The sequence below is a fragment of the Winogradskyella flava genome, assembly GCF_014243395.1.
Taxonomy (GTDB): domain Bacteria; phylum Bacteroidota; class Bacteroidia; order Flavobacteriales; family Flavobacteriaceae; genus Winogradskyella; species Winogradskyella flava.
Map to the genome: position 1 here is coordinate 57,672 of NZ_JACLCP010000002.1, position 115,343 is coordinate 173,014.

The following is a 115,343-nucleotide window of genomic DNA, read 5'->3' on the forward strand; positions in this document are numbered from 1 at the left end:
GGAATTAAATAAGTTAAAATTACCGTTGAGGTTCCACTTTTTAGTCGGTCTATAGGTGAGGGTAAACTCCAAGCCAAAACGATCGTTGGTCGCCAAATTAATCGGTGTACGTCTAATGACGGGCACCAAATCCAAGTCCTCGTTCAATTGATCGAAATTTGGATCGTTAATGTTAATGGTTTGCAGGGTTTCAAAACTATAGAAATTGTCCGTGGCCAGTGCCACAAAATTAAAGGCATCCTTAGCACGTTGAAAATAGATAGAACTGGTTAAGGATAATTTTCCAAACTTCTTATAATAGCCAATATCAAAGGCATTGGAGGTGCTTGGATCTATATCTGGGTTACCTTGAAACAGATTAATGGGACTACTTCGCGAGGGGAAGGGATTAATAAAACGTGAGCGCGGGCGTCTAATACGTCGGTTATAACCTAAGGTAATGTTCTCGTCTTCCGATAATTCAAAAGCCAGATTCACGGTAGGGAATAACTGATGGTAGTCTTTTTTATCAAAGTCACCACTAGTCACTTGGTCTATGGTAATACGCGTCCCTTCGTAGCGTAAGCCCAAAAGAAAAGAGAACTTCTCACCAATCTTGTTGCCGTATTGGGAATAAAAGGCATTGACATATTGTCTAAAATTTAATGAGTTACTGAGGTCGGTATTCACCTCAAAGGTCTCGCCTTGGTCAAAACTGGTCTCCACAAGATAGTCCGTTAGCAAATCGAGAAACTCACCGCGATACCCAAATTCTAATTGTCCTGTCTCTTTTATAGGTTGCACATAGTCGGCTTGCAATAAGATGCGATCTTGGTTTTCATCGGTCTCCACGTTTTCGGCATCAAAACCATTCTGGATAATCAAAGAGCGTTCTAACTCACGGCTATCCTCGTATTGAAAATCTGCGGTTAGCCTGTGCTGGCTATTGCCATTAAACTGCTTATCGAAACTTAAGGCGTACTGTATGGTTTTGTCGTCTTCCAACTCCAAATCATTTCGAAGCGTTGTATTTAAAAGATCGTTATTAAGATCAAAGCGTTCGGTATTGTTAAAGGTATCACTCTCATTATCACTATCGCGATAGACTAAGGTGGCCGTTAAGGAACTGGTATCATTAATATACCATTCGATACCCGTATTGGTACTGTAGCCCTTTCGGGTACGATCGAAATCACGATCCTCAAAACTAAATGCCGTATTACCTGGTTCTACATCAAAGAATTCGGTTTCATTAAATGCGTTTCCTGGAGATTCCCTGTAGTTATAACTGGTGGTATTAAAAATATTAACATCGCCTGTTCTATAATTAATATTTCCAGAAATACCAGCTTGATTGGGATAGCCAGCATTTACCGTAACAGCACCATTTAAACCTTGTAACTTACTACGTCTTAAAATGATATTTAATATTCCAGCAGAACCCTCTGAATCGTATCGTGCCGATGGCGAGGTAATCACTTCCACACGTTCTATAGCTTCTGCGGGTAATTGTCTTAAGGCTTCCGTTGAATTTAAACCAACAAGACCTGAGGGTTTTCCGTTAATCAAAATCCTAACATCGTCATTGCCTCTTAAAGACACAGCACCTTCTACATCTACCGAAACCGATGGCACGTTGTCTAACACATCACTTACGGTACCACCTCTAACGGTGAGGTCTTTCCCGACATTATAGATTTTCTTGTCGAGTTTAATTTCTACGGTGGTCCGTTCTGCTATAATTTCGACTTCCTCGAGGGACTCCACATCTGGAGAGAGCGCTACCGTTCCTAAATCCATGGATTTATCTAAGGTTTTATTGAGGTAATCCTTAGTTTTATAGGAGATGTATTCTACGGAAATGTTATAGGTGCCTGCAGCAATATCTATGCTAAATTTACCTTTGGCGTCGGTGATACCACCTGTGACAATACTATTATCTGCTGGCTTTTTAAAGGTAATCGTAGCATATTCTAGTGGAATATTGGATTCGTTTTCTACAACGGTTCCTTTAATCGTCACTTCCTTTTGCGCAAAAGAGAGCGTGCATATACAGATAAATACAAGTGTAAGCGTAAAGTTTAATTTCATCACAAGACGTATGGTTAGTATTTTTTAGATGCGCAAAAATACTTTGACTTGTGCCGTTTATGGTTAATCTTTTGTTAAAGACTGATAGGTTTTATGCATAGAAAAATAAGACGTGTCTATCGACCGTCATCGTCCTCATCTTTATCTTTCTTCCGTTTTTTTCTTTTTTTCTTTTTCTTTTTAACGACCTCTTTTTCATCAAAGTTACCTTTGATCATCTCCTTGATTTTGGCCATATCATTTTCGGAAATAAGCTCTTCCAATTCTTTAAAATGCGAATTATCTAGTTTTTCTACAGCATCTTTACGGTCCAGGCTATGCTCGTATCTTTCTTTGAGCAATGCTATTTTTTTATCATAGTAACTTTCGATATACTGTTTGATGATGACCTTTTGAAATTCATCAGCCTCCAAAGTCGTAAGGAAATTATCGATATATTCTTGTTTGCGATCTTCCATCATTTGCTTGCGCTTCGCAATTTCAAGTTCTGTAGGTTCTCTATTGGTTTGCGGAACACCATTCATATTTCTGCGTCTCTGACCGAATACATTTAGGCCTAAAACCAATGCGAAAGTGATTAATACGATCTTTTTCATCTCTGTCTTTAAATAATGTTTAATATAGATTCTGGAGGTCTGCCAATCACGGCCTTATCTCCATTAATAACAATTGGTCGTTCTATGAGCTTTGGATGTTTTACCATAGCTTCAATAATTTGAGCGTCCGTAAGCGTTTTACCTTTGTAATCTGATTTCCAAATGGCTTCGTTCTTGCGAACTAGCTCCAAAGGTGTAATGCCCAATTTTGAAATGATGGCTTTTAATTCGTTTGTGTTAAGTTGATCTTCTAAATACTTAATCACATCAAATGCTTTATTGGCATCTTCTAAAATCGCCAAGCCCTCTCTGGATTTTCTACATCTTGGGTTATGGTATATCTTAATCATAGTACACTATTTTTCGTCGTATGTCATAAACCATTTTGTCCTCAGCATTTACATACTGTTGAATCAATACATTTCCAAACTTATCTATGTCTAGGTTTTGCACTTGAGTAGTTTCGGAAATTGTTCCATTGTCGATAGTCATTTCAACGAGAAGCCCGTTCTCATAACTGTTTTTAACGTGCGTACTCACCATTTCGGTATTTGTTTCTGAATCAACAATCTTATTAAACCTTTCCGTGAGTAGGTTATCAGTGACTATGAATTCTGAATACGACACCCAAGTAACGCCGAAATTTGTATCTAGGGCAATCTTACCATTTCCCAGAACTTTAAAGGTACCCATGTCGGTTGTATCCTTGCTCTTTTCATCGAGGGCATAAAATATTCTTGTCCTGTCTGTATTTTTATAATGGTAGGTTTTGCTTACGGCTAATGAGTCCTTATCTGTATAATACTCAGAATATTCAATCACGGTAGTAAGCAAGCCCCTTTGATCAAAATTATAAATCTTTTTTATTACAGGTACATCTGGCATGGTTACCATTTCTTCGACTTGTTTCACCTTTCCCTTGAGATCATTTAATACCAAATCGTTTGGTAACGCATTCTGTCCCAAGGAAAATGATAACCAACATAGCGTTACTAAACTAAGAAAATGTCTCATATAATATTTACATTACTATCTTTACAATTATTGTGCCGTATCTTTTTGTCCCATCATCATTAAATAGGCTTTTAAGAATGGCTCAATATCGCCATCCATGACGGCATCAACATTACCGGTTTCGTGGGCCGATCTCACATCTTTCACCAATTTATAAGGATGCATCACATAATTACGGATCTGGCTTCCCCATTCAATTTTCATCTTGCTCGCTTCAATATCATCGCGCTGCGCCATTTGTTTCTGGAGTTCAATCTCGTACAACTGCGACTTCAACATTTGCAAAGCTCTTGCTCTGTTATCATGTTGCGAACGTGTTTCCGAGCATTGTATCTGAATGCCTGTCGGTTTATGTAAGAGCTGTACTTTAGTTTCGACCTTATTGACGTTTTGTCCACCAGCACCGCTAGATCGCGCTGTTGTGATTTCTAAGTCCGACGGATTGATATCGATTTCTATGGAATCATCAACCAGTGGATAGACATAGACCGAAGCAAAACTAGTATGTCGTTTGGCATTACTATCAAAAGGGGAGATGCGCACCAAACGATGCACGCCATTTTCACCTTTAAGCCAGCCAAAGGCGTAGTCGCCATCAATTTCCAAAGTCACGGTTTTAATACCAGCAACATCACCTTCCTGTAAATTGAGTTCCCTAACCTTGTAACCACTTTTTTCGGCATACATAAGGTACATACGCATAAGCATACTGGCCCAATCACAACTCTCCGTGCCACCGGCACCTGCTGTAATTTGTAAAACAGCACTAAGACTGTCGCCTTCGTCCGAAAGCATATTCTTAAACTCTAGCTTTTCAATAGCAGTTATTGCTTTATCGTAACGAATTTCCACATTTTCGAGTTCGGCTTCGCCTTCTTTAAAGAATTCGTAAATGACCTCTAGGTCTTCATGCAATTCTTTCGCCGTATTAAAATCTTGTACCCAGCTTTTTTTCTCTCGGATGGAGCGCATGATCTTTTCGGCCTTTTGCGAGTCGTTCCAAAAATTAGGGTCAAAGGTTTGTTCTTCTTCGTTGGTAATTTCTATAAGCTTGGCATCTAAGTCAAAGATACTGCCTTAGCTTAACTAGGCGTGTATTGAGATCTTTAATCTGATCTGAGGTTATCATACTGTAAGTCTTTCTGCAAATATAAGATGTGGTATTAAAGTGCCATAATTTTAAATTGGTTTTTTAGAAATTCCGTAGTTTTATACATCAAAATTCCAACCATGAAAAAATTCGCTTTTCTCCTTTGCCTTGTATGCATTGGTTTTCAGATTAATGCCCAGATTCTAAATAAAAAAGATTTAAAAACTTACGAAGGCTTTTTCGATTTCTACTATGAAGAAAGCACGGATAAAATTTACCTAAAGGTTGAAAAACTAAACAAAGAATTTCTTTATGTCAATGCCTTAGCCTCTGGTATTGGAAGTAACGATATTGGTTTGGATAGAGGGCAATTAGGAAATGAGCGCGTGGTGTATTTTAAAAAGGCAGGGAACAAGCTACTGCTGATTCAGCCTAACTTGAAATACCGTGCCAATACCGATAACGACCTTGAAAAGAAAAGTATTGAGCAAGCATTTGCCAAATCCGTAGTGTTTGGATTTAAAATACTTTCTGAAAAAGACAAGCATTACATTATTGATTTCACACCGTTTTTAATGCAGGACACGCATGGTGTGGCTAGTCGCTTAAAACGAAATAAGGAAGGTACTTATAAATTAGATGCATCTAAAAGTGCCTTATCTCTAGAACGTACCAAAGCATTTCCCAAAAATGTGGAGTTTGAGGCGATGCTGACGTTTAAGGGGGAACCTACAGGTAGAAATTTAAGGACGGTAACACCAACCGCCTCTCTAGTGACTGTGGTTCAGCATCATTCGTTTGTAAAGCTTCCCGATAATAAATACAAACCAAGAGCATTTGATCCGCGTAGTGGTGCGATTTCCATGTCGTATTTGGATTATGCCACGCCTGTGCAGGAAGATATTAAGAAGCGCTTTATTATTAGACACCGCTTGGAAAAGAAAAACCCAAGGGCGAAGCGTAGTGAGGCTGTTGAGCCGATTATCTATTATTTAGATCCTGGTACACCAGAACCAGTGCGTTCTGCCTTGTTGGATGGTGCACGTTGGTGGAATGAAGCTTATGAAGCCATAGGCTTTAAGGATGCATTTCAGGTAAAGATGTTACCCAAAAATGCAGATCCTATGGATTGTAGATACAATGTGATACAGTGGGTGCATCGAAGTACAAGAGGTTGGAGTTATGGTGCAAGTGTGGTGGACCCAAGAACAGGCGAAATCATAAAAGGTCATGTCAGTTTGGGTAGCTTACGGATACGACAAGATTTTATGATTGCCCAAGCCTTGATGAATCAACCTTTTGCAGCGCGTGATGATAATTATAAACCGATGTTGGACATGGCCTTGGCGCGTATAAGACAGTTGAGTGCGCATGAAGTAGGGCACACCATTGGCTTTACACATAACTTTGCTGCGAGTACCAATAATAGGGCTTCTGTTATGGATTATCCACATCCAAAGATTGCGCTGCAAGGCGATAATATTGATTTTAGTAATGCTTATGACACGGGCATTGGTGATTGGGATAAGGTCACCGTGGCCTATAGTTATTCTGAATTTGACAAGAAGACCAACGAGCAAAACGCTTTAAACAACATCTTAAAAGATGCTCATGACAAGGGTTTGCGATTCATTTCAGACTCTGATGCCAGAGCGGCTGGAGGGGCTCATGCTTTAGCGCATTTATGGGATAACGGCAGTAGTGCAGCTGAGGAATTGAATAATGTTTTGGCATTGCGTAAAAAAGCGATTCAGAATTTTTCAAAGGATAATATAAAGAGCTATGAGCCGTATTCTGTATTAGAAGATGTGTTTGTGCCCTTGTACTTCTATCATCGTTACCAAACCGAAGCCGCTACCAAGGTTATTGGTGGGTTGGATTATAATTATGCCGTAAAAGGTGATGGCCAATTGACGGTAAAACCTGTCGCATCGCAACTTCAAAAAGAAACTTTAAGTGCCGTATTAAACACTTTAAATGCTGAACAGTTAGCTATACCAAAAGAGAAGCTAGTCTTATTTCCACCAAGAGCTTACGGATACAATCGAAGTAGAGAGTCGTTTAAAGGTAAAACAGGTGTAGCTTTTGATCCGTTAAGCGCAGCGAATACGGCCAGCGACATGACCTTGAAGTATTTGTTGCATCCACAACGTGCAAATCGTTTGGTGTTGCAAAAGAGTTTAGATGAGAATCAATTAAGTTTAGAGGATGTAATTAAAGCAATTATTAATTCGTCTTTTGATAAAAGTCATGACAATGCTTATTTGTCGGAAATACAACATCAAATCAATACCAATGTTTTAAAGTATCTGATGAATTTGGCTGTACATAATGAAAGCTATTTTCAAGTAAAGGCCATGGCAAATAAGGCCATTATGGAAATGGCTAAAAAGAAGGTGTCAACAGATGCCGTTAACATACAATATGGATTAATGGTTAAAGCGTTTTACGAGCATCCAGAGAAATTCAAATTAGAGTCATCGCCAAAGATTCCTGATGGTTCGCCAATAGGCAGTGGTGTTTGTGATTATATGTCAAATTAAGATATGAAAATAGATTTAAGAAGTGATACGGTTACGAAACCAACAAAAGGGATGCTTGAGGCTATGCTAACTGCTGATGTTGGTGATGATGTTTATAAGGAGGATCCATCAATAAACGCCTTGGAAAAGCGATTAGCTGACCTATTTGGCATGGATGAGGCTTTATTTTTCCCTACTGGAAGTATGGCAAATCAAGCAGCACTCAAACTGCATACCAATCCAGGGGAGCAGGTAATTTGTGATAAATACGCACATATCTATAATTATGAGGGTGGAGGCGCCTCATTTAATAGTGGTATTTCCTGTAAATTAATTGATGGTCATAGAGGGATGTTTACAGCAAAACAGGCAGAAGCTTCTATAAATCCACCCGATTTTTACCATAGTCCGCTGACGTCTTTAATCGCTATTGAAAATACAACGAATAAAGGAGGTGGTGCACATTGGGATTTTCAGGAGTTAAAACGGATTCGAGACGTTGCAGATAAACATCAATTAGGGTATCATTTGGATGGCGCAAGATTGTGGAATGCTTTGGCAGAGACCAAAGAACATCCTAAAGATTATGGACAATTATTTGATACCATTTCGGTGTGTTTAAGTAAAGGATTAGGATGCCCTATGGGATCAGTACTTATTGGACATAAAGAGCTGATGAAAGGTGCCATTAGAGTTAGAAAAATATTGGGAGGTGGTATGCGACAAGTTGGCTTTGCAGCAGCAGCGGGTTTGTATGCTCTGGACCATCACTTAGAACGTTTGTCAGAAGACCATAAAAAGGCCAAGGAGATAGGAGGCGTGCTTTCTGGTTTAACGTCTATCAAAAAGGTAGCGCCTATAGAAACCAATATCATTATTTTTGAATTGCATGATGGTATTGACGAAACACAGTTTCTTAAACGTTTAGAAGAAAAGGATATCCAAATAATTGGCATGGGAAGTAATAAGTTACGAATGGTAACCCATTTGGACTATTCGGATGATATGCACAGCAGACTTTTGACAACTTTAAGAGCTTTGTGATTTTAACAGTTAATCTTTAACATATTAACGATAATATTTAATGGTAATAGCTAATACTTATATTTTCGTGCTGCCTTATTCAAATAAATGAGACTTAGTATCCTTATTTCCATGTACAATGCCAAATCTCATATTGGTAATTGCATAGAAAGTCTTCTGAACCAAAATTTATCGAAAGAAGATTATGAAATCATCATCATGGATGACGGTTCTACTGATGACAGCTATTCTATTGTTCAAAATTATCAGGGGAAGTACGGTAACATTAAGCTTTTTACACAAGAAAATTCAGGCTTATATACTACAAGAAACAAATTATTAAAACTGGCACAAGGTGATTATATATATAATCTCGATTCAGATGATTACATTGTTCATAATTGCTTAAATGAGTTATTATCTATTGCGGAAGAAAATGATTTAGAAATCATTGGATTTGATACTCTAGAAACTTTCTCTCTGGATTTAACTGGTTTAGCAAAACCAATTAGCTCATACAAAACTGATCTATGTTCAGGAGTAGAATTTATTGAGAACTATCCAAAATTAAGGCATGAGGTATGGTGGTATTTTACTAAAAGGGAATTTATACAAAAGCATAAGTTGTTTTTCAATAAGAATGAATACAATGCAGATGTGGTATTTACACTAAAGACACTTTTGCCAGCTAAAAGCATTGGTTATATACCTGTTTCAATTCACCGTTATGTGCAGACTCAAGATTCTTTAATGAGGAGTGAAAACATGGAAATCGTCATCAATAGATTTGAATATATGCAAATGATGATTTTAAATAAAAGTAAGCTAATAATTAATCTTGAAAACAATGATCAGCATTCGGATATTTTGATTGATAATTTAAAGCATAGACGCGATGTTTTTACTTTTTTCAGTATAATTAATTATATAAGAAATCATTTTAGTTTAGCTTTTATAAGAACAAAAATTGGTCAACTCAAAGCAGTCAATGCGTACCCTGTTAGCAATTTTAATAAGTATTCTTTTAATACTCTCTTACATAATGTTGTTTTAAGAGTGATTAATTCTGAGAGAATACTATATGGGTTGATCTATTTGAAGAATCTTTTTGTGAAAAAATCAGATAAATTATGAATGTACAAATGAAGCACTTGCTTTTATGATATCTTTGATTTCGTACAACATTGTTCATTAAAAAAGGGGAAACAATACATTGTTTCCCCTTTTTTTCTTTTATAATGGTATTATATTACCACCACCAGCAATAATGTGCAGGTGGTTCATATTCACATAATTCACCTCCATGGGTACTAGTTCCGCTTACAACTTCTAGAACACCACGTTTATAACCTGGGCCTATATTTAAATGGCAATCAGTTCTAAATTTAGTATAGTAGCAGTTACCTACAAATACGTAAATCCATCTACCAAACGTTCCGTTAGAATTACTTCCAGACACATCAATTTCATCATCCAGACCTACAACACCATCAAATATTTTAGTCGCATAGCATGTATTCTCATAGCGCTGGTATAATCTTACTCTGTAATCGTTATGCCAATTCCATTTTAACGTAAGATTATCTACTTTACCTACACAATCGCTACATTCGTCTGGAGCGACTTCAATTCTAAAGTTAAAGTCAATTAACCAAAGGTGGTCTCCAGTTGTTGGATCAGTTAACCATCCCCAAGTACTAAGGCCGTTAGCACCAATATTAGAATCGTAATTAGCACCACCTGGACCAACATGTGAACCATAGTTAGGGGTGTTAGGATCATTAGGATCAGGTCTTTGCGTAAGCCCAAAAGTTCCCTCTTGTACGCAATCTCCACCTGCAGCGATAACTGTACTATTCGCTTCGTCGATCACATAAAAACTCATATCAGCAGAGTTTGAGGCATTCCCAGCAGTTCCTTCTTTTTTATGTCCACCACCGATAGCTTGCCATTCTGCCCAAGTCTTCTTGTCTTTAAACCAAACGTCCAAGGTTACTGTACAGGTACCAGACATTGTTGTTCCAGTTAAACTAGCAGTACCGTCAGCATACTCTGTAAATACTAGATTTTCACCATCTGCTGCACCAAAATAAGTGTGTGCATTAAAGTAATCATCTCCATCAGGAGTTTCTGACCACCAAAAGTTCGAAGCAGGTTGTTGAGAACCAAAAGGATCTCTGTCTGCATCAATTACAGTATAAACTTCGTCAATTGCAACTGAATTACTTTTTGATGCAAAAGTAAACCCAGTGTTTCTTATAGTTTCACTTTCGTCGTTGAACATGAGTTCCTCATCTTCTTCACCGTCAGATACAACATTACCTTTTTTGTCGAAATTCAGAACAGCTTTTTGTTCCTCATTGGCCTGTTCCTCAGCAGACTCATTTTGGCATGATGCAAAAATAACGAGCATAGCCAAAACCATTAGTTTTGAAATTTGTTTCATAATTATTGAATAAGTTAATAGCATTAATAATGAAACAAATATAGATTTTAACAGTTTCGAAGGTTTTTTTTTTAGACCAACTACCAATCTATTGGTTTTAAGGGAATTTGTTTGAACCTTATCCTACATTTTTGCAGTTCATAAGGCAAAAAGCTAATAGAAAGTAATTAGAAACAATTACTAAAGGATATTTTAAGTTTTAAAATGTCGATTATTTAAACATATCCATGCCAGGAATATTGGGCATACCTTCCTTGGCAACAGCTGCTATTTCAGTTTCATTAACATTGGTTGCCTTTTCTATGGCTTTATTAAGTGTGAGAATGAGGTAATCCTCTAACATGTCCTTATCTTGTAATAATTCATCATCTATGGTGATGGATTTAATGGTTCTATTAGCTGTAATGGTAACCTTAAGTTTTTCATCATTACTAGCTTCATCAATTAAGACCGAATGTAAGCGTTCTTTAGTTTCTTCAACTTTTCTTTGGGCTTCCTTGAGTTTACCCATCATTCCCATCATATCTCCAAACATATTGTGTGTTTTAAATTAATACCGCACAAAATTACTAAATTGCGCTTCTTTTTTGATTAAATTTTTCATAAAGCTGATGACAAAAAAAACTGGTCTCAAACCACCTATTGCGAAAAAGATGCCACATGAACTCGAAATGCATGGTGATGTTCGTATTGACAATTATTTTTGGATGAAAGATAGGGAGCATCCAGAAGTTAAGGATTATCTCAATGCCGAAAATGCCTATTGCGATTCTCAGATGGCGCATACCAAAAGCTTTCAGGACAATTTATTCGAAGAAATGAAAGCCAGAATCAAGGAAGATGACACCTCAGTACCTTACAAGTATAATGGCTACTGGTACATTACTAAATTCGAAAAGGGAAAAAACTATCCGATTTACACCAGAAAAAAAGAATCGTTGGATAATCCTGAAGAGTTGTTGTTCAATTGTAACGACATGGCCAAAGGTCATAGTTATTTTAAACTCGCAGGTATTAGTATAAGCCCAGATAACAGTAAAGTTTCTTATGGTATAGATACTAACGGGCGACGAAATTACACCATCCATTTTAAGGATATTAAAACGGGCGAAGTTGCCGAAGATCAGGTTCCAAACACAACGGGTTCTTCAAGTTGGGGAAATGATAACGAAACTTTATTTTATACTAAAAAAGATGAGGTAACACTTAGGGCCTATCAAGTGTATAAGCATAAATTAGGACAGAAAGAAGATGAGTTGATCTTTCAGGAGAATGATGAAGCATTTGGCACTACGGTATATAAGTCAAAATCGAGAAAATACATCATTATTGCTTGTTACAGCACGCTTACCAACGAGTATCATATTCTTAATGCAGATCAACCTGATGGTAAATTCGAAGTTTTTCAGCCTAGAATTAGAGGTCTGGAGTATAGCATTTCACATTACAAGGACTATTTCTACATTTTAACTAACAAGGATAAGGCTACTAACTTTAAATTGATGAAATGTCTCAAAAATCAAAGAGCAATTGATCAATGGGAAGAGGTTATTGGACATAGAGCTGATACACTCATAGAGAATATAGATATTTTTAAGGATTATCTGGTGGTTAGTGAGCGAAGACATGGCCTCAATGAAATTAGAATAAAACGTTGGGATGATACCCAAGATTATTATCTCCCTTTTGATAATGAGACCTATACGGCTTACACGGGCACAAATGTAGAGTTTGATACGGAATTGTTGCGATATGGCTATAATTCCTTGACAACACCGGCTTCTGTGATAGCGTTCAATATGCGTACACAGACCAAAAAAATATTGAAAGAGCAAGATGTGCTAGGCGGTAAGTTCAATAAGGATAATTATGCATCAGAGCGTATTTGGGCTACTGCAGATGATGGCACTAAGATACCAATGTCACTAGTTTACAGAAAAGGTATTAAAAAAGATGGGACAAATCCATTATTGCAATATGCTTATGGGAGTTATGGTTCTACAGTAGATCCCTATTTCTCGACCATAAGATTAAGTTTGCTGGATAGAGGGTTTATTTATGTAATTTGTCATGCAAGAGGTGGCGAATACCTTGGTCGTAAGTGGTATGAAGATGGAAAATTATTAAAGAAAAAAAATACTTTTTCCGACTTTATAGCATGCTCAATTCATTTGATCAAAGAACGTTACACATCCTCTAAACATCTCTATGCCATGGGAGGAAGTGCAGGTGGTTTATTAATGGGAGCGATCATCAACCAAGCGCCAGAATTATATAATGGCATTGTTGCTGCCGTGCCATTTGTAGATGTGGTTACCACGATGCTAGACGATTCCATTCCGTTAACTACAGGAGAATATGACGAATGGGGTAATCCCAATGATGTCTTATATTATAACTATATGAAATCCTATTCGCCATATGATAATGTAGAAGCTAAAGACTATCCCAATATGCTGGTCACAGCTGGGTTTAATGATTCTCAGGTACAATATTGGGAGCCTGCAAAATGGGTGGCAAAACTGCGTGATATGAAAAGCGATTCTAATCAGTTATATTTAAAAACTAATATGGATGCTGGTCATGGCGGTGCATCCGGGCGTTTTGATAGTTTAAAAGAAGATGCTGAAGAGTTTGCTTTTCTTTTAAACTTAGAGGGTATTTTAAGGTAAATCCAAAAAAAATGTTACTTTTGTCAGGTTTTATGTGTCTAATCGGTAGATTAGATACAGAAAAATAGCATTTATGGACAACAACAAAAATGTATTTGATAACGTACTTCAACTTATAGGTAGTACGCCACTTATCAAATTAAATAAGGTTACCGCTGATTTTGACGGTGATTTTTTTGCTAAGGTAGAAGCTTTTAACCCTGGTCATTCATCTAAAGATAGAATTGCATTACATATTATAGAAGAGGCTGAGCGTCGAGGTATATTGACTCCAGGTGATACAATTATTGAAACCACTTCTGGTAATACGGGTTTTAGTATTGCTATGGTAAGCATCATTAAAGGTTACGAATGTATTTTGGCAGTAAGTTCTAAATCTTCTGGAGATAAGATCGACATGCTAAAGTCTATGGGAGCGAAAGTATATGTTTGCCCAGCTCATGTAAAGGCGGACGATCCTAGATCTTATTATCAAGTAGCGAAGCGATTACACGAAGAAATTAAAGGTTCTATTTATATCAATCAATATTTCAACGAATTAAATATTGATGCGCATTACAGTACCACTGGACCAGAAATCTGGGACCAGACTAATGGTGAGTTAACGCATTTAGTGGCTTGTAGCGGAACAGGTGGTACAATTTCTGGAATTGCTAAATATCTTAAGGAGCAGAATCCGAATGTAAAGATTATTGGTGTTGACGCTTATGGATCGGTATTAAAGAAATATCACGAAACTCGTGAGTTTGATGATAAAGAGATTTATCCTTACCGTATAGAAGGTTTAGGTAAGAATCTTATTCCTACGGCAACAGACTTTGATCTAATCGACAAGTTTATAAAAGTTACGGACGAAGAAAGTGCTCATACTGCAAGGGAAATATCCAATAAAGAAGGCCTTTTTGTAGGATACACTAGTGGTGCAGCAATACAGGCCATTAAACAATTAAATGAAGAAGGCGAATTCAAGCCTACAGATAAAGTTGTTGTTGTTTTTCCAGATCACGGTTCGCGTTACATGAGCAAAGTGTATAGTGATAAATGGATGGAAGACCAAGGTTTCTTTGATAGTAAAAACGAGGTATCCTCGACAATTGAATATATTAAATAAGATAACTAACTAATTATAAAAGTCTATCATAGTATGTGATAGGCTTTTTTTATGTTTAAAACTTGGTGGATAGTTAGATTAAATAATATTATGCAGTCATAATATTATTAATTAATTTTGCAAATACTAACAACACTAAATTAACTAAAATTAAAAGTTTGTTCTATGTTTTTGACATAGGGATAGCGATTAATGGCAAATTTGATTTATGAAGGATTTATTTGAAAAGATTTATAGAGACAAGGGACCACTTGGAAAATGGGCTTCCCAAGCTGAAGGCTATTTTGTTTTCCCTAAGTTGGAGGGCGAGATTTCTAACAGAATGAAATTCCAAGGTAAAGAGGTAATAACGTGGAGTATCAATGACTATTTAGGACTTGCTAATCATCCAGAAGTTAGAAAAGTAGATGCTGAAGCAGCAGCAGAGTACGGTTCAGCTTATCCGATGGGTGCGCGTATGATGTCTGGACACACTGATTTGCACGAGCAATTACAGAATGAGTTGGCGGCATTTGTTAGTAAAGAAGCTGCGTATTTATTAAACTTTGGTTATCAAGGTATAATGTCTACTATAGATGCTTTGGTTGGTAAAGATGATATTATAGTTTACGATGTAGATGCACACGCCTGTATTATAGACGGTGTTCGTTTGCATATGGGTAAGCGTTTTACTTATAAGCATAATGATGTTGCTAGTCTCGAAAAGAACTTAGAGCGTGCTACGAAAATGGCAGAGCAAACCGGTGGCGGTATTCTTGTTATTTCTGAAGGTGTATTTGGTATGCGTGGTGAGCAGGGTCGTTTAAAGGAAATCGTAGAATTAAAGAAAAAGTTCAATTTCAGATTTTTAGTAGATGATGCCCATGGCTTTGGAACTTTAGGCAAGACTGGAGCTGGAGCAGGTGAGGAGCAAGGTGTACAAGACGATATTGACGTGTACTTTGCAACGTTTGCCAAGTCCATGGCAAGTACAGGTGCGTTTATAGCTGGAGATCAAGAAATTATTGATTATTTAAAATATAATCTACGCTCACAGATGTTTGCCAAATCCTTACAAATGACATTGACAAAAGGTGCTTTAAAGCGATTGGATATGTTACGCACCATGCCAGAGTTAAAGGAAAATCTTTGGAAAATTGTTGATGCCTTACAATCTGGTTTAAAAGCGCGTGGTTTTGATATTGGTACGACACAAAGTTGTGTAACACCTGTGTATTTAAAAGGTAGTATTCCTGAAGCCATGGCTTTAGTAAAAGATTTACGTGAAAATCACGGAATATTCTGTTCCATAGTGGTTTACCCTGTTATACCTAAAGGGTTAATTTTACTTAGAATGATACCTACAGCTACACATACATTAGAGGACGTAAGAGAGACTTTAGATGCATTTGATGCGATAAGAGATAGGTTAGAAAACGGAACTTACAGAAGAATGTCTGCAGCTTTAATTGAAGCTATGGGAGAATAGATGCATTAGAATTATAAAAAAAAGGCCTTGCAAATTGCTAGGCCTTTTTTTTATAAGTTCTTTCTTAATGTTTTTCTCCGCTTGTACACAACAGGATCAAAATGCTTCCAGATTTTGTGTATCGCTTCATTATCTTCTAATTCCGGTGTTCTATAGCAGGTACGAATACCTTTCTCAGTAAAAGTCTCGTACATTTCATTAAAAATAACGGCATGCACACCCTTATTCTGATAATCAGGATGAATGCCTATAAGGTAAAAAATCACATCCTTGCTGTTCTTTTTAGCTTTCAATATATGGCCAAACCCAAAAGGGAATAACTTACCGTTTGCCTTTTGTAAAGCTTCTGCGAATCTTGGCATCACAATAGCAAAGCCAACGAGTCTATCGTTATCGTCAATAACAAATTTTATATACTCTGGATTGACAAAACTGATGAACTTATTTTTAAAGTATTCTTTCTGTACATCGGTAATTTCAACAAAAGATGAGAGCGATGCATAGCTTTCATTAAATAAATCGAACATTCGGTCGGCATAGGGCATGACCTCTTCGGTTTTTGTAAACTTTAAGGCTCTAAGCTTGTATCGTCGTTTTATAAGCTCTTGTGCTTTCTTAAATGCCTCTGGCTTTACGTTTTCAAAAGGGAATTTACTTTCGGAATATTCTTTTTCAATGGTATAGCCATGTTCTATATAATGATCGATGTAATACGGATGGTTGTACCAAGTTATCATTGGAGCAATACTGTCAAAGCCTTCAGTCATAACGCCAACCTTATCCAAATTAGAGAACCCTACAGGTCCTTCGGCATAGTCTAATTGATGTTCTTTCCCTATGGCTTCTACAGTGTCCAATAAGGCCTTGCTCACTTCTAAATCATCAATGAAATCAAACCATCCAAATCGCATCTTCTTTATCTGTTGCTTATTGACCTCAAGCCAATTCACAATAGCCGCTACGCGACCAACAAGCTTGTCATTGTTGTACGCAAGAAAAAACCGTGCTTCCGCATCCTTGAAAATTGGATTTTTGTCCTTGTTAAAGGTTTCTAATTCTTGTTTAACTATTGGTGGCACCCAATATTTAGAGTCTTTGTAAAGAGAAAATGGAAACTTTACAAACGCTTTTAAGTCTTTATTGGTGGTGGCTTCTTTAATTGTGATCATGCAGCAAGCTATAGTCCATCTTCGGTATTAGAATCAAAATCATCATCGACTTTTTTCTTCTTTTTCTTCTTTCTTTTTCGTTTTTTCTTAAAATCGCCAGTATTGCCATTGCCGTTATCTACTTTCTTGTCCTTATGAAAATCCAGACGGTATGACGCACCAAAAGCAATATTAAAAACAGAAGGCGTGTCTTTAGTATTAAACGCAATATTAGCATCTAGCTGAAAATCTTTAGTCCATAAATATGCACCACCAAACCTAAAGATATTATCGGCATAAAAATCACTATTAATACCTTGAGCTTCGCCAAAAACAACCCATTGTGGTGTGAACGAATGTGTTAATGTAAAAATGTATTGAAAGTCTGAGAATTCAGAGCCAATCCTGTCTTTTATAAGATTCATTACAAAGACCCAACCACCATTAAAATTGTTCTGAGTGGCAATCATAATTTTTGGACTAAAGCCATCAACGTCTGGCGCCGTAAAAGGATTGGGCTTAGTGTCATAATTTGCACCGACGTAAATAGAAACAGCAGGAATCAAGGACTTCCATTGAAACGTTCTATTGGCATGGTAACTATATAGATTAGGTTTTGGCTCTTCTTCGCCCTCTTTGGTCTTGTAGGGGTCATATATGAGGTACTTCGCGCCTAAGGTGAAATTTCTGAAATTGGCTCGAGAATCTTCAACCGGAATCGTAGCGCTATTTTGAGTGATCTTATCATTTTGGTAAACACCATCCAATGCAATCTCCAATTGTTCAAACAAAAGTCCGTAACGAACCGAAAAATCGAGACCAAAACCTGAAACTTCGTAATTTAAAGGAACGTGTTCTTCTTTCACTGTAAAAGCTCCAGCCTCAAACTGTAAGACGCTAGTTCCTACTGAGAAAGCGCTTTCGGAAAGCCCTGGGCGATTGGAGTTAATGACTTCTGTGTATTGTGCGTAAGATGTAGAGTAGGTTAGAAGTACTATTAAAACAAATAATGATTTGAGTGTTCGCATTTTATTTGGTTTGAATTCAAATATATATATTTTATACTTTTTTTAAGGAATAATAACGGATTATAAATAAGTATAATTGTATTTTTGATTTATACATTAATTTTAAATGATACAGGAAGCTTCGGCCATGGGATTACTGAGAACTATATTAATTATTTTACTGGTTTGGTTTGGCCTAAAGATTTTGGCGAGACTGTTTGCTCCGGTTTTGGTAAAATTTGTTGCAAAAAAAGCAGAGCAAAAGTTTGGTGAGCAGTTCGGAAATTTTCAGAATCAAAGCCAGCAACACGCAGAGCAGAAAAGAAAAGAAGGCGAAACAGTTATCGATAAAATGCCGAACCGCAATGCAAAATCCAATGATAAAGTTGGTGAATACATCGACTACGAGGAAATTGACTGATATGGTTTCTTGGCATTTCTAAATCTTACCAAAAAATAATTTTATTTGTTTAAATTTCTCTAATAATCTTTTATTTTAGTGAATTAAACATCTCAATTGATATTAACCATTGACTACCAAGTGCCTATTATGGGCTTTAAGAATCAATTTTTAGCAGATTTTCATGTCATTTTCCTTTAAACGTTTTTTGCCGCATATCCTAGTATTAGTTGGATTTGTAGTATTATCATTGGCTTATTTTAGTCCTGTTTTACAGGGCAAAAAGATTTTTCAAAGCGATATCATGCACTACATTGGAATGGCTCAGCAACAAAAAGAGTTCGCCCAAGCTATGAGTGAAGAAACCTATTGGACCAATAGTGCTTTTGGCGGTATGCCAACCTATCAACTAGGTGTAAAATACCCTCATAATTATATTAAGACACTAGATCTAAGTTTACGCTTTTTGCCAAGACCTGCAGATTATCTATTTCTCTATTTTTTAGGGTTTTATATCCTTTTACTTTCATTAAAAGTTGATTTTAAACTAGCTGCACTCGGTGCGTTGGCTTTTGGCTTTTCAACCTATCTCATAATTATTTTAGGCGTTGGGCATAATGCCAAAGCGCACGCTATTGCCTATATGCCCATGGTATTGGCAGGAATCATCCTCACATTCAGGAAGAAATACACATTAGGATTTCTATTGACTGCGGTGGCTTTAGGCTTAGAGATTGTAGCCAATCATTTTCAAATGACCTACTACCTGTTGTTTTTGGTTCTTGTTTTAGGTTTAGCGTATTTGATTGATGCCTACAGAAAAAAGGTCTTACCGCACTATTTTAAATCAGTTGGTATATTATCTGTTGCTGCGGTACTTGCAGTTGGTTTGAACGCCACTAACATCATGGCGACGCAAGAGTATGCCAAGGAAAGTACAAGAGGTGAAAGTGAACTTACCATAAATCCTGATGGCTCGCCTAAAGAAGCAACATCTGGATTGGACAAAGAATACATTACAGAATATAGTTATGGACTTGCAGAGACGTTTAACCTCTATATTCCAAAGTTTATGGGAGGTGGTAACACCGAAGATATCGGCAAGGATTCTGAAACCTACAGGACTTACGTCAATATGGGAGCGTCGCCTATTGAAGCTTTGGAAGTTTCAAAGAATGCACCTATGTATTGGGGAGATCAGCCTATTGTTGAGGCTCCTGCTTATGTTGGGGCCGTTATTATTTTTCTTTTTGTATTAGGCTTGTTTTTGGTGAAAGGGCGCTTGAAATGGTGGTTGGTTGCAGGAACTGTTCTATCTCTGCTTTTATCCTATGGTAAAAACTTAGGATTTTTGACAGATTTCTTTATTGATTACGTACCCTTATACGACAAGTTTAGAGCGGTAAGTTCTATTCAGGTAATATTGGAGTTGTGCATTCCTGTTCTAGGAATATTTGCATTGGTTCGATTATTTAATGATTTTCAAAAAGACGACGAGAAATTAAAGGCCCTAACATATACGGTGGCCATTACAGCTGGATTGTGTATGGTGTTTTTACTGTTCAAATCGTCATTGTTTGATTTCAAAAGCATTAGGGATCAAGGTATCCCAGAGCCATTAGTAGAGGCCATTATTAAAGACCGAAAGTCCTTATTTACAACAGATACTATTAGAACCTTAATTTTGGTTTTACTTTCTGCAGGAACGGTTTATTTCTTTTTGAAGAAAAGACTATCGGAAACCTTGGTCGTAGTTGCTTTTACTGCTCTGATTTTATTTGATTTAATAAGTGTGAATAGGCAATATGTCAATGCTGATAATTTTGTTTCTGCACTTCAGGTAGATAAGCCTTATAGGCCAAATGTTGCGGACAATGAGATTTTAAAGGACAAAGGTCATTTTAGGGTTTTAGATATGTCATCCGAAGGGCAGCGTAAACCAGGACGTGCGGCATACTTTCACAATTCATTATTTGGGTATCACGCTGCTAAATTGGGGCGATATAATGAGTTAATGGAGTTTCATATCTATAACAATAATATGAATGTTCTCAATATGCTGAATACCAAATATATTATTGCAGAAGATCAAGGACAAATATTCCCTTATACCAATACTGATGCCAATGGTAATGCCTGGTTTGTGAGTGAACTAAAACAGTTGGCTGATGCCAATGCAGAGATAAAGGCTTTGGACAGTCTAGACACAAAGACTAAAGCTGTGACTACGATGTCCGACCTCAGTAGTAAGCCAGAAGTTGTTAGATTTCAAGTAGACTCTACAGCTTCAATTCAACTTAAAGAATTTCAACCTAATTATTTAAAATACGAATCCAATAATCCAAATGATGGTTTTGCGGTCTTTTCCGAAATCTATTATGCCAATGGCTGGAATGCTTATTTAGATGGAAATGTAGTACCGCATCAACGTGTTAATTATGTATTAAGAGGCATGGAAGTCCCTATAGGTAATCATACTATAGAATTTAAGTTCGAACCCGAAGTTGTCAAAACAGGAAGTAGTATTGCCCTAGGAAGTTCTGCTATTCTTGGGATTTTATTATTGCTTGGCATTTTCTACCATTTTAAACAGCGTAGGGAGGAGTCTTAAGTCGTCTGTATGAGTTCCAAGAAAGTACTTATCATCTGCTACTATTGGCCACCGGCTGGTGGTCCTGGTGTGCAGCGATGGTTAAAATTTGTGAAGTACTTACCTGAGTTTAACATTGAACCAATTGTCTATTGTCCTGAAAACCCAAATTATCCGATTATAGATGAAAGCTTGCTCAATGACATTCCTAAGGATATCACAGTTTTAAAGCAACCTATAAAAGAACCTTATGGTTTGGCTGGTTTATTTTCAAAGAAGAGTGCAAAGACCATAAGTTCTGGCGTCATTCCAAAAACTAAAAAGCAATCTCTTATGGAGAAACTAATGCTTTATGTTAGAGGTAATTTCTTTATTCCAGATGCACGGAAATATTGGATAAAGCCATCTGTTAAGTTTCTTTCAGAATATATAAAAGAACATCAAATCGATACTGTAATAACCACCGGTCCACCACATAGTTTGCATTTAATTGGTCTTCAGCTTAAAGAGACATGTAATATGAAGTGGATTTCGGATTTCAGGGATCCATGGACTACAATAGGTTATCATAAAGCCTTGAAACTATCAAAGGCCTCTGAAGCTAAGCATATCGCTTTGGAGACTCAAGTGTTAAACGAAGCCGATCATATTATAACCACAAGTTATTATACAAAGCAAGAGTTTCAAACAAAAACCAATCAGCCAATTAGTGTAATCACTAATGGTTACGATTCGCATTCGGTGAGAGTGGAGGGTAAGGACGATAACTTTACATTATCTCATATTGGTTCCTTATTATCCAAACGTAATCCTAAGATTTTATGGGAAGTCCTTTCGGAATTAATTAGAGAAAACGAAATGTTTTCAAAGGCGTTTCAACTTAATTTAATTGGCGTGGTAAGTGATGATGTTTTGGCGTCTATTTATGATGCGGGTTTAAAGCAACATGTCAATGTTGTTGGGTACGTCACACATGAAGAAGCCATTAAATTCCAAATGAAATCCCAATTGCTATTGCTCATTGAAATTGATTCTGAAGACACTAAAGGCATTATTCCTGGAAAAATCTTTGAGTACTTAATTTCCGAAACGCCGATATTAGGATTAGGCCCAAAGGAAGCTGATGTAGAACAAATTATAAAATCAACCAATACGGGAACGTATTTTGGTTATCATCAGAAGGCCGAACTAAAAGCTCAAATTTTGGAGTATTTCAATTTTTACCAGAAAAACGATCTAAAAGTCAATGGTATTGGCTTGGAGCCTTATAGTAGAAAAGCCCTTACAGGTACATTGAGTGAACTTGTCAAAAGTGTATAATTCTTTTATGCATTTTGGAATTTGATTTATAGTTGTAATTTGTGACCACTATGGGTATCGTATTAAGACAGTCCTTCAAAAATACTATAAGTACTTACTTGGGTTTTGGTATTGGTGCTATTAATACACTTTTTCTTTACACCAATTTTTTAACGGATAACTATTATGGTTTGGTTGCATTCTTGCTATCAGCGGCCAATATTATGATGCCCTTTATGGCATTTGGAGTACATAACGCTATTATTAAGTTCTATTCATCTTTCAAATCAAAAACGAGTATCAACAGCTTTTTAACCTTGATGCTGTTTTTGCCATTTGTTTTTATAATTCCCATTGCACTCATTGGTTATTCGTCATATGACGCTATAGGAGCATTACTCTCCAATGAAAATAAAATTGCAGAACACTATGTCTGGCATATTTTCGTATTAGCTATTGCAATGGCCTATTTCGAGATCTTTTTTGCTTGGTCTAAAGTGCAATTACAAACGGTTTTTGGGAATCTAATGAAAGAAGTTTTTCATCGAGTTTGTATTATGATTCTACTTTTTGCTGTGTATTTTGAATGGCTTACGGTTAACCAATTTATTTTAGCATTAGTCGGTGTTTATGTGGTTAGAATGCTAATTATGATGCTCTATGCGTTTTCCATTCGATTCCCAAAATTGAAGTTTCAGAAAGTAAGTCAGTTGTCGTCTATATTAAACTATGCAGGACTTATGATTATTGCTGGTTCTGTCGCTATGCTGATTCTTGATATTGATAAATTTATGATTGGCCTTATGCTCGAAAATATTGAGCAAGTCGCTTACTATAGCGTCGCTATTTTTATCGCTACCGTAATAGCTGTACCACAGCGTGCTATGCATCAAATTATGATGCCTTTAACGGCTCAATACTTAAATGACAACGATAATGAGGCTTTGGAGGATTTGTATAAACGGAGCTCACTAAGTTTATTAGTTATTAGCGGCTTTATTTTTTTACTTATTATTTTAAATATCAATCAGCTTTATGAGATACTTCCGAAAGAATTTACTGGAGGTCTTTTTGTGGTTCTTATTGTAAGTTTAGCAAAACTCTATGATAATAGTTTGGGGAATAATAATGCGATATTGTTTAATAGTAATTATTATAAAATAGTACTATTGTTTGGGGTGCTATTAGCCATTATGGCTATTATCCTAAACGTCGTTTTTATACCAGTCTATGGTATAGAAGGGTCCGCTTTTGCCACGTTTTTAGCTGTATTTATTTATAACACTACCAAAGTGTTGTTCATTAAACAGAAATTCAAAATGCAGCCTTTCTCACAAGCATCTTTGAAAGTTATTTTAGTTATTATCTGTATAGCTATTACTTTTTATTTTTGGGAGCTTCCATTTCATTCTATAATTAATATAATACTGAAGTCAATACTTATTGGAGTCTTTTACATTATATCTATTTACAAATTGAATATTTCTGAAGATATTTCTGGTCAGATTAAAAAGTATTTACGGTTGAAGTGATCTTAATTTCGTAAATAAATTAAATAATGTGAGTACTTGGGAATTAAAATGAGAAATCCCGCAAGGTGCTCTGAGGCATACATCATGCGGGATTTCTACTAACCAACCAAAAAAATCATGTTTTATCTTTTATCCTCTAGATCGTCTTGAGTTAGATCTTGTAGAACTTTGGTTACTCTTTCTACTTGTATTAGATCTTTTCGATACTGAAGATGTCTTTCTTTTGTTCTGAACTGTACTTCGTTGTCCACTTTTTTGCGAACTTGTTCTACTATATGTACGAGATTTAGTCGCTTTCGGTTGTCTTGCCGAAGTTGTTTTTCTCTTCTCTACTTTATTAGACACAGATCTATTAGTTCTGGTCACATTATTATTAGATGTTCTCGTAGATGTTACAGTATTTCTGCGTGTTGCTCTAGTAGGTGTTGATACTTTCGTATTAGACCTTGTGCTTCTAACAGTTCTACTTTCATTATTACTTCTTGTATTAGGCGCTGTTACACCAGTATTAGATCTTGTACTTCTAACACTTCTACTTTCTTTATTAGTTCTTGTAATAGGTGTTGTTGCACGAGTGTTAGATCGTGTTCTTGTACCTTCGTTAGAACCTCTTGTTATTGATCTTGAAGTAGTCGCTTTTGTACCTCTTGTTCTTGTCGTGGTATTATCTGCAAGACGTGTTGAACGTGTCCTAGTAATTTCAGTATTTCTGCGTGTTACTGTTCTTTGTATTGTACGCTCCCTTTTATTTCTAGGAGACTGTACATATCTGCTGCTTCTATTACGTCTTGTAATTTGAGCATTACCGCGTCTACTATTATTTACATTAAAGTATCTAACATTGTTTCTGTATGGTCTATAGTAAATATGTCTTACAGGTGTGTAAAATTGTCTGTAAGGATTCACATTGATAACACAGAAGTTTACAGGAGGAATCGCATAGAATCTGTGCCAAGGTCTCCAAACATAAGCTCTGTTATAAACATTGATAAAGCCATCATATCTCCAAAACACATTGTTTCTGTAAAAGACATTTAGTCCACCAATTCTACTGATTCTATTAAATCTATTATATGTGATGAAAATATCCCCTATTTGATTAACCCTACCATAGTAATCGTAAAATATTGGCGTGTTTTCAACCTGAATAATAGCACCAAAACTGTCATATTGTACATAAGGGTTATAGTTGTAACCAGAATTAAAGCTCAATGTAAAGCCTGGTGTATCAATACCTACACTTACATCTGGTCCATAATCTGGAATGTAGAAATCAAACTGACCATCTCTGTAAACTGAGAATTCAATGCCACCCTCATTAAATATGAAAGAATTACCATAACCTCTCACATAGTTATTTAATGAAGCATCGGCTTCTGTCGTTGTGTTGGTTGCGAATGCAGTAGTGCTCAAAGCAACTAAACCTGCTAATAAAAATAGTATCCGTCTCATATTTAAAGGGTTTTAAAATTAAATTCACTAACTGTAAAACAAACAGCGTGCCAAAAAAATCAATAAAGCATTAAACACTTGTTAATCAGATGTTTAATTGTTAAAATTTTATTATGTAACTTTAAAGTTGTTAACTATCTAGCGCATATAATTAATCAATAATTTTTCGTTATGAAACACTTCTTGTTAATCTTACTCATAGTCACTTTAGTGCCATCTGCCTATACACAATCACCTAGTTCTAATATAAATGAAGCTATTGACAATGTTTTTCAGCATAGCTATGATTATGGAATGTTTAACGGAACAGTTTTAGTAACTAAAAATGGTAAGGAAGTTTATTCAAATGCTTTAGGATATGCAGATAAAAACAACAACAGAAAATTAAATGAAACAACATCCATATATCTAGCATCGGTATCTAAACAATTTACAACGATGGCTGTGATGATACTTAAAGAAAAAGGAAAGCTATCTTATGACGATAAGCTTTCTAAATACTATCCTGAGTTTCCTGATTATGCCAACAGAGTAACGATAAGGCATTTAATGAATCATACCTCTGGAATTCCAGATCATTATAGATTAGGCATATATAAACCTGGATTAAATAATGATGATGTGTTCAAAACATTGTTAAAGCAAGAGCTGGATTTTGAACCTGGCGAGCACTTTAGTTATAGTAATGGAGGTTATGTGCTATTGGCAATGATTGTGTCTAAAGTTGCTGAGCAGCCTTTTCATGAGTTTATGAAAGCTAATATATTTGAACCTTTAGGTATGAATAATACGTTGGTCTATGATGAATCTAAACCAAAAATTAAGGATAGAGCAGTTGGATACAATATTAGCGGAGATTTAGATGATTATACTATTTTCACGACTGGAGCAGGAGGTATGTTCTCTACAATAGATGATTTACACTTATGGGACCAGGCACTATATACCGAGAAGTTAGTATCACGAACTACGTTAGAAGAAGCTTTTACGCCAGCAAAATTAAATAATGGTGATTATACTCAATATGGATTTGGCTGGGCAATCTTGGAACAAGATGGTAAAAAGACAGTTCAGCATTCAGGTGGATTGGCAGGCTATAGAACGTTTTTAAGACGTAATCTTTATGATAATAGTGGCTATATTATTCTAACCAATCATGGTAATCAAACTAATATGCTTAGAATTCTGAATGCCTTAGATGCTATTTTAAACGGTGAAGCTTATGAATTGCCTAAAGTTCCTATTTCTCACAAATTAATTAGACTTTTGAAAGATAACGACGCTTCAACGGCTATAGCAAAAGTGAGTCAACTGATTAAATCTAATCCAAAGATATATGAAATTGATGAAGTTGGAATTAATGCATTAGGGTATCAATATTTAGGAAGACAAGATTTAAAAACTGCGTTAGCTATCTTTAAATTCAATGTTGCACAAAACCCCAAAGCTTCCAACCCATATGACAGTTTAGGTGAAGCTCAATTGGCTATAGGCGATACGATCCAAGCTATAAAGAACTATAAAAAATCGTATGCGCTTGATAAAAGTAATAACAATGCTATTGATGTATTAAATAGAATTGGTGTTGAGACAACTAGTATGACTGAAACTATAAAAGTGCCAATTACAGTTTTGGATGGTTATGTCGGTAATTACGAATTACAGCCTAACTTTATCTTGTCTATTACAAGAGAAGAGAATCGGTTATTTGCTCAAGCTACAGGTCAAGGAAAAATAGAAGTATTTGCTATGTCAGAAAGTAAATTTTATAGTAAAGTTATGGATGCTCAGATTACTTTTCACAAAGATGAAAACGACAAAATTAGTAGCCTAACGTTACATCAGAACGGGGATCATAAGGCTCCAAAAATTTAATAGTCGCAACTTCATTTTAAGTTGTTATATAGAAATCTATAAATGAAAACCCTGAACTATTTGGGGAAATATCCAGGGTTTCATTAGATCATTAGACGGTGTCTAATGGTTGAACAAATCAATCAAAATCTCAAAATTTGATTTTCTTCTGCTTTTTTACTTTACCATTTTTTCGATAATAGTAGTAATTGTCGTCGTCGTCATCCCAATCATCATTCCAGTCATCATCATAAGAATGATCATCAAAGTGATCTATGGTACAACCTGTAGTTCCGCAAAAGCCACAACCTTGATTACTTAAATTTACGTGACCTCTAGTGCCGATGACTACTCCATATCGGTTATATAATACACGTAACCCACCAACCTGTTTTAGTTGACCTCTTCTGTAATTCATATACACCGAGCCTGCACGTTTTATTCGGCCTTGTCTATCGTAGTTAATGAATACATTGCCAATACGTCTCACACGGCCCAATCTGTCGTGAGTTACCAAAACACCTCTATCCCCACGATGATATCGTGTTCCCGGTGCACCATAAGTACGGTTTGAACCGCGTCTGTTGCGTCTATAGTAATAATTGTCATTATCTGGTACTGTAGAAAATACATCCGTATTAAAATCGAAGCTACCATCAGCAAAGATTAAGAATTCTACACCACGCTCTACAAACAAAATAGGTTGTATATAACGATAGCGTGATGTAAGATCTAAATCTGTACTTTGATTTGCAGAGATTTTTTCTGCTGCGGTTACAGTTGTTAATCCCATTAACAAACCTGTAAAAAGTAAAACTATTTTTTTCATAGTTAAAGAATTTAGATTGTGCCTACTCATATTTAGCTTTTCGGCTTACGCTATTTGTTTAGTGAAAACCAATTAGCGTGCCAATAATTATAATGTGATGAAATTCAGAATGTTATGCTATTCTTGAATTGAATCGTTGTAACAAATTGCTCATTGTATCTTCTTATAATTAATGAACTATATCATAAATTTGATTACTTTTAAGTTCTACTAACCATCATTTATGAAAACCAACCAAGACACCTGTCAGAATTGTGAAAAACCTTATGAGGAAGGGTTTCAGTTTTGTCCGCATTGTGGACAGAAAACTAATGATGAACTTACCCTTGGTGTACTTTTCTACAATACTATTAGTAATTATTTCTCGTTTGATGCTCGCTTTTTAAAAAGCTTCATTCCGTTAATGTTTAGACCAGGTTATTTGGCCAAGGAGTTTATTAAGGGTAAGCGTTTGTTATACTTGCATCCAGCGCAGATGTATTTGTTTGTAGCTGTTATTTTCTTTTTCATATTCAATTTCTATGTGCGAGAGGGTAGAGAAAAACTTGATGAAAATATGCAGCGTGTTCTGGAGAGTAGGTCAGAAAAACTTGCAAATAGAGACAGTTTGGTTCCTCAAGATTCTTTAGACATAAAAGAATTTGTAAAGCCTTTACAGAATAATGCCGCGACCATTGGCTTGGATGAAGACGATTTAAAAGTATTGGATTCTGTAGCCAATATTAAGGTGCCTAAGAAAAATATGGGCATGTCCTACAGTTTTAATGAGAAGGATATTGATTCTTTAATTGCTGCAGGTGCTTCGGATAAAGAGCTTTATAAAGCCTTGGGTATGGACGATGATGCGGGCTTTTTTCAAAGAAAGTTCTATGGTCAAATTTTAAAGTTTTATAAAACCATGGGACTTGGTCAAATATTCCAGGCCTTTATTGATAGTATTCCGCTGGCAATGTTCTTCTTATTACCGATATTTGCATTTCTCTTGAAACTATTCTTCTTTAACAAGGGAAGGTATTCACACCATTTGGTATTTAGTTTCTATTATTTTTCATTTCTTTTTGTGGTCTTTAGTTTAATTTTTGGAGTCAATAGATTTTGGCAAATACCGGATTGGATCGACTGGCTTATAGCTTTTTCAACTTTCTTTTATTTACTGGTAGCTATTATAAAATTTTATGGGCAAAACTGGTTCCTTAGCTTTATAAAAAGTGGTATGGTGAGTTTTATGTTTCTATGGTTGGTATTACCCTTGTCCTTTGTTTTATTAGGGTTTATTGCGTTTCTGTTTTATTAATGAGGCAGATCATAATTTCCCCTCAAGATATTTACCAGTGACTGAATCTTTATCTGAAGCAATTTCTTCAGGTGTTCCATGAGCTACTAAATGTCCGCCGTGTTTTCCGCCTTCTGGACCTAGATCAATGATATAATCTGCACATTTAATCAAATCGATATTATGTTCAATTACAATGATGGAATGTCCTTTAGCGATTAGTGCTTGAAACGATTTTAGCAACTTTTGGATATCATGAAAATGCAGTCCTGTAGTAGGTTCATCGAATATAAAAAGCGCATTATCACTTTTACTACCTTTGCCCAGAAATGTGGCTAACTTAATACGTTGTGCCTCACCACCAGAAAGCGTAGAGGAGGACTGACCTAATGTAACATAACCTAAACCTACATCTTGAAGGGGTTGCAATTTATTCTGAATTTTAGTTTGCTTATAGGTCTTAAAGAAGTCAATGGCATCATCGATGGTCATATTTAAAATACCATCGATGGATTTCCCCTCAAACACTACTTCAAGAACTTCCTTTTTAAAGCGTTTGCCACTACAAGTATCACATGTTAAGTGAACATCTGCCATAAACTGCATTTCTATGGTTACTTCACCTTCGCCTTTGCAAGTTTCGCAGCGCCCACCATCTACATTAAAACTAAAGTGTTTGGCTTGGTAGTTTCGTATTTTGCTTAATTTTTGAGAAGCAAATAAAGCTCGTATATCATCATAAGCCTTGATATAAGTTACTGGATTGGAGCGTGATGAACGTCCAATAGGATTTTGATCTACAAATTCTACATGTTGAATGTTACTGTGGTTGCCTTTCATTTCTGTAAACTGTCCGGCTTTATCACTAAATCCAGTTAATTTTTTCTGAATGGCTGGAAACAAAATCTTTTTTACCAAGGTACTTTTGCCACTTCCAGAAACTCCTGTAATAACAGTTAACATTTCAAGAGGGAATGTCACATCAATATTCTTCAGATTGTTTTCCCGAGCACCAAGAATCTCTATATTATATTTCGACGTTCTTCGCTTTTCAGGTATCTTAATCTCAAGCTGACCATTTAAATATTTAGCAGTTAACGTATCTGAAACCAAAATATCTTTAAAATCTCCAGTAGCCACAATCTCTCCGCCAAATGTTCCTGCTTCTGGACCAATGTCTATAATCTCATCCGCGGCTTTCATAATGTCTTCATCATGTTCGACTACGATGACGGTATTGCCCAAATCTCTAAGTGATTTTAAAACAGTTATTAAGCGTTCCGTGTCTTTTGGGTGCAAGCCAATACTCGGTTCGTCCAATATGTACATAGAGCCCACAAGACTACTTCCAAGAGATGTTGCCAAATTAATACGCTGACTTTCTCCGCCAGATAATGTGTTTGATTTTCTGTTTAATGTTAAGTAATTCAACCCAACGTTAGAAAGAAATTCTAATCTTGTATTGATTTCTGTAAGTAAGCGTTTAGCGATTTTCGTATCGTAGGCGTTCAATTCAAGGTTTTTGAAGAAGTCTGCTAATTCATTTAATGGTAAATCCACTAAATCAGTAATAGTAGCATTGTTTACTCTTACATAGTTTGCTTCGTCACGTAAACGTTTGCCTTTGCAAACATTACATTTGGTCTTACCACGATAACGCGATAACATCACACGATTCTGAATCTTATAGGCTTTGGATTCTAGTTCGGCAAAGAAACTATCTAGACCTTCAAAATATTCATTTCCTGTCCAGATTAAAGCTTTATGCTGTTCACTTAATTCAAAATAGGGTTTGTGGATGGGGAATTCGAATTTATGTGAATTGTTCACTAACTGATCGCGATACCAACTCATGCTTTCACCCCTCCACGGAAAAACGGCATTTTCGAAAACAGATAGCGCTGTATTGGGTACTACCAAATCCTCATCAATCCCAATAACATCACCATAGCCTTCACACTTTGGGCATGCACCATAAGGATTATTGAAGCTAAATAGATGCGCGTTTGGCTCTAGAAAGGCCATGCCATCCAATTCAAACTTATTATTGAAAGCCGCGTGCTTATTATCCGAGAGAGACTGAATAATACATGTACCAACACCTTCAAAAAAAGCAGTTTCAATGGCATCTGCAAGTCGATTTAAGAAATCTTCATCATCTTTATAAACAATTCTATCGACTACTAAAAAGAGATCCTTGTCGGATGAAATGGCTTGTTTCAGGGCATCATCGATTCTTAGAACATCGTCTTTATACTTTATTCTTGCATAACCTTGTTGCTGTAAGGTTTGTAGTTTGTTTTCAACGGTTCTTCCTTCTTCAAGAATTATGGGAGATAGGAGCAAAAGTTTAGCACCTTCCTCAAATTTCGAAATATAGGTAATGACATCGGTAACCGTATGCTTTTTAACCAACTCACCAGAAATAGGTGAGTAGGTCTTGCCAATTCGCGCAAACAACAGTTTTAGATAATCGTAAATTTCTGTGGTAGTTCCAACAGTTGAACGTGGATTGGTAGAATTTACCTTTTGTTCAATGGCTATGGCAGGCGCAATACCCTTAATGTAATCGACTTTAGGTTTATTCAATCGACCTAAAAACTGACGCGCATAGCTCGAAAGGCTCTCTACATAGCGTCTTTGACCCTCTGCATATAAGGTGTCAAAGGCCAAACTCGACTTTCCTGAACCAGATAATCCAGTAATTACCACTAACTTATTTCTGGGAATAACAACATCAATATTTTTAAGATTGTGCAGTTTTGCACCTTTTATGATGATATTTTCTTTAGGGTTTACGTCTAAAACAGTAGTGTTCATAGGATTTTTTGAGAGTGTAATTTTGCAAAGATACTATAACTATTTTATCTATTAAAGGAACATTTTATCCGATAAAATGTTAAAATTTGGTAACTTTTTTTGTTTTTTCGGAATGATTGTTGTTATATTTACCACATAATCATTTAAAACACATCTGCGTATAGCATAATATTACTTTAGAACATTTAACCCCTTGACAAGAATCCATTTTCTTGCTACTAAGAGTAATATTATGAAAAAAGAACTTATCCAAGACGCAGAGTTGGTTAGCAACTACATTAAAGGAGACGAGAGTGCACTATCTATTTTGATAGGTCGTCACAAACAGAAAATCTATAGCTTTATTTATTCGAAAGTTTATGATAGAGATATTACTGAAGATGTTTTTCAGGATACCTTTATTAAGGTCATCAGAACCTTAAAGCTTGGGAAATATAATGAGGAAGGTAAATTTTTACCATGGGTGATGCGTATAGCGCATAATTTGGTTATTGACCATTTTAGAAAGAACAGCCGTATGCCAAAATTTGATAATGCAGGTGAATTCAGTATTTTCTCAGTATTAAGTGACTCTAGTCTTAACGCGGAGAAAAGTATGATCAAGGATCAGGTAGAATGCGATGTAAGACGCGTTATTGAGGAATTACCTGAAGACCAAAAGAAAGTGCTCATGATGCGTATTTACCAGGATATGAGTTTTAAGGAAATCTCTGAGCGCACAGGTGTGAGTATTAATACAGCCTTAGGTAGAATGCGCTACGCACTGATTAATATGCGTAAGGTCATAGAGCAAAATAATATAGTTTTAACCAACTAATACAATAAAGAGTTTTAGGGTGCGTTATTGTCATATAATAAATCATAAATTATTGATATGGCAAAAATTTACTCTAGCGCTTCCCCAAAAAATGGCAACCTAAAACCAAAAGATGAAACCGTGAGTTTCCTTTTGAATTATTCAAAGGCTTTAAGTGTTATAAATTATAATAAATTGAAGTTTGAAGCACTTCTAAATTAAGTTGGAAAGAAATCCTGATACTAAAACATCAGGATTTTTTTTCGAATAACAACTCTTCGTAATTATGCGTTGTGAGGTATTCTTGTTTTAAATCTTTTAAATATTGAAGAATAGAGGATTTCATTGGGTGATCATCAACTAAACAGTTTTCAATATTTTCATCATAGACTGTGAGTATTAGATACCAATGCCCCTGCCTAGATACATAGTTGTCTTCAAACAAAGGATCATTTCCATTTTGTTCGCGTTTAGCATCTATGACTACCAATGGTAAATTTAAACTTTTGTCCTGTATTTCAGTTTCCCTAAATGATAAATAATAAGAGTTGTTATTAATTTGAAATTCTACGTTGTTGTCAACGTTTATATCTTTTAGTTGGAATTTTGTATTGATATAATTATAAAACTCATCAGCATCTTTTGGGTCTTTAAAAATAAAAGAAGTTTCACGTGGTAATTTCTTCTTAAACTTTCTTGCCGAGATGACCTTATAATCTTGATTTTTGAATTTCGGCGCAATCTTGGTCGGAATGCAAGAAGATAGCAGGATTGCTAATACAAGTATAGCTGATTTTTTCATTTTGGATAGTTTCTCATCTATATAACAACAATTATACCAAAAGTCCTTACTTTTTCTTTTTGAAATAATCATCCAACACCGATTTTCTGCCAATGGTCTTAGTAATTATGTCTTTGTCTAAATTCCAACCACGAGCTGGGGAGTATTCTCTACCATACCAAATGATTTGCAAGTGTAGATCGTTCCAAAGTTCTTCAGGGAATAGACGTTTAGCATCTTTTTCTGTTTGCACTACATTTTTTCCATTGGTTAAATTCCAGCGATACATTAAACGATGAATGTGTGTGTCTACAGGAAACGCCGGAATTCCAAAAGCTTGGGACAATACGACTGCGGCCGTTTTATGCCCAACAGCAGGTAAGGCCTCTAGTTCTTCATACGTTTGAGGCACTTTACCATCATGTTTGTCAATTAATATATGCGATAATCCATGAATACCTTTACTTTTCATAGGAGACAAACCAACAGGTTTTATAATTTCCCTGATTTCCTCTACGCTTAATTTAATCATATCGTAAGGATTATCTGCGTGCTCAAATAAAAGAGGTGTAATCTGATTGACACGAACATCAGTGCTTTGTGCTGACATTAAAACAGCAATGAGCAATGTGTAAGGATCCTTATGATCTAGCGGAATCGGAATTTCAGGGTAGAGTTGATTTAACGTATTTATAACAAATTGTACCTTTTCTTGCTTAGTCATTCATCGTATTTTTACAGAAACACAAATTTAAACAATATGACGCATTTAAAAGTAGGAGATAAGGCACCAGATTTTTCAGCAAAAGATGAGCAAGGTAATACCATTTCATTATCGGATTATAAGGGTAAAAAGCTAGTGGTTTTCTTTTATCCAAAGGCAAGTACACCTGGCTGTACTGCTGAAGCTTGTAATTTAAATGATAATTACGATAAATTTAAAACACAAGGCTATGAGATTTTGGGTGTCAGTGCAGATAGTGCCAAGCGTCAATCTAATTTTAAAAACAAGTATGGTTTTCAATATCCATTGCTAGCAGACGAGGATAAAGCTGTTATTGAAGCTTTTGGTGTTTGGGGACCTAAAAAGTTTATGGGAAAAGAATACGATGGCATTCACAGAACAACTTTTGTTATTGACGAAGATGGTATTTTAGAAGATGTGATTACAAAAGTGAAGACTAAGGCGCATGCAGAGCAGATCTTAACTGATTAGTTTCAGTATTTATTTGTCATTTATCACAAATAAAGTGGCTTCAAGGCTTAACAACCAATTTTTTGTGATAGTATCTAGAACCCACCTCATAAGTCATTAAGTACAGGGTGTTACTCTCTAATTCTGAAATATTTAATTGGTCAGTGTTTGAAGTTGATAATACTACCTTGCCTTCTAAATTATATACGGTAACATAGTCAATTGGTGCGTTAAATTTTATTATTGTTGAAGCCGGGTTTGGATAAAAACTTACTGAAACTGAATCCAATTCTAATTCATTTACTGACAAGGACTCAGTTGTTAGTTTAAAAAGACCATTTCCTAAAGTAGGAGATTCTCCGTAATAATATATGTTATTGGCATTATCTGCAATTAGTGGCACTGTAACATATGTAAATAAGTCAGCGCTGTACAATGGAAGTGTTCCAATGTTCGTTCCATCGGATTCGAAAATAACATCTTGCTCGTTGGCGAAATATAATTTGTTATTATGAATGATTCCGCTAGAAAATGTAGACATTCCACCTTCAGATCCTGGAATTATATCTTTCAACAATTCTACTGTTTGACCGTTCGTTTTCCAGATTTCAGCACCAACGTTATCTCTGTCAATAACTCTATATAGCTCTTCATTGAACAATGAATTGGATGTCATCAATGGCGAACCAGTAAGTCGTCCTAAAGTTGTCAACGCAGGTGGAGTGGAACCATTAGAAACAAAAGTCTCATCATCTAGAGCAATGAAAACTTCATTATTGATTAAAAATGGTGCAGGTATTTGAAACTGAGAAGTAACATTAAAAGTAAAATCTGAATTTATACTATTATTGGTAATATCTATCGAGACATAACTAGCAGTATTGCTTGACGTATTAATGGTGTAAATAAGATGGTCTCCTAGTCTTACAACATTACTTCTTCTAACAATTGAAAAATTAGAGCTAAAACTATTTGAAAATAGAGTATTAAAACTATTAGTTAAGGTGTTATACCTTACTAATTGATAAACTTTTGTTCCAGAAAAACCAAAGTCTGCTTCATAAAAGTATATATCATTACCGTTAATATAAAAGGCATCAAGATAGGCTGCATTATATGTAGTAACCACCTGTTCGCTACTTAAATTCATAATTGTTACATTGCCAGGAGTGTAGTAAAACAAGTAGTCACCAACAATATCAAACCCACTCAAATTCGTTACTTCTAAAAAAGTATCAAAAACCTGAGTAATAAAATTGTATCTGAATAGTTTTTTACCAAAATCAAAAAACAAAAAGTCGTTATACCTTGTAAATGATTTAAAATTAATCCAATCAACATTAGAAGTGGCGAAAAAACTATCAATTAATTGATTTGTGCCATCTGTTGTGTTATGTAAGACGATATGATTTTCGAATCTGCTTTGAGTGTCATTGTATATCTTCGTGCTGCAAAATAAAGTACTGCTCTCACTATCAAAATAATGAGGTCTCATTTCTTGTTCACTTAATCCATAACCATCAGGAGGAAATATTTTACTAACATTTTGGGAATTACTAAATATGTTGTAAAGTAAGAACAGTAATACAAGCGTAATCTTCTTCATAAGATATATTAAAAGACTAGCTCTTATGCATTACTTCTTCAGATTCACACCCAAATAAACTTTTTTCCTTAATTAAATTGGCGACACCTTCAGGAAGCATTTCTTCCCAGCCATCTTTGCCTTCAGCAATCATTTTCAATACAGTTCTTGAGAATACGGAAAGGTTAGAAGCGTCAAAATCGGTAATATCCACAACTTTACCGTTGTACTTGAAAAATTTGTAAAGCTCCTTCATACGCGGATGTACTTTAAGATTTTCACTAGTGGTCAAGCTACCATCTTCGTTTTGCATAGGGTAGAGATACACACGTAAATCTTTATAGAATAGTTTTCCAAATGCTTCCAAAATACCACCGCTTAAATGACGGTAGTATTTTTCGTCAAAAATATCCACGAGATTATTGACACCCATGGCAAGTCCCATGCGGTTTTTAGAATATTGCGAGAAATATTCAACAAGTTTATAGTATTCTTGAAAATTGGATATCAAAACGGTTTGGCCTAGTGAGCACAAAAGTTTTGCTCTGTCCATGAAATCTTGCTCATCGATTTTCCCTTCAGCTCTAAGATTGGATAAGGTAATTTCAAAAATAACCTGTGTCCGCTCTTTATCTACCTTATTTTCTTTAATGAACATGTCGTACGATTTCTGGAACATATCCATATTCACCTTGGTAACAGGTCTGAAACTACCTCTAAGCGCTAATATATTCTTTTTGTAAAGTACGCGAGCTGGTAAAACGTTATTGCCATCAGGCGCAAACATCACGGCATCTGTCATTCCATTTTTAACCAGTTGCAAACTCATTAATCTATTATCAACATCTTTAAAAGCTGGACCAGAGAAATTAATAGTATCGATTTCTAACTGATCTTTATCCAGATGGTCGTATAAATAGCGTAATAATTTTCTAGGTTGATTGTATTTATAAAAAGCCCCGTATATCAAGTTTGTTCCTAGCTTACCTAGAGTTTCTTGTTGCAAGCGTGCATCCGTTTCTTTAAAACGAATATGAATTACAATCTCATTATATTCTTGGTCTGGTGCCACTTGGTATTTTATACCAACCCATCCATGACCTTTGTATTTTTTTGCAAAATCTATAGTTGCAACAGTATTTGCATAAGAAAAGAATATTTTATTCGGATTATTTTCTCGAGTAATGCGCTGTTCCATTAAACCAACTTCGTGATTTAACATTTTACGAAGTCTAGCTTCAGTTACATAGCGTCTATCATCTTCTATACCATATATGGCATCGCTAAAATCTTTGTCGTAGGCTGACATGGCTTTAGCAATAGTACCAGAAGCACCACCTGCTCTAAAAAAATGACGTACGGTTTCTTGACCTGCACCAATTTCGGCAAAGGTGCCATAAATATCTGCATTAAGATTAATGCGCAAGGCTTTATCTTTTAGTGATGGAATATTCTCAAATTCCGTGTCGCCTTTATATGTGATTTCTTTCATAGCACTTGGGATTTACAAGCCCAACAAAGGTATTAAATTAGGATTGCATACAAAAAAATAAACTTATTTTTGTTCTAAACTTAATACTGTTGAAAATAACATTTTTGGGTACAGGAACGTCACAAGGAATTCCAATTATAGGGAGTGATCATCCCGTATGTTTAAGTGATAATCCTAAGGACAAAAGATTGCGTGTTTCTGTTCTAGTCGAATGGGATAATTATAGCATTGTAGTAGATTGCGGTCCTGATTTTAGACAACAGATGCTTAACGCGAAAGTTTCAAGAATTGATGGTATCATCTTCACACACGAACATGCAGACCATACTATGGGCTTGGATGATATTAGACCGTTTTTTTTCAAACAAGGTGATATTCCAATCTATGCGCATAAGCGTGTTCTCAAGGCTTTACGAAAACGCTTCGATTACATATTTAAAACAGAAAACAAATATCCTGGAGCACCAAATGTGATTCAGAAAAGAATAAAGAATAAACCTTTTACCATCGGTGATTTAGAAGTTGTTCCTGTTAAGGGCCATCACAATGCGCTACAAGTATTTGGATTTCGATTTAGGGATTTTGCATATCTAACGGACATGAAAACCTTAAAGAATAAGGAAGTAGATAAACTTCGTAATCTTGATGTTTTGGTAGTTAACGCCTTGAGAGAAAAACCGCATCCATCACACTTTAATTTGGAGGAAGCTTTGGATTTTATCAGTGAAGTTAAGCCTAAACGCGCCTATCTGACTCATATTAGCCATCATTTGGGATTCCATGACAACGTACAACAAAATTTACCAGAAAACGTTTTTTTAGCTTACGATAACTTAGAAATAAACATTTAAAAGAGATGAAGAGTAGAATTTTTATGTATTTATTTATTTTTTCGGCCTTGCTGATTATTTTTCAATATGTCAATTCAAAAAATATCATTGATAAATACGAAAAAGATATAAAAACGTATAAGACTAAAATGGCTGATCAAGAAAAGACAATTGCCGAATTGGATGACCGCAATTTTGAGCTCAGCTACTTCAGTATGGATAGAAATGAAGATGCTTTGGAGTATTTTGAAGCTCAAGGTTATAGCACGGACAAACTGATACCTGCTATTATCGAGGGGCTTTATAATATGAATAACTATGAAGGCGATGATCATCCTATTGTGCCTTACGTGTCTATGACAGGTTCTAAATTGGTTATTAATAAAGTGAGACTTTTAAATCATAAATGGATTATAGCTAATTTCACTGATGGCCAGCATTGGGGCGAAATTTTTGTGACCTATGAAGTAGATGAAAATAATGACCTAAAGTATAAATTGGCGGAATATTTTATGTATCCAAAAATTGGTTGAAACTAGTCGGTAAATAACAGTTGTGTGTCATTTGGAGGAATTGAAACTAAAATATTCGGAATCTCATCTATTGAAATCTTATTTGGTAAATTAGCAATTATTGGTCAAGGATGAATTTATTGACAAATTCAAGAATTTTCTATGGGCTGACTTATTTAGGCTTCAACTTGACGTGAATGAAAATCAGATACATTGCTCACCTTCATTGAACATTGAAGACGATAAAGGTGATGGAGTATTTGTATCAGTAGCTGGAGATTTAGATGAGTATGAGTTTTATGTTTGTTATGAAAGACCCATAACTTGAATAAAAACAGAATGGTTTGGACTCTTGACATATGATTATGATGATAGAGATTTTTGTAGTATAATTCCTAAGAGAACTAAAGAAGATGGGCTTAAAGCGTTTACGCTATTTTATGAATGAAATTTTAAGGAATTAGACGAGAAATGGAGATAAATGTTGGCTTGTAACGTGTGTAATTCATTGCTAATAAGAGGCTAATAACGATAGTCCTTTCGGACTTTCTATCTTTGATTTATTTATACTTTAGTGCTTAAACACGTAATGAAATTATACACAAGATCAATGATATGTAATTGACTACGGTATGTAGAATGGCGTTTTCAAAACACTGACTTCCTACTAATTACATATCATCGTATGCTGTTTATGGTACCTCGCCAATTAATCGTATATTAATCGAGTCTACGGTAATATCAAACAAAACTATAACATAAGCGTGTATAGCCAATGAGGGGCAACAATGGCTAAACGTTAGGCTCGCCTCACTACACCACGCACAGTGGACGTTGGTAACAAGCAAAAAGAACACTATGCATAAACTAAAAAAAGGAGAGTTTTACGGTACACATTACCAAAAATCAACTTTTGAAAATATTATAATTACTGATACTGAATATACGCATAGTAAAGTAGATTGGCATTATCATGAGAATGCATATTTTACCTATCTGCTTCAAGGCAAATTATTTGAATCTAATAAAAAAGAGTCTTATTATTTAAAACCAGGAAGCCTTTTGTTCCATAATTGGCAAGATGCTCATTATAATATTAAACCAGACGAATTTACAAGGGGCTTTCATATTGAATTATATGAGAATTGGTTTTCAAATTATGACATAAAAACTGTTGACTTTGAAGGTAGCATTAATTTGAAAAGCCCAGTAATTAAAAATTCAATTAACAAAATATTCATTGAATCTAAAATTAACGACCATTATTCCAACTTAAGCATTGATACATCTTTGGTTAATATTTTTAACTCTGTAAATAAAACAAACCATAGAAGTTCGAAAAAGCCTATTTGGGTAAAAAAACTTCAAGAGCTTATTTTAGAAGAAGAAATGGATTATTCGTTAAAAAATTTAAGTTCAATTTTAGAAATACACCCAATTCACTTATCCAGAGAATTTAGTAGATATTTTGGCACTAATCTAGGAAACTATATTAGACTTCTAAAACTCAATAAAGCATTTTGTTTATTAACTTCAAAAAAGTTTTCTATGACAGAAATTTGTTATGAATGTGGGTTTTACGACCAAAGTCATTTCGTTTCAAGCTTCAAATCCGTTTACAACTCAACACCTTCAAAGTTATTGAAACAAATCTCTTAAATGTTAATTATATACAATTATGGTGTTATTAATAGCAGTAATTTTGCTTCATATTCATCAAATCAAAAATTATGAAATTAAATTATTGTTTAGTACTTCTTGCTTGTTTAATAATATCTTGTGCGAGTATAGAAGACACAACACACAAAAACTCTAAAGCAAAAGAAATCGAGAACTTATACTTTTCAAAAATTGACATTGAAAAAACTAAACTTACACCAAATAATTACATAAACAACTTTACTCTAAACAAAGATGAATTTCTAAATATCCATTTTATTTTAGACAGGCCTCTCATTGAAAGTCTTCAATTATTAGAACCAAACTTATCGCAAGAGCAATTATTAGAGACAGGGAACTTTCAATTCTCATTCCTAGTTGATGGAGAAATAGTCTATGTAGAAAACCTAGATAAAGGTGCAGGTTTAAGAGTGTCTAAGACTGAACAACTTAATCACGTAATACGCTTAGCAGCACCAAAACAATTAGATTTTTGGGGTTGGTTTATGTGGATGAAGTTTATGAAATTGGGCGGTGGAGAAGATTTACTGAGCACAGGTAATCATTCTTTAAGTATAGAGTTGAGACCTTACATCAAACAAAATGAATTAAAAGTAGGAACACTTTTAGCTAAAGGGAATATTGATATAGATGCTGCTCAAATACCAGTTGATGAAAGTCTAATTTCAATCCAGAAAATACAACCAAATAGTGGATGGGAATTATCCAAAGATAATTTCAATAGCGACAAAATTGAAGCTTTAAATAGAAAAGTTGCAGAAGGTCGTTTTGAGAATATCAACGGAATTGTGGTTATAAAAGAAAATAAGCTTTTAATAGAAGAATATTTTAATGGTGAAAATAGAAGTAGTTTACACGATCCAAGATCTGTAGGAAAATCAATTGCTTCTACAATGTTGGGAGTTGCTATTGAAGAAAATTATATTACTAGTGAAAATGCATTATTAAAAGATTTTTATGATTTAAAATCATTCAAAAACTACAGTTCCAAAAAAGATTTAGTCACCCTGAAATCTCTTTTAACAATGAGTTCAGGGTTTAATGGAGATGATAATGATAAGAACAATCCAGGGAATGAAGAGAATATGTATCCTACAAATAATTGGGTCAAATTTGCACTAGACTTACCAATGAAAAAAGACACAAAAGTTGGGAAAGATTTTGCATATTTTACTGCAGGTGCAGTAGTTCTTGGAGATATAATTGATAAATCGGTTCCTAAAGGACTGGTTAATTATGCCGATAAAAAATTATTTGCACCTCTTGGTATTACAAATTATCAGTGGGAATATACACCACAAAAAGTTGGTAATACTGCTGGCGGAATTAGACTAAGGGCAATTGATTTTGCAAAATATGGTCAATTATATAAAAACAAAGGAATTTGGAATGGTAAACAAATTTTGACCGAGCGATGGGTAGAAAAAAGTTTAGACAAACAAATAGAGCAATCTTTAGATAAAGGTTATTATGGCTATTTATTTTGGAACAAAGTTTTTTCGATAAGTAATAAAGATTATGAAGTTTCTTATTGTAATGGTATGGGAGGAAATAAGATTTTTATATTTAAAGATATCCCATTTGTTGTAGTCATCACATCCTCTGCTTATAATAGCCCAAGAGCCCATGATAATGTTGATAAAATGATGATTGAATACATATTACCAGCACTTTTAGACTAACAATAAAGGGACTTACAAATAATATATAGCTTTTAAACCAAGTTGTACAACATTTCAGGAAAACCGAAACAATTTTTAATGATAGATATTAAGAAATAATTTTTTAACCAATTTAAAAACAATAAATTATGAAAACACAATTAATTACTTTAGGACTAATCGGTCTATTTTTTTACTCTTGTTCGGAAAATAATAATTCTGACAAAAAAAACATTACGGAAGACAATTTACAAACAATTACGGAACATAAAAGCAATGTTGCTGAAATAGAAATCGCAGAAGAAGAACTACAAACTATTGTGGAACAAAAAAGCAATGTCGCTGAAATAGAAATCGTGGAAGAAGAACTACAAACTATTACGGAACAAAAGAACAAGTAAAAACGTTGTGCAACACCGAATAAAAATAATTGCGGTTTAGTGCTAAAACAAAGATAGTTGCCAATGAGCGCTTCTTAACAACTTAGGTGAGTATTATTTTAGTAGATTGTCTTTCTTTTAATTATATGATAAGCGCTTTTTTATGTGATAATGTGCTAAATAAAAAATGATTTGATGATGTGCAAAGATTAGTATATTCAGGACAGAAAGAAGAACTATTTTTTGATAGCCTAAAAACATTTTGAATGCAGTTGAGAATACTTTTCACAATACAATCGTAAAATTGATAAAATGAAAAAACACCTTTATATATTACTGTTCTTAACATCTATAATAAGTTATGGACAGGTAAAGGTTGATACAATAAAGTTTCAAACTATAAAATTTAAAACGGTTGATTCAATTGAATCTTTAGGCTTAAAAATTATTGACACGCTTACCAAGCCAAAAGCCTTTATTTTAACAAATCATGGTAATGCAGAAGTTATAGCCATAAAAAAAGGGTGTAAGTTTTTAGTTTTTGACCTATTGCCAGAAGGTTTTAGTGGTTCTGTTACTACTACAAAGCAAATTCAAATAAATGGAAAAAACTATAAAGAATTAGTAGTTTATTGGAGTGATATTAATGGTCATTCAGGTCTTGGAGGTGGCTTCAGTGAAACATTTAAAGGAATTCTTATTTACGATCTAAAAAAAATATTCCTCATCTTTAATGAAGAATATTATTTCTCTCATTACCAATGGATGAATGACATATCAGAGAATTTGGAAGTAATATCAACTTCTGAAGAACGTGAATGTGATAATTTAGATATAAAATTTGGTCATAGAGAAATTACTATGGAAATGAAAATATCAAAAGATTGTGATAGCATTAATTTTCTAGAATATGATGCAACGACATGGAGTTATAAACTAAAGAGCAATTTTTTAATTAGAACAAGAATAAAAACTATTGACGTAGATACATCAAATAATTAATATGTTCAAATTATTACTTGCAACGACCTTTGCATTAACCGTTTTCTCATCTGCAAAAGGGCAATCGAACAAATTGCAAAATTTTTATAATTATGATCCAGTTATTGAGCACAAGGTTGATGAAATTTTTCATTCATTGAATGATACTACACGAGTAGCACAAATGATTGTGACTTCTGCAGGAGAGTTAGGTAAACCAGAAAGTGTAGTTCTTAATTTAGCCAAACAGAATAAAATTGGAGGAGTTGTGTTTCTTAAAGGCACAAAAGAAAGTCATAAAAGATTAATTGATAGCCTTAATTCAATCAATGATTCACAAAAGCATTTGCCATTGTTATATTCAATTGATGCAGAACCGAGCTTATTCGACGGTAGGTTAAAAGGAACCGACCTACTAATTAATACAATTGATATTAAAACTACTAACCAATCCGATTCTATTGCAAGAATTATAAGTCATCATTTGCTTAATATTGGGTTTCGTCAAAATTTCGCACCAGTTGTAGACGTTAGTCCACAAAACGAAGCTATTAAAAATAGAAGTTTCGGAAATGACAAAGATATAGTAATTCAATTGAGCAAACAGTTTATTAATACAACACAAGAACAAGGGATTGTATCAACAGCAAAACACTTTCCGGGTCACGGTTTGGTAAAAGGTGATACACATAAAAAATCTGTCTATATAGATGGTCAATTACAAGAGTTAGACGTATATCCACCACTCATTGATGCAGGTGTTATATCTATAATGATGGCTCATATTACAATAACCAATAATCCAAAATACAATACAGATGGACTTCCAGCAAGTTGTTCGAGAAACATAGTAACAGGTCTCTTAAAGAAAGAGTTAGGCTTTAAAGGAATTGTTATCACAGATGCTCTAAATATTATGAAAGCTGTTACTATAATTGAGAATGCACCTTTACTTGCATCTAAAGCGGGCAATGATATGTTATTGATGCCAATTGACGAAACTAAAACCATCCATTTAATTCTCGATGAAATGGAAAATGATGCAAAATATAAACAACAGGTTTATCAATCTGTAAAGAAAATTGTACGTTTAAAATTATTTTTAGGATTGATTAAATAAATAATGAAGCTATATATATCGAATTGAAAAATATTACAAATGAATATTAAGAACAAAAGAAGTAATTTTAAATGTGATCTATAAGTAAAATATACCACAATCTAAAAATCGAAACAAATAAAAAGAATTAATAGAGGCGGGATTACTTCAAACTGTCTAAATATATTTTACCAGCCAATCCTTAAAATCATAGAAATTTTGAGGAGCTACACCATGGCCAACAGGATATTCTTTATAAATGTGATTAATGTTTAATGCACTCAGGAATCCTGTTGCTTTTCTTGCCCAATCTGCAGGTATTACCTGATCTACAGAACCATGTGAACAGAAAAAGTTTAAGTGAGAAACATCTTGATCATCAATGCGATCCGGAAGAATATCTTCATTAATATATCCACTTAAGGCGACGATATTTTTGACTTTCTTGGGATGATTTAGTGCAACAGCGTAACTTAAAATTGTACCTTGGCTAAAGCCTAATAATGTAACATTGTCAGGGTTTATTGGATAGGTCTGGCAAGCATAATCTATAAAGTCAGCTATCTTAGCTACGGAACCTTTAGCTTGCTCATCATCACTCCATTTGCCCTGTACGGCATCGAAATTAATGGCATACCATGCATTTCCATAGGGTTGCATTTGGTAAGGTGCTCTCAGCGAAATGATAAATAACTCCTCCGGTAATTCTGAAGCAAATGAAAACAGGTCATTCTCATCACTACCATAACCATGGGACATAATGAGTAAAGGCGCGTTTTCTTTTAACGTCGAAGGTCTTGTAATGTAATGTAAATCGGTCATTGGTTATTGTCCAACGGATTTAAATAAATTTTGAAAAAAGTCACCTAGAATAGGAATTTTATTAAGCTTACCGGTTATGGCTCCGAATAAGCCATAAAGAAATAGAACCGAAAAAAATACCCAAAAAGACATACTGACCATCATACTATCCAAGCTGCTCACTATGTAACCAATGGCTATGTATAATAAGCCAAGACCTAGCGCTTGTCTTATGTGAAATGAAGTAAAATCATTGCGCTTTTCCTGATTCATAAAGAAAGCTATTAAAGTTCCGATAAGTGTAAGATATGCTACTAATGCATAAGTTTTACCTTCATCAATAGTATTCTGATCCATTATTTTAAAACAATTTTATTATTGGCAATGATGCCGTAAACTTTGCCTTTTAGCGTCATGCCTAAGAAAGCACTATTTTTTGATCTTGAGGTAATGTCCGATTTACTAAATTGGTAATCTGCGTCTGGATTAAATAAACTTAGATCAGCAATCGCTCCTTCACTTATCGTTGATTCATTAACGCTAAATCGTTGTTTGCCTTGTGTTAACAGGCTTATACTTTTCTTTGTGCTAAAGATGGTTTGTAATGCACCAAACGCGGATTCTAGTCCAATAGTACCGAACTTGGCATAATCAAACTCAATTTTTTTATCTTCAATATCAATTGGATTATGGTCTGTGGTTACCATATCTATGGTGCCATCTTTTAAACCATCGATAAGCGCTTCACAATCTTTTTGCGTTCGCAATGGCGGTAAAACTTTATATCTAGTATCAAATCCATCTAGATAGTCATCAGTAAGTACCAAATTATGTATGGCAACACTGCAGCTCACATCTAGTTTTTTTCCTTTCGCGGCTCTAATGAGTTCCACTGATGCAGCAGTTGATATCGTAGGAATATGAAGTTTGCCCTCTGTATATTCTAATAAGAATAAATCACGAGCTATTTGAAGTTCTTCGGCCAGAGCAGGATTTCCTTTTAAACCTAATCGCGTACTATTAATGTGTTCATTAACCACGCCCGTTCCAGAAATTCTTGACTCCTGAGGAAATGAGCATACCAAGCCATCAAAGTTACTCGCATACTGCAGGGCAATTTTTAGAAGATTTGGATTGTCTAAGGGTTTCTGATAATCATAAAATGCAATCGCACCAGCATTCTTCATATCAAAGAGTTCTGCCAAATCCTCACTATTACTTGCTTTAGTCAATGCACCAATAGGATAGAGGCTAGTTGCTTTATTTTGAGCCTTGGATTTTACAAATGTAATGTCTGCATAGCTATCTATAACAGGATTGGAGTTGGCATTTAGTGCAACAGCAGTAAATCCAGATTGTGCTGCGGTTTTTAAGCCATTATCAATAGTTTCTCGTTCTTCAAAACCAGGTTCTCCAAAAGATACGCTACTATCAAACCAGCCTTGAGATACATGGAGGTTATCAAGTTTAATTTCTCTGTAATTATTCGGATTAGAAATTCGTTTGGAAATCTTAGCAATACGACCTTTTTCAATTAAAATATCAACCGTCTCGTTGTGAAAATCACTTTTAGAATCAACTATGGTTGCAGATTTTATGAGTGCGTTCATTTAAGATATTTTAGTAGAAGTATCTCTGTAAGTAGAAATATCATGGCAAAAATAACAAACCATTTCCATAGCGCATTAACATTTGTATTACTTTTTATATTATCTATGGTCGTCGCTAAGCTATTGTTGATATTAGTATTATCAAATACCTGTAGGTCATAATAATTATGATTGCTTTCACTTCTGTCAAGGTTAAAACTCAGATTCTGTATGATTTGTTCTTTGTTTTTTACATTCAAAATACCAGCTGTATTAGGATAATCCTCGGTTTCCATGATTACCGAATTACTATAGGTTTTTTGCAATGGAATAACTGAAGTGTCATCTGATGTTAAGGTTAAAATATCATCTTGTCCCAATACAGCATCAATGGCTATCGTATTTGGTTGGCCGATGGTGTAGTACAATCGGGATAGTTTTAAACTCTGCTTCCCAATATTATAAAGTACAGGTACTATTAAAGGTGAGTTTTTAAAGTTTGAATTATCCACATTCAAAGCCGAAGAAAATGTATATACTCCAGAATTTCCAGACAAGAAACTGCTCCCATCTTCATAAGCTAATACGCTATTGGAATTTGAAGAAAACTTATAAAAACGCTCCACTTTTGGATATTGAAAATTGCTTACTTTAGAATAAAATGCATTAGCCAAAAGCGGGTGATTATAATTAATAGTTGTAATTCTTTTTTCAGAATTATTTAGCGCATTAAATGATGAACTGTTTAAAATTCTAAATAATTGATTATAAGACTCTAAATTAATATTATTGAAAGGAATGATTAAAATATTTCCACCATCTTTTTTATACGAATTTAAGGTTGTTTGCAATGCTGTCGAAATACGTTCAAGCTCATTTAAGATAATGAGATTTTGATCTGGAATTAAGTTGAAATTCAAAGCATCAAGATTATAGGATTGATACTCAAATTCATCATTGGTATAAATGCGTTTTAAGAACTTGTCTTCTGAATTTTCATTAATAGTTAAAACCTTAATTTTTGGCTTGGTATTGATATTAAAATAGAAGATATTATCGTAATCTAATCCGGAATCTTCTACTAGTAATTTTCCGTTTATCACGATGTTGTTAGGGATTGTGAATGTACTTTCGGCCTTATCATCAATATCTACAGCACTTTTTGCTAATAGTGCATCATCATTAAACAATGAAATAGTAACATTTTCAATGGGTTCTCCTTGATTGGATAATTCAACCATGATATCCAATGTTTCGGCAGTTGCATTGGAAACATAAACGCTATCAATACTAACGTTAGCAATTAACGATGATTTTGGTTGTACGAGATTGAGTTTTACTAAGCTATCCGCTTGAAAACGCAACGGACTCCCTTTTTGCTGAAAATCAGACACTAGTACCAAATTTTTAGTAGCATCAGCATTATTAGAAAACAATTGCCTACCCTTTAAATAGGTGGCATCATAATTTAGTTGAGTTGAAGAATGCTTTAGCTGGATTAAATCATTTCTAAGCGCTTTAACAGAGGTGTTTCTAAAGGTTTGGTCGTTAGTAAAAAGGCTGATTTGCTCGTCTTCAGGCAAGGTATTTATAATATCTTGAATGGCCTCATTTAAAAGTGTGCCATTTTTACCTTTAGCCTGCATACTATAGGAATTATCTAAATAAATTACTGTTTCTTGAGTGTCGTTAAATTCTTCGGTATTCGGAATAAACGGTTGAGCAAAGGCGATGATTGTAGAGGCTAAAAGTAGCATACGAGACAATAATGTCAACCATTTTTTTAATTGGGAGCTTTTACGCGTTTGTAATTTAACAGCCTTAAGAAACTTTACGTTAGTAAACTGAACTTTCTGGAAACGGCGTAATTGAAATAAATGAATGAGAATAGGAATGACCAGTAAAAATAGAGCGTAGAATAATTCGGGATGTTTAAACTGCATTCCTGTGTCGTAGGATTATTATTTAGCCAAATATAGAAAATGCAAAAGGATAACGCTATTGCGCTTTTGAGAATTTTAACAGAAAAAGAAATAATCAATCATAGACTCCATATTATGTTTAGCAAAGTAATTCCTTATATCTTGCTGTTCCCTTTCATTGGCAACGGTCACGATACTTTGTGGGGCACTAAGTTGTTTTAGAAAGTCAAAATTTAAAAGCTCTTGTCCATAAATATCTTTTCCGATTTTCTTTTGATTATCGCATATCCAATAAAATGGAATATCCTTTTCAATCAATAGCTTTGCAACGGTTTTGCCCTTAGTTCCAGCGCCCCAAATGGTTAACGGTCTTTTTATGTCATAATCAAGCTCTAAAAAGTAATGAACCTTGATATCTAGGAAATAATTAATCGCATAATGCTCGTGGGTTCTTGAAGTACGAGAGCTATAGTCGCGCCAGTAGAGTAGGACTTGATCACAAGGAATACATGTATAGTTTGCCCTATAGAATCGAAACGTTAGATCATAATCCTCTGGATAACGATTAGGTTCGAAACCTTTGCAGCTTATAAAATCATCACGATGTAACATCCAACAAGGTGATGGAATCACACATTCTTTATAGATTTCAGCATAGTTATTACCAGTTTTGGTTAAATCGTTGATCCAATGTTCATAGCGTGCATAACCGTCACTCACACCATCTGCTCTAAAGTATTTCACCTGTCCGACAGCGAGATGCTTTCTGCCATTTGTTTCTAAGCTATTTACCATCACTTCAAGTCTTTTTGGTACCATAATATCATCACTGTCCATGCGAGTTATATAGGTGCCCTTGCATTTAGAAAAAGCGGTCTGTAATGCAGGAATGATACCATTACCATTGTTTTTAAAGTATTTTAAGCGATCGTCTTGTTTAGAAAAAGCTTCTATGATACTAGAAGATAAATCAGCGGAACTATCATCAACAAAAATAGCTTCCCAATGGCTATACGTCTGATTAACAATCGATTCTACACATTCGGGAATAAAGGCTTCCGTGTTCTTAAAAGGGATCAATATGCTAATTAGGGCTTGTGACATGTCACGAATTTAACAAAACCTTTAGATTTAAAGCGGTAACAGATTGTAGTTTTGTGCGTCAAAGAAAAAATTAAACAAGAAAACATGAAGAATTATATAGCCGTTCTTGGCTTAAGTGTGTTATTGGTAGGCTGTGGTTCAGCAAAACCAAAAGTAGATGATCTAGCAGTTAACAATCCAATTGAAACGGCATTGGATTTAACAGCAGTTGTTGATGACAAGGTTCCAGTAACTATTAACCCTGGACGTTTCACCACAGAAACTGTGACTTACAGATTACCAAGAGTCGTACAAGGTACATATTCCGTAAGTGATTTTGGAAAGTATGTAGATGACTTAAAAGCATTGGATTACGATGGCAATGAACTTGAAGTAACTAATGTAGATACAAATACTTGGACGATTTCTGAGGCTACAAAATTAGATAAGTTGGTGTATTATGTTAATGATACATTCGATATCGAGTCTTCAGGGGGCATAGGAGGAGAAAATCCATTTTCGCCAGCTGGTACTAATATTGAAGAAGACAACTATGTGTTAAATCTTCATGGCTTTATAGGTTATTTCGACTCTTTAAAGAACAATCAATATGCCTTGGATGTTACTGCGCCAGCAACATTTGTTAGAACTTCGGCATTACAAGATAGAGGCATGAAATCCAGTGCGGACGGTAAGGCTATAACAAGTAGTTATTTTGCTGAACGTTATTTTGATATTACCGATAATCCAATGATGTATGGGAAGCTGGATGTTGAAGAATTTATGGTTGGTGATATTAAGATTGTATTGAGTGTTTACTCCCCAAACAAAGTACATACGGCCGCAAGTCAAAAAGAGACGGTTTATAAAATGATGCAAGCTCAAAAAGAGTATTTAGGAGATGTTAATAGTACAGCACGTTACGATATTTACCTGTATTTATCTGACGGTTCAGAAACAGCACCAAAGGGGTTTGGAGCATTAGAGCATCATACTTCGACAGTTGTGGTCTTACCAGAATCTTCAAGTAAGGAAGGCTTGGCATCATCTATTGTAGATGTGGTTGCGCATGAATTCTTTCATATTGTAACACCTTTATCAGTACATTCTGAGGATGTGCATTATTTCGATTATAACAAACCAACATTCTCTAAGCATTTATGGATGTATGAAGGTGTAACGGAATACTTTGCTCAACATTTTCAAGTGTACGAAGGTCTAGTAGAGCCCAATGAGTTTTACAATACCATTATGTCTAAAATTGCGACATCAAAGAACTTGGATGATGCTATGAGTTTCACCATTATGAGTGAGAATGTATTGGATGATCCTTATGCAGATAACTATTACAACGTATACATGAAAGGTGCCTTAATAGGTATGTGCATTGATATCTTAATGCGTAAGGAAAGTGATGGTAACAGAAGCATGTTGTCGTTAATGAAAGAGTTATCTGCAAAATACGGAAAAGAAAAACCATTTGTAGACGATAATTTGATTGCCGAAATCACTGAAATGACATATCCAAGCGTGGGTGAATTCTTAAGGACTCATGTTGAAGGCGATGTGCCTATCAACTACAATGAGTTTTTCGAAATGGTGGGATTAACGTTAGGAGAATCTGAAGTGAAAACGAACTATATTTTTGCAGGTGGACAAAACATTATTTTTGATGGCGATCCAAATAAAGGTATTTTCTTCTCACCTATGGCATTAAAGAATTCGTTCTGGAAATCTCAAGGTGTTCAGGCAGGTGATGTGATCAAGAAAGTCAATGGCAAAGATTTAACATTGCAAAATGCTCAGCAAGTTATTGGTGGTATGTTTGGATGGCAAGCTGGTCAAGACTTTAGTTTGGATATAGAGCGTGATGGAGAGGCCATAAAACTAGAAGGTAAGCTAGAGGAGGCGAAAGCTGTCAGTAAGACTTTGGTTGAAGCCGAAAACGCTACGGAAGCTCCAAAAGCAGCAAGATCTGCTTGGTTAAAAGGATAATATAATTCCTGCGAAGGCAGGAATCTCATAAAAGAATAAAAGGCTTCCAATTTGGAAGCCTTTTACGTTTTGTCATTCTGAACTGTTACACTGAGCGTGTCGAAGTGTTGTTTCAGAATCTATATCATTATTTGCTTACTCTAGATGCTGAACTAAATTAACTTAGTTGAATCTTCGATTTCAGCATGATACAATTAATACTTAGCCGCCTTACCATTGGCTGCCGAACTTTCAATAAACTCACGTAAATCATCATTGGCTTTTATTAAGTCTTCATTGCGCAAATACATCATATGTCCACTTCTGTAGCCTTTAAATGAAAAGCGATCTTTCATCTTGCCGCTAGGATCTATCTGCCACTGTGAATATTTAGCTGAAAAATAGGTGGTTGCGCCATCGTAATAACCAGATTGGGTCATGACTTTTAAATACGGATTTTGAGCCATAGCTTGTCTAAGATTTTCTCTAGTATTGTCATTGGTTCTGTCCCAATTACCGACATTCCCAAAGACATTGTATTTTACATCGGTTTTAAAACCTAAATCATTCTGTATGTAGTAATTAATAGCAGGTGTAAAGCTATGTAGCCAAGAGGTGAGTTCTGCACTATAGTCTGGACTTGTTCCGGTTTCAACCTTGTCAACGCCTATGTATCTCGAGTCTAACCTGCCAATGGTTTGACCAGTTTTATCCCTTAAGAGTTCTTTCCAAAAGAAACGATTGGGTACATCCAAATTCATTTGAAGAATCACTTTTTCAGTTAAACCAGAATAATGACTCATTTGCTTTGCAATGTTTTGTTTTTCAGCACTTGAAATAAAACCACCTTTAGCAAGGGCTGGCATGAGTTTGTTAACGGCAAAGTCTTCGGCCTCTGGTAAAATATCCAATAAGTCCTTGTTCTGAAGCTCTGGTGCCAACATCTTATGATACCAAGCTGCTGCTGTGTAATAAGGCAAATTCAAGCTTGACGACAAAGGGCCTCCAACACGCAACACCTTATAATCTGCAGGAGAGACCAAAATCACACCATTTAAGTATAGCCATTGGCTGTTCTGCAATTCTAAGGATAAACCCATAACGCGCGTACCGCCATAGCTTTCACCAATGATATATTTGGGAGATTCCCAACGGTTATGACGTGTGGTGAAGGTATTCATCCAACCGGCTAGGTATTTAATATCGGCATTCACCCCAAAAAACAATTTATCATCAGGCATTTTGCCATCCTTGTCAGCAACTTTACGAGAATACCCTGTATTTACAGGATTGATAAATACAATATCTGCAACATCCAAAATGGAATTTGGATTGTCCTTAATGCCATAAGGCTGAATCGGATAACCCTCATCATCGATCTTTAAAATTTTTGGACCCGTATAGGCAATATGCATCCAAACCGAAGCCGAACCAGGACCACCATTGAAAGAATAGATGATTGGTCGCTTATTGCCTTTGGAATCGTTAGTACGCTTGTAATAGGTGTAGTATAAGGAGGCGATCATCTTGCCATCGGCATCCCAAACCGGTTGAAAGCCAGTTTCTGCCTTATAATTAACCTGCTTGCCTTTTATGGTTACAGAATTAGTAGTGACATAAGCGGTATCCACAGGGATTTTTAAATCTTGGGCATAGTTTAACAGCCAACAAAGGGATAAGAATAGTGTAACTCGAATTTTCATAGTTATTGGTTGGTTTTTAGTTTTAGTCTAAGGCTTTCCATTCCTCATAAGAAAGAACAGTATTTACGGGTTTGGAGTCACCATCTAAAATGCCAATAAATTCCAGTTCATGACCATCAGGATCATTAAAATAAATGGCGATAGCTGGCATCCAAGAAAAGACCATGGGTTGTTCCTTGCCATCCTGTAAAAAGTTCCAGAAATTAAGATTATGTTGCTTTAAGAAAGCAATGGATTCATTCAATACCCAGTCAGGATCACATTCAAAGGCAAAGTGTCTAATGTCTATTTGATCTTTAGGTTTTTCCCATAGTCCTAGCATTTGTTGTTTGGGTTCACCTATCCAAAAAAATGCAGTAGGTCTATAGTCGTTGACGCGACAGAGTTCCAATCCCATAACGTTTGTATAAAAATCTATAGAACGCTCAAGATTTTCTACAAAGAGATGTGTTTCATAAAGTCCTTTTATCATGGGTTGTCGCATTTAAGTTTATATAGTTACAATGTCAGTTCGAGTGATTTTGAGCATCAAAATTGTATCGAGAACCGATTGTACTAATATGCTTTTCAATAGTTAGGTTCTCGATACAAATTTTAGAATTTCCAAATTCTATAATCCACCCAAACTGACATTCGATTATCATGTTTTAAAGATAGCAAATCAAAGAACAACTTAAAACCCCTCAAAAACACCCAAACCAAATAGGGCAAAATCATATTTTACTGGATCATTGGGATCCAGTTGTCGCAGATTTTTGTCCAATTCCGCTAAAGCTTTAGCATCGTTTTGTTTGCGCTTCAAAAGCCCAAGTTTTCTGGCCACGTTTCCAGAATGTACATCCAAAGGACAAGAAAGTTGCGATGGTGATAGCGATTTCCAAATACCAAAATCCACACCAGCATTATCGTTGCGGACCATCCAACGTAAATACATGTTAATGCGCTTGGCAGCTGAGTTCTTTAATGGATCACTCACATGTTTCTTAGTACGCTCTAAATGCGGTTGCTCAAAAAAGAGGGTCTTAAAGGCATGAATGCTTTGTTGTAGAGAGGTTTTTTGGGCGTATTTGGCAAAAACCGCTTCGAGTCCATCATGCTCAGCGTAAATATGCTTTAAGCTTTTAATGAACTGCATAAAATCATCACCATTAAAGGTGCGGTGCACAAAAGGCTGTAAGGCCTCTAAATCTGAGTCTTGATGCTGCATTACAAACTCAAAAGGGGAGTGGTCCAAGAGTTTCATCATCCTTTTGGCATTGTTTATAATGCTCTTACGATTACCCCAAGCAATAGTAGCGGTTAAAAAACCAGCAATCTCAATATCCTCTTTTTTGGAGAATTGATGTGGTATTTGGATTGGGTCGCTTTCAATAAACTTTGGATGATTATAGAGCTGGACTTTCTCGTCTAAAAAGGTTTTGAGTTCTGCTTTTTTGAGTTTCAATTGGATGCGTTTGGATTGAGCAGCAAAAATAACCCATCTTTTATTAAAATATACGTAAGGTTACGTATTGACTTCTTGACTTTTAAAAACTAACTTCGCTTATCGTCTGATATAAGTCATTATAACGGACTCATAGCCCTGCGATAGGCGCAACATCGAATCATAACTTTTTTTCTTTTTTAAAAATAATCTCATTTTTCTTCAGGAGATTTAAAGTCCAAGTTGTTTAATAGATAGAAGCAACACATATGATAGGGTTTTATAGTGCTGGTTCTGCTAAAAACTTCAAAATTGCTATGAAAAAGAATTATTAGTTTTTAGAGTTGATTAAATGTTAGTTAGTAATAGTGGTTTGTTTAAGGGCAAGCCACTATTTTTTTGTCACATGAATTAATTTTTTAAGTTTACCAAAAAAAACTTTTGAAGTCTTTATTCTGTATTATCGCATCCCTAGTTTTATTCTCTGTTTACGGTCAAAATACATTCGTGCCAGATGATAATTTTGAGCAAGCACTTATAGATTTAGGCTATGATTCTGGGCCACTAAACGATAATGTGCCAACCGCAAACATTAGTGGGATAGATGAATTATATCTTGCAAATCTCGGAATAAGTGATTTAACAGGTATTGAAGATTTTGTCAGTTTAAACCTCCTGAATGTTCAAGATAATAATTTAACCTCTGTTGATTTATCTGGTAACGTTAACTTAAGACTTTTGACATTATCTAGAAATCAATTGACTAACGTCAATATTTCTAATAGTTTAGTATTGGAAACTGTAAATTTAGATCGAAACCAGTTAAGCCAAATTGATCTCTCAAATAATATAGCGCTCAAATATGTTGTATTAAGCTTTAATCAGTTAGACGCACTAAACATTGAAAACAACATAAATCTAATTGGGCTTTCAGCATTCACAAATAATATCACTGAGTTTGTCATTCCAGCTAGCAACTCCTTGGAAGAACTTAATTTAACTGATAATCCCCTTTCAATATTGGATGTTACAAATGGTAACGTACTTAGAGGGCTAGTAGCTGCTGAGTCTAGTTTAACCCAATTAGATGTGTCTCAAAATAGATTATTAGAAGATCTTCTCATACCAAACAATAATATATCAAGTTTAGACCTTAGTCAAAATGAGATATTACTATACCTAATTATTTCCGACAATCCTATTTTTCAAATTGATGTATCACAGAATATAGAATTACTTTTTATTGCTTTTGAAAACACTCGAATAGAACAAATAGATCTAAGCTTCAATATTGCATTGGAAAGAGTTGATGGACATGGTAATCCTTTTCTTTGCTCTGTAGATATTAGAAATGGAAATAACACTCTAATATCAGAATTCTTTGATTTAACTGATTGCCCTCTTCTGACTTGTGTATTTGTTGATAACGTTATATACAGCGAAACTAACTGGACTAATGTAGAGGATAATGTTAATTTTGCTACGTCAGAGGAAGACTGTGAACCTATGTGTTGTCCTACGGATTTTGACTATGATTTTACTCTAGATAATGTTTCAGTAGTTAATAATCAAATACAAATTAGTCTAGAAATTGGTATTGGGAATTTTCTATTTAGATTAGATGACAATAATTATCAAGAAGAGCCTTTTTTCTCTAACGTTTCGCCTGGTTATCATTTAGTTTATGTTATTGATATGAACGGGTGTTTAGAGAAAAATGTTGAAGTATTTGTTCAGGAATTGGACGAGCTGTATATACCTAAATTTTTCACTCCGAATGGCGATAACATTAATGATTATTGGAGAGTTCTAGATCCAAATGACGTTATAAAAAGCATTCAAATTTTTAACCGATACGGAACTTTGCTTAAATCACTTCCACCTAGTTCAGTTGGCTGGAATGGTTATTATAATAGACTTTTACCAAGTGCAGATTATTGGTATAAGATTAAATTGAAAACAGGTGAGGTTCTTGTGGGACATTTCAGTATGAGACTTTGATTATTTTTACAGGCATTTTATCTAAAATACAATAAAGTATTCCTCTAAATACTTACATTTGCACTCGCAAATTTGTAACTAAAATTTTAATAGTTTCCTTCTTTTGAGGGGAATTAAAAAACTTGTTTTTTGATGAAAGCTGGAATTGTAGGATTACCAAACGTAGGAAAATCAACTTTATTTAACTGTTTGTCCAATGCCAAAGCGCAAAGTGCCAACTTTCCGTTTTGTACTATAGAACCTAATATTGGTGTGGTAAATGTACCCGATCCAAGATTGGCAAAATTAGAGGAGTTGGTAAATCCAGAGAAAGTGGTTCCTGCTACGGTAGAAATCGTGGATATTGCTGGTTTGGTAAAAGGTGCTAGTAAAGGTGAAGGCTTGGGAAATCAGTTTTTGGCCAATATTAGGGAAACCGATGCCATTCTTCACGTCTTACGTTGTTTTGATAATGATAATATTGTGCATGTCGACGGCTCCATAGATCCTATTAGAGATAAGGAAACCATTGATATGGAATTACAGCTTAAGGATTTGGAAACGGCAGAGAAGAAGCTGGACAAAGTCAAACGTGCTGCAAAAACTGGAAATAAAGAAGCCCAAGCTGAAGAAGCAGTGTTGCTAAAAATAAAAGAAGGTTTAGAAGCTGGAACTTCTATAAGAGCTTTGGAATTTTCTGATGAAGATTATGCAGAATACGTAAAACCATTACAGTTTATAACAGACAAGCCTGTGATGTATGTTTGTAATGTAGACGAAGGTGCTGCAACTACTGGTAATGCTTATGTAGAGAAAGTACGAGAAACAGTAAAGAATGAAAATGCAGAAGTTTTGGTCTTGGCTGTCGGTACAGAGGCCGATATCAATGAATTGGAAGATTACGAAGAACGCCAAATGTTCTTGGAAGACATTGGACTTGATGAACCCGGTTCGGCAAAACTAATTCGTTCCGCATATAAGTTATTGAATCAGCAAACCTATTTTACAGCTGGTGTTAAGGAAGTTAGAGCTTGGACAGTTACTGTAGGCTCAACGGCACCTCAAGCCGCAGGCGTCATTCATACCGATTTTGAAAAAGGCTTCATTAGAGCAGAGGTTATCGCTTACGATGATTATGTGTCATATGGTAGTGAAGCTAAAGTTAAGGAAGCTGGTAAAATGCGTGTTGAAGGGAAGAATTATATTGTTAAAGATGGCGATGTGATGCATTTCTTGTTTAACGTGTAAAAGACGTTTAGTCGTTTAAGGGTTTATCTGTTTATTCGTGTTTACTTTGAACTAGATATTCCCAAATCGTCGGAAGCTAGGGTTTTCAGAAATATCATAAGTCCAGTTATTGCGAGGAGGCAGGACGTGGCAATCTCATAATAAGTATAAATGCCAACAATAGAAATCAATACACTTATTAAGGCAGACCTAAAGACCTGTTTTGATCTATCTCGTAATATTGATTTTCACCAAGAATCTTTAGAGCACTCCAACGAAAAAGCCATTGCAGGAAAAACTACAGGTTTAATTGAGTTAGGAGAATGGGTGACATGGGAAGCCAGGCACTTTGGAATTAAGCAAAAACTGACATCTAAAATTACGGAATTTGAAAGTCCAAACTATTTCGTGGACGAAATGGTATCTGGAGCGTTTAAAAGCTTTAAACATGAGCATATTTTTCAAGGCATAGATGGAAATACACTAATGATCGATAAGTTTCATTTTGAAGCACCATTTGGTGTTTTAGGAAAGCTAGTAAATACCTTATTTTTAAAACGATATATGACCAATTTATTGATAACTAGGAATAAGTTTCTCAAAATCAAAGCAGAAGAAGCCTTTAAAGATAGAACGCTATAGTTCAATAATGTACGGAATTTTGAAAATCAAAAGTTATTACTATCCACAATGAAAAGTGACATTTTAAACCTTTTTGGGTCTTAAATTAAAACGACTATTTATGCCCCAAATACTTGTCGAAACCCAAATTGATGCAGATATAAAGATCTGTTTTGATCTAGCCAGGGATGTTGGTTTCTATAAAAATTCCTTAAAAGAGCCTACTGAAATCCCAATCAGCGGAAAAATATCTGGCCTAGTTGAAAAAGGTGATTACGTGACGTGGGAAACTAATCATCTTAATTTAATTCAGCATTTAACTTTAAAAGTCACAGCATATGATCGACCATTTTTATTTGTAGATGAAATGGTAAGGGGCGAATTTAAGTCTTATAGGCATGAGCATATCTTTGAAACTTGTGACGGTTGCACTAGAATGATAGACAAACTTTATTTTGAGTCGTCTTATGGTATTCTAGGTAAGATTACCGATAAATTCTTATTAAAGCGTCATATGACTAAATTATTAATCACAAGAAATGCGCTTTTAAAACAAAAAGCTGAAGAATTATTTAATATTCGTTGATGCCACCATGTTCTCAACAACATTGGTGTTTTATTGTTAATTACTTTCCCAAAACCGTATTTCATTTTTTAAGCTATAGTCTTATATTAGCGTGCTATCAAAACTCGCGTCCTTATTTCTATGGCAGAACAGACTAAATATACTGAAGACAACATTCGCTCACTCGATTGGAAAGAACATATCAGAATGCGACCTGGTATGTATATCGGAAAGTTAGGCGATGGTTCCTCTCCAGATGATGGTATCTATATTCTGCTTAAGGAAGTTCTGGATAACTCCATTGATGAGTTTGTTATGGGCGCTGGCAAGACCATAGAAATTTCCATACAAGGCGAACGCGTTATTGTTAGGGATTATGGTCGTGGCATTCCATTGGGTAAAGTCGTAGACGTGGTCTCAAAGATGAATACTGGCGGTAAGTACGATTCTAAAGCCTTTAAAAAATCTGTCGGACTTAATGGTGTTGGTACCAAGGCGGTAAATGCGTTGTCTTCATATTTTAGAGTGGAGTCTTCAAGAGATGGTAAGTCCGCTGCTGCTGAATTTGAGCTGGGTGAATTAACGGACCAAGAGTTTCTAGAAGAAACATCACGCAGAAAAGGCACCAAGGTTAGTTTTATTCCAGATAGTAGCATATTTAAGAACTACAAATACCGTAATGAGTATGTAGTGAAAATGCTGAAAAACTATGTATATCTCAATCCTGGATTGACCATAGTTTTTAATGGCGAAAAGTACTTTAGTGAAAACGGTCTAAAAGATCTTTTATCTGAAAATATAAACGAATCCGATTTACTGTATCCTATCATTCATCTTAGAGGTGAAGATATAGAAATCGCATTAACCCATAGTAAAACCCAATATAGCGAGGAGTATCATTCGTTTGTAAACGGGCAAAATACAACCCAGGGTGGAACGCATCTAGCGGCTTTTAGGGAATCTCTAGTGAAAACCATAAGGGAATTTTTCGGTAAAAATTATGATGCGTCGGATGTTAGAAAATCTGTGGTTTCTGCTATTGCTATAAAAGTCATGGAACCGGTTTTTGAAAGTCAGACTAAAACTAAGCTGGGTTCTACAGATATGGGAGGGGATTTACCAACCGTAAGAACCTATATCAATGATTTTGTAAAGCGGAATTTAGACAATTACTTGCATAAGAATCCAGATACGGCAGAGAAGATTCAGCGTAAGATTCTTCAAGCGGAACGCGAACGAAAAGAATTATCTGGCATTAGAAAATTAGCCAAGGATAGAGCTAAAAAAGCGAGTCTCCACAATAAAAAATTACGTGATTGTCGTGTGCATTTCGGCGATACTAAAAATGAGCGCAGTTTAGAAACCACTTTGTTTATTACAGAGGGTGATTCTGCCTCTGGTAGTATTACTAAGTCAAGGGATGTCAATACTCAAGCCGTTTTTAGTCTTAAAGGTAAGCCTTTGAACTCTTACGGACTAAGTAAAAAGATTGTTTATGAAAATGAAGAATTCAATCTGTTGCAGGCAGCCCTAAACATTGAAGAGTCCATTGAGGACTTGCGTTATAATAATATTGTAATCGCTACGGATGCCGATGTAGATGGTATGCATATCCGCTTGTTGTTAATTACGTTTTTCTTGCAATTTTTTCCAGAGCTAATTAAGGAAGGTCATTTGTATATTCTACAAACACCATTGTTCAGGGTGAGAAATAAAAAGGAAACGATTTACTGTTATTCTGAAGAAGAACGTAGAAATGCTATTGAAAAACTAAAGCCAAAGCCTGAGATCACGCGATTTAAAGGTTTGGGTGAAATTTCTCCAGATGAATTCAAACATTTTATAGGTGAAGATATTCGTTTAGATCCTGTGATGTTAGACAAGGATATGTCTATCGAAGAATTGTTATCCTTCTATATGGGCAAGAATACACCAACTCGACAAGAATTCATTATTGAAAACCTTAAGGTAGAACTTGATATTGTTGAGGACACCAAATGAGAGAACCAACAATAGAAATGTGAGGGCGATTGTGGTTGATTGCCATTAATTATTAATTTGATAATGTTAAGTTCACTGAATTTTATTGATAAAACATAGATTTATAATTATTCGTAATCGAAAATGATTGTTATTTCAATGCATAAAATATTTACACTAAACAGAAAGAGAATACAAGGATAGATGACAGAAGAACATGAAGAGTTGTTAAATGAAGACAGTGGTAACCAAGAAACCATTACTAAGGTTACCGGAATGTATAAAGATTGGTTTTTAGATTACGCATCTTATGTAATCCTTGAGCGCGCCGTGCCAGCTATTGAAGATGGTTTTAAGCCTGTACAGCGTCGTATCATGCATTCCATGAAAGATCTGGATGATGGTCGCTATAATAAAGTGGCAAATATCGTTGGGCACACCATGCAATACCATCCTCATGGTGATGCGAGTATCGCAGATGCCATGGTGCAGATTGGACAGAAAGATTTACTTATTGATACCCAAGGAAACTGGGGGAATATTTTAACAGGAGATAGGGCAGCTGCCTCACGTTATATAGAAGCAAGATTATCAAAATTTGCTTTGGATGTGGTTTACAATCCAAAAATAACGGAATGGCAAGCGTCGTATGATGGTAGACGCAAGGAGCCTATCAATTTGCCAGTAATGTTCCCTTTGCTTTTAGCACAAGGAGGTGAGGGTATTGCAGTTGGACTTTCAACAAAAATCCTCCCACATAATTTTATCGAACTTATTGATGCTTCCGTAAAGCATTTGAAAGGTAAGCGATTTACATTGTTTCCTGATTTTCCTACTGCTGGTATCGCAGATATCACGAATTATAACGATGGACTTCGCGGTGGCAAGGTAAGAGTACGCGCTAAAATCTCTCAACGCGATAAAAATAGTTTAGTCATTACCGAAATTCCTTTTGGGACAACGACTTCTTCGTTAATTGATTCCATCTTAAAAGCTAATGACAAGGGTAAAATCAAGATTAAGAAGATTGAGGATAATACAGCGGCAGAAGTTGAAATTTTAATTCATTTGCCATCCGGATTATCTCCAGATAAGACCATTGATGCGCTTTATGCTTTCACCAATTGTGAAACATCAATTTCACCTTTAGGCTGCGTGATAGAAGATAACAAGCCATTTTTTGTTGGTGTTTCTGAAATGTTGCGTCGCTCTACGGATAATACGGTCCAGCTCTTAAAGCAAGAATTGGAGATTAAACTTGGTGAGTTCGAAGAACAATGGCACTTCGCGTCTCTCGAGCGTATTTTTATTGAAAAACGAATTTATCGCGATATAGAAGAAGAAGAAACTTGGGAAGGTGTAATTAAGGCCATAGATAAAGGCTTGCAACCGCATATTAAGCATTTGAAGCGAAAAGTAACGGAAGACGATATTGTCCGATTGACTGAAATAAGGATTAAGCGTATTTCTAAGTTTGATATTGACAAAGCACAGCAAAAGATAGATGCTTTAGAGGATCAAATAGCTGAAGTAAAGCATCATTTGGCAAATCTTATTGATTATGCCATTGCTTATTTCGAAAGACTCAAGAAAGGCTATGGCGACGGTAAAGAACGTAAAACTGAATTAAGAGTTTTTGAAGACGTAGATGCCACAAAGGTGGTTATACGGAATACAAAACTCTATGTTAATAGGGAAGAAGGCTTTGTTGGCACATCATTGCGAAGAGACGAGTATGTCTGTGACTGTAGCGATATAGATGATATCATTGTGTTTACCAAGGAAGGTAAGATGATGGTAACGAAAGTAGATTCCAAAACGTTTGTTGGAAAGAATATCATTCATGTTGCTGTATTTAAGAAAAAGGACAAACGGACTATATATAATATGATATATCGCGACGGTAAAAGTGGTCCATCATATGTAAAACGTTTTGCTGTTACAAGTATCACTAGAGATAGGGAATACGATTTAGCGAATGGGAATAAGGGCACTGCGGTTTGGTACTTCTCGGCAAATCCAAACGGTGAAGCGGAAGTGGTGACCATTTTATTGCGCCAAGTAGGTAGCATTAAAAAACTGAAGTGGGATTTGAATTTTGCGGATGTGCTCATAAAAGGCAGGACTTCAAAAGGTAATTTAGTTACCAAATACTCAATTAAGCGTGTAGAACTTAAAGAGAAAGGTGTTTCTACGCTTAAACCTCGTAAAATATGGTTTGATGATGCTGTCCAGCGCCTGAATGTAGACGAAAGAGGCGAACTCGTTGGTGAGTTTAGAGGTGAAGATCGTTTACTGGTTATTACGCAATCTGGTATCGTTAAGACCATTATACCCGAACTGACTACGCATTTTGATAGTGATATGATTGTATTGGAAAAGTGGATTCCAAAAAAACCAATATCTGCAATTTACTATGATGGCGAAAAGGAACGTTATTATGTAAAGCGTTTTTTAATTGAGCAAGAAGGTAAGGAAGAGTCCTTTATTTCTGACCATCAGAATTCACAATTAGAGATCGTTTCCACGGATTGGAGACCAATGGCTGAAGTTGAATTTACTAAAGAGCGCGGTAAAGATAGAAAACCAAGTATGGAAGTAAACCTTGAAGAGTTCATTGCAATAAAGGGAATTAATGCACTTGGAAATCAGCTTACTAAGGATAAAATCAACCAAGTAAGCCTATTACCTGCTTTACCTTATGATGCTCCGGAAGAGGTGCATGCTGATGAGCTTGAAGTTGTCGGTGAGGAGACCGTTTCTGTTGACATAGATACTGATAATAATTCAGTTAAAACTGAGCAATCAGAAAATGTATCGCAACAGGATGAAGATGATGACTTAGATATTGATGGTCAAGGACAGGTGACCTTGTTTTAAACTTTCTTCTTAACCGCTTTAAAATTCAAGAATTCTACGAATAGAGAGAATGCGATAGCAAAATAGAGATATCCCTTTGGGATAGCTCCAACGGACTTGCCAAAGAACTCTGTGTGCGATAAATGGGCCGCTTCTGTTATAAGCATGAAGCCTATTAAGATTAAAAATGCTAGACCTAGGATTTGCATACTAGGATTACGATCAATGAATTTGCGTATTGGATTGGCAAAACCTATCATTACAGCAATGGATATAACTACTGCAATAACCATTAAAACAAGAGTGTAATTAGCGTTTGGATGTAATCCGTTGGTCATGCCAACTGCTGTAAGTATGGAGTCTATAGAGAATATAAAATCAATAATTAAGATTTGTGTTATTGCTTGTGAGAGTGATTTAATAACTTTTGACTTTACCTGATTTTCGTCGTGTAGAGGTGCCTCTACTTTTTCTCTTATCTCCTTGGTGCTTTTGTAAATTAAAAATAAACCTCCAGCAAAAAGAATGATAGCTTGCCAGCTTAAAGCAATATGCAGCCAATTTGTGTCGTAGGTAAAGAAAGGCTCGCTTAATCCAATTAGGAATGACACAAAAAACAATAAAACGACGCGTTGCACCATTGCAAGAACAAGGCCAATGTTAGTTGCCTTGGCACGTTGATGCTCTGGAAGCTTATTTGCGGCAATTGAAATAAACACAATATTGTCAATCCCAAGAATGATTTCCAAAAAAGTTAAAGTGATTAATGCCATTATAGCGTCAGAAGTCAATAAAAAGTCTAGCATGTGATTCAATCAATTTTATAGGCAACACCTTTTTCTACGCGTTCTGGTCGGTTAGGCTTTTTAACTGCAAGCTTGTATTCAAAAGTATAGGAATCCTTTTTGGTTGAGAGTATTTTCATGTGGACAGCATCTTTTTCCGAGTTAGATTGCGGATTCAATTTTTTTAGTATGAATTCGCAGTCATTTATCCAACGTACTGATGATGTATCTATTTTACCATCATAATAATCTATGTTCAGTTTGTCGGTGCGAAAAAATCTTCCTGTTTTTTCAACGCCATCGACTATGTATTTAAATTCAAATTCACCAGTTTTAAAATCCTCACAATTACGTTCTACATCATAGCAGCCTACTAAAACAGGTAAAAATAACAATATGACAATACGTTTCATTATAGTGCTTTGAGCAAAGATAATGAATAGCAAAATGATAATTATGGCTTATAACTCTTAAAAGTTCCGTTATTGTAGAAGATGACTATTTTTTCAATATCTGTACTTGACATGTTATTATCGTTGGATATTTCTTTTTCTATAGAGAAATTAGATTCTGGTACTTCAGAAATCTGATTTGTTTTCGGGAATTGTCCTTTCCCGTTAAGTAGCCAATATAATTCTACTTCTGGATAGGCGTGGAGCACTTTCATCACAAAGTCTAGGCTTGGCTTATTTCTTCCGGAAAGAATGTGAGAAATGCTTGAACGCTGTACGCCAATTTTTTCAGCAAAACTGGATGCCGTTTCGTCATAAAATTCTATGACTTTCTGTAGTCTATGAGAGAAATCGCTGGAGTTTATCATTGTAAACTTGGGTACGGTCTATATAACGATACAAATGTAAACATTAGTATTGGTATTGTGTTAATTTATATCATAAATCTTAATAATAACTTATATTAACGCTTTAATTTAAATTTTTTATATACTGATAAACAGTTAATTAAATTTTAATAAAAGAGTTAATTGGAAAATCTACAATATGAATATTTGTTTAAATGCATTTCGGTACAAGATTGTATACTATTGAAACATTTATTGCAGATTTTGTTGGTTACAATTGTAAATTATCAAATGATTACATTTGTAACTGCTAAGAAAATCAAATGACTTTAAAGCATCTAAATAGTTTATATTCCTTGGTAAAAACACCACAGTTATCAGGTAGATATATTACCAATTCTGATATCGAAAAATGTTTCCTTAATTTCCCGGAGGAAATGGTTTCTACCATTGGGTTTTCTGTAGAAAGAAGACCAATTTATGCCTTAAGGGTTGGAGGTGGACCAAAGAAAATATTATTGTGGTCTCAAATGCACGGTAATGAATCTACAACAACAAAGGCGTTGTTTGATTGCTTCAGCCTTTTTTTGACCAACAATACCATTCCGAATTCTATTTTAGAGGCTTGTACTTTAGTTGTAATCCCAATTTTAAATCCAGATGGCGCAGAGCGTTATACACGTTTAAATGCTAATAATGTTGACATTAATAGGGATGCGCAGGATCTCTCCCAACCAGAAAGCAAGGTATTACGAGATATTTTCAATAATTTTCAACCTGACTATTGTTTTAATTTACATGGTCAGCGCACTATTTATAATGTCGGATCCAGTAGTGTATCTGCAACACTATCCTTTCTATCTCCCGCCCAGGATAAGGATCGGTTACTTACACCTAACCGAAAAGTGGCCATGTCAATAATATCTGAGATTAATGAGTATATGCAGGCCGAAATCCCAAATGGGATTGCGCGCTATGATGATGGCTTTAATCTTAATTGCGTTGGTGATACTTTTCAGCGTTTTGGTGTGCCAACTTTATTATATGAGGCTGGACATTTTTCAGGTGATTATAATAGGGAAGAGGTGAGACGCCTTATGTTTATAGCGATTTTAAAGGGTCTGGAAGTGATTGCGAAAAGTAAAGGTTATATAGATTATGAGGATTATTTCAATATTCCTGAAAATGGCAAGCTTTTTTACGATGTTATTATTAGACAAGCGAAACTGAATGATCAAAGCAATGAAATTTCAGATATTGGGATTTTGTATGAAGAACGATTAGTTAATGGATATATTGATTTTATTCCTGTGATAGAAATTATATCTAACTTAGACATGCATTTTGGTCATAAGGAAATTGATGCTGATCAAAAAATAGTAAGATCAATCGAAAATTCCGAATTGGAAGTTGCTAACGAAATCGATTTCGTAGTGATAAATAATGATAAAATCGCACTAAAACCTCAAAATAATTAGGTTTTAATGAGTATTTCTTAAAGTAAATGTCTTAATTTTGCATATAGTTTAAAGATAATTCAATTATGGCAAAGTTTAAATTAGATGAAATAGATCACCAAATCCTTGATATGTTAATTGATAATACCCGTATTCCATTTACGGATATTGCGAAGAAATTATTAATTTCTGCAGGTACTGTTCATGTTAGAGTTAAGAAGATGGAAGAGGCGGGGATAATTAAAGGATCATCTTTGACTTTGGATTATAAAAAGTTAGGCTATTCTTTTATTGCCTATGTAGGTGTCTTTCTTCAAAACACATCACAAACCAAATTTGTTTTGGAACGTATAGCTGATATTCCATACGTCACCGTAGCTCATATAACTACCGGTAAGTTTAATATTTTCTGTAAAATAAGAGCAAAAGATACGATGCATGCTAAGGACATTATTTTTATGTTAGATGATATTGATGGTGTATATAGAACAGAGACAATGATATCCTTAGAAGAGAGTCTTAACGACAAAAAGCGATTGATGCACACCATTTTTAACGAACTATAATATTTAATATCCATATTTAATAGCCCTTAGCATTTTACTAAGGGTTTTTTATTTTAGTGAAGTATGATATCGGACACATTATCTCCAAACGAATATAATCCTTATTATAAACCATATATAGATATGGCTTCAAACAAGAGCATCATTAAGGGCTTAGAACAAAACCTCATTTCTATCAGTTCGCTTTATTCAAAAATACCTGTGGAAAAATTAGATTGGGCTTATGCCAAAGGCAAGTGGACCATTAAAGATATTCTATTGCATTGTATTGACGTAGAACGCATATTTGCTTATCGGGCGTTGCGCATTGCTCGAAAGGATGAGACACCGTTAGCTGGTTTTGATCAAGATGACTATGTTCTTAGTGCAAATAGCACTAAACGACCTATAGAGAGCTTGCTTGAAGAATTTAAAGCTGTAAGAGATGCTACTATTACTTTATTCAAGAGTTTTGATAATGATAGTTTAATGCAAATAGGACAAGCTAGCGGATCTCCTATTTCGGTAAGAGCAATAGGTTACATCATTACAGGCCATGAAAACCATCATGTCAATATTATAAACGAACGCTATCTTTAAATAAGAGTATTGTAATAATCGAATGCTTCAGAAATAATTTCAGCATTCACTTCACAATCAATCTTTGGTATGCCAATAGCGTTCAGAAGCACGAATTTTATAATACCATGGCTATTCTTTTTATCATGTTTCATGAAATTGGAGATTAGCTTTTGATCGTTTTCATTAATGCTAACCAGTGAAAACGTCTTTAATATACCATCTTTTATATTCTTAAAAGCTTCTGGGGACAATCCGGAAACTTTTGTAGAAATATAAGCTTCTAGAATCATACCAATGGCTATAGCTTCTCCATGTAGCAACGGTGTTTTATCCGCATTGCCTAAAAAGTAACTTTCAATAGCGTGACCAAGTGTGTGACCAAAATTTAGAATTTTCCTTAAACCCTGTTCTTTTGGGTCTTCGGTTACAACCTTATTTTTTATAACTACAGAGTCATAGATCAATTGATCCAATTTTGAAGCGTCCAAGTTTTCGAAATTAATCAAAGTATTCCAATAGTCATTGTCTTGTATTAAGCCATGCTTTAACATCTCCGCATAACCTGATACCATATGGTTTTGAGGTAAGGTTTCTAAATATGATGTATCAATCAACACCATCGAAGGTTCACTAATGACGCCAATTTGGTTTTTCAATACGCCAAGATCAACGCCAGTTTTTCCGCCTACAGAGGCGTCGACCATGGATAACAATGAGGTTGGAACGTTTATATAATCTATGCCACGCATATATGTACTAGCTACAAAACCACCCAAATCGGTAACGACACCACCACCAAGATTTATGAGTAGGCTTTTACGGTCAGCATTGTATTCCGACAACGCCTCCCAAACACCAGTACATATGTCGATGGTTTTATGATCTTCGCCTTCTGGCATTTCCATTACTTCGACAATGGTATCTCCCGATTCTAGCTGTGCTAAAAAATTTGGCAAGCAGTACTCATGGGTATTGGTGTCTGCCAAAATAAATATGTTTGATGGATTGGTGGTTTTTACATAGGAGTTGAGCTCTTTGTAGACTTTATCATTAAAGTGTACGATTGCGTTTTTAGTTTTGATAGATGTCATAAGCATTTAAAAGCGAGATTTCTGCACTCAAAATTACTTCCTTTTTTTAGAAAAAAGTAAGCTGAGGATTAAATATATTTGCAATAAAGTTTTTATAAATGATTGATCGCTCACTTTTTGAAGATACGTCTACTGCGTTTGCCCTTAAATCCGATTCTGAATTAGAACGCGCTTATTTCTTGTTTAAGATGATATCATCCCAACCTTTAGTTCGTATCGGTACGGCTGCAACTAATTTTGCACTTAAGGCCAATTTACCAGTTGAGGGATTAATTCGCTCTACCGTATTCGATCATTTTTGTGGCGGAGTTAATGAAGAAGATTGTTTGCCTGTTATAGATAAGCTTTATACCAAAGGTGTCAGTTCTGTTTTGGATTACTCTGTAGAGGGCAAGGAAACTGAAGAGCAGTTTGATAACGCTCTTGAAAAAATATTGAAAATTATTCACTTTTGCGATGATCGTGATGCCATGCCAATAGTAGTTTTTAAGCCAACAGGATTTGGGAGATTTTATCTTTATCAAAAGAAGTCTGAAGGAAAAGACTTTACAGCTGACGAACAGGAAGAGTGGAATAGGATTGTAGGCAGATTTGATGCGGTTTGTAAGCTTGCGAAAGCTAAGGATGTTGAAGTGTTGATCGATGGTGAAGAAAGTTGGATGCAAGACGCAGCCGATGATTTGGTTGAAAGCATGATGCGGGCCTATAATAAAGGAAAAACGATCGTTTATAATACGCTTCAAACTTACCGATGGGATAGATTGGATTACCTAAGGCAATTGCACGAGCGTGCTAGGAAGGAAGGATTTAAAATTGGAATGAAAATAGTCCGTGGCGCTTATATGGAGAAAGAGCGCAGTAGGGCAGAAGATAATGGATACGAGTCTCCAATATGTGAAAACAAAAAAGCAACTGACGATAACTTCAACAATACATTAAAATACATTTTAGAGAACTTAGAAGACATCTCTGTTTTTATTGGTACTCATAATGAAGACAGCTGCTACTTGGCCATGGAACTCATGGAAAAGTATAATATCAGCAAAGACGATAATAATGTATGGTTTGGACAATTATATGGTATGAGTGATCATATTAGCTACAATTTAGCAGCTATTGGCTATAATGTAGCTAAGTATATTCCTTTTGGACCTGTAAAAGATGTAATGCCTTATCTCATAAGGAGAGCCGAAGAGAATACTTCTGTGGCAGGGCAAACTAACAGGGAACTATCTTTGTTAAAGTCTGAGAAAAAGAGACGTAAACTTTAATTCTCTTAAAATAGTTTGTCTAGAATAATTAGGCTTAACTTGCGTGAACGATACGCATACTTGCTTATCTTACTACCATTATGGTATTTAAATAAGTTAGTTAAAAAATTTGGGTTTTTAATGTAATGATTGCGTTTTGATGTTTGTATAAATGAAGTCATTGCATTCCTTTTAATAATTTGCAGGTCATCTAAATCTAGTGACACCAGTTTTTTTGCATTGGCAGTCATAGCTTTATAGCCGGCTTCTTTGGCAATGTCAACACTAGATTGATTAAATCCACCACCTGGCCAACAAATAAAATCTACAGGTTTATTAAGTTTTTGTTCTAGGATTCTTTTACTCTCTGATAGTTCATAGGTATAACGATCTCTCATATCTTCATCAGATTCGTATTTACCAGGAAACTCGTTAAGCTTAGTATTTAATTTGCTAACAAACTCTTTCTTATTAAATGAATCTCCTAGTTTTGAATATTCATTAATAGAGTATTCCACAAGTTTTTCATCTGGGATATACTTACGAACTCTTAAAGCTCTGTCGTACTCAAAAATTGGCAAACCATATTTCACAAATTTAGATTGGTCTTCATTGATATAATATGGTTTTCTTTTTGGCTGTGACAACCATGGTAACCAATTGTGTTTTGGTTGACCTGTATAAATATCAACTATCTTATTGGAATAAAAATGAAAGTCATGACTCATACTATGAGACTGGATATCAATAACGCCTGAGTCTTGCATTGCATTAAGTTCGGCCCAATTTAAAAATCCAAGTAGACTAAGCTGAGATTCATCTATTTTGTTATTCCATACATCTTCTAGGTTAAATCTAATATCTGTTCCATCTTGAATAAACTCTGGGTTCACAAATATTGTTCCTTTTAATCCATATTTTTTTAAAATAGGGTATGCATAAACCCAATTGTCTAAGTATCCATCATCAAAAGTAAGGACGATTTTATGTTTTGCGTTAGGGTCTTCTATCCAAGTATCAAGAAATATAGTTTCAAAATTATTATTAACTATATATTTGCAAAAATTCTCAAAATGATCAAGAGAAATAGAAAGCCATTTCCTGTACCAATTTTCTTTTTCACAACCAACACTGTGAAGCATTAAGGTTTTCATAAACAATAAATTATTTTTTGAAGTATATTTTATTTAGAAAAGTTATACCACTTCTTCTTTCGATTAGGGTTATTTCCATAGCCATAGCCGTAGCCATAACCACCCGTTTTAGATTTTACTCCGTTAAGCAACATAGTCATTTTAGGAAGTCGTTTTTTATCAAATAGTGGTTGAGCAACGTGTACAAGTTGTCTTTTGTCAACACCATCAGCACTGACTACATAAATAAACAAGTCTGCAAACTTAGATATTAGTAATGTGTCACTAACTAATCCTACAGCAGATGTGTCAACAACGATATAATCATATTTGTTTTCAACGTATTTAAATAATTCTTCAACTCTATCACTCATTAATAGCTCTGAAGGGTTAGGTGGTATAGAACCGGAAGGGATAATATCTAAATACTCATTATCCTTATGCTTTAGAATTATGTCAGTTAGTTTTATTGATTCATCAGCTATATAATCTGACAGACCTACTTTGGGTTCGTCCGGCAAATTTAAATACTTTAATATTTTAGGAACCCTAATATCCATTTCAATCAATAGAACCTTTTTTTCTGAAAATGATATTGAACTGGCTAAGTTCGTGCTTGTATGTGATTTTCCTTCTTGGGCCTTAGTTGACGTTACGAATAATCGTTTTGCTTTCTTATTCACACCCTTTAACATGAAATCAATATTGGATCTAACAATCCTGAAAGCTTCTGCTTTTGGTGAATAATCTACTTGTTTTATGAGCTTCTGTTTCTTCGATGTTTTAGGTATATCTCCCAAATACGGTATTTCTAAAATGCTAACTAAATCATTCTTATTATAAAGCTTAGAATCTAAAATATCTATTAAATAAATTATTCCAATAGGAATCATTAGTCCTAATATAATTGAAGCCAAATAAACTATGGACGGTGTTGGCGATATAGGCATATAAGAAGAATATGCGTGCTCTAATATTTTAGCATTTGGCGTATACATACCGAGTCTAATAGCAGATTCCTCACGTTTTTCCAAGAGATATAAGTATAACGACTCCTTAATATCTTGCTGCCTTTTAATATCTCTAAATTGTCTGGCTTTTGTTGGCGCGGCATAAAGCTGTCCTCGAATTCTAGAATTCTCCTTGTTTAAATTATTAAGAGTTAATTCAGAAGTTTGCTTCATGTTGCTTAACGATTGCTCTAAATTAGATTTTAGCGCATTAATTTGATTGTTAAGATTAATAACAACGGGGTTTGTCGGGCTAGAGTTTTTTAATATTCTATCTCGTTCAGCAACAAATTCATTATGACTCCTAATTATTTGAGCGGTTGAAGCATCTCCAATTCCAATATCAGCAGGCAACATATCACTGTTTCTATCTTCAGCTTGAATCTCTTCCTGTAAAAAAGAAATCAATTGAATATTTGTCGATGTACTAGATATTTGCGACTCTAATTGTTTGTTTGTCTGAAGATTAAGATCAGCTTGAGCTCCTAGAGCCGTAAGATTATTTCTCTTTTGTAGTTCTTCTGCCGTATAGTCTACTTGCTCTAATTCTTTTGAAACTTTCTGTAAACGGTTAGTAATAAAGTCTGACGTAACTTGAACAATTTCTTCTTTGTCTTTAAGAACATCGTTATTGTATTCTATTATAAGTTCGTTCAGATAGTCGAGCGCTCTCTTCGCTACAGTATCTTTCATGTCTAAACTTATAACACTAGAGCCTTTCTCAGTAGAAATAGTAAGATTTTTGGCGTATTGACTAACTAATTTAGTTATTCGAATGACACTAATTTTTATATTCGTTCCAGGGGTTGGAGCATTCTTTCCTGAATTTGGCAAAATTACAAAGCCTCCATATGAAGTTTCTACTTTGTCACCGAAATCGTATAATTTTCCTTCATTATCTTTTCTTTCGTCAAAAATGGACTGCTCCTTATCTTTGAAAAGATAATATTGAGTTGGTGACTTAATTTTGATGAATAAGACTTCGGTAAGTTTGTCAATGATTGAGTCACTTTCGAAAAAATTAATTTTTACAGGCGAGTTTTTGTAGTATTCTTGTTCTTTTATCTTACCATCAGAATAATATCTAATATTGAGGTCAAGTTTTTTAATAATATTCTCAGCGATCTCACGAGATTTAATAACTCTAATCTCATCTTTAATCTTATCTGCACCTCCTGAAAATAAACCACCAGCTTGCATATCATCTAGACTCGGCAATTTTTGCGATTGTTCCTCATCCCTGATTTTTATAGTGGCATTGGCCTTATACACATAATCAGCATAACGTAAATGTATAAAACCAAGCATAATAGCAATTACGACGCATAGAAGAATCCACTTCCAGTAGGAGAGGAATAATTCCAAGGTTTGTTTTAGGTTTATTGTAGATGTATTTGTTTTCATATGGATATTATGCTAATACCTTATTGCTTATTTCACAAGGAATACTGCTATGATAGTTGTTAAAGTGCCTATCGCGGATATTAATACGCCGTTGTTTTGATTATAAGTAGAAGATCTAACTCTTGCTTTATTGGGTTCAACATAAATGACATCATTTTGTTGTAAGTAATAAACAGGTGAGTTAACAGTATTCACTGATGTTAAATCTATATATGCAAATTTCTTTTTTCCATCGACTTCTCTAATTAGTTTAACGTTTTCACGTTTCCCAAAGATTGTCAAATCATTTGCCATGCCTAAGGCCTCTAAAAGTGTTACTCTTTCATCTTGAATTGTAAATGTACCTGGCCTAGATACTTCACCTAAAATAGTAACAGTAAAGTTGGCAAGTCTAACATTTACTATAGGATTATTTACCATTGTACGAATACGCTCTGTTAAAAGTGATGTTAATTCTGTTCTAGTTAAACCTACAACCTTTATGGTTCCTAACACTGGAAATTCAATGTTGCCATTATAATCTACAAGATAAGTCTGAACTTGCTGGTTACCTTGAGCACTCATTAAATTAGTGCCACCATTGTTAATTACAACTGGTAGATTAAAGGGTTTTACCGTCTCTGGATCCAGTGCCGATACATTAATGACTAGAATATCATCAGGTTTGTAAATTAATTGTTCGGGCTCAGAAACTGTTAGTCCTTCTTCAATTGCTTCATCTTGGAAATAAATTAGCTTTTTGCTAGAAACACAAGACGTACTTAATAGTGTACTAAAAATTATTAGAAATAAAAATCTAATTTTCATGGGATATAGGTTTGTTATACTTTACTTATTTTTTTGAATCTAAGACTTCATAAGTCGAGTTGTTAGATATATATTCTGGTATTAATGCTTTTATCGAAGATACAATTTCTAAAGGTTGAGTCATTGAATTTAAAGCAGTAAGTTTATTTATTCGCTGTTCTACAATATCTATCTCTACATGTCTAGATTTTGCAATCATAATTTTTTCATGATAAGTTTTCTTAGTGTTTTCGCCATCTGCCAAAAGCTCTTCATAGACTTTTTCACCAGGCCTTAAACCCGTAATTTTAATATCAATATCTTCAGGATAACGCAATCCTGAAAGAACAATCATATTAGTTGCAAGGTCGAATATTTTAACCGGTTCCCCCATATCAAACACAAATATTTCTCCTCCATTACCCATTGCAGCAGCTTCTAAAACTAGTTGACATGCTTCTGGGATCGTCATAAAATAACGTGTAATATCTTTATGCGTTACAGTTAAAGGTCCACCTTTTTCTATTTGTTTTTTAAATAAAGGTATTACAGAACCATTAGATCCTAAAACATTTCCAAAACGAGTAGTAATAAATTTGGTGTGTCCTTTACCTTTAAGACAGGTAACATAAAGCTCTGCAATTCTTTTGGTTGCACCCATAACATTAGTTGGGTTTACCGCTTTATCTGTGGATATCAAAACAAATTTATCAACGCTATGTTTTACTGCTATATCGGCAACATTTTTAGTCCCCCCCAATGTTTACTCCTACAGCTTCATATGGACTATCCTCCATTAAGGGAACATGTTTATAGGCCGCTGCATGAAAAACAATTTTTGGTTTATACTGATTAAAAATTTGATCTATTCTACTTTTGTTTCGCACATCCGCAACAATGACATCAATATTTAGTAATCCCTGCTGCCTAAATTCCTGTTGCACATCGTAGAGTGCAGATTCCGCATTATCAACAAGTATTAACTTTTTGTAATTATATAAACTTATCTTTCTGCATATTTCACTTCCTATAGATCCTGCTGCTCCAGTAACAAGAATAACTTTATTGTCGTATTGTTCTTCAAGATCGGGATTCTTAATATTTATGGGGTCCCGTCCGAGAAGATCTTCAATTTTCACTTCTTTAATCTGACCGACACTTAGATCTCCATCTATCCAACTTTGTACAGGAGGAACAATTTTCACTTTAAGACCAAGTGAAAATAGATTACCTGTAATTTGTAATAGTCGTGATGGGTCTATATTTTGGATAGAAATAATGACGTCTTCAATTTTATTCTTTTTTATGAAATTTTCATTAATAGCATGAATATTATAAACCTTAATTAGATTGATTTTTTTACCAACTTTCCTTTCATCATCATCGATGAAACCAACTACTTCTAAACCACTTTTAGTGTCGTTTTCAATAGCATCGTAGGTTAACATACCTGAATTGCCAGCGCCGAAAATTAATACATTAGAAATTGATTGAAAATCTTGAGTTATCTGGTTATAAAGTGATTTAATAAAAAGTTTGGCACCAATTAAGAATAAAATATTCAATAAGAGATGAATGTAGATAATTGAACCAGATATGTTAAAGAGACTCAATTCTCCTAAATATCGTCGGCTTAAAAATGTAAAGCATATAAGCAATGTAGCTAAAATATTAGCACCAATAATTATATTAACGATATCCTTAAATCCAGTAAATCTAACAACACCCTTATATGAACCAACTGCAACTAAACTTATTGCCGCAACCATCATGACATAAGGTAGTTGTTCAATAAATACTAAGATGTCGAAGTCTAGTTTAAAATTAAAGCGTATCAAATAGGCTAAGAAAAACATAGCTCCAACTATTGATACATCAAATAAAAGCACTAGCCATTTTGATGCATATTTCTTAGATATCTTATTTAAATACTTCACTATCATCCTGCAAAATACATATTTATAGTAGAAATTACTCTATCTAATTGTTCAGGAGTAAGATTTGATCCGCTTGGTAAACATAGTCCTTTTTGAAACAAGTCGTCTGCCACTCCATTACAATAACTAGGTGCGTCTTTAAAAACAGGTTGCAGGTGCATAGGTTTCCATAAAGGTCTTGATTCAATATTCTCCTTTTCTAAAGCTAACCTCAGCTTTTCTCTTGTTTCAAATGAGTCTAATAATATACAGCTGAGCCATCTGTTAGAAAAATATCCTATTGGTTCTTCTAGAAACTTTATTATATCAATCTTTGCCAAATTAGATTTATAGAACTCATAATTTGATCTTCGCTTAGAAACATGACTATCCAATATGGTCATTTGACCACGACCAATACCAGCTACGATATTTGACATCCTATAATTATAACCGATTTGAGAATGTTCATAATGCGGGGCATTGTCTCTTGCTTGTGTCGCTAAGAAAACGGCCTCTTGTTTTTGTTCTTCGGTCTTTGTGACTAAAGCACCACCACCTGAAGTTGTTATGATCTTATTACCATTAAAAGAAAGTATAGATAAATCTCCAAAAGTCCCACAGTTTTGACCTTTGTAGAGACTCCCTAAAGATTCAGCACTGTCCTCAATTATTGGTATGTCATATTTTAAAGCAATCTCATTAATTCCTTCAACTTTATAAGGCATACCATATAAATGCACTGCGATTATCGCTTTAGGCTTTTTTCCTTTTTTTAATCTGTCTGTTATTGCAATTTCTAATTGATTTGGACACATATTCCATGTATCACGTTCACTATCTACAAAAATTGGCTTGGCTCCTTGATAGACTATTGGGTTAGCTGATGCTGAGAATGTTTTACTTTGACATATAACCTCATCTCCATGGCTTACTCCAAGTAATATTAAACTTAAATGTAATGCAGAGGTTCCAGATGCTAACGCTGCAACGTGTCTATCTTGATTAAGGTAAGATTTTATATCTTGTTCAAATCCATTAACATTGGGTCCTAGTGGTGCAACCCAATTTGTGTCAAAGGCTTCTTTTATGTAAGTCTGTTCTGCGCCACTCATGTGGGGCGACGATAACCATATTTTAGGTTTCATATGCAAAAATTGTTAAGTAATTCGAATTACTGCTCAATTTCATGTCAATAGAGGGATCTGGGACACGATCTTTATAATGGTCTAAAGATGCATCAATAAGGTGAGACCTCCCAAATTAAAACGACAAAAAGCAGATATTTACGTTAACAAATAAAACTTGATATTGCTGAAAATATGGTTCCTCTTACTGTTATTAAAAGGATTATCATTAAAATATAAAATAGACGAAACATCTATTTAAAATAGATAAAAAACAAATAGAAAATAGTTTATTACCTGAATTTGTTCAGTGCCATGTAATGAATCGGAAGCAATATTTAAATCTTTTAACTAGTATAAATCATTGGTGATAAACCGAAATATATGCATTTACACCATTTTCTTTTGTGATGCTCATATTTGGTCATTACTTCGGAATTAATGGAAAATTAAGTAATGTCCATTATATTAAATTTAATATAAATATGGATATTGAACTAACTAAAAGGTTTTCGTGTTAATTCAACTAAATTAATATGATTAAATAACCATAGAACTTGAACTTTATTGAATATAATTAAAATGGCTTCTATCGAAAAATTAAAATACTATTTGATTAAAACATCATTGGGAAAATATCTTAGAAAAACTCAGCACTTATTAGTGTTTTTGCAACTTTCCATTTATGGCAGTTCTAGTTATGATAAGTCAAAAAGGACCGTCTACTGTATATCTCCGTATAAAACAGGAACAACTTATCTGTCTAGTCTGTTTAGTTCCAAAATTTCGGCACACGAACCTGTGCATTATACCTCATGGAAACTCTTAAATAAAAATTTTAGTAAATATTTCATTAAAAGGATGAATTATTTAAACATTAAGTTAGAGTGTTCTGGTCATTGGAGTGCTTTTGTAGATGATTTAGCTAATGATGAAGTTGCGAAAGACCTCGATTATATATGTATATTGAGATCACCGTCGTCCTGGATCTCATCTGTAATAAATTACTGGCATATACCACCATTGGTAAATTTTAAGTTTGATTTTGCAAATGAGTTTTATTGGAAAGACACGGTAGGAGTAGACCTTAAGTCTTTCAATTTTGAGACAAACACGGAAGAAAATAAAATTATAATAGATAAATTGATAGAATTTTATTTCGATTTCACGAACAAAACACGATTACTAAATAATGTTACTTATATAAGTTTAAAGGAAATAAACGAGAAGCTACCAATTGTAGAATCTTTAATAAATGAAAAAGCTAACATGGCCAATAGCTTTAAAAGGTCAAATAAGTCTAAGAAGTTTGAATATAAAAACGAAAAGATTGATCAGGAGTATGACCAATTAACTAAAACGCTTCTTAACACAGTAGACTAACATCGTAATTCCTTTAAAGATAATAGTTATTTGAATTAATTCTTATTTCCTTCCCAACCCTTAAACGAAGCATTTTCAATAGAGGACATAGAGTCTCGATTGAATATTTTTTGAATTGTTTTTATTAATATTTTAAAATCGTTCTTAAAGCTTAAATTATCAACATACCAAACGTCATAAGCAAATTTTTTCTCCCATGTCAATGCAGTACGACCATTAACCTGCGCCCAACCAGTGATACCTGGTTTCACCAAATGTCTTCTAGCTTGTTCTTCATTGTATAAAGGAAGATAATCAGTCAAAAGAGGCCTAGGGCCAATAATAGACATATCGGCTTTCAAAACATTTACCAATTGTAAAAGTTCATCTAAAGAGGTTTTACGAATAAATGCACCGACTTTTGTAATGCGCTCCTCTTGATTACGCAATAAACTTTCATTTTTCTTCGGATCTCTCATGGTCTTGAACTTAATGATTGTGAATATTTTTGCATCCTTGCCAGGTCGTTTTTGGAAGAAGAAGGGCTTTCCGTTATTCACAATTAGCAATAGAATAATTAAGGTAATAATCAATGGAGACAACACGATTAATGCTACTAATGCTATTATAAAATCTAATACCCTTTTAAAAAAATGTTTGTACATAATAAACTGATTATTTATTGATATCTCAGTATTCAATTTTAAGATTTAAAATTAACTTAAAAAGAATCTATAGCCATAAATTGAGACTATAGATTCTGTCTAAAATAACTTTATTCTACTTTTGATTCTAATAACAAAGTAGACTTATACAAATAGAAATTTTTAAGGGAATTGTTGAAATTTCTTATATCTGTCAGGAACAGGGTACTCATCTGTAACACCATGCCAGAACATGTTAACAATCCACCATCTGTCTTGGTAGTAGGCTAATTGAATACTTTTAACATCTTGTTTATATGGTTTGTTATTTGCCATATCCTCCTTACTGTGAAAAGCTTGGCAATGACTAAATGCGTGACCGATGTTAGCATAGGTTTCTACCACTCTACCAACTTCTCTTTCGTAAAAGGCAGTCTCTCTAGTATTGTTAAACCAATATCCAATGCGCTCTATATAGTCATTTGGATGTATCCATTGCGGTCTAAAATTCTTGTTTATGTCAAATTCATAACCAATTTTCATTCCTTGAGGGTGGAATAAGAATTGCATAAACTCCCAATCTCGTTTTTCTCCTGGTTCACCACCTAGACAAGCATAAAATGCCGTAATTAAATCATCTATTGTTTGAACCTTTTCTAAATACTCTTTTTTCATTAATTGATATCGTTTTAAATGTATAATTTATATTAAAATAGCAACAGCAAATTAAACCAATTATTTTAAAACCCGGGTAATTTTTCGCTTATAAAGCTATTTGTACGACTAAATGATATCGAAACCTATACAATCATTTCAATACGTTCCGCGGCTAAAAGAGAAATTTTCTTACTTTTGCCTGTAATCGGTTTTTAACTCACCTCAATAAATAGGTGATTTACTTATAGAAAATTAAGAGCAAATGAAAGTACTTATTATAGGAGGAAATTCTAGTGTGTCAAGGTACGTAATACCATTGTTATCTGAGGATTATGAAGTAGTTACAGTTGGTCGTCGTAATTGTGATATCAATTTGGATCCTAATAAAGCTATGGTAGATCAGTTACCTAGCCATGTGGATATAGTACTTCATACCGCTGCTGCGTTTGGAAGACAAACAGACGCGGAGATATATGAAACGGAGAAGTATAATGTATTAGATACAATGGACTTATGTTTTCATTTAAAAAAAATGAATGTAAAACACTTTATTTTTATATCAAGCATATTTGTCCATTTGGAAGATACATCACCACTGCACAGTATTTATGATATTTCTAAAAGACATGCAGAAGAAATTATAAAATATTGTTTAGAAAGAGATGAAATTCCTTACACCATTTTAAGACCTTCTCAGTTATATGGTAAAGACGCTTCTTTTATAAAACATCATCCGTTTCTTTATCAAATTGTAGAAATGGCTTCTAAAGGAGATGAAATTACTTTGTTTGGTCAAAAAGGAGGGAGTGCAAACTATCTTCATATTAGGGATTTTACACAAGTGATTTACAGGGTAATTAAAAACGGAGTGTTCGGAGTGTATGATTGTACTACAATTACTCCTAATACTTATTTGGAGATCGCTCGTAACGTCTATGAATTAACTAATAATGTCGTGGCAATTGATTTTCTAAAAGACAGAAAAGAATCCGGCCAAATATTTGAATACGATGAGACCATTTATAACAAAGTTAACTATCATCCGAAAGTGTCTATAAGAGAGGCTTTGTCTGAAATACTAAATGCAAAGTGATTCGGATATAAGAATTGCATATTGTCTATTTGTAGACAAATACATTTAAGTACATTTAATAAAATGTATAATAGAAAGCCTATGGATTTTAATTGTCTTAAAAAGTTTTAACTATAGCACAGAAGCAATTAAATCAGTTAGGTTTTTGTTAATAATATTAGCGTCAAAACGATCTTCCGCATATTTACGACTATTAATACCCATTTCTCGAATTTTCTCTGGGTTCGTAATAAAGAATTCCATAGCAGTCACTAAAGCATCTAGGTTTTGAGGTTCAATAAGCAAACCATTAACCCCATCTTTTACAGATTCTCTGCAACCAACTGAATCTGTCGTAATAATTGGATTCCCACATGCATTGGCTTCTAATGTTGTTCTTGGAATACCTTCTCTATAATAACTTGGTAAAACAAAAATATCTCTTTTATGCAGGTGTTCCTCAATATTCATCTGTTTGCCATGAAATACGATAATACTTTTTTCATGCAATCTATGCAATTCGTCTTCGCTTATAGCACTAGGCGAAGTTTCTATGGCACCAATAACATGGAACTCTGCTTTAGGATATCTTACTTTTAAAACTTTAGCGGCTTCCATATAAAGTGCAATACCCTTTTCTTTAATCAATCTTGCTATAAGTAAGAAACTAACTTGATCTGTTGGGTTTTTTTCTTTAAACCTGAATTCGTTTAGATTAACACCCGAGCCACTTACAAAAGCAACAGGTTGCTTTTTAGATATAACGTTTCTATCTAAGAATAATTGATGATCGTCCTTATTTTGAAATACTATGTATTTGTTTTTTCTAATGGATAATTTGTAGAGTGTTTCATTAAAGCGCTGTAAGATGCGTGCTTTAAATGTCAGACCAGTAAATGCAAATCCTAATCCTGTAATCAATGAAATTACAGGTACCTTAACCATATTCGCCGCAAAGGATCCATAAATAACTGGTTTTACAGTATATGGAAAGACTAAATCTATCTTGTTGTTTTTCATTATAGACTTTAGCTCTAGAATAGATTTAAAATCTTTGAATGGATTTAGACCTGTACGCTGTAGCTTAAATTCAATAGGATGAGCGCCTTTTTCCCTTAATATTTCTAGGTCATTAGTTGTGTAACTAGGAGATGCTGTAAATACTTCAAAATTATTTGAAATTAGGCTAGAAATAAAATCACCTCGGAATCGTATTAATGATCCAGCAAAAGAAGCAATTATTAGTACTCTTTTTTTTTGCATTGTTTTAGTTTTCGTTTAAATAATTAAACTTATACCATTTTTGAAAACAATAGTAGGACCATACCCTGAAGGTGCTATCTTTTTTGCTCTCTAGATGATCTTTTACCAATTTTGTAATAACATCTACTTTAAAAATTCCTTGACGTTTTAGCAAATCTGGTTGTATATAACTCTCAAGTTCCTTACGCAGGCTCTGTCTTAACCAATCACCAGTAGGTGAGCCAAACCCGCTTTTGCCTTTTTCTAAAAACTCTTCAGGGAATTGATCTCTAAATGCTTCTTTAAGAATATATTTTTTATTCCAACCTTTCATGAGATAATGCTCAGGCAGGGTATTGGTAAACTCCCAGATTGATTTGTTTAAAAATGGTGCTCTACATTCTAAAGAAGTAAGCATACTGGTCCTATCGACTTTTGCTAGCATTCCGCCTTCTAAGCTTAATATTTTGTCCACTAATCTAAAGTCTGTCAGTGTTTCAATTTTTTGTTTCCCAAGAACTTCTTTATAATCTTTAAATAGATCCCCATCGTAGTAATCTGTAAGCATAATTTCAGAAAGTTGGTTGCTCGTGTTGGCTAGAGAAATTATATCCCAATAGAAATCACCTTCGTAGTTAATAGCGTTTAATAACTTATTAATTTGAAATTTTCTACCACGAGAATCATCTTTATCTATCAGATATTTATTGCTTAATTTCGTAATGGTTCTATGAAATGCTTTGGGTATAAGACTAGTATACCTTTTATTCATTTTTCCAATATAGTATTTATTGTAGCCACCAAAAACTTCATCGCCACCATCTCCTGTGAGTGCCACGGTAACATGCTCTCTGGTTTTTTCAGAGAGTAAGTGAGTGGGTAAGGACGCAGTATCTGAAAATGGTTCATCAAAATTCACTAAAATCTCATGTATATTGTGTTTAAGATCATTTTCGTCAATTATAAATTCATGATGATTACTATTTAGCATTTTTGCAACAACTCGAGACTTATCAGTTTCATCATATGAGGCTTTTTTAAAACCAATAGAAAATGTATCTATTTTTTTATCCGTTGCTTGCGAAAGACAGAGAGATACAATGGAAGAGTCTACACCGCCTGATAGAAATGTGCCAAGACCAACATCTGCTATAGATCTACTATCTACGCTATTGTAAACAAGTTCTTTGGTTTTTGCTTTTGCATCATCAAAAGAAATGTTTATTGTTTTTGGTACTGGTTCTTGATTAATCTTATGGATATTATAAGTGTAGGATTTAAAATCGTATTCTATAAAATGATTGGCTTCTAGTTTCTTGATACCATCATAAATGGTATAAGGTGCGGGTATATATGTTAATCTGAAGTAAAGGTTTAATCCCTTTTTGGAAATATTTGGTTTGTAATCTATAGTATCAATTATGGATTTTAATTCTGAGGCCCATAAAAACTGATTTTCATTTTGAGTATAATACAATGGTTTTTCTCCAAAAAAGTCACGGGCTATAAAAAGTTTATTCACTTTTTTATCGTAAATACTAAAGCCATACATACCATCTAGCCATTGAAAAGACTCAATACCGTATTTCTCGTAAGCTTTTAGAATAACTTCCGTATCGCTAGATGTATTAAATGTAACACCTTCAGATTCTAATCTCGACTTAATTGTTTTATAATTATAGATCTCACCATTAAAAACAATAACTATTTGTCTATCATCTGAGAATATTGGCTGCTTACCTGAGGACAAATCGATAATCGAAAGACGTCGCATAGCCATACCAACAGAGAATTGCTCATTCTGTTCTGCGAAAACACCATCTTCATCTGGGCCTCTATGCAGAATGAGGTTATTCATGGCATTTAAAGTAGAAGACATCTTATCTTCACCTATTTTAGTCTTATCTATAAGTCCGTTAATTCCGCACATATACTTTTAGCTTTTAATAAAATGGTTGAATTTACTATAAATTGTTGTTAACTCATAAGCTTTAGCACGTTCTAAACTCAAACGACTAAAACGTTCCCGCTCAGAAGGGTTAGTATGATAATAGGCCAGTGCTTTACTTAAACCAACATGATCATCATTATTAACCAAAAGCCCATACTTACCAATATAAAAATCTCCATCCTTAAGGTCAATTGGTTCATTATCGTTTAAAAGTTCTAAAGGACCAGATAAACAATTAGTCGAAATGCAGGGTAATCCAATCGCCATGGCTTCAATTAAAGCATTTGGAAAACCTTCCGTAAATGATGACAGAACGAAGCATTCACTATCAATTAGGTAACTATTTACGTTTTTCACCTTTCCTTTTAAAGTAACTTGGTCTTCCAAATTCAACTTAGTTATTTGCTCTTTCAAAAAAGGAACTAAATCACCATCACCTAAAATTGAAAAATCATATTTAAGCTTAGATTCATTGATAGCCCTAACCACCATTATCTGATTTTTCCTCTTATTAACAGTGCCAGCTGTTATCAGTTTTAGTTTTGAGCTGTTAGTATTTAATTTTTCTGAAGTTATTGCTTTGCTTGGCAATTCAATGGGGTTATAAATGACTTCCATGGGTATTTTAATACCAAAGTTTTCTTTTAAGTCGTTATTTATATAAACTGAGTTCGAAAATAGCTTATCGCATTTATTATATAGAATAGGATAGAAGATTTTTGAAATATAAAACGATAGTTTACTCGTTACATTATCCGAAGGAAATCCTCTTTCACTGATAATGGTTTTTACATTTTTATTAAAGCTAGCAATGACACCATTAATAAAGTTTGGAAATGCCAAAAATGAAATAGAAATTTCGATGCTGTGCTTCCTAATAAACCTGTGATAGATAAAAATAAAGTATATTAAATCAATAAACTTCTTATAGAATGGCCTATCTGGCGATTTGTCGCTCATCGTAACAACATTTACACCATCTGGAACTGGAAAATGTAAAACTTTGTGAAATAGCACTAGTGTGACATTATAGTCGTTGCGAAGTTCTTTTAGAAGCAAACTAATTACTTTTTCAGCGCCACCACTGGCGAGAGAGATACTAAGAATTGCAATATTTTTTTTCTGATTTGGGGTCATTAAATAAATATCTAGTTGATATTATGCAAATTACGATCAAACATAGTGACTATTAATCTTCTACACTTATTTTATCGATAATAGTAGATTTTCTATGTTAAAAAGAAAATTGACTATTTATTTAGTGCGCCTATAAAAAGATTTTCATATTCTCCTATAATTTTTTCGCTATTAAATTTTTCGCAAACAGTGTCTCTGACGGTTTTTGGGTCCCAATCTTTTTCCTCATTTAGTTTTTCTAATAACTCTTGTTCATTTTCTACAATATAACCGTTAATGCCGTTGGTAATGATTTCTTTAGTGCCCCCAGGAGCATTAAATGCAATTACGGGAACACCTACGGAACAACTTTCTAACAAAGCATTAGGAAAACCTTCAGAATAAGACCCTTGTAAAAACATATCATGTTTTATTAGCTCATGGTGTACTTTGTCTGTGAATTTTATATGATTGACTTTTTCTTCTAAATTCAAGTCATTTATTTTATCGTAAATTTTTTGTTCATATGCACCCGAGCCAATTATTGTAAATTGAAAAGGATAACTTAGTTTAGCCAAAACATCCAATAATCGCAATTGCCCCTTAATCTTACTTAATCTTCCTACAGTAATAAATTTTTTAATATTATTGGTATTACTATTCTTAATCACATCGACCTTAGTGAGTGGGTTATGAATAACCCTAATGTCTGATACATTATAATTATAAGACTCTAAAAAGTCTAATTTCATATCCTCAGATTGGCATATAATCATATCTAAATTCTGAATGCCGTAAATGAACAATCTAGAATTTAATTTTGGCAGTAAAGTTTTCCGTTTAGCTCTATAGTTTTTGGCTACCTTATTAATAGTAGCGTGTCTCCCTATAAATTTTATTTTGCCGAAAAAGATTGAAATCAACCCCATAAAAGAATTTAAATGAGAAATCGAGCTCAGAACTATATCAGGCTTCTCTTTTCTAAGAATTTTATAAATTGGTATAATAGAATCGGCAACCCTATTTTTATTTAGATATATTGTGGAAATATTATTCGTTTTATATTTAGAATCTTTTTCAAAACCAATAATTATAAGTTTAACCGAAAACCTTTCTTTTGAAATATTTTGAGAAACAAAAGATATTACTCGTTCTGCACCTCCGGCAAATAGAGTTGGTAAAACAAAGTAAACTTTTATTTTTTCCTTATTCATTCTCAATACCTAATTTTAATAGTTGACCAAACTTAAGATCACATCCAGGAGTTTTGAACTTCTGGGTACCTGAGTGATGATGAAACGTAATCTCACCGAAATAAATATGCCCTTTTACGGAATAAAAATCAACTCTTGCATAAATAAAATCTTTCGCTATAGTTTCAGCTAAGCTTTTCATCTTATCAAACAATTCAGGCTTATTTTCTTTCTCTCCATTTTCATATTGCCAAACGCAAGGAATAAAATCCCAATTGGCGTCATATAAGTTCCTTCTTCGATCACCAAAACGAGCGATATCAACATGAACAAATGCTAATTTCCCATTAAAGCAATGGAATTTATAATCGTTGGGAATTTCGCCATTTTCTGTTGTTAAAAGTTCTTCTACTATTATTCTAGGCTCAATATTTTTATATTGCCATTCTCTAGTTGAGTAGTAAAAGTTATATTTCAAATTGCGTTTAAATTGTTTTTGAACTTGGAGCCAATCAACAGAAGATTTATCTTTAACGATCAAGTAACCTCCACTGTCGTGATTGTTTTTAATAATAAAACTAGAATCGGGTAAATTCTCGGGTTTTAAGTCAGATGCATTTTTTGTGTGAAATAGTAGAGGAATTAAATATTCCTTCCCAATTTTTTCTGCTATATAAGACCGAACAGTATATTTATCGGCCACAAGAGTATGAAGATCTGTTCTGTCATGTAATTTTAGCCAAGTTATTTTTTCATTTAAGGTTTGAGGATTGTCAAGATCTATAGAATAACCCATATATCTCTTAAAATACCATTCTATAAATTGCTTGTCCGGTATAAGTTTTAGACCAAATTCATAAATTTTATAGAAAGGTCTAAGAACATTGTAGCCCACATTAGAATTTCGATATAAATTTGAAATTCTATTTCTTAAGGTTTTTTTGCCTTGATTACTCATGCCTTATTAATTTTGTTATGTCCACACTGCCTATTACTTTAGCAGGTATCCCAGCTATAATTGTATGTTCTTTTTCAAAAGATTTATTCACTACTGCATTTGCCCCAATAGCTGTATTATTGGGTATTCTAATATTACCAAATATTTTAGCACCTGGTGCTATATATACATTGTCTCCCAATATAGGACCTTGAATTTCACCTCCTGAAGCACCGATATTGACGCAAGCATGCATTCTACAGTTAGCGCCAATTCTTGATGTGTAATTAATTACAATCGTCCCATAATGCACTATAGAAAGCCCTGGTCCAAAAATATTAATAGGAATAGAAAAGTTTAGTTTTACAGAAATCAGTCTATAACGATATCTAAGGTATAGTATATAAAACTTATAAATACCTATATTTTTGCAATTAACGTAATACTCTAACTTTCTCATTAATCGCTGAAATTTCCATACTGGATTTGGGAAAAATAAGTTTCTAAGTTTGTTCGAAAAAGTGTTATTGGATACCTGTAAAGCGATTCGGTCACGGTTCAAATACTCAATATAATCATTCTTATTCTGTATCATTTATTTGCTCATTTTGAGATGTCATTAATCTAAATTGACTTAGAAATTAAAACTAGTTTAAATTAAAGGTCTTTTTCAATAAGGTTTTTACACGTGTCCAAAATATTCTAAAACTTTTATTAAAAATGTATAACAGTGTTCCATATATGAAAATTATTAACAAACTTACTTTAATGCTGTATAAAACCCAATTTATAAAACTCATATGATAATTGTTGGATAAAAAATGATCAACGCAAAAATTAATCAGTAAACATGATAATGCGAAGCTCAATAATATTGGAGTTAATCCTTTCCAATAAATAAACACACTTTTTTCAAAGCCATGTTTAAATAAGTAATAAGGTTTCCATATAATTCCAATAATAAAAAGACTACTTACGGTCCCAGCGACAATACCTGGGATGCCGAATAAGCTTCCAAGAATTAAAGAAACCAGCAAGTTTATTATGGCCTCTGAGACTGCAGCCCAAATATCAGCATAAAGGCCATATGCATTCTTAAAACGATTTATGGTCGCTGTAACTTGCATCATAAAGAAATTAGAAATAAATAAAATAAGTATGATTCTAGAAAGAACATATTCTTCACCCAACCATAATAATATTAGATGGTCCATGGTATAATATAATGCTAAGCTAAAAAACCCAGCAATAAAAAATTGTATTGAAACCAATTCCCAAAACACTTTGTTTACATTGTCCTTATCATCTTCAGCAATTAGATTTCCAACAGCAGAGCCAGTACCCGCGAATGCCATCATAATTAGGCTATTCAATTTAGAAAAGACTAAAAAATAATTCCCAAAAAGTGCGACACTTTGTAGGTTTATTAAGGCAAATATCAAAATATTATCGGTACCACTTTTAAGAAATTGACTTATTTTATGAAAGAACACCTGTTTTACTTTTTTTATGACTTCAGGATACTCTTTAACTACCGATGATTTATCTTCAAAGTTTATAATTAACCAAGGATAAGTAGATTTAATTTTCTGACGAAGAATTATACTATAACCAATACTAAAAATGAGTTCAAGAATAATATATAGATAGAAATTTTTGTAATACAGAACTACTATTACTTGCAGTATAACTCTGGTAATATGAAAGCTCTGAAAGTATTTTTGAATGATATAACCTTTCTGATCAGCTCCAAACAAACTACTATGGTAATTCACGAAATATGCTAAAAGAGTCGATATAAGTAGTGCGTAAAACACAAAATAAATCAACACCAATGAAAATTCAGTTTTAGCGAAAATCAATGGAAAGAAAAGTGATATTATTATCCCAACCATTAATATGGCAAGGCCAATTTTCTTATATAAGACCCCTAAAAGGGCAATAATCCTGTTTATTTCTGTATGATTTTTATCAAAAATAGGCTTGTAAAGCGTAAAACCTATCGCCGTACCGATGCCTAGTTCAGCTAAATTTAGAAAGCCTAAAATACTTCGCAAAGTAGATTCCAAACCGATGAAAGAATCACCAAGCTCATCCAAAAATATCTTTCTCGAAAAGAATTGAAGAAATATTGAAATGGTGAAAAAAAACACACCAACTTTCGCATTCTTTAAAGATTTGGAGACTCTAGACATTTATACATTTTTAGCAATTAGAAATCGAAATAAATATTCAATTAATACTATTATCTGTTCAAAATTTAAACTTTTCCGATTACTTTGATGACGTAGGTTAGCCATAAATAAATTTGAACTAATATTAAACTGAATTTGTTTTAAATGAATTGCTTGTCAAATTAAAAGCAAATATGATAAAATGAAAACCATAATCATTAATTTTTATGTTAATGTGCTTTAAAAAACGTCCAAGTTGCATATTGCCATCCTCAATGTCTTTATTATATGAGCTGTTTTTCTTCTTTTTTATGGATAACTCATATCCTGGTAATATTAATATGCTTGTGTTGGGTTCTCAACATTTATAATACAGTAATTATCTTATACAGAAAAGAGGTTTAGTTGGCTAAATTGATGTAGGAAAAAGATGTGTAATGTTAAATGTTGATTTTTGAAGTCTAAGAGGGGTGCTTTGAACGTACAAATATGTGTTTAGTGGATATAAAAATTCATATGGTTCGAATATTCTTACAAAAATAAGTTTTTAGTCGAATTTTATTGTTTTTAGACCTAAATATCATTTTAGAATATATAAATTGCTTTACCCCTAATTCCTAATTCTTAAAAAAGAAAATGAATTTTTTGAAAAACCTGCTTATTTGTAATAAAACTTACTATACTTTTTTTATACTTCTTTTACACTTATCAATAAGTAATTTATATGCGCAACAATTGGCGTTTCCAAGCGCAATGGGTGCTGGAGCTTATTCTACAGGTGGTCGTGGAGGCGAGGTTGTGCACGTCACCAACTTAAATGACAATGGCGTGGGTTCATTAAGATGGGCCTTAACTGATCCTTCAAACAGGGGTAATAGTAGAACAATTGTTTTTGATGTTAGTGGTATTATTAATCTGGATAGCGATATAAGATTAAGTAATAATGGTAATCAAGGAGCTTATGCCCATGGTATTACCATTGCAGGCCAAACAGCTCCGCAAGGTAATATTACTATTACTGGAGGTAAAATATTTTTTATAGGTATAGACGACGTTGTAATTAGGTATATTAAATTTAGGTCAACAACAAATGTAAGTGGCTGCTTACAGTCACAAGGTGGTGACAATGTAATATTTGACCATTTAACAGGTAGCCATGTTGAAGCTGCAGAAGTTACATTTAGTATGGTGTCAAATAATGCGGCTGAAGAAGGATTTACAACAGGAAAAACAATACAAAATTGTTTGATACATGATTCTGGTTTAGGGCTCATTTTAGGAGACACTTCACCACCTAATGATACACATAATGAAGAACATACCATTATAAATAACGTTTTTGTAAATGTAGGGCATAGGATTCCTGGTAAGATTGGAGGTGCAGTTAGAATGGATATTATTAATAATGTTGCGCATAATTGGTTTGCGCGTCTAATTAGATTAGATGACTGGTCTTATACCCTTAATCATGTTGGCAATTATTACAGTAAAGGTGGTAGGGGTAATGAAAAAACAAATCTGGCTTATTACGGAACTAGAAACGGCAAAATATATGAGAGCGATATCTACATGGACCCTACTGCAAATCACCCGGAATGGACAGATTTTAGCCAACCAAGAACAGATCTCTTGCCTGCATCAAGTTTTGTAAGTACACCTTTTAATTATAACAATGCAAGTACATTAAATATAAAATCCTCTAGTGATTTAAAAACGGAAGTAGTTCCTTTTGTCGGTGCATATAAATATATTAACGATAATGGTGCGGCTGTAGAAGATAGAGACGTTCTAGACGCTTCAGCTATTAATAAAGCTATTACAGAATTTAATGGAGATACTTCTCAAGATATTACTTATAGTATTACTTTAGGTGAGATCCCGACCGCAAACAATACTAGACCAGCTAATTTTTATCAATCAAACCCTCATATACCAGAAACTTATTTGGTTTCAAGAAGTATTATGGGTGATGCTACTATTCATAATGAAGTTCAACCATCAGGTTATACTTTATTAGAAGAATATTTAAACCAAGTTGATTCAGCCATACCATCAGTTGAAGTATCTGGAGTTGAAGTAACACCTGAAACAGCTGAAATTACAATTCCTGAAACAATTACATTGGCATCCACCATATCGCCTGGTAACGCCACAAACCAATCAGGTGTATGGGCAAGTAGCGACGAATCTATCGCAATTGTTGATGCTAATGGTATTGTTACACCAGTTGCTGAAGGTGTTGTAATTATAACTTTTACAACAAATGATGGTGGCTATTCTGATACCTCAGAGATAACGGTTTTTCCGGAGGCGTTCGAAGCGAACGCAGGACCGGATCAATCTATATGCCAAGGGGAGTCCGCTATTCTCTCCGCATCTGGTGGGATCAACTATTTATGGGACAACGGTGAAACTACTGCGTCAATAGAAGTTAGTCCTTCAGACACTACGACTTATACAGTAATTGTCTCGGATGATTCAGGCAATAGTGATTCTGATAGTGTTACTATTTCGGTAAATCCTATTCCAACAGCAAATGCTGGTGAAGATCAAACAATTTGTGAAGGTGAAACAATTACATTAACAGCAAGTGGTGGTGATAACTACCTGTGGAATACGGGAGAAACTACGGCGTCAATAGATGTTAGCCCAACTTCTGACACTGATTATATAGTTGAAGTTGTTTCAAATAATTGCTCAAGTACAGATGATGTTACAGTAACTGTAACTCAAGCGCCTGACCTCGTTGTAAGTGCGAATATAGCTATATTAGAAGGCAGTTCAACGACGTTAACAGTTAGCGGAAGTGACAATTACCTTTGGAGTACTTCAGAAACTACTACAACTATAGATGTTACACCGTCTGAGACAACGACATATACGGTATCTTCTACGAATATAAATGGATGTACAACTACTGAAAGTATCACTGTAACAGTAGTACCAGAAGTAATTGCGGAAGCAGGAGATGATGTTACTATTTGTCAAGGAGAGAACACTTCTTTAGTTGCCACCGGTGGATTGAATTATGTCTGGAATACAGGTGATACGTCTGCGGAAATTCTAGTCAGCCCAAATGTAACAACCACATATACAGTTACAGTAGAAGATGCTTTTGGTTTTTCTGATACTGATGCCGTAACTGTCACTGTAGAGGAAGCGCCAAATATTTCAGCTGGAGACGATGTATATGTTATGATAGGTAATTCAATAACTATTAATGCAATCGGTGGAGCTGATTCCTATAGCTGGAATACAGGGGAAACAACGGCATCAATAACAATTAGTCCAAACATTACAACAGTCTATACAGTAACTGGTTTTTCAATTAATGGGTGTCAAAGTTCTGACGAAGTGATTGTTAATGTAGTTGAAGAGTTAAATGCGAATGCAGGTGATGACGTTTCTATTTGTACTGGTCAGAGTATAACTCTAAATGCTAGTGGTGGTGTAAGTTATGAGTGGAATACAGGATATATAGGGCCAACACCTACATTTAGTCCAACAGAAACTACCACATATACCGTAACCGTGGGTGACGGCTTTGGAAATTTTGATACAGATGATGTTACAGTTACCATAGGGAACCCTCCTGTGGCTGACGCAGGAGCTAATCAAACTATCTGTTCAGGAGAGTCAGTTGTTTTAACTGCACAAGGTGGTATATCTTATATATGGAATACTGGAGACACTACACAATCTATAAATGTAAATCCTAACTCAGAAACAACATATACCGTAGAAGTTTTTAATGAGAGCTGTTCGGACACAGATAGCGTTACAGTTTATGTAAATGATGCACCTAACGTTACAACAAGTGGTGACGTGTCCATAGTTGAAGGAAATACTACTGTATTAATAGCAAATAATGCTGATACTTATCTTTGGAGTAATGGAGAAACATCAAATTCTATTGAGGTTAGTCCAGCTGAGACAACGACCTATACTGTAATTGGCACTTCGAATGGTTGTTCAGCTCAAGCTCAGGTAACAGTTTTTGTAGAGGAAGTTTTAAATGTATCTGCTGGACAGGATCAAAATGTTTGTGAAAATGATAATAATGAAATTGTACTGACAGCAACGAATGGAGATTCTTATTTATGGAGTACGGGTGAAACTACGCAAAGTATCACGGTAAATCCGTTATCGACTACAACTTATTCTGTCACGGTAACTATGGGTATTCAAGAGGATACGGACGAAGTTACGGTCTATATAAATCCTAATCCTAATGTGGTTATTTTGAATGGAGAAAGCGTTAATATTATGAATGGGGATTTTGTAACTTTATCGGCATCAGGCGCAAATAACTATGAATGGGATAATGGAGCTACTCAACCTAATATAGCAGTTAGCCCTTCAAATACAACCACTTATGAAGTTAAAGGCTATATTGGAGATTGTTATGACGAAAAGCAGGTCACTGTCAATGTTATTCCAGAAGTTGTAGCCGATGCTGGTGATGATGTAGAGATTTGCTTAGGTGATGTCGTAACCTTGACGGCAACTGGGGGAGATGAATATACTTGGAGTAATGGAGAAACTACACAATCTATAGAGGTTTCTCCAACAGAAACTACTCTATATACAGTTACAGTTTTTAATGCACTCGATTTTGATGAGGATACAGTCACTGTATTTGTAGATTCCGAATGCGAAGAGGATATAGATCCTGCTGAACCTGGGAATGGAGAAGAACCATTAGATTTCAATTTTACTGTATATCCTAACCCAACGTCAGATTTCGTAAATATAAGCTTGGCGGGATCTACTGCATTATCAAGAGTCTATTTATATGATATTACAGGTAAACTTATGCATTCGGAAATAATTTCCAATGATAACTTGAGTATTACCACAACTAGAAGAATTGATGTCAGTGCCCTACACTCTGGTATGTATTACATTAAATTGGTAGATATTAGACAAGAAATATCAAAGAAACTTCTTATTCGATAATCCATTGGTCTTAAAAGGTATAAACATTAGTTGAATATATAACTAGTGTCAAGAATTTTCAGTTGCCATTACTAATTCGTTTTTGTCATCTTCTGTTTTGCATAGGTACAATTGATATTGAATCCACATCGCCGCAAAAGACACATAATAAAAGGTGAAGAAATTATGATTAGCCATTAAGAAAAGAGATAATGCAATAATTTGCATTACTAAATTTGGCTTTTTGTTAAAATAGATTATACTCATTGTTAACAAGTAGCCAATGTATATGAGAAACAGGATAAAAGGCAGAATGCCAGCTTCACCAAGCACCATTAAATAGGAGTTATGTACCCCAAGACCATGACCTTCTTTCCCAGAAAAAGATCCGTAGCCATTGCCAATGATTGGTGAATCAAAAATTTTATCGTAAAACCTAGCCCATGTATCTTCCCTTGAATCCTCGCTTAATTCCTCTGAGGACACTTCTTCATTATTTACTATACCCTTTAATTGTTCAAATCTTGGATTGTTTAAACCTACAACTTCGTCAATAAAGAAAAGTGTACTAATTATCAGAAAGCCAAGACCAAATATCCTAATATTTTTTATGCTTATTTTTAAAGAAATAACATTCAACAATAACCAAATAACAATAAATGTTCTTGAAAATGTTAATAATCCAGCAAGTGTACAGATAAATTGTCCAGTTAACTTTGCTCCAGCATTTTTTAACCCGTAAGTTGTGGCATAACCAGTAATACATACAAAACCTGCTTCATTAGGTTTAATGTAAAAGCCACTATATCTTCCAAAATCACTAGTGAATAAAACAGCCTCAAGAGCTATTGTAAGTGCTCCTATTACTAAGAAAAAATTATATTCGGCCGTATTTATATGCTTAACTAATCCATAGCCACAAATGAGATATATGAAATACTTAATGGTATCCATAAAAAATTGTGTGGTGAATCCAACATATTGAAGCCCACCTATCATAAAGAATAGAATAGAAATAATTAAAAGGAACCAATTTGGACTTGTTTTTTTTTCAAAAAAATAAAACAAAGTCAAGGCTAGTATAGTACTGTAGCTAAGCAAGCTGCCAACTCCACCACCATAAGCTACTAAGGACACCGAAGGAATGTTTAATACTATTAAGCTTAAAGTGATATACTTAAGAATTTTCATTTAAATATTGTGCTATAATTTCTGTAGCTTAGTTAAAATTATTAAAATTAAAATTGAAAATAAATAAATTCTTGTTGTTCTCCGGTAAATAAAAACATTAAAATAATTAAAAACATATAAAAACCCCATCGAATGGGCTTTTTCATGAAATCAATTTTTTGAATGGCATATTCCCCAGATCTACCAAGCCATTCTATACTCGTAAAAAAAGTGACTAATCCTAAAATAGTGAATGGTAGAATTTCAGGTGTGGTAAATAGTGCCTTGGTAAATATATCCCTTATATAAATAATAGCATTCGTAACATTATCAGCTCTAAAAAATATCCAGGCAATGAGTGTTATAAAGAAGGTCATTGTCATTTGTAATAATTCTCTCCATGTTGGTAAATATTTACCTTCTGCTACTAAATTGGTGTTTACTCTATTTCTATTTAATAAGAGTAGTGGTAAGAAGTATAGGGCGTTTAATGCACCCCAGACTATAAATGTCCAATTAGCACCATGCCAAAACCCGCTAACAATGAATATAATAAATGTATTGCGTACTTTCATTTTAATTCCACCGCGACTGCCGCCCAAAGGAATATATAAGTAATCTCTAAACCAAGTAGATAACGAGATGTGCCAACGTCTCCAAAACTCGGCAATATCTCTTGAGAAATAAGGAAAAGCAAAATTTCGCTTAAGGTTAAAACCAAATAATCGAGAAATACCTATGGCAATATCTGAATACCCTGAAAAATCACCATAAATCTGAAAAGCAAAGAAAAAAGCTCCTAGTAGCAGCGTACTTCCTGAATAATCCTCTTGATTGTTAAAAATCATATTTGCATATGTAGCACAATTATCTGCAATGACAACTTTTTTGAATAACCCCCAAAGTACTTGTCGTAATCCATCTACGGCGTTCTTGTAAACAAATTCTCTTTTTTTGTAAAATTGAGGTAGCAGGTTAGTAGCTCTTTCAATTGGTCCAGCAACTAATTGAGGAAAAAAGCTAACAAAAGCCATAAACGCCAAGAAATTCTTAGTAGGCTCTAATTTTTTATTATAAACATCTATAGTATAACTTAAAGTCTGAAATGTGTAGAAACTAATTCCAACAGGTAGAATTATATTTAGTGTGTTAAGACTTAATTTTGCTCCAAAAAATGTGAAAGACTCAATAAGACTATCCACAAAAAAATTATAATATTTAAAAAAGCCAAGGAATCCAAGGTTTATACAAATACTTATCCAAAGTAGCAGTTTCCGACTTGAAGACTTATCCTTGGATCGAAGTTTTAAACCAATGGTATAATCAATTAATGAACTAAATAAAATTAAAAACAAAAAGCGCCAATCCCACCAACCGTAGAAGACATAGCTTGATAAAGCAATCAGCAGATTTTGTTGCTGAATGCGCTTATTGCCTATGAGCCAATACAATACAAATACTATTGGTAAAAAAATGAAAAACTCAAAAGAATTAAAGAGCATATTAGTCTATTGATTGAGTTAATGAGTTGAAATGATATCAACGAGTTGTTGACTCATTATACTTGCACCTGTATAATTAGTATGATGATAATCTGAAAAATCAGTATCTGAATATGTAAATTTATTTTTTTTGTAATTATTTAAATCGAAATAGCCAACATCATTAAAATCTTGAAAATAGTTTTTATAAAAATTCTCTTCATCTTTATTATCATTTATTTTAATTCGAGTAGGAGGGTACGGGGTTCTTAGGGTAAATAATTTTATACCTTTTGATTTTGTAAGCTCATATATTTTGTTGAAGTAGGTATCGAACCGTTCTCTATTAAATGATTTGTTATTGTAATTGGATATAGGACCAAAGGCCTTAATTTGTTCTTTTGTAACAACAACAGTATCCCGATAAAACCCTTTATACCAATTTTTTTTAGGTGGTTTTTTATTATTTTCAGAAAAGAGAGAAGTGATTTCTTTCTTAATGTATTGATTGAATTTCATTAAAGGAATAAAGTAATTACCGATTCCTTTTGTACCATAACCCTCTGCTATTAAATTATATTTATTTTTTTTTGAATTAAAAAAAGACGCGTTAGAAAAAATCTGATAATAATCATGCGAGTCATCAGACAAATCCAAGTAGGTTTCGAGTACAACGTACTTCGGGTTTTGATAGTCCAAAATTTCTACAAGTGTATAATAAGATTCCGCTATATCTTGAGCGGATGTGCCCATGTTAAAAGACTCTAAATTTAATCCCTTATCAATAATGTTTGGATTAAACCCTGTATAAGACCTACTAGAACCTAGGACGATTAAATCATAAGCGTTTTTATTAGAATGAATGCTATTCCATTTTAAATAATTCTTATGAGTTTTATTTTTTATGGCTTTGTAAGCTGGATATTCGTATATGAAGGCAATTAACAAGTTAATTAAAACAAAGGTAATCAATCCATAAGCTATATGTTTTAGAAACATTTTCATTTAGCTAAATGATCTAAAATCAAAGATTTCCAACTGGAAGTTACATGAGTGTCCAGAAATTTTTCAGTGGTTTCTTTAGATTTGATTGAAAATGACATTTGCAAATCTTCATTGCTTACCAAATGACCTAATTTTTCAACAAACATAGTTTGGTCATCTACAGGCACTAGAAAGCCATTTTCACCATCATCAATGAGCTCTGATGGTCCATAATTACAGTCAGTAGATATTGATGGTAATCCAAAGTGCATGGCTTCTAGCAAAACATTTGGGAATCCCTCAGCCTTGGATGAAAAAGCAAAAATTGATGCTTTGTTATAATAGTATTCTACGTTTCTAATTTTAGATAAAAACTGAACCTTGTTTGACAGATTCAAATCTTGAACCATTGCCTTTAATTTTGATTCAGTTGGTCCCTCTCCGATTAATAATAATTGCCAATTACTCAAATTAAGCTCATGAAAAGCAGATATTATCTTTTCTTGCCTTTTGTCATTATTAAAAGTACCAACGGATAATATGATTTTCTCCCTATTAGTGCTATATGCTTTTCTTAATTGTGAAAGTTCTGAGGATATAGGATTAGGTAAAACTACCATATCCTTTGTTTTAATCATGCGCTCATATACTTGCTTCACTTTTTCAGTCTGTACAATTAAACAATCAGCTCTAGGATAAATAAATTTCCGAAGGATCACCCAAAATTTCGGTATATCATTTTTTAAAGGATCATTACGTTCACTTATTAAACAGGGAATTCTATTGAGTTTTGCAGCTATTACGGCTTTAATATTGGCCTGAGTAATAAAACCAATAAGTAAATCAATCTTCTCACGTTTTGTAATTTTACTTACTTGCTTGAGAATTACATAATTTAACTTTAATGAACCAATAAAAGAACTTGGTTTCGGCAATTTTTTAAAACAAGAAATAACTTTAACAGAATCATTTAAAGTATAAAAAGGATCTGACTCAATAAAAGTAATAATTACTACATCAAAATCTTTTGATAAACTATTACTTAAATTGGTTATTACGCGTTCTGCGCCTCCTGGTGTCAAACCACCAATAACAAATGCTATTTTCTTTTTTCTTGGTTCCAATGTTTTAGGTTAGATTTTGTAAATTTAAATTTCAAATATTAACAAAAGATTTGAATTTAAGTAGTTTTTGTGCTATAAGGGTGATAACTTCGATGACTGCAAATAAAATACTATAATTAAGCGCTTTACATCTTATTGAGCATTATGCAATAGTAAATAATCATCAACAAAAAGTGTAGTATTAAAAAATCAGAATAATTTGATTATCATATTTTAATACTACGCTTTAAAAAAGTCAAGATCAAATACAAATTTTGTTATTTGAAAATTTTGATTTTAAAAAAATCCTAAAAGACTATTCTTTATTTTCCGATAGAAGAATACTCAAAGCCGATGTTGTTCATTTCAGCTTTATCCAAAATATTTCTACCATCAAATATGAATGCAGGCTTTTTCATATTGTCATATATCTTTTTCCAATCATAAGCTTTAAATTCATCCCATTCTGTCATGATAGCTATGGCATGAGCACCCTTAGTCGCTTCGTAAGGGTCATCAAAAGTAGATACTAGGTCCTTATTTTCTTCATCAGAGCGCGTTTCAAGATAATTTAAGTCTCCATACACTTTTTTCGCTGGGACCTTAGGATCATAAACAGCAATATTTGCTTGCTCGCTTAATAAATGATCAGCAACATAAATAGCGGCAGATTCGCGAGTATCATTGGTATCCTTTTTAAAAGCCCAACCAAGCATGGCAATCTTTTTCCCAGAGACCGTATTATATAGTGTACTTATTAAGTTATCAGAAAAACGTCTTTTCTGATGATCATTTAAAATGATCACTTGTTCCCAATAATCGGCTACAGCATTTAAGCCATAGCTTCTGGCAATATAAACAAGATTAAGAATATCTTTTTGGAAGCAAGATCCACCAAATCCTATTGAAGCATTTAAAAACTTAGGTCCAATTCTGGAATCCATCCCTATAGCTCTTGCTACCTCGTTAACATTCGCTTCCGTATGCTCACATAATTCCGAAATAGCATTGATAGATGAAATTCTTTGAGCTAGAAATGCGTTTGCGGTTAATTTAGATAATTCTGACGACCAAACATTTGTTCTTAGGATTCTTTCTTGTGAAACCCAACTACCATAAATATTAGCAAGACTTTCAATAGCATCTTCCGATTCACCACCTATTAAAACCCTATCTGGATTTAATAAATCTTGAACAGCAGTACCTTCCGCTAAAAATTCTGGATTAGATAAAATATGGAAATTCACATCACTCCCTGTATTGTGTAAAATGCTCTTGATAGCTTGAGCAGTTCTAACGGGAAGTGTAGATTTTTCTACAACAATTTTATCTGTTTTTGCAACTTCAGCAATATTTCTAGCACAAAGCTCAACATATTTTAAATCTGCCGCCATGCCTTTTCCTTTACCATAGGTTTTGGTTGGAGTATTTACAGATATAAATATCATTTCAGATTCATTAATGGCTTTGTCAATCTCAGTAGAGAAAAATAGATTTTTGCCTCTTGTTTCGGCCACGATTTCGGCAAGCCCAGGCTCATAGATTGGTAATTTCGATACATCTTCATCATTCCAAGCAGCAATACGCTCTTCATTAATATCAACAATCGTTACCTTTATATTAGGATTTTTCTTTGCAATTACTGCCATAGTAGGGCCACCTACATATCCAGCACCAATACAGCATATATTATTTACTTTCATAGTTTTAAGTTTATTTGAATTGGGTCAATTTTCTATTTTGGATGACAAATTTGTAAGAAGATTTTTAATTCTTCTAAATTAATATATTAACGGCGTGTTTTTACGATTAACGCCTATTGATTTCGAAAACGAGCACATACTATCGCTATAATTGGAGCTTAATTATAGTAATCCTTATACCAATTCACAAAGGATTTTACACCATATTGTATAGAAGTGTTTGGACGATAATCATAATCTTTAATCAATTCATCTACATCTGCCCAGGTGCGTTCTACATCTCCTGGTTGAATTGGCAACATGTTTTTTTCAGCTTCTTTATCTAAATTGGTTTCAATCTCTTTAATAAAATCTAATAATTTTACGGAGTTATTGTTGCCAATATTATAGACTTTATATAATTCCTTTTGATCAACTCGTTTTGAAATAGGCTTTTCAATAATCCTTACAACGCCTTCCACAATATCATCTATGTAGGTGAAATCACGTTCCATTTTTCCGTGGTTAAATACTTTAATAGGTCTATCGTTAACTATGGCATCCGTAAAAAGGAACATGGCCATATCTGGTCTTCCCCAAGGTCCATACACAGTAAAGAAGCGTAATCCAGTGGTTGGGATTTGAAATAAATGACTATAAGTATGGGCCATTAACTCATTACTCTTTTTGGTTGCCGCGTATAAACTTATAGGATGATCTACATTATCGTCTGTAGAAAATGGAATCTTTTTGTTTAGCCCATAAACGCTAGAACTACTTGCATATACTAAATGCTTAATGCGATTGTGCCTACAGCATTCAAGAATATTTAAAAATCCCACTAAATTAGAATCTACATAAGTTTCAGGATTTTCTAGACTATATCTAACACCTGCCTGAGCTGCAAGGTTACAAACAACATCGAATTTTTCAGTTTTAAACAAATTTGGCAATGCATCTCTATCTTCCAAATTCATTCTAAAAAAAGAGAACTTATCATTTGTGCTCGAAGCACATTTTACATTAAATACCGTGGCGTCATTTCTATTAATGCCCAATTCTTTTAATCGCGAATACTTCAAATTAACATCATAGTAATCATTGATATTATCTAAGCCGATAACATCATGCCCTTTTTCTAAAAGTACTTTGGCTGTAAAAAAACCAATGAAGCCAGCCGAACCAGTTACTAAAATTTTCATCTTCTAATGAATATTTTTAAAATTTGTCCTCAAAGATGAAGATTTAATTTGAAGCCTCTAAATTTTAATCTACAAAATAACGGATTAATCGTTGATGTAATCAATTTTTAGAATTGTAGCTAGCGAATCACAGTTTTGTACAGTAAGTTCAATATCTTTTTCTTTGTAGGTATTGTCAATATGATAGACTTTACAAGAATCTAATGTCGTTTTACTTTTTGAAAAATCCACACTGCCATATTTTAAAAGATTCACGACAGTCAGGGAATCGAAAGTATTGTCTTTGATAAAATCAGCAGCTTCTCCTGAATAAGTAAAAGGCTTTGAGCTTATATTCTTGGTAGTCCTTGCATTGGGTCCATAGTCACAGGAGGCATCTTTACCATTTAAAAAGAACATTAGTATAATAAGGCCAATGGCAAAACCACCTAAGTAGTAGCCCAATCGATGGATAAATTTCATAAAAGTCTTTTTCTGTGTATTGGATCGATGTCGCGAAAGATTAAAAAATCAGTAAATTGGCATCATTATAGTCTAAACCAAACCATTCCGCTACAGATCTATTGGTTAAAATGCCGTGGTAAAAATACAACCCATTTTTTAAACCTCTATCAAAACGAAGTGCATTTTCCAAGCCACCATGTTCACCGATTTCTAAAAGATATGGTGTGAATATATTGCTAATAGAGACCGAAGCGGATCTAGAATAACGTGCAGGAATATTTGGCACGCAATAATGAGTGACACCGTTATGCTCAAAGGTAGGATGGTCATGTGTGGTGACTTCACTGGTCTCAAAACAGCCTCCCATATCTATACTTACATCTATAATAACTGATCCGCGTTTCATATGCTCCACCATAGTTTCCGTAACTACAATAGGTGAGCGGTTGGTGCCTCTTACTGCGCCAATGGCAACATCACAACGTTTTAACGCTTTTAATAAATTTTTAGGTTGCATCGTAGACGTATAAATAGTACGTCCTAAATTATTTTGAATGCAACGTAGTTTAGTGATAGAACTATCAAACACTTTAACATTAGCACCAAGACCAATAGCAGATCGAGCTGCAAACTCACCAACAGTTCCAGCACCAAGAATTAAAACCTCGGTTGGTGGTACGCCATTAATATTACCCATCATAAGTCCATTACCACCATTTACATTAGATAATAACTCTGAGGCAATGAGTATTGATGCTGTTCCTGCAATTTCACTTAGCGACCTAACTGCAGGGTAAGCACCATCTTCGTCTTTAATATATTCAAAAGCCAAGGCTGTAATTCGTTTTTTTGCTAAAGCTTCGAAATACGATTTACTTTGGGTTTTAATCTGCAAAGCAGAAATTAAAATGGTTTGTGGGTTGAGAAGTTTAACTTCATCTAAAGATGGTGGCTCAACCTTTAGAATCATCGGACAGGAGTAAACCTTAGCACTATCTTTGGTGACTTCTGCACCAGCTTCACTATAATCCTTATCTTTAAAATTCGCCCCTTCACCTGCACCAGACTCAAATAACACCCGATGTCCATTAGCAGTTAATGCAGAGACAGCATCTGGTGTCAAGCAAACACGTTTTTCTTGAAAATGCGTTTCTTTAGGGATGCCAATAAATAGCTCTCCTTTTTGTTTTAGAATCTCTAGAGTTTCCTCTTGAGGTAATAGTTGGGCTTTTGTAAATGGTGATAAAGATTTACTCATTAAAATCAGTGAATTAGCATCGAATATGCAAGATAATAAACACTTGCATGGATTACTAGATTATTCTCACTTCAAATTACGAATAATATCCTAAGGAATAAAATAAAGGATTAAAAATACTGCTTCACCTTGCCCCAAACTGTTTTTGGCTTGATCATAAATTCCTCCTCAAGCTCCTCCATGGTTTTATCATGGTCATTTATCTTATTAAACATTTGGGCCCTTATTAAATAGATAGATGGAATCACAATTGCCATAAAAGGTAGGAGCCAAATAATATGTAGTTCATCCATGAATATTATTTCATCATTGAAAGCACTTATAGTTTGAAATGAAAACATAACTATAGGAATTAGCAAGGCATGATACCACCAATGTTTACAGGTGAAAAACCAAATTAAAGATAATAATAAAGGGACAAACTTCATCATCAAGACCCAAATTCCAGTATTAGCGTTGCCATAGTAATTACTATCGTAAGTAAAGAAATAAGTTTCCCAAGTCTTTGTGTCAGGAACATATTCATATAAATAGAATAAGAAAGGAGTACCAGCTACTATTGTAGCAATGATACTCCCGACTATAATCTTACGACTATAAGACTTTTTATCCTCTCGTTGGAGGCTTAAGTGTTCTCTTGTCAACTTCTGTTGTAGTCTGTCCATCTAAGTCAATGATGTTTGTTGCTTGTACAGTAAACAACATTCCTCCGAAGATAGCGATTGCTAGTACTAGTTTTTTAGCGTTCATAATTTAAGGGATTTAATTAATTAATTGAGTCAAAGATAGGGTGCTGTTAACGTCCTAAAAAGTCAATTAGTGTTAAAATCCGAGAAATATAGAGGCTTTCATTACGGTTTTCCCGTAATTCTATTACTCTTTCGGTAGAAAGTTGGTGAAATTTCGTCTAAAATTTCGGTTCTGTCATAGCGATTTGTTCGGTTAAAATATTAGTGTCTATAGTTAATTTGAGGGATCTAATAGTGTCATCTATCTTAGTGATAGTAATAGTTTGGGCATCGTCTAAAAGCTCAGGGATACGCTCTGGCCATTCCATAAATAACCAATGGTCACTTACCAGATAATCTTCTATTCCAAAATTATAGGCTTCTTCAAGTGATTCTATTCTATAAAAGTCAAAATGATAGACTTTATCGTTTGGTATGCTATATTCGTTTACAATCGAAAAGGTTGGGCTAGTGGCAACATCATAACTATGCATGGCTTTTAATAATGCATTGATAAATGTGGTTTTACCCACGCCCATTTCACCATTGAATAAAATAGTTTTTGACTGCAAATGTTCTAAAACACTTGCAGCGATGGCATTAATATCCTTAATATGGTATGTTAGCTCTATGTTTTTCACTATAAACTGTTGACATATAGGCTACAATCTTAGCAAAAAAAAACCAAAAAACCTAGAAAAAAGTGTATTTCATCGGTATTTTTTGCTTTTAACAGATTTCATCAAAGTGCTTAGTAGCTATTTTGGATCCAAAACAACGAATGGAATAATCATTTCTTCTAGAGAAACACCACCGTGTTGATAGGTGTTTCTATAATAACTAACGTAATGGTTGAAGTTATTTGGGTACGCCAAAAACAAATCGCCTTTAGCGAAGATAAACGAACTACTCATCGTTAACGCTGGTAGATGTATGGATTTGGGATCTTTAACCGCCAAGACATCTTTATCCTGGTAAGTTAAACTACGACCTGTTTTATAGCGTAAATTGAGGCTAGTGTCTCTATCTCCAATAACTTTAGATGGCGCTTTAACGTTAATGGTACCATGATCTGTGGTTAGTATTAGCTTAAACCCTAGCTGCTGTGATAACTGAATCATTTCCAGCAAAGGTGAATTCTTAAACCAACTTTGAGTTAATGAACGATAAGCCTTATCGTTTGAAGCTAATTCTTTTACAACTTCCATTTCGGTTTTGGAGTGCGAAAGCATATCCACAAAATTATAAACGATAACATTCAAGTCGTTATCCTTTAAGGTTCTAAAGTTCTCGACGAGTTTTTTACCAGATCTTAAATTCGTGATTTTATGATATTCGTATTTGATATGATTTAGCCCTAGTCGTTTTAACTGCGCTCTTAAAAAATCATCTTCATGCATGTTCTTGCCGCCTTCGTCTGTATCGTTCTTCCAATATTGCGGATATAGTTTCTCCATATCTGCAGGCATTAATCCTGAAAATATGGCATTACGGGCATACTGCGTTGCCGTTGGCAAAATGCTAAAAAATGATAATTCAGATGCTTTCTTATAATAATTATTTACGATTGGCTCAAAGGCTTTCCATTGATCATAACGTAAGTTGTCAATGACCACTAAAAGCGTAGGTTGCTTATCACTCAATTCAGGAACAACTTTATCCTTAAATAGAGTATGGGACATTACTGGAGCATCTTCATTAGGTTGAAACCAGTCTTCATAATTCTTCTCAATAAATTTACCAAACTGCATATTAGCTTCTGTCTTTTGAGATTCCAATATGTCTGTCATGCCAGCATCTTCAATATCTTCCAATTGAAGCTCCCAATAGATTAATTTTTGGTATAAATCTGCCCATTCTTCATAAGAATTTACCATAGATAGATCCATGGCTATCTTTCTAAACTCTTGTTGGTAATTAGATGTCGTTTTTTCAGAAATCAAACGCGAATGGTCCAAATTCTTTTTTAAACTCAATAAAATTTGATTAGGATTAACAGGCTTTATTAAATAATCTGCAATCTTACTACCAATAGCCTCTTCCATGATATATTCCTCCTCGCTTTTGGTAATCATCACTACTGGAAGATTGGCACGACGTTCTTTAATCTCGTTTAAAGTTTCCAAACCCGTAAGTCCTGGCATGTTCTCATCTAGAAATACAATGTCAAAGTTCGTATCATTTATAATCTCTAAGGCCTCAGTACCGCTTTGGCAAGTTGTAACGTTATATTGTTTTTGCTCAAGAAAGAGAATATGAGGTTTCAGTAAATCAATTTCATCGTCAACCCAGAGAATATTTATGTTGTTCATGTATATTTGTTTCTAATTAATGAATTTTCAATTTGAAGTCTAATAATAAACTTAAAATATTTAACGATCCAATTTACGGATTTATTACCATTCCTAATTCGTCGATTTTTGATCTTATTCAGCACAAATACTTCCAAAGACTCCGAAGAATTAGTCAAATGGGATTATCATATTTAGTTTACCCTGGAGCACATCACACACGTTTTCACCATGCCTTAGGAAGTATGCATTTAATGCAGAAAGCTATCAATGTACTTCGTTTTAAAGGAGTTACAATCTCTTCAGACGAAGAAAATGGACTTTTAATTGCCATTCTACTTCATGATATTGGTCATGGTCCATTCTCTCATGCCATGGAGCATAGCATTGTAAATGATATTTCACATGAGGAAATTTCATTGCGTTTTATGGAAGAACTTAACGAAGAGTTTAACGGAAGTTTAACGTTAGCCATTTCAATATTCAGAGGCGAGTATGAAAGAAAATTTATGTGCCAACTAATTTCTAGTCAACTGGATATGGATAGGGCAGATTATTTAAAACGTGATAGCTTTTATACAGGAGTAGCCGAAGGGAACATAAATAGTGAGCGTTTGATTACCATGCTCAATGTTATTGATGACATGCTAGTAGTTGAAGAAAAAGGCATTTATAGCGTAGAAAAATTCTTAGTAGCAAGACGTTTTATGTATTGGCAAGTCTATTTACATAAGACTGGTGTTGTCGCAGAACAGTTGCTTACGCGTACATTAAAAAGAGCAAAAGAATTGGTGCAACTAGGAGAAAGTCTTAAGTGCAGTGATTCACTTTTGTTTTTCCTGAATTATGAAATTAATAAAAACAGTTTCAAGTCTGAAACCTTGAACGTTTTTTCTAAGCTAGATGACTATGATATAGTTGCGGCAATGAAAGATTGGCAATATCATGATGACTTTGTGCTCAAGAATCTGTGCGAAATGATCATCAATCGAGATTTATTAAAGATTAAGGTCAAAAATAAGCCGATTAAAATGTCCGAGCTTGCCAGGCATGCAAATGCTTTAATGGATAGGTATGATGTTTCAAAAATAGAAGCTGACTATTTTGTGTTTCATGGTGAAATAACAAATCAGGCTTATCATAGTAAAAAACACCATATTAATATTCTATTAAAATCTGGTAAGATCAAGGATATTGCAAAAGTATCGGATCAATTAAACCTTAAAGCGCTAAGTAAACCAGTTACCAAATATTATATGTGCTATCCTAAAAAGAAAATGTGATGCTTTTTTTTTACTTTTGCGGAAGCCAACCTAAATTATAAAATCAATTCATTGGAACATTCATATCCAAAATCTAGTATGCGTCAGGATCCATCAATAGGAATGTTCAATGCCTGCACTGAGCGAAGCCGAAGTGTGACCGTTGGTAAACAATTGAAATAACACATGAAATTCACAGCAGAACAAATCGCAGGTATTTTAGAAGGTACAGTTGATGGAGATCCAAATATTGAAGTTTCTAAGCTTTCTAAAATAGAGGAGGGTGTAAAGGGGTCTCTTACATTTTTGGCTAATCCTAAATATAAGCCATACATCTACACTACTAAGGCATCCATTACTATTGTGAATTCTGATTTTGAACCTGAGGAAGCTTTAACTACGACTTTAATCAAAGTAGATGATGCTTATGGAGCATTTACGAAGCTCCTAGAATATTATAACCAGATTAAAATGAATAAATCTGGAGTAGAAAATCCTAGTTTCGTCTCAGATTCTGCAAAAATTGGAGATGATATATATATAGGAGCGTTTACTTATGTGGGAGATAATGTTACTATTGGGGATAATGTGAAGATTTTTCCAAACTCATATATCGGAGATAATGTAACTATTGGAGACAATAGTATCGTGTTTTCAGGTGGCAAGATTTATTCTGATTGTATAATTGGTAAGAGTTGCGTTATTAATTCAGGGGCTATTATAGGAGCAGATGGTTTCGGTTTTGCACCAAACGAAAAAGGAGAATACTCTAAGGTACCGCAAATCGGGAATGTGATTATTGAGGACAATGTAGATATTGGCGCTGGTACGACTATAGATAGAGCCACATTAGGTTCTACAATTATTAGAAAAGGTGTAAAGCTCGATAATCAGATTCAAATTGCACATAACGTAGAGATAGGCAAGAATACTGTAATTGCTGCCCAAACAGGTGTTGCGGGTTCAACTAAAATCGGTGAAAACTGCCAGATTGGTGGTCAAGTAGGTATCGTTGGTCATGTAACCATTGGTAATAATGTAAAGATTCAGGCTCAATCTGGTATAGGCAGACATGTAAAGGATAATGAAGTATTGCAAGGCTCTCCTGCATTAACATATGGTGACTATAACAAATCTTACGTGTATTTTAAGAACTTACCAAAGATTGTTAAAAATATTAATGAAATCGAAAAGAAAGTAGATGGCAATAATTAAAACGGAAACGAAACAAAAGACCATTGAAAAGGAAGTAACTCTTAATGGTGTGGGACTTCATACAGGTGCCGATGTCACATTGGTATTTAAACCTGGAGCAGAAAATTCGGGTTTTGTATTTCAACGTATTGATTTAGAAGGTAGTCCAAAGATAGAGGCAGATGCTAACTATGTAACTAATACACAACGCGGTACATGCTTAGAAAAGAATGGCGTTACCATTCAAACTTGCGAACACGTTTTAGCGGCTTTAGTTGGTTTAGATATCGATAATGCCATTATAGAGCTCAATGCATCAGAACCTCCAATAATGGACGGTTCTTCTAAGTTTTTTGTTGAGGCTTTGGAAAAAGCGGGAATAGTAGAACAAGATGCTTGCAGAGAAGAGTATGTTGTAAAAGATGTTGTGTCGTATTCAGATGAAACTACTGGAAGTGAAATAATTTTAATGCCATCAAATTCCTACCAAGTCACAACAATGGTGGATTTTGGAACCAAAGTGCTTGGGACACAAAATGCTACCTTAAATTCGGTTTCGGATTTTAAAACCGAAATAGCAGATGCTAGAACGTTTAGTTTTTTGCATGAAATAGAAATGCTTTTGGAGAATGGGTTGATAAAGGGAGGTGACTTAAATAATGCCATCGTTTATGTCGATAAAGAATTATCTCCAGACACCATGGAAAAATTAAGAGTAGCTTTTAAAAAGGATAATATAGCTGTTAAACCAAATGGTATTTTAGACAACTTAACGTTGCATCACCCTAATGAAGCTGCGCGTCACAAACTTTTAGATGTTGTCGGTGATTTGGCTTTAATAGGAACTCGCATTAGAGGTAAGGTTATTGCTAATAAACCAGGTCACTTTGTAAATACTCAGTTTGCAAAGAAAATGTCTAAAATCATAAAGAACGAAAGAAGAAATAACGTTCCACAAGTAGATATGAATGCGACACCTTTAATGGACGTTAATCAAATAATGAATATGTTGCCGCATAGACAACCATTTTTATTATTGGATAAAGTTTTTGAATTGACAGATAACCATGTCATTGGATTGAAAAATGTCACTATGAACGAGGAGTTCTTCAAAGGACATTTCCCAGGACAACCTGTTATGCCGGGTGTATTAATCGTTGAAGCTATGGCGCAAACAGGTGGAATATTAGTCTTGAGCACAGTGCCAGATCCAGAAAATTATTTGACATTTTTTATGAAGATGGACAACGTTAAATTTAAACAAAAGGTGGTGCCTGGTGATACGCTAATTTTTAAATGTGAACTTATTACACCTATAAGACGAGGCATATGCCATATGCAAGGGTATGCTTACACGAATGGTAAGTTATGTGCAGAAGCAGAACTTATGGCTCAAATTTCTAAAGTAAAATAAAATGAACCAACCTTTAGCATACGTACATCCAGGAGCAAAAATAGCCAAGAATGTCGTTATAGAACCTTTTACGACCATACATAATAATGTGAAAATCGGAGAAGGCACTTGGATAGGAAGTAACGTTACCATTATGGAAGGCGCCCGTATTGGAAAAAACTGTAATATATTTCCTGGAGCAGTTATTTCCGCGGTTCCTCAAGATTTAAAATATAATGATGAAGATACTACTGTAGAAATAGGCGATAATGTTACGATAAGAGAATGTGTAACCATTAATCGTGGGACGACTGATAAAATGAAAACTGTTATTGGTGATAACTGTTTGATTATGGCTTACTGCCATATTGCCCACGATTGCGTTGTAGGTAATAATTGTATTTTTTCTAACAACAGTACTTTAGCTGGTCATATAACAGTAGGAGACTATGTTGTTTTGGCAGGTATGACTGCAGTTCACCAATTTTGTGCTATAGGAAATCATGCATTCGTCACTGGCGGTTCTTTGGTTCGTAAAGATGTTCCTCCTTATGTCAAGGCGGCTCGTGAGCCACTATCATATGTAGGAATTAATTCTGTAGGCTTAAGACGAAGAGGCTACAGTACAGAGAAGATTCGTGAGATTCAAAATATTTTCAGAATATTATATCAAAAAAATTATAATAATACTCAGGCTTCAGAGATTATAGAAGCAGAAATGGAAGCCACACCAGAACGCGACGAAATTCTTCAATTCATCAAGAACTCTCATCGTGGAATAATGAAAGGCTACTTCAAATCAAACTAATTATGCTTAATTTTTTTAAGCAGGAGCAAACAACTAACGGAATAAACGACTAAACAATATAATGGCAAGTACATCAGATATTAGAAACGGATTATGTATCAGATATAATCATGATATTTATAAAATTATTGAATTTTTACATGTGAAACCTGGCAAGGGGCCAGCATTCGTAAGAACAAAATTAAAAAGTGTAACTACGGGAAAAGTCTTAGATAACACCTTTTCGGCCGGTCACAAAATTGATGATGTTCGGGTTGAAACTCACAAATTTCAATATTTATATAATGATGGAGAATTCTATCACTTTATGAATGAAGCTGACTATACACAAATAAGACTTCTAGAATCTGCATTGGATCGTCCAGATTTAATGAAAGAAGGTGAAGTGGTTACTATTCAAATTAATTCTGAAGATAACATGCCGCTTTCGGTAGATATGCCAGCAACAGTAATATTAGAAGTAACTGCAACAGAACCTGGTGTAAAAGGAAACACCGCCACAAACGCTACTAAACCTGCAACTGTTGAGACTGGAGCGTCAGTTAATGTGCCTTTATTTATTAATGAAGGGGACAAGATTAAAATTGAGACGGATAAAGGGACTTACAAAGAGCGCATTAAAGAATAATAATTTTTGAAATTCCCAAAACCACATACTTTAGAGCAAATCGCAAATCTTATTGGTTGTGAATTTATAGGTTCTGATGACTTTCCTATTTTAGGAATGAATGAAATCCATGTAGTAGAGCCTGGTGACATTGTATTTGTCGATCATCCTAAGTACTACGATAAAGCTTTAGAATCGGCCGCAACTATAGTTTTGATCAACAAAGAAGTAGATTGTCCTGATGGTAAAGCACTTTTAATTTCAGATGATCCTTTTCGGGATTTTAATAAGCTTACAGAGCATTTTAAGCCTTTTCGCTCATCAAATGCAGCCATCGCGTCCGATGCTATAATAGGTGAGGGCACAATTATACAGCCTAACTGCTTTATTGGGAATAATGTTAGCATTGGAAAGAATTGTATAATTCATTCCAATGTCAGTATCTATGACGATACCATCATCAGTGATAATGTTACTATTCACGCAGGAACTATACTAGGAGCCAGTGCCTTTTATTATAAGAATCGACCTGAGGGTTATGACCAGTTAAAATCCGGAGGTCGCGTTATTATTGAAAATCATGTAGATATTGGTGCACTTTGTACGATTGATAGAGGTGTTACCGGAGATACTACTATTGGAGAAGGCTCTAAACTAGATAACCATATACAAATTGGTCATGACACTGTTTTAGGAAAAAAATGCCTTATAGCCGCTCATACAGCTGTAGCCGGTTGTGTGGTTATCGAAGATAACGTCACCCTTTGGGGGCAGGTTGGCGTTAAAAGTGGCATCACCATCAAAAAAGGTACAGTCCTCTTTGCGCAATCTGGCTTAGGTCATACCACGGAAGCAGGAAAGACGTATTTCGGATCACCAGCACAAGAAGCGAGATCTTTTTTTAAGGATAGAGCTTATATAAAGAAGATTCCAGAAATATTAAAAAAACTAAAAGATCAATAAATGTCCACACTAGAAGTAGTTAAAGCCTTTTATAATTCAGATTTAGCAAATGACTCTGATGTCGTTTCTCGTTGTTTTCATAAGGATTGTGAATTACATTGGACAAATAGTCAAGGCTTTAAACTACTTAAATACAACGATCTCACTGAATTTTTTAATCAAACAAGAAAAGCGTTTGATAATCTGAGATTTGAATTCACGCATTTAATTGAGTCAGGTTCAACAATTGTTACTAGGCATACTTTGTTTGGTTCTGCTATTGAAGATTCAAGCAATGAAACAGCTTTAGGTCATTTTTCAGCAATATGGGAAATCAAGGACGGCAAGCTATATAGAGGTTACGAAATAAGTCAACAGGCAGATGAAAACAATGCAGAAAGTATGGCTTCTTTCTCAGAAAGAAAAATATAAAAAGAGCTCGTATTTACGTATCAAAACTCTTATTTTTGCACAATTAAATTTATTAAAACTTAAAAACAACAATATCTAATGAGCGTTTTAGTTAATAAGGATTCCAAAATTATAGTACAGGGTTTCACGGGTAGCGAAGGGACATTCCATGCTAGTCAGATGATAGAATATGGTACCAATGTGGTAGGAGGTGTTACACCAGGTAAAGGCGGACAGACCCATTTGGATAAGCCTGTTTTTAATACAGTGGCAGAAG

At 34.3% G+C, this 115,343-nt stretch carries 100 protein-coding genes (2 of these 100 cut by a window edge); 45 read left to right on the forward strand and 55 right to left on the reverse strand.

All coding sequences use genetic code 11. The features are described 5' to 3' along the window. The 5 genes from H7F21_RS07415 to prfB form a co-directional block, all read right to left on the reverse strand. Positions 1-2,070 carry the 5' portion of a TonB-dependent receptor gene (locus H7F21_RS07415; protein ID WP_185788638.1) on the reverse strand. The gene continues 423 nt to the left of window position 1, outside the view, so only the first 2,070 of its 2,493 coding nucleotides appear in the window; its start codon is at positions 2,068-2,070; the stop codon falls past the left edge of the window. Positions 2,071-2,186: 116 nt separating this feature from the next. Further along, entirely contained in the window at positions 2,187-2,666 is a 480-nt protein-coding gene (locus tag H7F21_RS07420; RefSeq protein WP_185788639.1) for a hypothetical protein, read from the reverse strand. Between the two features lie 8 nt (positions 2,667-2,674). Beyond that, positions 2,675-3,016 carry an arsenate reductase (glutaredoxin) gene (gene arsC / locus H7F21_RS07425; protein ID WP_185788640.1) on the reverse strand — a complete coding sequence of 114 codons (342 nt, stop codon included), beginning with the start codon at positions 3,014-3,016 and terminating at the stop codon, positions 2,675-2,677. Further along, positions 3,009-3,680 (reverse strand): hypothetical protein, encoded by a 672-nt coding sequence (locus tag H7F21_RS07430; protein ID WP_185788641.1) that lies wholly within the window; start codon positions 3,678-3,680, stop codon positions 3,009-3,011. The genes arsC and H7F21_RS07430 overlap by 8 nt, the downstream gene beginning before the upstream one ends. 27 nt (positions 3,681-3,707) lie before the next feature. Beyond that, positions 3,708-4,809, reverse strand: a protein-coding gene (gene prfB, locus H7F21_RS07435) for a peptide chain release factor 2 (protein ID WP_185788642.1) whose coding sequence is annotated in 2 segments (ribosomal slippage) — positions 3,708-4,745 and positions 4,747-4,809 — 1,101 coding nt in all. Because the reading frame shifts where the segments join, the coding sequence is not laid out codon by codon here. 101 nt (positions 4,810-4,910) lie between these two features. On the opposite strand from prfB, the gene H7F21_RS07440 reads away from it, so the two are divergent. The 3 genes from H7F21_RS07440 (at position 4,911) to H7F21_RS07450 (ending at position 9,449) form a co-directional block, all read left to right on the forward strand. Next, entirely contained in the window at positions 4,911-7,313 is a 2,403-nt protein-coding gene (locus tag H7F21_RS07440) for a zinc-dependent metalloprotease (protein ID WP_185788643.1), read from the forward strand. A gap of 3 nt (positions 7,314-7,316) precedes the next feature. After that, a complete protein-coding gene (locus H7F21_RS07445) occupies positions 7,317-8,336 on the forward strand; it encodes a threonine aldolase family protein (protein ID WP_185788644.1) in 1,020 nt (339 codons plus the stop codon). Positions 8,337-8,423: 87 nt separating this feature from the next. Beyond that, positions 8,424-9,449, forward strand: coding sequence for a glycosyltransferase (locus tag H7F21_RS07450; RefSeq protein ID WP_185788645.1), 1,026 nt, complete (start codon positions 8,424-8,426; stop codon positions 9,447-9,449). Positions 9,450-9,564: 115 nt separating this feature from the next. Here the strand turns inward: H7F21_RS07450 and H7F21_RS07455 are convergent, their stop codons facing one another. Further along, positions 9,565-10,761, reverse strand: coding sequence for a hypothetical protein (locus H7F21_RS07455; protein WP_185788646.1), 1,197 nt, complete (start codon positions 10,759-10,761; stop codon positions 9,565-9,567). Between the two features lie 211 nt (positions 10,762-10,972). Next, positions 10,973-11,296: a YbaB/EbfC family nucleoid-associated protein gene (locus H7F21_RS07460; protein ID WP_185788647.1), complete on the reverse strand. Its 324-nt coding sequence runs from the start codon at positions 11,294-11,296 to the stop codon at positions 10,973-10,975. 76 nt (positions 11,297-11,372) lie between these two features. Between H7F21_RS07460 and H7F21_RS07465 the strand changes: the two genes are divergently transcribed. The 3 genes from H7F21_RS07465 to capB all read left to right on the forward strand — a co-directional run bounded on the left by H7F21_RS07465 (position 11,373) and on the right by capB (position 16,012). Further along, entirely contained in the window at positions 11,373-13,433 is a 2,061-nt protein-coding gene (locus H7F21_RS07465) for a S9 family peptidase (protein ID WP_185788648.1), read from the forward strand. A gap of 73 nt (positions 13,434-13,506) precedes the next feature. Continuing rightward, positions 13,507-14,544, forward strand: coding sequence for a cysteate synthase (gene capA, locus H7F21_RS07470; protein WP_185788649.1), 1,038 nt, complete (start codon positions 13,507-13,509; stop codon positions 14,542-14,544). 208 nt (positions 14,545-14,752) lie between these two features. Continuing rightward, positions 14,753-16,012, forward strand: coding sequence for a cysteate-C-fatty acyltransferase (capB, locus tag H7F21_RS07475; RefSeq protein WP_185788650.1), 1,260 nt, complete (start codon positions 14,753-14,755; stop codon positions 16,010-16,012). 50 nt (positions 16,013-16,062) lie between these two features. Here capB and H7F21_RS07480 read toward each other — a convergent pair whose 3' ends face one another. Both H7F21_RS07480 and H7F21_RS07485 read right to left on the reverse strand, forming a co-directional pair. Next, the gene (locus tag H7F21_RS07480; RefSeq protein WP_185788651.1) at positions 16,063-17,181 is read right to left on the reverse strand and encodes a GNAT family N-acetyltransferase; all 1,119 of its coding nucleotides are present in this window, start codon (positions 17,179-17,181) and stop codon (positions 16,063-16,065) included. Positions 17,182-17,189: 8 nt separating this feature from the next. Beyond that, positions 17,190-18,188, reverse strand: coding sequence for a transporter (locus tag H7F21_RS07485; RefSeq protein ID WP_185788652.1), 999 nt, complete (start codon positions 18,186-18,188; stop codon positions 17,190-17,192). A 106-nt stretch (positions 18,189-18,294) separates the two neighbouring features. On the opposite strand from H7F21_RS07485, the gene H7F21_RS07490 reads away from it, so the two are divergent. The 4 genes from H7F21_RS07490 to H7F21_RS07505 all read left to right on the forward strand — a co-directional run bounded on the left by H7F21_RS07490 (position 18,295) and on the right by H7F21_RS07505 (position 23,988). Then, positions 18,295-18,588: a DUF4834 family protein gene (locus H7F21_RS07490; protein ID WP_185788653.1), complete on the forward strand. Its 294-nt coding sequence runs from the start codon at positions 18,295-18,297 to the stop codon at positions 18,586-18,588. Positions 18,589-18,751: 163 nt separating this feature from the next. After that, positions 18,752-21,178, forward strand: a complete 2,427-nt coding sequence (locus tag H7F21_RS07495) for a YfhO family protein (RefSeq protein ID WP_185788654.1) — start codon at positions 18,752-18,754, stop codon at positions 21,176-21,178. Positions 21,179-21,187: 9 nt separating this feature from the next. Beyond that, the gene (locus tag H7F21_RS07500) at positions 21,188-22,477 is read left to right on the forward strand and encodes a glycosyltransferase (RefSeq protein ID WP_185788655.1); all 1,290 of its coding nucleotides are present in this window, start codon (positions 21,188-21,190) and stop codon (positions 22,475-22,477) included. Positions 22,478-22,527: 50 nt separating this feature from the next. Beyond that, positions 22,528-23,988, forward strand: coding sequence for an oligosaccharide flippase family protein (locus tag H7F21_RS07505; protein WP_185788656.1), 1,461 nt, complete (start codon positions 22,528-22,530; stop codon positions 23,986-23,988). Between the two features lie 129 nt (positions 23,989-24,117). Here H7F21_RS07505 and H7F21_RS07510 read toward each other — a convergent pair whose 3' ends face one another. Then, positions 24,118-25,440, reverse strand: a complete 1,323-nt coding sequence (locus tag H7F21_RS07510) for a hypothetical protein (RefSeq protein WP_185788657.1) — start codon at positions 25,438-25,440, stop codon at positions 24,118-24,120. A 171-nt stretch (positions 25,441-25,611) separates the two neighbouring features. On the opposite strand from H7F21_RS07510, the gene H7F21_RS07515 reads away from it, so the two are divergent. Continuing rightward, the gene (locus H7F21_RS07515; protein WP_185788658.1) at positions 25,612-27,315 is read left to right on the forward strand and encodes a serine hydrolase; all 1,704 of its coding nucleotides are present in this window, start codon (positions 25,612-25,614) and stop codon (positions 27,313-27,315) included. 130 nt (positions 27,316-27,445) lie between these two features. Here H7F21_RS07515 and H7F21_RS07520 read toward each other — a convergent pair whose 3' ends face one another. After that, the gene (locus H7F21_RS07520; protein WP_185788659.1) at positions 27,446-28,123 is read right to left on the reverse strand and encodes a hypothetical protein; all 678 of its coding nucleotides are present in this window, start codon (positions 28,121-28,123) and stop codon (positions 27,446-27,448) included. 223 nt (positions 28,124-28,346) lie between these two features. On the opposite strand from H7F21_RS07520, the gene H7F21_RS07525 reads away from it, so the two are divergent. Next, positions 28,347-29,417: a DUF3667 domain-containing protein gene (locus H7F21_RS07525; RefSeq protein WP_185788660.1), complete on the forward strand. Its 1,071-nt coding sequence runs from the start codon at positions 28,347-28,349 to the stop codon at positions 29,415-29,417. A 9-nt stretch (positions 29,418-29,426) separates the two neighbouring features. On the opposite strand, the gene uvrA is transcribed toward H7F21_RS07525, so the two are convergent. Further along, positions 29,427-32,216, reverse strand: coding sequence for an excinuclease ABC subunit UvrA (gene uvrA, locus H7F21_RS07530; protein ID WP_185788661.1), 2,790 nt, complete (start codon positions 32,214-32,216; stop codon positions 29,427-29,429). 232 nt (positions 32,217-32,448) lie between these two features. On the opposite strand from uvrA, the gene H7F21_RS07535 reads away from it, so the two are divergent. Then, positions 32,449-33,033: an RNA polymerase sigma factor gene (locus H7F21_RS07535; RefSeq protein WP_185788662.1), complete on the forward strand. Its 585-nt coding sequence runs from the start codon at positions 32,449-32,451 to the stop codon at positions 33,031-33,033. Between the two features lie 57 nt (positions 33,034-33,090). Continuing rightward, positions 33,091-33,234 (forward strand): hypothetical protein, encoded by a 144-nt coding sequence (locus H7F21_RS07540; RefSeq protein ID WP_185788663.1) that lies wholly within the window; start codon positions 33,091-33,093, stop codon positions 33,232-33,234. A 28-nt stretch (positions 33,235-33,262) separates the two neighbouring features. On the opposite strand, the gene H7F21_RS07545 is transcribed toward H7F21_RS07540, so the two are convergent. After that, complete coding sequence (locus tag H7F21_RS07545) at positions 33,263-33,814, reverse strand: hypothetical protein (RefSeq protein WP_185788664.1); 552 nt, start codon at positions 33,812-33,814, stop codon at positions 33,263-33,265. Between the two features lie 46 nt (positions 33,815-33,860). Continuing rightward, positions 33,861-34,517 carry an endonuclease III domain-containing protein gene (locus tag H7F21_RS07550; protein WP_185788665.1) on the reverse strand — a complete coding sequence of 219 codons (657 nt, stop codon included), beginning with the start codon at positions 34,515-34,517 and terminating at the stop codon, positions 33,861-33,863. 36 nt (positions 34,518-34,553) lie between these two features. On the opposite strand from H7F21_RS07550, the gene bcp reads away from it, so the two are divergent. Next, positions 34,554-35,009, forward strand: coding sequence for a thioredoxin-dependent thiol peroxidase (bcp, locus tag H7F21_RS07555; protein ID WP_185788666.1), 456 nt, complete (start codon positions 34,554-34,556; stop codon positions 35,007-35,009). A gap of 40 nt (positions 35,010-35,049) precedes the next feature. Here the strand turns inward: bcp and H7F21_RS07560 are convergent, their stop codons facing one another. Both H7F21_RS07560 and H7F21_RS07565 read right to left on the reverse strand, forming a co-directional pair. Further along, positions 35,050-36,594, reverse strand: a complete 1,545-nt coding sequence (locus H7F21_RS07560; protein WP_185788667.1) for a T9SS type A sorting domain-containing protein — start codon at positions 36,592-36,594, stop codon at positions 35,050-35,052. A 16-nt stretch (positions 36,595-36,610) separates the two neighbouring features. Beyond that, positions 36,611-38,065, reverse strand: a complete 1,455-nt coding sequence (locus tag H7F21_RS07565) for a TonB-dependent receptor (RefSeq protein WP_185788668.1) — start codon at positions 38,063-38,065, stop codon at positions 36,611-36,613. A gap of 89 nt (positions 38,066-38,154) precedes the next feature. Between H7F21_RS07565 and H7F21_RS07570 the strand changes: the two genes are divergently transcribed. The 8 genes from H7F21_RS07570 to H7F21_RS07605 all read left to right on the forward strand — a co-directional run bounded on the left by H7F21_RS07570 (position 38,155) and on the right by H7F21_RS07605 (position 45,229). After that, positions 38,155-38,916: an MBL fold metallo-hydrolase gene (locus H7F21_RS07570; protein ID WP_185788669.1), complete on the forward strand. Its 762-nt coding sequence runs from the start codon at positions 38,155-38,157 to the stop codon at positions 38,914-38,916. 5 nt (positions 38,917-38,921) lie between these two features. After that, entirely contained in the window at positions 38,922-39,428 is a 507-nt protein-coding gene (locus tag H7F21_RS07575; RefSeq protein ID WP_246431446.1) for a hydrolase, read from the forward strand. Between the two features lie 100 nt (positions 39,429-39,528). Next, positions 39,529-39,735, forward strand: a complete 207-nt coding sequence (locus H7F21_RS07580; protein ID WP_185788670.1) for a hypothetical protein — start codon at positions 39,529-39,531, stop codon at positions 39,733-39,735. A 530-nt stretch (positions 39,736-40,265) separates the two neighbouring features. Then, entirely contained in the window at positions 40,266-41,066 is an 801-nt protein-coding gene (locus tag H7F21_RS07585) for a helix-turn-helix domain-containing protein (RefSeq protein ID WP_185788671.1), read from the forward strand. 71 nt (positions 41,067-41,137) lie between these two features. Further along, a complete protein-coding gene (locus tag H7F21_RS07590) occupies positions 41,138-42,769 on the forward strand; it encodes a serine hydrolase domain-containing protein (protein WP_185788672.1) in 1,632 nt (543 codons plus the stop codon). A 128-nt stretch (positions 42,770-42,897) separates the two neighbouring features. Further along, a complete protein-coding gene (locus tag H7F21_RS07595) occupies positions 42,898-43,149 on the forward strand; it encodes a hypothetical protein (RefSeq protein ID WP_185788673.1) in 252 nt (83 codons plus the stop codon). A 291-nt stretch (positions 43,150-43,440) separates the two neighbouring features. After that, entirely contained in the window at positions 43,441-44,130 is a 690-nt protein-coding gene (locus tag H7F21_RS07600) for a hypothetical protein (RefSeq protein WP_185788674.1), read from the forward strand. Between the two features lies 1 nt (position 44,131). Continuing rightward, complete coding sequence (locus tag H7F21_RS07605) at positions 44,132-45,229, forward strand: glycoside hydrolase family 3 N-terminal domain-containing protein (RefSeq protein WP_185788675.1); 1,098 nt, start codon at positions 44,132-44,134, stop codon at positions 45,227-45,229. Between the two features lie 156 nt (positions 45,230-45,385). On the opposite strand, the gene H7F21_RS07610 is transcribed toward H7F21_RS07605, so the two are convergent. From H7F21_RS07610 to H7F21_RS07630, 5 genes are all read right to left on the reverse strand, one after another. Further along, positions 45,386-46,030, reverse strand: a complete 645-nt coding sequence (locus H7F21_RS07610; RefSeq protein WP_185788676.1) for an alpha/beta hydrolase — start codon at positions 46,028-46,030, stop codon at positions 45,386-45,388. Positions 46,031-46,033: 3 nt separating this feature from the next. Further along, entirely contained in the window at positions 46,034-46,366 is a 333-nt protein-coding gene (locus tag H7F21_RS07615) for a DUF4870 domain-containing protein (protein ID WP_185788677.1), read from the reverse strand. Then, positions 46,366-47,619, reverse strand: a complete 1,254-nt coding sequence (locus tag H7F21_RS07620; protein ID WP_185788678.1) for a dihydroorotase — start codon at positions 47,617-47,619, stop codon at positions 46,366-46,368. The genes H7F21_RS07615 and H7F21_RS07620 overlap by 1 nt, the downstream gene beginning before the upstream one ends. Next, on the reverse strand, positions 47,616-49,541 hold the full coding sequence (locus H7F21_RS07625) for a BatA domain-containing protein (protein ID WP_185788679.1): 1,926 nt from the start codon (positions 49,539-49,541) through the stop codon (positions 47,616-47,618). The genes H7F21_RS07620 and H7F21_RS07625 overlap by 4 nt, the downstream gene beginning before the upstream one ends. Before the next feature lie 75 nt (positions 49,542-49,616). Further along, entirely contained in the window at positions 49,617-50,624 is a 1,008-nt protein-coding gene (locus H7F21_RS07630) for a glycosyltransferase family 2 protein (RefSeq protein WP_185788680.1), read from the reverse strand. An 84-nt stretch (positions 50,625-50,708) separates the two neighbouring features. Between H7F21_RS07630 and H7F21_RS07635 the strand changes: the two genes are divergently transcribed. Next, positions 50,709-52,598, forward strand: a complete 1,890-nt coding sequence (locus tag H7F21_RS07635; protein ID WP_185788681.1) for a M61 family metallopeptidase — start codon at positions 50,709-50,711, stop codon at positions 52,596-52,598. A gap of 194 nt (positions 52,599-52,792) precedes the next feature. On the opposite strand, the gene H7F21_RS07640 is transcribed toward H7F21_RS07635, so the two are convergent. The 3 genes from H7F21_RS07640 to H7F21_RS07650 form a co-directional block, all read right to left on the reverse strand. Then, positions 52,793-54,280, reverse strand: a complete 1,488-nt coding sequence (locus H7F21_RS07640) for a S10 family peptidase (RefSeq protein WP_185788682.1) — start codon at positions 54,278-54,280, stop codon at positions 52,793-52,795. Positions 54,281-54,302: 22 nt separating this feature from the next. After that, positions 54,303-54,752 carry a VOC family protein gene (locus H7F21_RS07645; RefSeq protein WP_185788683.1) on the reverse strand — a complete coding sequence of 150 codons (450 nt, stop codon included), beginning with the start codon at positions 54,750-54,752 and terminating at the stop codon, positions 54,303-54,305. Positions 54,753-54,953: 201 nt separating this feature from the next. Then, a complete protein-coding gene (locus H7F21_RS07650) occupies positions 54,954-55,730 on the reverse strand; it encodes a TIGR02757 family protein (RefSeq protein ID WP_185789208.1) in 777 nt (258 codons plus the stop codon). 414 nt (positions 55,731-56,144) lie between these two features. On the opposite strand from H7F21_RS07650, the gene H7F21_RS07655 reads away from it, so the two are divergent. From H7F21_RS07655 to H7F21_RS07680, 6 genes are all read left to right on the forward strand, one after another. Next, complete coding sequence (locus tag H7F21_RS07655) at positions 56,145-57,704, forward strand: T9SS type B sorting domain-containing protein (protein ID WP_185788684.1); 1,560 nt, start codon at positions 56,145-56,147, stop codon at positions 57,702-57,704. A 132-nt stretch (positions 57,705-57,836) separates the two neighbouring features. Then, on the forward strand, positions 57,837-58,931 hold the full coding sequence (ychF, locus tag H7F21_RS07660) for a redox-regulated ATPase YchF (protein WP_185788685.1): 1,095 nt from the start codon (positions 57,837-57,839) through the stop codon (positions 58,929-58,931). 150 nt (positions 58,932-59,081) lie between these two features. Next, positions 59,082-59,552: an SRPBCC family protein gene (locus tag H7F21_RS07665; RefSeq protein ID WP_185788686.1), complete on the forward strand. Its 471-nt coding sequence runs from the start codon at positions 59,082-59,084 to the stop codon at positions 59,550-59,552. 100 nt (positions 59,553-59,652) lie between these two features. Then, positions 59,653-60,117, forward strand: coding sequence for an SRPBCC family protein (locus H7F21_RS07670; protein WP_185788687.1), 465 nt, complete (start codon positions 59,653-59,655; stop codon positions 60,115-60,117). A gap of 120 nt (positions 60,118-60,237) precedes the next feature. Further along, the gene (locus H7F21_RS07675) at positions 60,238-62,097 is read left to right on the forward strand and encodes a DNA topoisomerase IV subunit B (RefSeq protein ID WP_185788688.1); all 1,860 of its coding nucleotides are present in this window, start codon (positions 60,238-60,240) and stop codon (positions 62,095-62,097) included. 183 nt (positions 62,098-62,280) lie between these two features. Further along, positions 62,281-64,956 carry a DNA gyrase/topoisomerase IV subunit A gene (locus H7F21_RS07680; RefSeq protein ID WP_185788689.1) on the forward strand — a complete coding sequence of 892 codons (2,676 nt, stop codon included), beginning with the start codon at positions 62,281-62,283 and terminating at the stop codon, positions 64,954-64,956. Here H7F21_RS07680 and H7F21_RS07685 read toward each other — a convergent pair. From H7F21_RS07685 to H7F21_RS07695, 3 genes are read right to left on the reverse strand one after another with little or no spacing between them, the layout of a single operon-like run. Then, a complete protein-coding gene (locus tag H7F21_RS07685; RefSeq protein WP_185788690.1) occupies positions 64,953-65,741 on the reverse strand; it encodes a TerC family protein in 789 nt (262 codons plus the stop codon). The two genes, H7F21_RS07680 and H7F21_RS07685, sit on opposite strands and share 4 nt — an antisense overlap. 5 nt (positions 65,742-65,746) lie before the next feature. Further along, positions 65,747-66,133, reverse strand: a complete 387-nt coding sequence (locus tag H7F21_RS07690) for a hypothetical protein (RefSeq protein WP_185788691.1) — start codon at positions 66,131-66,133, stop codon at positions 65,747-65,749. 41 nt (positions 66,134-66,174) lie between these two features. Beyond that, positions 66,175-66,540 carry a helix-turn-helix domain-containing protein gene (locus tag H7F21_RS07695; protein ID WP_185788692.1) on the reverse strand — a complete coding sequence of 122 codons (366 nt, stop codon included), beginning with the start codon at positions 66,538-66,540 and terminating at the stop codon, positions 66,175-66,177. A gap of 302 nt (positions 66,541-66,842) precedes the next feature. Here H7F21_RS07695 and H7F21_RS07700 point away from each other — a divergent pair, with 302 nt between their 5' ends. From H7F21_RS07700 to H7F21_RS07710, 3 genes are all read left to right on the forward strand, one after another. Then, positions 66,843-67,997, forward strand: a complete 1,155-nt coding sequence (locus H7F21_RS07700) for a M14 family zinc carboxypeptidase (RefSeq protein WP_185788693.1) — start codon at positions 66,843-66,845, stop codon at positions 67,995-67,997. A gap of 65 nt (positions 67,998-68,062) precedes the next feature. Further along, positions 68,063-68,542 carry an Lrp/AsnC family transcriptional regulator gene (locus H7F21_RS07705; RefSeq protein WP_185788694.1) on the forward strand — a complete coding sequence of 160 codons (480 nt, stop codon included), beginning with the start codon at positions 68,063-68,065 and terminating at the stop codon, positions 68,540-68,542. A gap of 63 nt (positions 68,543-68,605) precedes the next feature. Continuing rightward, positions 68,606-69,121, forward strand: coding sequence for a DinB family protein (locus tag H7F21_RS07710; protein ID WP_185788695.1), 516 nt, complete (start codon positions 68,606-68,608; stop codon positions 69,119-69,121). Here the strand turns inward: H7F21_RS07710 and aroB are convergent. Beyond that, positions 69,118-70,194: a 3-dehydroquinate synthase gene (gene aroB, locus H7F21_RS07715; protein ID WP_185788696.1), complete on the reverse strand. Its 1,077-nt coding sequence runs from the start codon at positions 70,192-70,194 to the stop codon at positions 69,118-69,120. The genes H7F21_RS07710 and aroB overlap by 4 nt on opposite strands. A 98-nt stretch (positions 70,195-70,292) precedes the next feature. Here aroB and H7F21_RS07720 point away from each other — a divergent pair, with 98 nt between their 5' ends. Further along, positions 70,293-71,465: a proline dehydrogenase family protein gene (locus H7F21_RS07720; protein WP_185788697.1), complete on the forward strand. Its 1,173-nt coding sequence runs from the start codon at positions 70,293-70,295 to the stop codon at positions 71,463-71,465. Between the two features lie 5 nt (positions 71,466-71,470). On the opposite strand, the gene H7F21_RS07725 is transcribed toward H7F21_RS07720, so the two are convergent. The 6 genes from H7F21_RS07725 to H7F21_RS07745 are packed head-to-tail and all read right to left on the reverse strand — an operon-like array spanning position 71,471 to position 78,841. Beyond that, a complete protein-coding gene (locus H7F21_RS07725; RefSeq protein ID WP_185788698.1) occupies positions 71,471-72,598 on the reverse strand; it encodes a polysaccharide deacetylase family protein in 1,128 nt (375 codons plus the stop codon). 29 nt (positions 72,599-72,627) lie between these two features. Beyond that, positions 72,628-74,991, reverse strand: a complete 2,364-nt coding sequence (locus H7F21_RS07730) for a GumC family protein (RefSeq protein WP_221892456.1) — start codon at positions 74,989-74,991, stop codon at positions 72,628-72,630. 27 nt (positions 74,992-75,018) lie between these two features. Continuing rightward, a complete protein-coding gene (locus H7F21_RS07735) occupies positions 75,019-75,798 on the reverse strand; it encodes a polysaccharide biosynthesis/export family protein (RefSeq protein WP_185788699.1) in 780 nt (259 codons plus the stop codon). 25 nt (positions 75,799-75,823) lie between these two features. Further along, positions 75,824-76,537, reverse strand: coding sequence for a polysaccharide biosynthesis protein (locus tag H7F21_RS17565; RefSeq protein WP_343067556.1), 714 nt, complete (start codon positions 76,535-76,537; stop codon positions 75,824-75,826). Continuing rightward, a complete protein-coding gene (locus H7F21_RS17570) occupies positions 76,524-77,720 on the reverse strand; it encodes an SDR family NAD(P)-dependent oxidoreductase (RefSeq protein WP_343067558.1) in 1,197 nt (398 codons plus the stop codon). The genes H7F21_RS17565 and H7F21_RS17570 overlap by 14 nt, the downstream gene beginning before the upstream one ends. Further along, positions 77,717-78,841 carry a DegT/DnrJ/EryC1/StrS family aminotransferase gene (locus H7F21_RS07745; protein WP_185788700.1) on the reverse strand — a complete coding sequence of 375 codons (1,125 nt, stop codon included), beginning with the start codon at positions 78,839-78,841 and terminating at the stop codon, positions 77,717-77,719. The genes H7F21_RS17570 and H7F21_RS07745 overlap by 4 nt, the downstream gene beginning before the upstream one ends. Before the next feature lie 546 nt (positions 78,842-79,387). Between H7F21_RS07745 and H7F21_RS07750 the strand changes: the two genes are divergently transcribed. Then, positions 79,388-80,203: a hypothetical protein gene (locus H7F21_RS07750; protein WP_185788701.1), complete on the forward strand. Its 816-nt coding sequence runs from the start codon at positions 79,388-79,390 to the stop codon at positions 80,201-80,203. A gap of 35 nt (positions 80,204-80,238) precedes the next feature. Here the strand turns inward: H7F21_RS07750 and H7F21_RS07755 are convergent, their stop codons facing one another. Both H7F21_RS07755 and H7F21_RS07760 read right to left on the reverse strand, forming a co-directional pair. Next, positions 80,239-80,847: a sugar transferase gene (locus H7F21_RS07755; RefSeq protein WP_185788702.1), complete on the reverse strand. Its 609-nt coding sequence runs from the start codon at positions 80,845-80,847 to the stop codon at positions 80,239-80,241. A 162-nt stretch (positions 80,848-81,009) separates the two neighbouring features. Then, entirely contained in the window at positions 81,010-81,501 is a 492-nt protein-coding gene (locus tag H7F21_RS07760) for a hypothetical protein (protein WP_185788703.1), read from the reverse strand. A 244-nt stretch (positions 81,502-81,745) separates the two neighbouring features. Here H7F21_RS07760 and H7F21_RS07765 point away from each other — a divergent pair, with 244 nt between their 5' ends. Continuing rightward, positions 81,746-82,576: an NAD-dependent epimerase/dehydratase family protein gene (locus tag H7F21_RS07765; RefSeq protein ID WP_185788704.1), complete on the forward strand. Its 831-nt coding sequence runs from the start codon at positions 81,746-81,748 to the stop codon at positions 82,574-82,576. A gap of 111 nt (positions 82,577-82,687) precedes the next feature. Here H7F21_RS07765 and H7F21_RS07770 read toward each other — a convergent pair whose 3' ends face one another. The 7 genes from H7F21_RS07770 to H7F21_RS07800 form a co-directional block, all read right to left on the reverse strand. Beyond that, positions 82,688-83,818 (reverse strand): glycosyltransferase family 4 protein, encoded by a 1,131-nt coding sequence (locus H7F21_RS07770; RefSeq protein ID WP_185788705.1) that lies wholly within the window; start codon positions 83,816-83,818, stop codon positions 82,688-82,690. A gap of 4 nt (positions 83,819-83,822) precedes the next feature. Then, the gene (gene asnB, locus H7F21_RS07775) at positions 83,823-85,727 is read right to left on the reverse strand and encodes an asparagine synthase (glutamine-hydrolyzing) (protein WP_185788706.1); all 1,905 of its coding nucleotides are present in this window, start codon (positions 85,725-85,727) and stop codon (positions 83,823-83,825) included. Positions 85,728-85,733: 6 nt separating this feature from the next. Then, complete coding sequence (locus tag H7F21_RS07780) at positions 85,734-86,885, reverse strand: glycosyltransferase (RefSeq protein WP_185788707.1); 1,152 nt, start codon at positions 86,883-86,885, stop codon at positions 85,734-85,736. A gap of 113 nt (positions 86,886-86,998) precedes the next feature. Continuing rightward, positions 86,999-88,078, reverse strand: coding sequence for a glycosyltransferase (locus H7F21_RS07785; RefSeq protein WP_185788708.1), 1,080 nt, complete (start codon positions 88,076-88,078; stop codon positions 86,999-87,001). Next, positions 88,071-89,015 (reverse strand): ATP-grasp fold amidoligase family protein, encoded by a 945-nt coding sequence (locus H7F21_RS07790; protein ID WP_185788709.1) that lies wholly within the window; start codon positions 89,013-89,015, stop codon positions 88,071-88,073. The genes H7F21_RS07785 and H7F21_RS07790 overlap by 8 nt, the downstream gene beginning before the upstream one ends. After that, on the reverse strand, positions 89,008-89,589 hold the full coding sequence (locus H7F21_RS07795; RefSeq protein ID WP_185788710.1) for a serine O-acetyltransferase: 582 nt from the start codon (positions 89,587-89,589) through the stop codon (positions 89,008-89,010). The genes H7F21_RS07790 and H7F21_RS07795 overlap by 8 nt, the downstream gene beginning before the upstream one ends. A 52-nt stretch (positions 89,590-89,641) precedes the next feature. Then, positions 89,642-91,189, reverse strand: coding sequence for a lipopolysaccharide biosynthesis protein (locus H7F21_RS07800; RefSeq protein WP_185788711.1), 1,548 nt, complete (start codon positions 91,187-91,189; stop codon positions 89,642-89,644). A gap of 714 nt (positions 91,190-91,903) precedes the next feature. Here H7F21_RS07800 and H7F21_RS07805 point away from each other — a divergent pair. Next, positions 91,904-96,127, forward strand: a complete 4,224-nt coding sequence (locus H7F21_RS07805; protein ID WP_185788712.1) for a T9SS type A sorting domain-containing protein — start codon at positions 91,904-91,906, stop codon at positions 96,125-96,127. A gap of 48 nt (positions 96,128-96,175) precedes the next feature. Here the strand turns inward: H7F21_RS07805 and H7F21_RS07810 are convergent, their stop codons facing one another. From H7F21_RS07810 to porX, 12 genes are all read right to left on the reverse strand, one after another. Beyond that, entirely contained in the window at positions 96,176-97,297 is a 1,122-nt protein-coding gene (locus H7F21_RS07810; RefSeq protein ID WP_185788713.1) for an O-antigen ligase family protein, read from the reverse strand. 47 nt (positions 97,298-97,344) lie between these two features. Next, positions 97,345-98,778: an MBOAT family O-acyltransferase gene (locus H7F21_RS07815; protein WP_185788714.1), complete on the reverse strand. Its 1,434-nt coding sequence runs from the start codon at positions 98,776-98,778 to the stop codon at positions 97,345-97,347. Positions 98,779-98,796: 18 nt separating this feature from the next. Then, positions 98,797-99,762, reverse strand: coding sequence for a hypothetical protein (locus H7F21_RS07820; RefSeq protein WP_185788715.1), 966 nt, complete (start codon positions 99,760-99,762; stop codon positions 98,797-98,799). After that, positions 99,759-100,865 carry a glycosyltransferase family 4 protein gene (locus H7F21_RS07825; RefSeq protein ID WP_185788716.1) on the reverse strand — a complete coding sequence of 369 codons (1,107 nt, stop codon included), beginning with the start codon at positions 100,863-100,865 and terminating at the stop codon, positions 99,759-99,761. The genes H7F21_RS07820 and H7F21_RS07825 overlap by 4 nt, the downstream gene beginning before the upstream one ends. Positions 100,866-101,167: 302 nt before the next feature. After that, positions 101,168-102,547, reverse strand: a complete 1,380-nt coding sequence (locus H7F21_RS07830) for a nucleotide sugar dehydrogenase (RefSeq protein ID WP_185788717.1) — start codon at positions 102,545-102,547, stop codon at positions 101,168-101,170. Positions 102,548-102,705: 158 nt separating this feature from the next. Further along, a complete protein-coding gene (locus H7F21_RS07835) occupies positions 102,706-103,728 on the reverse strand; it encodes an NAD-dependent epimerase (protein ID WP_185788718.1) in 1,023 nt (340 codons plus the stop codon). 84 nt (positions 103,729-103,812) lie between these two features. Continuing rightward, entirely contained in the window at positions 103,813-104,190 is a 378-nt protein-coding gene (locus H7F21_RS07840; RefSeq protein WP_185788719.1) for a hypothetical protein, read from the reverse strand. Positions 104,191-104,230: 40 nt separating this feature from the next. Further along, positions 104,231-105,430, reverse strand: a complete 1,200-nt coding sequence (locus H7F21_RS07845) for an alanine dehydrogenase (RefSeq protein ID WP_185788720.1) — start codon at positions 105,428-105,430, stop codon at positions 104,231-104,233. A gap of 110 nt (positions 105,431-105,540) precedes the next feature. Beyond that, on the reverse strand, positions 105,541-106,095 hold the full coding sequence (locus H7F21_RS07850; protein ID WP_185788721.1) for a hypothetical protein: 555 nt from the start codon (positions 106,093-106,095) through the stop codon (positions 105,541-105,543). Next, positions 106,037-106,180: a hypothetical protein gene (locus tag H7F21_RS07855; RefSeq protein WP_185788722.1), complete on the reverse strand. Its 144-nt coding sequence runs from the start codon at positions 106,178-106,180 to the stop codon at positions 106,037-106,039. Before H7F21_RS07855 ends, H7F21_RS07850 begins: the two co-directional genes overlap by 59 nt. A 157-nt stretch (positions 106,181-106,337) precedes the next feature. After that, entirely contained in the window at positions 106,338-106,799 is a 462-nt protein-coding gene (tsaE, locus tag H7F21_RS07860; RefSeq protein WP_185788723.1) for a tRNA (adenosine(37)-N6)-threonylcarbamoyltransferase complex ATPase subunit type 1 TsaE, read from the reverse strand. Positions 106,800-106,916: 117 nt separating this feature from the next. Further along, complete coding sequence (porX, locus tag H7F21_RS07865; protein ID WP_185788724.1) at positions 106,917-108,470, reverse strand: T9SS response regulator signal transducer PorX; 1,554 nt, start codon at positions 108,468-108,470, stop codon at positions 106,917-106,919. Between the two features lie 32 nt (positions 108,471-108,502). Between porX and H7F21_RS07870 the strand changes: the two genes are divergently transcribed. From H7F21_RS07870 to sucD, 8 genes are all read left to right on the forward strand, one after another. Continuing rightward, positions 108,503-109,732, forward strand: a complete 1,230-nt coding sequence (locus H7F21_RS07870) for an HD domain-containing protein (protein WP_185788725.1) — start codon at positions 108,503-108,505, stop codon at positions 109,730-109,732. 165 nt (positions 109,733-109,897) lie between these two features. Then, complete coding sequence (gene lpxD, locus H7F21_RS07875; RefSeq protein WP_185788726.1) at positions 109,898-110,926, forward strand: UDP-3-O-(3-hydroxymyristoyl)glucosamine N-acyltransferase; 1,029 nt, start codon at positions 109,898-109,900, stop codon at positions 110,924-110,926. Next, the gene (locus H7F21_RS07880; protein ID WP_185788727.1) at positions 110,913-112,319 is read left to right on the forward strand and encodes a bifunctional UDP-3-O-[3-hydroxymyristoyl] N-acetylglucosamine deacetylase/3-hydroxyacyl-ACP dehydratase; all 1,407 of its coding nucleotides are present in this window, start codon (positions 110,913-110,915) and stop codon (positions 112,317-112,319) included. The genes lpxD and H7F21_RS07880 overlap by 14 nt, the downstream gene beginning before the upstream one ends. Before the next feature lies 1 nt (position 112,320). Continuing rightward, entirely contained in the window at positions 112,321-113,106 is a 786-nt protein-coding gene (lpxA, locus tag H7F21_RS07885) for an acyl-ACP--UDP-N-acetylglucosamine O-acyltransferase (protein WP_185788728.1), read from the forward strand. 61 nt (positions 113,107-113,167) lie between these two features. Next, complete coding sequence (efp, locus tag H7F21_RS07890; protein WP_185788729.1) at positions 113,168-113,734, forward strand: elongation factor P; 567 nt, start codon at positions 113,168-113,170, stop codon at positions 113,732-113,734. Between the two features lie 6 nt (positions 113,735-113,740). Next, positions 113,741-114,676 (forward strand): UDP-3-O-(3-hydroxymyristoyl)glucosamine N-acyltransferase, encoded by a 936-nt coding sequence (locus H7F21_RS07895; RefSeq protein WP_185788730.1) that lies wholly within the window; start codon positions 113,741-113,743, stop codon positions 114,674-114,676. Then, positions 114,677-115,087, forward strand: coding sequence for a nuclear transport factor 2 family protein (locus H7F21_RS07900; protein ID WP_185788731.1), 411 nt, complete (start codon positions 114,677-114,679; stop codon positions 115,085-115,087). Between the two features lie 78 nt (positions 115,088-115,165). Next, positions 115,166-115,343: the start of a succinate--CoA ligase subunit alpha gene (sucD, locus tag H7F21_RS07905; protein WP_185788732.1), read on the forward strand. The gene runs 695 nt beyond the window's last position; the window shows 178 of its 873 coding nt (coding positions 1-178); the start codon lies at positions 115,166-115,168; the stop codon falls past the right edge of the window.

What these genes read in the sequence shown, in the direction of transcription:
- capB (WP_185788650.1), top strand. Translation starts at nt 14,753, where the DNA reads ATGAAGGATTTATTTGAAAAGATTTATAGAGACAAGGGACCACTTGGA.
- H7F21_RS07640 (WP_185788682.1), bottom strand. Translation starts at nt 54,280, where the DNA reads ATGAAAATTCGAGTTACACTATTCTTATCCCTTTGTTGGCTGTTAAAC.
- H7F21_RS07540 (WP_185788663.1), top strand. Translation starts at nt 33,091, where the DNA reads ATGGCAAAAATTTACTCTAGCGCTTCCCCAAAAAATGGCAACCTAAAA.
- H7F21_RS07720 (WP_185788697.1), top strand. Translation starts at nt 70,293, where the DNA reads ATGATTGATCGCTCACTTTTTGAAGATACGTCTACTGCGTTTGCCCTT.
- H7F21_RS07815 (WP_185788714.1), bottom strand. Translation starts at nt 98,778, where the DNA reads ATGCTCTTTAATTCTTTTGAGTTTTTCATTTTTTTACCAATAGTATTT.
- porX (WP_185788724.1), bottom strand. Translation starts at nt 108,470, where the DNA reads ATGAACAACATAAATATTCTCTGGGTTGACGATGAAATTGATTTACTG.
- H7F21_RS07745 (WP_185788700.1), bottom strand. Translation starts at nt 78,841, where the DNA reads ATGAAACCTAAAATATGGTTATCGTCGCCCCACATGAGTGGCGCAGAA.
- H7F21_RS07550 (WP_185788665.1), bottom strand. Translation starts at nt 34,517, where the DNA reads ATGACTAAGCAAGAAAAGGTACAATTTGTTATAAATACGTTAAATCAA.
- H7F21_RS07445 (WP_185788644.1), top strand. Translation starts at nt 7,317, where the DNA reads ATGAAAATAGATTTAAGAAGTGATACGGTTACGAAACCAACAAAAGGG.
- H7F21_RS07520 (WP_185788659.1), bottom strand. Translation starts at nt 28,123, where the DNA reads ATGAAAAAAATAGTTTTACTTTTTACAGGTTTGTTAATGGGATTAACA.
- H7F21_RS07790 (WP_185788709.1), bottom strand. Translation starts at nt 89,015, where the DNA reads ATGAGTAATCAAGGCAAAAAAACCTTAAGAAATAGAATTTCAAATTTA.
- bcp (WP_185788666.1), top strand. Translation starts at nt 34,554, where the DNA reads ATGACGCATTTAAAAGTAGGAGATAAGGCACCAGATTTTTCAGCAAAA.
- H7F21_RS07820 (WP_185788715.1), bottom strand. Translation starts at nt 99,762, where the DNA reads ATGAAAATGTTTCTAAAACATATAGCTTATGGATTGATTACCTTTGTT.
- H7F21_RS07615 (WP_185788677.1), bottom strand. Translation starts at nt 46,366, where the DNA reads ATGGATCAGAATACTATTGATGAAGGTAAAACTTATGCATTAGTAGCA.
- H7F21_RS07810 (WP_185788713.1), bottom strand. Translation starts at nt 97,297, where the DNA reads ATGAAAATTCTTAAGTATATCACTTTAAGCTTAATAGTATTAAACATT.
- H7F21_RS07835 (WP_185788718.1), bottom strand. Translation starts at nt 103,728, where the DNA reads ATGAAAATTTTAGTAACTGGTTCGGCTGGCTTCATTGGTTTTTTTACA.
- H7F21_RS07485 (WP_185788652.1), bottom strand. Translation starts at nt 18,188, where the DNA reads ATGCGAACACTCAAATCATTATTTGTTTTAATAGTACTTCTAACCTAC.
- H7F21_RS07635 (WP_185788681.1), top strand. Translation starts at nt 50,709, where the DNA reads ATGAAGAATTATATAGCCGTTCTTGGCTTAAGTGTGTTATTGGTAGGC.
- H7F21_RS07515 (WP_185788658.1), top strand. Translation starts at nt 25,612, where the DNA reads ATGAAACACTTCTTGTTAATCTTACTCATAGTCACTTTAGTGCCATCT.
- H7F21_RS07455 (WP_185788646.1), bottom strand. Translation starts at nt 10,761, where the DNA reads ATGAAACAAATTTCAAAACTAATGGTTTTGGCTATGCTCGTTATTTTT.
- H7F21_RS07600 (WP_185788674.1), top strand. Translation starts at nt 43,441, where the DNA reads ATGAAAAAACACCTTTATATATTACTGTTCTTAACATCTATAATAAGT.
- H7F21_RS07675 (WP_185788688.1), top strand. Translation starts at nt 60,238, where the DNA reads ATGGCAGAACAGACTAAATATACTGAAGACAACATTCGCTCACTCGAT.
- H7F21_RS07625 (WP_185788679.1), bottom strand. Translation starts at nt 49,541, where the DNA reads ATGCAGTTTAAACATCCCGAATTATTCTACGCTCTATTTTTACTGGTC.
- H7F21_RS07770 (WP_185788705.1), bottom strand. Translation starts at nt 83,818, where the DNA reads ATGCAAAAAAAAAGAGTACTAATAATTGCTTCTTTTGCTGGATCATTA.
- H7F21_RS07755 (WP_185788702.1), bottom strand. Translation starts at nt 80,847, where the DNA reads ATGTACAAACATTTTTTTAAAAGGGTATTAGATTTTATAATAGCATTA.
- H7F21_RS07560 (WP_185788667.1), bottom strand. Translation starts at nt 36,594, where the DNA reads ATGAAGAAGATTACGCTTGTATTACTGTTCTTACTTTACAACATATTT.
- aroB (WP_185788696.1), bottom strand. Translation starts at nt 70,194, where the DNA reads ATGACATCTATCAAAACTAAAAACGCAATCGTACACTTTAATGATAAA.
- H7F21_RS07480 (WP_185788651.1), bottom strand. Translation starts at nt 17,181, where the DNA reads ATGATCACAATTAAAGAAGCCACCACCAATAAAGACTTAAAAGCGTTT.
- H7F21_RS07670 (WP_185788687.1), top strand. Translation starts at nt 59,653, where the DNA reads ATGCCCCAAATACTTGTCGAAACCCAAATTGATGCAGATATAAAGATC.
- H7F21_RS07780 (WP_185788707.1), bottom strand. Translation starts at nt 86,885, where the DNA reads ATGACCCCAAATCAGAAAAAAAATATTGCAATTCTTAGTATCTCTCTC.
- H7F21_RS07845 (WP_185788720.1), bottom strand. Translation starts at nt 105,430, where the DNA reads ATGAGTAAATCTTTATCACCATTTACAAAAGCCCAACTATTACCTCAA.
- H7F21_RS07500 (WP_185788655.1), top strand. Translation starts at nt 21,188, where the DNA reads ATGAGTTCCAAGAAAGTACTTATCATCTGCTACTATTGGCCACCGGCT.
- H7F21_RS07830 (WP_185788717.1), bottom strand. Translation starts at nt 102,547, where the DNA reads ATGAAAGTAAATAATATATGCTGTATTGGTGCTGGATATGTAGGTGGC.
- H7F21_RS07565 (WP_185788668.1), bottom strand. Translation starts at nt 38,065, where the DNA reads ATGAAAGAAATCACATATAAAGGCGACACGGAATTTGAGAATATTCCA.
- H7F21_RS07760 (WP_185788703.1), bottom strand. Translation starts at nt 81,501, where the DNA reads ATGAAAAAAGAGTATTTAGAAAAGGTTCAAACAATAGATGATTTAATT.
- H7F21_RS07665 (WP_185788686.1), top strand. Translation starts at nt 59,082, where the DNA reads ATGCCAACAATAGAAATCAATACACTTATTAAGGCAGACCTAAAGACC.
- H7F21_RS07685 (WP_185788690.1), bottom strand. Translation starts at nt 65,741, where the DNA reads ATGCTAGACTTTTTATTGACTTCTGACGCTATAATGGCATTAATCACT.
- H7F21_RS07735 (WP_185788699.1), bottom strand. Translation starts at nt 75,798, where the DNA reads ATGAAAATTAGATTTTTATTTCTAATAATTTTTAGTACACTATTAAGT.
- H7F21_RS07610 (WP_185788676.1), bottom strand. Translation starts at nt 46,030, where the DNA reads ATGACCGATTTACATTACATTACAAGACCTTCGACGTTAAAAGAAAAC.
- H7F21_RS07545 (WP_185788664.1), bottom strand. Translation starts at nt 33,814, where the DNA reads ATGAAAAAATCAGCTATACTTGTATTAGCAATCCTGCTATCTTCTTGC.
- H7F21_RS07900 (WP_185788731.1), top strand. Translation starts at nt 114,677, where the DNA reads ATGTCCACACTAGAAGTAGTTAAAGCCTTTTATAATTCAGATTTAGCA.
- H7F21_RS07535 (WP_185788662.1), top strand. Translation starts at nt 32,449, where the DNA reads ATGAAAAAAGAACTTATCCAAGACGCAGAGTTGGTTAGCAACTACATT.
- H7F21_RS07800 (WP_185788711.1), bottom strand. Translation starts at nt 91,189, where the DNA reads ATGTCTAGAGTCTCCAAATCTTTAAAGAATGCGAAAGTTGGTGTGTTT.
- H7F21_RS07700 (WP_185788693.1), top strand. Translation starts at nt 66,843, where the DNA reads ATGACTTTAAAGCATCTAAATAGTTTATATTCCTTGGTAAAAACACCA.
- H7F21_RS07605 (WP_185788675.1), top strand. Translation starts at nt 44,132, where the DNA reads ATGTTCAAATTATTACTTGCAACGACCTTTGCATTAACCGTTTTCTCA.
- H7F21_RS07450 (WP_185788645.1), top strand. Translation starts at nt 8,424, where the DNA reads ATGAGACTTAGTATCCTTATTTCCATGTACAATGCCAAATCTCATATT.
- H7F21_RS17570 (WP_343067558.1), bottom strand. Translation starts at nt 77,720, where the DNA reads ATGATAGTGAAGTATTTAAATAAGATATCTAAGAAATATGCATCAAAA.
- H7F21_RS07725 (WP_185788698.1), bottom strand. Translation starts at nt 72,598, where the DNA reads ATGAAAACCTTAATGCTTCACAGTGTTGGTTGTGAAAAAGAAAATTGG.
- H7F21_RS07620 (WP_185788678.1), bottom strand. Translation starts at nt 47,619, where the DNA reads ATGAACGCACTCATAAAATCTGCAACCATAGTTGATTCTAAAAGTGAT.
- H7F21_RS07440 (WP_185788643.1), top strand. Translation starts at nt 4,911, where the DNA reads ATGAAAAAATTCGCTTTTCTCCTTTGCCTTGTATGCATTGGTTTTCAG.
- H7F21_RS07690 (WP_185788691.1), bottom strand. Translation starts at nt 66,133, where the DNA reads ATGAAACGTATTGTCATATTGTTATTTTTACCTGTTTTAGTAGGCTGC.
- ychF (WP_185788685.1), top strand. Translation starts at nt 57,837, where the DNA reads ATGAAAGCTGGAATTGTAGGATTACCAAACGTAGGAAAATCAACTTTA.
- H7F21_RS07525 (WP_185788660.1), top strand. Translation starts at nt 28,347, where the DNA reads ATGAAAACCAACCAAGACACCTGTCAGAATTGTGAAAAACCTTATGAG.
- H7F21_RS07840 (WP_185788719.1), bottom strand. Translation starts at nt 104,190, where the DNA reads ATGAAATTTATCCATCGATTGGGCTACTACTTAGGTGGTTTTGCCATT.
- H7F21_RS07855 (WP_185788722.1), bottom strand. Translation starts at nt 106,180, where the DNA reads ATGAACGCTAAAAAACTAGTACTAGCAATCGCTATCTTCGGAGGAATG.
- uvrA (WP_185788661.1), bottom strand. Translation starts at nt 32,216, where the DNA reads ATGAACACTACTGTTTTAGACGTAAACCCTAAAGAAAATATCATCATA.
- H7F21_RS07710 (WP_185788695.1), top strand. Translation starts at nt 68,606, where the DNA reads ATGATATCGGACACATTATCTCCAAACGAATATAATCCTTATTATAAA.
- H7F21_RS07645 (WP_185788683.1), bottom strand. Translation starts at nt 54,752, where the DNA reads ATGATAAAAGGACTTTATGAAACACATCTCTTTGTAGAAAATCTTGAG.
- H7F21_RS07495 (WP_185788654.1), top strand. Translation starts at nt 18,752, where the DNA reads ATGTCATTTTCCTTTAAACGTTTTTTGCCGCATATCCTAGTATTAGTT.
- H7F21_RS07695 (WP_185788692.1), bottom strand. Translation starts at nt 66,540, where the DNA reads ATGATAAACTCCAGCGATTTCTCTCATAGACTACAGAAAGTCATAGAA.
- H7F21_RS07510 (WP_185788657.1), bottom strand. Translation starts at nt 25,440, where the DNA reads ATGAGACGGATACTATTTTTATTAGCAGGTTTAGTTGCTTTGAGCACT.
- H7F21_RS07430 (WP_185788641.1), bottom strand. Translation starts at nt 3,680, where the DNA reads ATGAGACATTTTCTTAGTTTAGTAACGCTATGTTGGTTATCATTTTCC.
- H7F21_RS07765 (WP_185788704.1), top strand. Translation starts at nt 81,746, where the DNA reads ATGAAAGTACTTATTATAGGAGGAAATTCTAGTGTGTCAAGGTACGTA.
- H7F21_RS07490 (WP_185788653.1), top strand. Translation starts at nt 18,295, where the DNA reads ATGATACAGGAAGCTTCGGCCATGGGATTACTGAGAACTATATTAATT.
- H7F21_RS07595 (WP_185788673.1), top strand. Translation starts at nt 42,898, where the DNA reads ATGAAAACACAATTAATTACTTTAGGACTAATCGGTCTATTTTTTTAC.
- H7F21_RS07465 (WP_185788648.1), top strand. Translation starts at nt 11,373, where the DNA reads ATGACAAAAAAAACTGGTCTCAAACCACCTATTGCGAAAAAGATGCCA.
- H7F21_RS07880 (WP_185788727.1), top strand. Translation starts at nt 110,913, where the DNA reads ATGGCAATAATTAAAACGGAAACGAAACAAAAGACCATTGAAAAGGAA.
- H7F21_RS07795 (WP_185788710.1), bottom strand. Translation starts at nt 89,589, where the DNA reads ATGATACAGAATAAGAATGATTATATTGAGTATTTGAACCGTGACCGA.
- H7F21_RS07460 (WP_185788647.1), bottom strand. Translation starts at nt 11,296, where the DNA reads ATGTTTGGAGATATGATGGGAATGATGGGTAAACTCAAGGAAGCCCAA.
- H7F21_RS07850 (WP_185788721.1), bottom strand. Translation starts at nt 106,095, where the DNA reads ATGGACAGACTACAACAGAAGTTGACAAGAGAACACTTAAGCCTCCAA.
- H7F21_RS07785 (WP_185788708.1), bottom strand. Translation starts at nt 88,078, where the DNA reads ATGAATAAGGAAAAAATAAAAGTTTACTTTGTTTTACCAACTCTATTT.
- asnB (WP_185788706.1), bottom strand. Translation starts at nt 85,727, where the DNA reads ATGTGCGGAATTAACGGACTTATAGATAAGACTAAAATAGGTGAAGAT.
- arsC (WP_185788640.1), bottom strand. Translation starts at nt 3,016, where the DNA reads ATGATTAAGATATACCATAACCCAAGATGTAGAAAATCCAGAGAGGGC.
- H7F21_RS07680 (WP_185788689.1), top strand. Translation starts at nt 62,281, where the DNA reads ATGACAGAAGAACATGAAGAGTTGTTAAATGAAGACAGTGGTAACCAA.
- H7F21_RS07730 (WP_221892456.1), bottom strand. Translation starts at nt 74,991, where the DNA reads ATGAAAACAAATACATCTACAATAAACCTAAAACAAACCTTGGAATTA.
- H7F21_RS07590 (WP_185788672.1), top strand. Translation starts at nt 41,138, where the DNA reads ATGAAATTAAATTATTGTTTAGTACTTCTTGCTTGTTTAATAATATCT.
- efp (WP_185788729.1), top strand. Translation starts at nt 113,168, where the DNA reads ATGGCAAGTACATCAGATATTAGAAACGGATTATGTATCAGATATAAT.
- H7F21_RS07575 (WP_246431446.1), top strand. Translation starts at nt 38,922, where the DNA reads ATGAAGAGTAGAATTTTTATGTATTTATTTATTTTTTCGGCCTTGCTG.
- lpxA (WP_185788728.1), top strand. Translation starts at nt 112,321, where the DNA reads ATGAACCAACCTTTAGCATACGTACATCCAGGAGCAAAAATAGCCAAG.
- H7F21_RS07630 (WP_185788680.1), bottom strand. Translation starts at nt 50,624, where the DNA reads ATGTCACAAGCCCTAATTAGCATATTGATCCCTTTTAAGAACACGGAA.
- H7F21_RS07585 (WP_185788671.1), top strand. Translation starts at nt 40,266, where the DNA reads ATGCATAAACTAAAAAAAGGAGAGTTTTACGGTACACATTACCAAAAA.
- H7F21_RS07505 (WP_185788656.1), top strand. Translation starts at nt 22,528, where the DNA reads ATGGGTATCGTATTAAGACAGTCCTTCAAAAATACTATAAGTACTTAC.
- H7F21_RS07705 (WP_185788694.1), top strand. Translation starts at nt 68,063, where the DNA reads ATGGCAAAGTTTAAATTAGATGAAATAGATCACCAAATCCTTGATATG.
- lpxD (WP_185788726.1), top strand. Translation starts at nt 109,898, where the DNA reads ATGAAATTCACAGCAGAACAAATCGCAGGTATTTTAGAAGGTACAGTT.
- capA (WP_185788649.1), top strand. Translation starts at nt 13,507, where the DNA reads ATGGACAACAACAAAAATGTATTTGATAACGTACTTCAACTTATAGGT.
- H7F21_RS07420 (WP_185788639.1), bottom strand. Translation starts at nt 2,666, where the DNA reads ATGAAAAAGATCGTATTAATCACTTTCGCATTGGTTTTAGGCCTAAAT.